Below are 115,343 nucleotides of genomic sequence, written 5' to 3' on the forward strand. Positions count from 1 at the left end.
AGTATTTTGCACCGGTTGCAGAGAATATCAAGATTGCACCGCTTTCCGCATATGACCAGGGTTGTGTAGAGCTGATCCAGAACGCTTTCAGTGATTACTTCCAGGGTAAAGTAGACTTTGACAAAGCAAAAGCCAACTTTGAGACAGCTATTCAGGAGCGTTATCCGGAGATCACAGAGATCCAGTGGCCGGAATAAATACCACATGAGGATAATTGTTGATGCTGCAGGATCTTTGAATCCTGCAGCTTGCTGGAAAGGAAGAGCATTATGAAGAAAAAGAGCGTTAATTACGGAAAATGGGGATACATATTTATTCTTCCGTTTTTTGTGATCTATTTTATCTTTTCGCTGATTCCGCTGTTTGATACAGTGAGATACAGCTTTTTTGAATATTTCCGTTCTGGAATCAAGCAGATTGGTCCTAATTTTATAGGACTTGCCAATTATGTCAGTCTTCTGCATTCTGACATGCTGAAATACGGACTGAATACACTGATCCTTTGGGTGATCGGATTTGTTCCGCAGATCGTTATTGCACTGGTGCTTGCATGCTGGTTTACCGATGCCAGGCTGAAGCTTCATGGCAAGCAGTTTTTTAAGGTTGTAATTTATCTGCCGAACCTGATCATGGCATCAGCATTTGCACTTCTGTTTTTTACCATGTTTTCCACAAACGGACCTGTAAACTCCATTTTGTGTTCACTGGGCTGGATAAAGGAACCGATTGATTTTCTGGGCTCTGTTCTGGGAACAAGATCATTGGTAGGTTTCATGAATTTCCTGATGTGGTTCGGAAACACGACCATCATGCTGATGGCAGCAGTAATGGGAATCAGTATGGATATTTTTGAAGCATCGGATCTGGACGGATGCAACAGCATTCAGCGTTTCGTCTATATTACGCTTCCACTGATTCGTCCGATTCTTTCCTATACTCTGATCACTTCCATCATCGGTGGCCTTCAGATGTTTGATGTACCGCAGATCCTCACAAACGGACAGGGTAATCCGGACAGAACATCCATGACACTGATTATGTTCCTGAACAGCCATCTGAAGAGCAAGAATTATGGTATGGCCGGAGCATTGTCTGTATACCTGTTTATTATCAGTGCAATCCTCTGCTTCTTTGTATATCGTATGACTAACGACAATGATCCGGACGGATCTAAGAAAGCAGCGAAAAAGAGAGCAAGAGCAGAAAGGAGAAAAACAAAATGATGAAAGATAAGACAGCCAGCAGGATCAGAAGTATCGTGGCACATGTGGTACTTATTATTCTTTCCTTTATGTGTCTCTTTTTCTTTTATGTACTGATCGTGAATGCGTCTCATTCTCATGCAGAGCTTCAGAAGGGATTTTCTGCTCTTCCTGGAAAATATTTCTGGAAAAACCTGATGAATGTTGCAAATGACGGAAGCTTTCCGATGTTCAGGGGAATTCTTAACAGTATTATCGTGTCCGGATGCAGTGCAGTATTATGTACATATTTTTCCTCACTGACAGCATATGGTCTTTATGCCTATGATTTCAAGGCAAGGAATGTAGCGTTTACATTTATCATGGCGATCCTCGTCATGCCGACACAGGTAACTGCAATGGGCTTCCTTCGTCTGATCACAAAGATGGGATTATATGATTCCCTGCTTCCGTTGATCATTCCGTCTGTTGCGTCACCGGCCGTATTCTATTTTATGTACAGCTATCTGCAGTCCTCACTGCCGATGTCACTGGTAGAAGCAGCCAGAATTGACGGCTCCGGAGAATTCCGTACTTTCAACAGTATTGTCCTGCCAATCATGAAGCCGGCAATCGCTGTACAGGCGATTTTTACATTTGTAGGCTCCTGGAACAATTATTTCGTTCCTGCTCTGGTTATCCAGTCTAAAAGCAAGATGACTGTTCCAATCCTGATTGCAACACTTCGTGGAGCAGATTATATGAATTTTGATATGGGTAAGATTTACATGATGATCACAGTTGCCATTGTGCCGATCATTATCGTATATCTCCTTCTTTCCAAGTTTATCATCGCAGGAGTGACACTTGGAGGCGTAAAAGAATAACAAAAGGTAGCAGGTAAGATATGACAGTTAAGAAATGGAAACACAGCGGAACAAAGAAACACAGCATGTCAGACCGTGAAATACGAAACGGTCTTCTTTCGGAAAAAGCAGCAGAGGAGGGTATTGTACTGCTGAAAAATGATAAAAAAATACTCCCTCTGAATATTTCCACGAAAATAGGTTTATACGGCGCCGGTGCGGGAAAGACAGTGAAAGGCGGAACAGGTTCCGGTGATGTGAATAACAGAAGTAACATTTCTATTTATCAGGGACTGAAAGAAAACGGTATTCAGATCGTAAGCGAGAAATGGCTAGCCAATTATGAGTCAATATACGCAGAAGCACGCCGGGCATGGAAAGAAAAAATACTGGAAGAAGCAAAGTTTGTGGAAAATCCTTTTGATGCCTATGCGGAAAATCCCTTTGCAATGCCGGAAGGCCGTGCAGTCACAGCAGAAGATACTGTCGATGCCCAGACAGCAATCTATGTGGTAAGCAGGATTTCCGGTGAGGGAAAGGATAGGCGCAGGGTCGAGGGAGATTATTATCTGAGCAGACGGGAGCGGGAGGATATCCGGTTCCTTGATGCACAGAAGATTCCTACAGTACTTATCCTGAATTCCGGCGGTCCGGTAGAACTGACAGATATTCTGGAAGAAACAGAAAATATCTGTGCTGTCCTGAATATTTCCCAGCTTGGACAAAGAGGCGGACTTGCCCTCGCCAATGTCCTTCTGGGAAAGGTAACTCCAGGCGGCAAGCTGACTGCAACATGGGCCAGAAGGTATGAGGATTATCCGTGTGCAGAGGAATACAGCTATCTTAATGGCAAGCTTGAAAGAGAAGAGTACAAGGAAGGAATTTATACAGGATATCGTTATTTTGATACTTTTGGTGTAAAACCGCTGTTTCCGTTTGGATATGGACTTTCTTACACAGAAATGCAGATACGCTTCCATGGGATGAAAACATCAGGGGATGGCGTTGAAGTTGAAGCAGAGGTAACGAATACAGGAGAAACTTTTTCGGGAAAAGAGGTCGTGCAGGTCTATGTGTCTCTTCCACAGGATGAATCAGGGAAGGAATACCGTCGGCTGGCTGGCTTTGCAAAAACAAAACTTCTGAAGCCGGGGGAAAAAGAACTGCTGAAAATCAGGATCGACAGAAAGACACTGGCATATTTTTCCGAAGAGCAGCATGCCTGGATTGCTGAAAAAGGTTATTATGCTGTCTGGGTCGGAAACAGCATTGCATCGCTTACGCTGGCTGCAATGCTTGAAGTGCCGGAGAGTGTGATCCTGGATAAAACGAATATCCTTGAGAATCAGACTGATATTACTGAAGAAGTTTATGACCGCCAGAATCTTTCTGCCAGAACTCTGAAATGGAAAGAGAAGGCAGAGAATGAGAAGATTGGAAGATATATCTATTATCCTGAACCAGAGAAGAGAACAGAATGCACCTGCCAACCGGAAAATAAGATTCCTGCAAAGGATCTGCTCCCGCTGTTTTATGGGAATATTGCTGGAATCTCCAGTAATCTGGGGGCGGCAGGAATCCGTGTTCCTGGTTCTGCCGGTGAGACTACGGCTGCTCTTTATGAGCAATATGGCGTTTTCCCACTGATCATGGCCGATGGGCCGGCAGGACTGAGACTTCAGCAGAATTATGAAGTAGACAGAGAAACAGACACAGTATATGGAATCGGTGTCCTTGGATCTCTGGAAAACGGATACCTGAGAACAGATGAGATTCACGAAAACGCAGACAGATATTATCAGTTCTGTACGGCATTTCCGGTTGGAACTGCACTGGCTCAGACCTGGGATACTGCCCTTGTGGAAAAAGTTGGAATAGCGGTGGCAGAAGAAATGGAAGAATTCCACATAGATCTCTGGCTAGCACCTGGTCTTAATATTCAGAGAAACCCTCTGTGCGGCAGAAATTTTGAGTATTATTCCGAAGATCCGCTGCTTTCCGGAACCATGGCAGCAGCCATGACAAAAGGAGTGCAGAGCAGACCTGGCTGCGGTGTTACCGTTAAGCATTTTGCCTGCAACAATCAGGAAGATAATCGTATGGGCGTAGATGCACAGGTATCAGAACGTGCCCTGAGGGAAATTTACCTGCGTGGTTTTGAGATTGCAGTTAAAGAAAGCAGACCAGTGGCAATCATGTCTTCCTATAATTTACTGAATGGTGTCCATGCTGCAAACAGTGTTGATCTCTGTACAGCCATTGCCCGAAAAGAATGGGGATTTGACGGCGTGATCATGTCAGACTGGAATACAACGGTTCCGGAAGATGGAAGTATTCCGTGGAAATGCGTGACAGCAGGAAATGATATTATCATGCCTGGTAATGCAGCCGATGCAGAAAATATCCGAAAAGCTTTTGAAGACGGAAAGCTTTCGGAAGAAGTTGTCAGAATGTCTGCGGGACGTATTCTGAACCTGATACACACACTGACAGCAGAATAAAAAAAATTATATAGTAGTGAAAAACTTGCCTGAATTCAATTTTCGATTTATCATTGGATTCAGGCATATTTTTTGTAGATGTCGCGCAAGGCAACCCGTTTTAGGCGGAGAATCCTGCAGGCAGTTTTTTATATGCCGTGAAAAGGAGAATACCATGAACATAAAACGAGCAAAGCAGGAGATCAGAGATTCCATAGAAGCATATCTTTCAAAGGACGAATTCGGTGAGTACCGGATCCCGGCGATCCGACAGAGACCGATCCTTCTTATGGGCCCTCCGGGAATCGGAAAGACACAGATTATGGAACAGATAGCAAGGGAATGCGGGATTGCTCTTGTTTCCTATACCATTACCCACCACACCAGGCAGAGTGCTGTGGGACTTCCTTTTATTGTAAAAAAGAATTATGGTGAGGAAGAATTTTCTGTCACGGAATATACCATGAGTGAGATCATTTCGTCCGTTTACGACAAAATGGAAAAAACAGGTCTGAAAGAAGGCATCCTGTTCATTGATGAGATCAACTGCGTATCTGAAACACTAGCGCCGATGATGCTGCAGTTCCTTCAGGGAAAAACCTTCGGAAACCAGAAGGTGCCGGAAGGCTGGGTGATCGTCACAGCAGGCAACCCGCCAGAATATAACAAATCCGTCCGGGAATTCGATGTGGTCACTCTGGACCGTATCAAGAAGATCGATGTGGAGGCAGACTTTGATGTATGGAAGGAATACGCCTATCAGCAGGGAATTCATCCGGCGGTGATCTCCTATCTGGAGCTTCGCAGAAAAAATTTCTACAGGGTGGAGAATACCGTAGACGGAAAAATCTTTGCCACAGCCAGAGGCTGGGAGGATCTTTCCCGTCTGATCCAGGTTTATGAGATCCTTGGAAAAACCGTAGACCGTGAGGTGGTCAGTCAGTACATTCAGCACAGGATGATCGCGAAGGATTTTGCAGGCTATCTGGCTCTTTATTATAAGTACAGAACGGACTATAAAGTGGAGGACATCCTGAAAGGAAAGTGGGATCCCATTACTCTGGGTAAGATCCGCACAGCCTCTCTGGACGAGCATTTGAGCATTGTAAGCCTTCTCAACGGAAAGCTCAGCGAGCTTTTTACAGAATGCTATCTTACCGATGCCTACCTCACGAAACTGTATGATTATATGGTGTACTTCAGAGAAAATCAGGACAGCCTCACAGCAAAAAATCTCATGGAAAAAGCAGAGGCGGATCTTGAAAAGGACAAAAAGAGTGAGCTTCTTACAAAACAGCAGGAGCGTATACAGAAACGTGTTGTGTCATTTTTTGAAAATGCGTCCGGATTGAAATCAACCTCGGGATCAATTGGATCGGAATCAACCGGATCAGATAAAACCGGATCAGGTTCAGAGCTGGCAGGAGGCGGAAGTGCCGCAGCAGAATCGGAAGTTCCATCATCAAACCGGAACTATGAGTTTGTGAAAGCCCTCTTTGAATCCGAAACCGAAGCCTACGAAAATCGAACCGATGAAATATCTCTTACTCTTCAGAACGTCTTCGACTTCATGGAAGCTGCTTTTGGGGACAGCCAGGAAATGGTGGCATTTATCACAGAACTGAATGCCAACTATTATAGTCTCTGGTTCATTCGGGAGAACGGTTCTGACCAGTATTACAGGCATAATAAAGGTCTTCTTTTTGACGACCGCCAGAAAATGCTTCTGGGCCAGATGGAGGAAGTGGAAAACATTCTCAATAATGGAATAAAATAATATGTCTTACCAATTTATTATTTACTATTGATTAAATTGGGGAATTATCGTATAATATTTACTATAAAAGTCCGGAAAATAGAGAGGGCAAATAGTCAAAATGCACAGACTGGCTGAATGGCTGCAGAGCGATCAGCTGTTGCAGAACTGCATGATGACTGAGAATGGTAAATATCCACTTGTCTATATTCCGGGATTTTTATGTAAAGGAAAGCAACACAATAATAAAGGAAGGCGGCCGAAACGGACGACATGTTTACAAAGATTACAGAAGAACGAGCATTTGACGGAATATTAGCGCAGATCATAGAAAATATCCGGCGGGGAGAACTGAAGCCGGGGGACACTTTACCTGCGGAACGTGTTATGGCAGAATCACTGGGAGTTTCCAGACCTGCTGTCCGTGAAGTCCTGCGGGCACTGGAGCTGATGGGAATTGTCACAACGGTCCGCGGCGGGGCCAACTATATTACCGAGAATATGGATCAGTGGCTTTCTGCACCACTGGCCCTTCTTTTTCAGCTGAATAACAGCCATGTACAGCAGGTACAGGAACTTCGTTCTGCGCTGGAGCAGGAGGCTGCGCTTCTTGCAGCCGGGAATTGTACGGAGAAGGATGCATTAGATCTGCGTTCCATCCTGGCACAGCTGGAGAGCTCAGAGGACGAGAAAGCCCGTGCAGGTCTTGATAAGAAGCTTCATACGAAGATTGGCAGGATCGCAGGGAATCCTATGATCTACAATGTCCTGGATGCGGCAGCGCAGCTGACTGAGGAGATCATTTCCGGCACCCGAGCCTATATTATGCAGAAACATAATTCCGCTCTGGAGGTGGATGAGCAGCACAGAAGGCTGGTGGAAGCCATTATTTCCGGAGACCGGAACCAGGCGGAGAAGCTGATGCGCGAACATATGGAAACCATTGAGAAATATATACTGGAGATTGCGCAGCAGCAGGGGGAGAACAGCCTTGTATTTCATCGCTGATCCACCTGAAAAAATTAAATAAAATTTCAGTAAAAATCCCGTTAATCTGGTAAGACCACTATTGATTTTGGTAAGACCGCGTGCTATAATAGGGACTGTATTGGTAATACCAAAAAAGTTTGATATTATGGCAGCATCCTGAAGGCTTCATGACGAGACAGCATAAGATGAGACAGCGTAAGTTGGGACAGCATGAGACTAGACAGCGTAAGGTAAGATAGCATGAGGCAGGACAGCATAAGACGAGACAGCACAGGATGAAGGTTACTGTACCCCTGCAGTATCGTATAAAATATGCTTCAGGCCACAGCGTGGGCGGTAACCTGCCGGAAATATCAGGAGAAAGGACTTGCGATTATGGGATATGTAAAATGGAGTTATGACACACTGAACCATTTCTGCGGAGACGTTTTTAAAGCGTTTGGCTTTTCTGAGGAAGAAGGAAGCATCATTAAAGATGTTCTTCTGACTGCTGATCTGTATGGGATCGAGAGCCACGGAATGCAGAGAATGGTTCGTTACCATAAAGGAATCGAGAAGGGGACTATTCATCCCCAGGCGAAACCGGAAGTTGTTTTTGAGACACCGATTTCTGCTGTGATAGACGGACATAATGGAATGGGCCAGCTGATCAGCCATTTTGCCATGGAAAAGGCAATTGAGAAGGCAAAGACAACTGGTGTGGGAATCGTAAGTGTACGAAATTCCAACCATTTCGGTATTGCAGGATATTATGCGAACATGGCCTGCCATGAAGGCCTTCTTGGAATGGCATGTACCAACTCCGAGGCGATCATGGTACCGACTTTTGGAAGAAAGGCTATGTTGGGCTCCAACCCGATCGCAGTCGCTATGCCTGCAGACCCGTATCCGTTTTTCTTTGACTGTTCCACAACAGTTGTAACCAGAGGTAAACTGGAAATGTATAATAAGATGGGCAAGCCTCTTCCGAATGGCTGGGCACTTGACAAAAACGGTCATGCCAGCAATAATGCACCGGATGTACTTGCAAACATCGTAGCCAAGAAGGGCGGCGGAATCATGCCTCTTGGTGGAAACGAGGAAGTCAGCGGAAGCCATAAGGGATATGGCTATGGAATGCTCTGTGAGCTGTTCAGCTCTATTCTTTCCATGGGCGTTACCTCCGACAAATGCTGTACATTCCCGGATAAGACCGGTATCTGTCATGGATTTATGGCGATCAACCCGGCGGCATTCGGAGATCCGGATGCGATCCGCAAGCATTTTTCAGAATATCTTGAGGCACTTCGGGAGAGTCCGAAGGCAGACGGTCAGGACAGGATCTATACACACGGCGAGAAAGAGGTAGCTGCTGAAAAAGACAGAAAAGAGAATGGCATTCCGGTCAACGACAATACCATGGTAGAGCTTGCTGATCTCTGCAGTTATCTGAAGCTTGATTTTGGCTCTTATTTTGAAGGCTATGAGCTTCCGAAGGACAGTAAATTCTTCAATGGTAATTATTAATTCAGGTAATCCTTTTGAAATGAAATATATCATAATTATCCAAGGAGGAAAAGAAAATGGATTATGCAAAAGAGTCATTAAGACTGCACGGAGATTGGAAAGGTAAGATCGAGGTTGTTACAAGAGTGCCGGTTGAGAATAAAGACGACCTTTCTCTTGCATATACACCAGGTGTAGCTCAGCCTTGCCTTGAGATCCAGAAAGATATCAATAAATCCTACGAGCTTACAAGAAGATGGAATATGTGTCTTGTTGTAACAGACGGTTCCGCAGTTCTTGGTCTTGGTGACATCGGACCGGAAGCCGGTATGCCTGTAATGGAAGGTAAATGTGTACTGTTCAAGGCATTCGGCGATGTAGACGCATTCCCGCTTTGCATTAAGAGCCATGATGTAGACGAGATCGTAAATACTATTTACATGATCTCCGGATCCTTCGGTGGTGTTAACCTTGAGGATATCTCCGCTCCGAGATGCTTTGAGATCGAGAAAAAACTGAAAGAGAAATGTGATATTCCGATCTTCCACGATGATCAGCACGGAACTGCAGTTATCACACTTGCAGGTTTGACAAACGCTCTGAAGGTTGTCGGAAAGAAGAAAGAGGATGTTCGTATCGTTATGAACGGTGCAGGTGCAGCTGCTATCTCTATCTGCAGACTTCTTCTGAAAGCAGGCTTCAAGGATGTTACACTCTGCGATAGAAAGGGTGCCATCTATGAGGGACGTACAGAAGGAATGAACCCGGTTAAGGAAGAGATGAGCAAGCTCACAAACCTTCAGAAGAAACAGGGATCTCTTGCAGAGATGCTGGTTGGCGCGGATGTATTTATCGGTGTTTCCGCTCCTGGAGCAGTGACAACAGAGATGGTTAAGACCATGAACAAAGATGCCATCATCTTCGCATGCGCAAACCCGACACCGGAGATCTTCCCGGATGATGCAAAAGCAGGCGGAGCAAAGGTTATCTCCACAGGAAGAAGTGACTTCCCGAACCAGATCAACAACGTTCTTGCATTCCCTGGAATCTTCCGTGGTGCATTTGATGTAAGAGCAAGTGATATCAACGATGAGATGAAGATCGCAGCTTCCAAGGCTCTTGCAGATCTGATCACAGATGAGGAGCTTTCTCCGGAGTATATCATTCCGAAGGCATTCGACAAGAGAGTCGGACCGGCTGTCGCAAAAGCAGTAGCAGAGGCAGCAAAAGCAACAGGCGTAGCACGTATCTGATCTTAAGCGCCTGATACGAACCAAAACAGCCCTTCATTAAGAAGAATATATCAGACACCCGTACTCTGTAACCCGGTACGGGTGTCTTTTTGTTTCCAGGCAGGTGGTATTACCCTTTGACAAATGTCCTCGCAGTGAGTACAATAGCAAAAGAATATGATAGGAGGTTAAGCACAGCATGAAACCATGGGAAGCTAATATACGAAAAGTAGTGCCGTATACTCCTGGCGAGCAGCCAAATGAGAGAGGCATGATCAAACTGAATACAAACGAGAATCCATATTCACCGGCTCCGGGTGTGGAGAAGGCGCTGAAGGCCCTTGATGCCGATACCCTGAGACTTTATCCGGATCCGACAGCAGGAGACCTGGTACACAGTATTGCCGCGTTCTACGGCCTGAAGGACGAGCAGGTATTTACAGGCGTTGGTTCCGATGACGTACTGGCTATGTGTTTTCTCACATTTTTTAATTCAGAGAAACCGATCCTGTTCCCGGACATCACTTATTCTTTCTATGATGTATGGGCAGATCTTTTAAGGATCCCATATGAGCGCCCGGCATTAGATGAGGAGTTCCATATCCGTAAGGAAGATTATTTCCGTGAAAACGGCGGAATCGTATTCCCTAATCCCAATGCACCGACCGGCGTGGAAATGCCTCTTTCTGAGATTGAGGAGATCGTGGCAAAGAATCCGGAGAGTATCGTGATCGTAGATGAGGCGTACGTGGATTTCGGAGCAGCATCCGCACTGCCGCTGATCGAAAAATATGATAATCTGCTTGTTGTGCAGACCTTCTCCAAGTCCAGATCCCTGGCAGGAATGCGTATCGGATATGCCTTCGGAAATCCGGAGCTGATCAAATATCTCAATGATGTGAAATATTCCTTTAACTCCTATACCATGGATCGTACTACCATCGCGGCTGGTGTGGCATCTATGGAGGATAAGGCATATTTTGAGGAATGCTGCCATAAGATCATTACAACAAGAGAGTGGACAAAGGCAGAGCTCAGGAAGCTTGGATTTTCCTTCCAGGATTCCAGATCCAACTTTATCTTTGCCACACATGAGAGCTGTCCGGCCAAAGAGCTTTTCGCAGCACTGAGGGAGAAACATATCTATGTAAGATATTTCCCGAAGGACAGGATCGACAATCATCTTCGTATCACCATCGGTACCGATGAGGAGATGAAAAAGCTGGTAGAATTCCTGACGGAATATCTGCAGAAATAACAATTAAGGAGGTACTATGGAAGTACTGGTACAATGGTTTTCACACCACCTTGCACAGTTTATCTCTCCCGAGGGAGCTGTGTTCATCATTTCTATGATCCCGATACTGGAGCTTCGAGGCGGCCTTCTGGCAGCTTCTTTGCTGAAGATATCGGCTGCGAAGGCACTGCCGATCTGTATCGTGGGAAATATTATTCCGATTCCGTTTATCCTGCTTTTTATCCGGCAGATCTTTAAATGGATGAAAAAAACAAAGACGTTCAGAGGTCTGATCACAAAGCTGGAAAACAGAGCTATGGGAAAGAGTGACCAGATCAAGAGATATGAATTTCTTGGACTTTTGCTGTTTGTGGGAATCCCTCTTCCGGGCACAGGAGCCTGGACAGGTGCACTGATCGCCTCTCTTCTTGAGGTGGATATCAAAAAATCCTCCATTGCGATCCTGTGCGGACTTTTTATGGCAAGTGCCATTATGTATATTGTTTCTTATGGAATTGTAGGAAATGTAGTGCATTGATCGATCACAGAGAAGGAATGGCTTTTTGATCGAGATCGGATTGAAAATAAAGAAATCCCTTACCGGATCTGTAAAATGATATGTGTTCTGTATTCCGGAAACATATCAGAGATCGGTAAGGGATTTTTTATGTGTTTTTACATATCAGGCAGAGGTATACCGAGAAGATCCTTACATAAGTCTGCGCTTCAGCATGTCCGCGTTTAAAGCGTATTTCAGAGCTGTATCCCTGGTGATACGGCCTTTTTTATATAATTCCAGAAGGCTCTGGTCCATAGAACGCATCTGCTCCTGACCGGATGTGGAGATCACGCCTTCGATCTGGTGTACTTTATTGTCGCGGATCATATTGCGGATGGCAGGAGTCAGGCGCATGATCTCGAAAACAGGAATGTTGCGTCCGTCCACATCCGGGATCAGTTGCTGGGAGATCACAGCCTGAAGGACCATGGAAAGCTGGAGGGCGATCTGATGCTGCTGGGATGGCTCAAACACGTCCATGATGCGTTCGATGGTGTTGGCTGCTCCCAGAGTATGCAGGCTGGAAAGGACAAGATGACCGGTTTCCGCAGCGGTCATGGCAGTCTGGATGGTTTCATGATCACGCATCTCTCCAAGAAGGATCACATCCGGGCTCTGGCGTAGTGTGGCACGAAGAGAAGTCAGATAGCTTTCGGTGTCGGTACAGATCTCGCGCTGGCTGACGATACAGCGATCATGGCGGTGGAGATATTCCAGAGGATCCTCCAGAGTGATGATATGGCCTTCCCGGGTATGGTTGATTCGGTCGATCAGACAGGCCATGGTGGTGGATTTACCGCTTCCGGCAGAACCGGTAACAAGGACCATGCCACGGGTATAGTCGGAGATGTTCATCACATCCTCGGGAATGGAAAGCTCTGCAGGATCCGGTAGCCGGAAGGCGATCACGCGGATCACGGCAGCTAGGGAACCACGCTGCTTGTAGGCATTGACACGAAATCTGGAAACACCGGGAATGGAAAAAGAAAAGTCATCATCACCGGTTTCCATAAGACGGGATATATCGCGGTTTTCCGCAAGGCCGTAAATGGTGCGGAGTAAATTTTCTGTCTGATCAGGCATCAGCCTGTCACCACGGTCCAAAAGATGACCGTCGATCTTTTCTGCCAGGGGGCGGCCTGCGATGATAAAGATATCAGAGACACGCCGGTTGGCAGCTTCTGCTAAAAATTCAGGAATAGGGGTATCCATAGGTTTATTCTCCTTTAAATACATTCTGGTGGTTGTCAGGTTGCCAGGATCCGGTAAGCTCTGTGTTCCATTGCAGGATCTGATAAGCGGAAGAGCTTTTTTCCTGCGGGTAAAAAATCTCAAGCACTACAGAAAGCTGTTGTGTCTCGGAAATTCCAACGGAGAAGGAAAGGGTGTGGCTGTGGGAATCCCAGCTGAGATCGTTCCTTGTGTCCGCAAGCTTTTGTATCATGGAAAAATATCTGGTCTCATCGGAAGCTTTTTCCCTGTATTGCTCCAGATCATCACGGATTTCTGAAACGGTTTCCGTGGCGCTTGCGCAGCCGGTGTAATAATTTTCGGTCTGTTCCATAGAATGTCTGGCTGTGTTAAGACTGGATCTGGAGCTTCCAAGAGTAAGCAGAGCAAGTACACAGAGACACAGCACAGAGAAGATAAGAAACAGGGAAGGAATGCCGACAGTTACAAAAAACGTATGCTTCTGTTTCAATGTACAGCCTCCCTTCTGTAGTCATCAACAGGAAAACGCAGGGTGATCCGGTAAAGCTCACTGCAGTTGGAAAGCTGCCGGAAAGAAAGCTCGCCGGATTTTTCTGAAGAAGAAATATCTGTTTCCAGGATCATTTCACAGGCGGCTTCTCCGGAAGAGCAGCTCTGCCAGTTACGGTCATAATACCAGATCAGGTTGGTGTTCTTTTTGATGCCCCCCGGAAGCAGAGAGAGGAACTGTTCATCGGTTCCGTCAGTGCCTTCCAGTATCTCGCCCACGGAGGTTGTGAGAGCCTGGATCTGGTTCCACTGTTCTGCCTGGAGCCGGTTTTTCCGTGCTGCCGCGAAGATCTGGATGCAGGCAGCTGAGGAAAGTGACAGAAACAAAAGGGCAAGGATCATTTCCATCAGAAAAAGGCTGGTACCGGAATTATGTCTTGATTCTTTCATGATGCCTCCTTTTTGCCAGTGCGATGAAGCAGGAATTCCGAGCGGACTCCCGTGGTACTTTCCAGGGAAAAGTGGTAAAAACCATTTTCCATTTCCGAAAACCGGAAATCGGAAAGCTGTGAGATGACGGTTCCTGCATCGGAACTGGCCTGAGAGCTTTTTGCAGTGAAAAGCTCCATCAGACTGTCATTCTTCAGGTAAATATACGTGATATATTCTTTTCCTTTGATATCGTCCCGGAAACAAAGGGCAGGAATATCATCCAGGGAACCGGAAAAGATCTCATCGCCGCGGTCGTGCTGCCGGAATTTGGTAGTCAGATAAGTTGCTGCGGTCCCAAGCTCGGAATCGGAGTCAGTCTGTTTCACAGTCTGCTGGTAAATCCGGGCGGAAAATAGCAGCATCAGTATAAGGAACAGAACAAAAACACCAAAAAGAAGAAACGAAAAAAGAGAAGAAACGGAATGTCCGGTGTTCTTCCGGTGATTCATGAGGCATTCCCTCCTTTCGCACTGCCGGACAGAGCGATCACGCTGATAGACGGCAGGAGATTGGAACCGTTAGGAACATACTCTACTACGAATTTGGTTTTGTCATAAGTGATATGATAATCCGAGAGAAGCTGGGACAGGCTTTCGGGATATGTGCCTGTGAGGGCATAGGTGCGGATGGCACCGTTTTTCAGTGCCTGTTCCAGAGCATCCTGTTCTTTGTGTACGGCCTGGTCGGAGGTGCTGCTGACACCTGCCACAAACAAGGTGCAGGATAAAACCAGAAGCAGCGCCGGAAAGAGAAGAAAAAATGCTCTGAGAAATTTTGTTCTGCGGCTTTCAAAAAGTTCCATGCGGTCACCACCTTACATTGCAAAATCTGAGAGGATCCCCAGAAGCGGCATCATGACGGATAAAAGGACTAGCCCCACAAGAAGAGACAGCAGGATCACGATGGTAGGCTCCACAATGGAGACTGCCTGTGAGATCAGATCTATGGATCTTTCGGTGTACTGCCGGGAAAGCCTGCGGAAGGTTTCGTCACTGGAACCGGAATAGAAGGATATCGTGATGAGACGGCCTTCCATGCCGCCGAACAGACCGGATTCTGTAAGGGCCCTGGAAAAAGTTTCTCCGCTATCCAGGATAGAGGAAGCCTTCCGGAGTCTTTCGAGTATCACCGGCTGTGAGATCAGATCCTTTGTAAGCTCCAGGCTGGTTTCCGGGGAAAGTCCGCTCCGAAGCCCCAGGGAAAGGCCCTGGGTCAGACGACTGTAATCCATGGCAACCGGGATCTCACGGAAAAACGGGAGATGGATGACCATTTTTCGCAGCTGGCTGTGACCTTTTTCCGTAAGACTGAAAAACAGGATGCAGCCAATGAGGGCTACGGCGAGGATCAGAAAAACAGAGGAATACCGGCTGATCACGTTGCCTGCATTCAGAAGTCCCCGGGAAACCCCGTTCATTTCCATTCCCATCTGGTTAAATACCTGTTGAAATACCGGCAGGACTTTTATCAGAAGGACCAGGATCACAACAGCCATCATGCCAAGCATGAGCAGCGGGTAAGTGACTGCAGACCGTATCTGTCCGGAGATTTCTTCCTCCTGTTCATAGTGGGAACTGAGACTTTCCATGATCTCATCCAGGCAGCCGGTTTCCTCGCCGGTCCGGACATAAGCGGTCATGGATGAGGGAAAGACCCCGGATTCGTCAAGAGCCCGGGAAAGAGAACCGTTTTCTTCCACGGAACGGATCAGGGGTGTGAGGATCTGCCGGTCTGCATCGGTCTTGCTTTCGTCACAGAGGATGTGAAGTCCTTCAGCTGTGGATATGCCGGAATGCAGAAGCATTCCCATCTGCCCGCAGAAACTGGATAATTCCCGGGCTGTCAGTTTGTTTTTCATAATAAGGTCTCCTTTAGTGGGTCAGCGCGTGAACTGTACCGTATAATTGCTTTCATCACCGATATATTCCTGGATCGCTTCATCACCATCACTGTTGGCGTCAAAGGTGGGATCCATCAGCTTCCAGGTGTCTCCGTCAAAAGATACTGCCTTTGTCACCCAGCCTCTGCCACGGATATAAACATCGATCCATGCATGTTTTACATCACCGGAATAGCCGATCTGAAGCTTGCAGGGAATGTCCTGGCTGCGGAGCATTGCAGTAGTCAGTGCAGCGTAATCAAAACAGATCCCCGTGCCGGTGCTTAAAGTATCATCTACATCAGGAAGATAACCGGCTTCGACAGAATCAGCTTTGTCATAATCGTAGGAAATATGACTGGTAACATATGTATAGAAGGTTTTCAGGATGTCGATATCGGTCATGTCTTCTTTGACAAGAGAGGCTGCCAGTTTGCAGGTTTTACTTTTGGAAGAAAAGTCCACGTACTGGTTTGGATACAGAAACGGAAGAAACTCATTCTGAAGCTTTATTGTGAGCGTTTCCGTGTAAAGGGCGGCATACTGGTTTCCATCAACCTGCTGATAGCAGGTGATGAGATACTCACCGGAGCCTTCGGAAAAGGGAAGTACCGTCTGTTCATCAGGTTCCAGAAAATAGGAATAGACCACACCGGAGGGAGCAGTAAGCTGAATGTTCATGCGGGAATCATCGGAATCGGATTCTGCAGTCAGATACCCCTGATCCTGATTGGAAATATCCAGGATCAGAGGGGAACTGCCCAGTGTTTTTTTGCCGGGGGCCTCCGGGGTGAGGACTCTGGCCGGAGAATATACCGGAGGTTCTTCATCGGAGGAAGGAGAATTTCCACAGCCTGCCAGCAGGATTCCGAAAAGCAGCCATACAAAAAAGAGACGGACTGGTAAAAATTTTGACATAGTTTCCGTTCTCCTGTTATATCATGCTTTCTTTTTGAACAGTATAGCAGATTCCGTGAAAAAAAGACAGGAGCAAGGCTCAAAATGTAGGTGAAAATGTTGACATTTCAGGGAAAAAAACATATACTATACATATAAGGGCAAACCTGTTGAAAGACAGGGACGCAAAGCCATGGGTCTAAGGTTCGAAGGATGACTATGACAGCCGGTTGCCGCATTAAATTCCGATTTAATGACGTATTCAGATAACATCTATGAACAAGGATATGTGTTTTGATGCGGCCGTTTATTTTGTTAGAATAAGCGGTTTTTTTGATGCCTAAAATCCGGTTTGGGGTGGAAACTGAAACGTCGGCTTTCAGAAAGGTGTGAATGATATGAAAAGAACAGATATTCGTAAAATTTTTACGGGCAGGAAAAAAGCTTTGGCAGGATGTCTCGCAGCTGTTATTGTACTGGCAGGTGGCTTTAATGTCTGGCAGTCGTCACAGGTTCCGGAGTTTCCGGATTTTACAGATCCGGTAATGGAAACTACCATCACAGAGGATGACACTCCACTTGCTTCAAAACCGAAGGTGACTACCAAAACGACTTCAAATACCAAGACAACCAGAAAAAAAGTTAAGCTGAAAAAAGCGGCGACCAAGACTTATACCAAGAAGCTTCCGACTACCAATAAGAAGAGTACGACCACAAAGAAAACAAACAGAAATACAACCGTAAAAACATTAAAGACAGTTAAGACTGCAACAACACAGAAATACACAAAGAAATCAAAAACAGCCGTTCAGACACGGAAAGTAACTACAACCATTCAGACGACCACAACAGTCATGGCGGCTTCAGCTACTGCCGGCAAAGCGAATGCAGCTTCCACAAAAAAAGTAGAAAGCATCAACATGGACAGCAAATATTCAGTAAGCAATATTGCTTCCATTGCACCGAAGATGGACAGCAGGGTGCTCAAAGCCTACAAGAAGCTTGGATTTACTGTAACGATCGATCCGTCTGTTAACTACGGAGGCTGCTTTAACGCACATTCAAGAAGCATCATCCTTCGTTTTGAGAATGAGACAATCTACCATGAACTGGGACATTTCCTTGCTTTTGTTGCGGGAAACGTAGACAGAACAAGTGATTTTGCCGCAGTTTATAACAGCGAAAAATCCAAATTTACAGGTATCAACAGAAGCTATGCAACGCAGAACAGTTCAGAATATTTTGCAGAATCAGTGCTTGAGTATGTAACAAGTCCGTCAACACTTAAGAGACAGAGACCAAAAACGTATGCAGCGATCGTAGCGGCTCTGAATAAAATTACTGATGAACGTATCCAGAGGGTCATGGATATATACGGACCGTTCTGGAGCTAAAAAAGAAGCATACAGGAACGTTGGATCTGTCCGGGAAGAGATCTCCCGGGCAGATTTTTTCTTTTTTGTGAGAAAAGTATAAAAAAAATGTCGATAAATATTTCTTGCAATAGACTCTATAAGGTGTGTATAATGAAACATAAGCTGAAAACACGCTTTCATTCAAAAAAAGTGCAGCCATGTCAGGTTGTATCTGATTCCATAAACAACAAATATATAATTTATCAGATTTAAGAATAGAGGATTTAATATGAGAGAAAAGTATGAATCATTATCTCTGGCGGTGTTGAAGGATCTGGCAAAGGCGAGAGGGATGAAGGGAATTTCTACTCTGAGAAAACCGGCACTGATCGAGCGGATGCTGGAGGAGGACGCCAAAGAGTCCGACAGAGGAAATCCCGAAGAAGTACACAAAAGTACACCGGCAGAAAATACTGTAAAAGAAAAAAGCTATGATTCGGAAAAAACAGAATATCGTACCCGTCCGGCAGGGGAAGGACTTCAGGAGCAGCGGAAGGAATATCGTAGTGATAAGAATGAGCAGGAACACAGAAGCACAAATATCCGCAGAGAGTACAACCGTGAATATAACCGGGAAGCTACAAGGGAGAACGGGAATGTCCCGTCAGAATCCACCCAGCTGGACAGTGGTGAAAAGGCTAACGGGATCCTAGAGGTCCTTCCGGATGGATATGGCTTTATCCGATGTGAGAATTATATGCCGGGTGAGAACGACATTTATGTTTCTCCTTCCCAGATCCGCCGCTTTAATTTAAAGACAGGTGATATCATCCAGGGAAATATCCGTATCAAGACCCAGGGAGAGAAGTTCAGTGCCCTTCTCTACGTATCTTCCATTAACGGTTTTCATCCGAGTGAGGGACAGAGACGGTATAATTTTGAAGATATGACACCGATCTTTCCGAATGAGAGACTTGTCATGGAGCGTGCAGGCGGTACAACGGCCATGCGTATCGTGGATCTGATCAGTCCTATCGGAAAGGGTCAGCGAGGAATGATCGTATCTCCGCCAAAGGCAGGTAAGACAACCCTTCTGAAAGATGTTGCCAAGTCTATCCTCAGGAATAACAGAGATATGCATCTGATCATTCTTCTGATCGATGAGCGTCCTGAGGAGGTTACCGATATCAGAGAGGCGATCCAGGGACCGAATGTGGAAGTGATCTATTCTACATTTGATGAACTTCCGGAACATCATAAGAGAGTTTCCGAGATGGTTGTGGAGCGTGCGCGCCGTCTTGTAGAGCATAAACAGGATGTGATCATTCTTCTGGATTCGATCACACGACTTGCCAGAGCCTATAATCTGATCATCCCGCCAAGCGGAAGAACCTTATCCGGTGGTCTTGACCCGGCGGCTCTCCATATGCCCAAAAGATTTTTTGGCGCAGCCCGTAATATGCGCGAGGGCGGAAGCCTGACGATTCTGGCAACTGCACTTGTGGATACCGGAAGCAAGATGGACGATGTTATTTATGAGGAGTTCAAGGGAACCGGTAATATGGAGCTTGTCCTGGATCGTAAATTACAGGAGAAACGGGTATTCCCGGCCATTGATATCCAGAAATCCGGAACCAGAAGAGAGGATCTGCTTCTCAGCAAGGATGAACAGGAAGCGGTTTATATTATGCGAAAAGCTCTTAACGGAATGAAAGCGGATGAGGCAGTAGAACAGATCCTGAATACCTTTGCCAGAACCAGGAACAATGCAGAACTGGTACAGACTGTAAAGAAACAGAAATTTTTATAAAGTCCTTGCATTTTACGGAAAGCTATGTTATACTTAGCAAGCTGTTTAAAATGGAATTCGTCAATTGAATACGAATAATATTAAATATATAGAGAGGTGAAAATCATGAGAGAAGGAATCCATCCGAACTACTATCAGGCAACTGTAACCTGCAACTGCGGAAACACTTTCGTAACAGGTTCTACTAAAGAGGACATCCATGTTGAGATCTGTTCCAAATGCCATCCGTTCTACACAGGACAGCAGAAGGCTACACAGGCTCGTGGACGTATCGATAAGTTCAACAAGAAATACGGCCTGAATAAGTAATTATTGCGAATACAGGAAATGAGAAGGTTGAGGTTGGGAAATCTCAACCTTTCTTTAACTGAAAAATTTTTAATTTGCACAGGAGAGAATGAATGAGATCATCGAATATCGGCGGACAGGCGGTCATGGAAGGCATCATGATGCGCCACAAGGACAAATATTCTATCGCAGTGCGCCGCCCGGACCAGGAGATCGAGCTGAAGGTAGAGGATTATAAATGTATCTTCGGAAATCACGCATTTCTGAAGAAACCGATCATCCGTGGTGTGGTAAGCTTTGTGGATTCTCTTGTGGTAGGCACGAAATGCCTGATGTATTCTGCGGAGATCGCAGGAGACGAGGAAGATGAGGAAACAGCCAGGAAGAATGAGCAGCTTACAGAAGAAGAGCGTTCTGCAAAGAAAGCCAAAGAGGATAAGCAGTTCAAGTGGCTTCTTTACATTACGGTAGCTACCTCCATGGTGGTTTCTGTGGCTGCTTTTATGTTTCTTCCGTATGTACTGGCTAGTTTGATCCGAGGGGTAGGTGCTTCGGAATTTCTGGTCACCATAATGGAAGCCTTTGTGAAGCTGGCACTGTTTATGGGATATATGTTCCTGATTTCCAGAATGAAGGATATCCAGAGGACATTTATGTATCACGGTGCGGAGCACAAATGTATCAACTGTGTGGAGCATGGTCTGCCTCTGACGGTAGAGAATGTGTTAAAGAGCTCTAGGCTTCATAAGCGCTGTGGAACAAGCTTTCTGTTTCTGGTCATGCTGGTAAGTATTGTGCTGCATTTTGTGTTTGTGGCGGTGCCGTTTTACTGGGTGAGACTGCTGGGAAGACTTCTCATGGTACCGGTAGTTGCGGGGATTTCCTTTGAGATCATCCAGTGGGCAGGAAGAACAGACAGTAAATTTGCGGGCATTATGAGTAAACCAGGTCTTGCCATGCAGAAATTCACCACAAAGGAGCCTACTGCAGATATGGCAGAGGTAGCCATCAAAGCAGTTGAGGCTGTTTTTGATTGGAGAGCCTATCTGAAAGAGGAATTTGACCTGGACATCCCATATGAGACAGAGGAGACAGAAAATGCAGACTCTTGAGTCCCTTCTGAAAAAAGGAACAACAATACTGAAAGATAACGGATTGGAAGAAGCCGGGCTGGATGCCTGGCTCCTTCTGGAATTTAAGACCGGAAAGAATCGGGCATATTATTTTGCGCATGGAGATGAACCGGTGTCTGATGAGACCGCAGCAGAGTATCTTACGCTGATCGACAGGCGGGCAGGACATATTCCTGTACAGCAGCTGACTCATCAGGCTTTTTTTATGGGCTATGAGTTTTATGTAAACGAAAACGTGCTGATCCCGAGACAGGATACGGAGACTCTGGTGGAAGAGGCATTGAAACACCTTGGGGATGTGGAAAAACCGGAGATCCTGGATATGTGTACCGGCTCCGGCTGCATCCTGCTCAGCCTTCTTCTGGAACGGCAGGATGCCTGTGGGACCGGTGTGGATGTTTCACCGGAAGCACTGGAAGTGGCAAAAAAGAATGCAGGTATTCTAAAGGTGGAGAACCGGGCGGATTTTGTGGAAAGCGATCTGTTCTCGGCACCGTATTTTTGTGAAAAAGGTGGAAAAGATAGTGGGAAATATGATATCCTTATTTCAAACCCGCCTTATATCGCAACAGAAGAAATTGAAACACTGATGGAAGAAGTCCGCCTTCATGATCCGAGGAAGGCCCTTGACGGAATGGAAGACGGGCTTTATTTTTACAGAAAGATCACAGCAGAGGCCGGAAGGTACCTGAAACCAGGAGGATGGCTTCTGTATGAGATCGGCTGCACCCAGGGGGAGGCGGTCAGTACAATGATGAAAGCAGCCGGTTTTACCGGGGTTCAGATCGTAAAGGATCTGCCGGGCCTTGACCGTGTGGTGCTTGGACAGAAACAGGAGGAAATACATGTTTGATAAACTGGATGATCTGCTGGTACGTTTTGAAGAGCTTCTCAATGAGCTGGGAGAACCGGGAGTAACCGACGATCCGGCACATTTTCAGAAGCTGATGAAGGAGCAGAGCGACCTGCAGCCAATCGTTGACGCATATAAAGAATATAAGAAAAATAAGGAAACCATCGAGGACAGTCTTTCCATGCTGGAGAGCGAGAAGGACGAAGAGATGCGTGAAATGCTGAAGGAAGAGCTTTCCGATGCAAAAAAGAGAGTGGAGGAGCTGGAGCATGAGCTGAAGATCCTTCTTCTTCCGAAGGACCCTAACGACAGCAAGAACGTTATCGTTGAGATCCGTGGAGGTGCAGGCGGTGATGAGGCAGCACTTTTTGCAGCAGAGATTTATCGTATGTATGTGAAATACGCGGAGTCCCGCCGCTGGAAAACCGAGATGCTCAGCCTCAATGAGAACGGCATCGGCGGCTTTAAGGAGGTTACCTTCATGATCAAGGGTGAGGGTGCATATTCCAGACTGAAATACGAAAGCGGTGTTCACCGTGTACAGCGAGTACCGGAGACAGAGTCCGGCGGAAGGATCCATACCTCTACCTGTACGGTAGCGATCATGCCGGAGGCGGAAGAAATTGATTTCCATCTGGATCTCAATGAGTGTAAATTCGATGTGTTCCGTGCATCCGGAAACGGTGGTCAGTGTGTCAACACCACAGACTCCGCAGTACGTCTTACTCATATCCCTACAGGAATCGTGATTTCCTGCCAGGATGAGAAGTCTCAGCTTAAGAACAAGGATAAAGCACTTCGTGTGCTCCGTTCCCGTCTGTATGAGATGGAGCTTGCCAAGCAGCATGACGCTGAGGCAGAGGCAAGGAGAAGCCAGATCGGTACAGGTGACCGCTCCGAGAAGATCCGTACCTACAACTTCCCTCAGGGACGTGTAACAGACCACAGGATCAAGCTTACCCTTCATCGTCTTGAGAATATCCTTAACGGAGATCTGGATGAGATCATTGACAGTCTGATCGCAGCAGACCAGGCAGTAAAGCTGACAAAGCTGAATGAACAGGAGTAAGCGCTGATTACAGCTACAGAGTTCAAAAAATTATAATAAATCAGGAGGAAACGAAAATGAAAAAGACAGCACTGGTGATCATGGCAGCCGGTATCGGCAGCCGTTTTGGAAAAGGAATCAAGCAGCTTGCACCGGTAGGCCCGAAGGGCGAGATCATTATGGACTATTCCATCCATGATGCACTGGAGGCAGGATTCAACAAGGTCGTATTTATCATCCGCAAAGACCTTGAAGATGAATTCAAAAAAGTGATCGGAGACCGTATCTCCAACATTACAGAAGTTGCTTATGCATTCCAGGAGATCGACGATCTTCCGGGCAATTTTACAAAACCGGCGGACCGTACCAAGCCATGGGGAACCGGACACGCTGTACTGGCAGCAAAGAAAGTCCTTTCCGAGCCATTCGCTGTTATCAATGCAGATGACTACTACGGAAAAGAAGCCTACGTAAAGGTGCATGACTACCTGGTACAGGATCATCCGCAGGATGGCCCGATGCACATCTGCATGGCAGGTTTCCGCCTTGGAAATACATTAAGTGACAACGGAAGCGTCACAAGAGGAGTGTGCCATATTGAGGATGGCAAGCTTGTGGGCGTTACAGAGACACATAACATCTTCAAGACAGCAGACGGCGCAGAGACAAGAAATGACGATGGTACAGCAGAAACACTGGATACAAAGAGCCTTGTTTCCATGAATATGTGGGGACTGACACCGGAATTTATGGAGATCCTTGAGAAAGGCTTCGTTGAGTTCCTTGGTGGGATCAAAGAGGGAGACATCAAAAAAGAGTATCTTCTTCCTGAGCTTATCGACCAGCTGATCCATTCCGGAAAAGCAGCGGTAGATGTTCTTGAGACAAAGGACGAGTGGTTCGGTGTTACCTATCAGGAGGATAAGGCATCTGTACAGGCTGCATTCAAAAAACTTACAGATGACGGCGTTTATCCGGAAGGACTGTATCAGTAATAAAGGAGAACATTATGGGTAAATATTTCGGAACAGATGGTTTTCGTGGTGAAGCAAATGTAAAACTTACAGCAGATCATGCATTTCGCGTGGGACGTTATCTCGGCTGGTATTACGGCAGAGATCACAAGGCGAAGATCGTGATCGGCAAGGATACAAGAAGAAGCAGTTACATGTTTGAGTATGCCCTTGCGGCAGGACTTACCGCATCCGGAGCAGATGCCTATCTGCTTCATGTGACCACAACTCCAAGTGTATCCTATGTGGTACGTACAGAAGATTTTGACTGCGGTATCATGATTTCCGCAAGCCATAATCCGTTTAATGATAATGGAATCAAGGTCCTTAATGAGAACGGACAGAAGATTTCCGCAGATATTGAAGCACGTATCGAGGCATATCTGGACGGCGAGATCGAGGAGCTTCCGCTGGCAACCGGAGAAGATATCGGCTGTACTGTGGATTTTGCATCCGGAAGAAACCGTTATATCGGACATCTGATCTCTATCCCATGCCATGATTTCAAAAATATCAAGGTTGGGCTGGATTGCTCCAACGGAAGCTCATCCGCCATTGCCAAGAGCGTTTTTGACGCACTTCGTGCAAAAACCTATGTGATCAACAATGAGCCAAACGGAACCAACATTAACCGTGGCTGCGGTTCCACACACATTGAAGTTCTGAGACAGTTCGTGGTAGATAAAGGCTTGGATATCGGTTTTGCATACGATGGTGATGCAGACCGCTGTATCGCCGTAGACCACCGCGGAAACATCATTGACGGTGATAAGATCATGTATGTGTGCGGCAAATATTTAAGAGAGAAAGGCCAGCTCAACGGAAATACAGTTGTAACAACCGTTATGTCCAATCTTGGTCTTTACAAGTCTCTGGAGCGTGAAGGCATCGACTATGAGCAGACTGCAGTTGGTGATAAATACGTTGCCGAGAACATGATGGAAAACAATTACAGTATCGGTGGTGAACAGTCCGGACATATCATCTTCAGCCGCTATTCCGCTACCGGTGACGGGATCCTGACTTCTCTTATGATCATGGAGGCATGTGTGGATCAGAAGGCCACACTCTGCGACCTTGCAAAGGAGATGAAGGTTTATCCGCAGCTTCTCCGGAATGTGCGTGTTTCCGACAAGAAAACAGCACTGGAGAACGAAAAGGTAAAAGCAGCCATTGAGGCAGCCGCAGAGGCACTTGGTGATGACGGACGTATCCTGGTACGTGAGAGTGGTACAGAGCCGCTGATCCGTGTTATGGTAGAAGCGGGAACGGATGATCTCTGCCATAAATATGTAGATAGTGTTGTTGATGTGATGGAAGCCGAAGGGCTTGTTGTAGAATAAGGAATTCCATGAAAAAAACAAAGACCGTATTGATTCTTGCAGCCGTTACAGGAGCCTTGCTTCTGGGCGGCTGTGGCAGTGAAAAAACAAAAATATATGAACAGGCCGGAAAGGATCTTTCCCAGGGAAGCTACAAGTATGCCCTGGAGGAGTACCAGAGCTCTATCCAGAACGGAGTGAAGCTGGCACAGTCCTATCGCGGGGCAGGTATCGCAAGCTTGCGTCTTGGCAAATATGAGGATGCGGTGAATAGCTTCACGGAAGCTCTGAACTGCGATAAAGTAAGCAAAAGCCTTCGTAAGGATATCCTGTCCTACCGGGCTACTGCAGAGCTGAAGTCTGGAAAATACGAGGATGCCATGGCAGACTGCCAGACACTTGGAGAAGATTTTTCCATGGATGCAGGCAGTTATTTCCTCACCGGAAAGGTTGCCCTTGCCATGGATTCCTACGAAGAAGCCGCATCTAACTTCAAACAGGCCTATGGAGAAGATTCCACCTATGATATGGCGATCGAGATCTATGAGGCATATCTGGACAAGGATATGGAAGCGGACGGAACCAGATATCTGGAAGCTGCTCTTTCTTCTGAGGCCAAAGATGCCCAGGACCACTGTGACAGAGGCCGTGTCTACTACTATATGGAAGACTACAGCAACGCAAAAAAAGAGCTTCTGGAAGCAACCAAGAAGGATAATACGGAAGCATTGCTTCTTCTGGGAATGGTATATCTGGCCCAGGATGATGTGGAAAATGCCCAGGCAATGTACAAGCAGTATATTTCCGCAGTGGGTGATTCCGCCAAGGGCTATAATGGTCTGGCACTGTGCGATATCCGAAGCGGAGATTATGATTCCGCTCTTGATAACATCACAAAAGGCCTTCCGACAGCTACCACAGACGAGATGCAGAGTCTTCTGTTCAATGAGATCGTAGCCTATGAAAAAAAGCTGGATTTTGCTACTGCACTGACCAAGGTCCAGGAATATATTGAGATGTTCCCTGAAGATTCCGCTGCAAAAAAAGAGCGGGCTTTTCTGAAAACCAGAACGTCTTCGGAGGGCTGATATGGAATATTTTGAGGAAATACAGGACAGGGTTATCCTGATCGGTGTCCAGGCAGATCGGGGGGATGACATGGAGGAATCCCTGGATGAGCTTGGAGAACTTGCGGCTACGGCAGGTGCGGCGGTTGCAGGCAGGATCATTCAGAATCGTGAGGCCGTACATCCGGGCACCTATATCGGAAAAGGCAAGATCGAAGAGGTAAAAGGTCTTCTCTATGCCCTGGATGCCAATGGTGTGATCTGTGACGATGAGCTTTCTCCTGCCCAGATGAATAATCTGGAGCGGGAGCTGGAGTGCAAGGTTATGGATCGTACCCTGCTGATCCTTGACATTTTTGCGAAGCGTGCCGTCACAAGTGAAGGCAAGATTCAGGTAGAGCTTGCACAGCTTCGTTACCGGTCTGCACGTCTTGTGGGACTACGTTCTTCTCTTTCGCGACTTGGAGGAGGAATCGGAACCAGAGGCCCCGGTGAGAAAAAGCTGGAGACAGACCGTCGTCTGATCCGGAACAGGATTTCCGCACTGAAGCAGGAGCTTTCCCAGGTGGAAAAGCACAGAGAGCTGATCCGTTCCAGAAGAGCTGTGGGAAATCTGAAGACAGCAGCCATTGTCGGCTATACCAATGCAGGAAAGTCAACGCTTCTGAATACACTGACAGGCGCTTCAGTGCTTTCGGAGGATAAGCTGTTTGCCACACTGGATCCGACTACCCGTCTTCTGACACTGGATGACGGACAGCAGCTTCTTCTTACGGATACCGTAGGCTTTATCCGCAAGCTTCCCCACAATCTGGTGGAAGCCTTCAAGAGTACTCTGGAGGAAGCCAAATATGCGGATTATATCATTCATGTGGTAGATGCATCCAATCCTCAGGCGGAGATACAGATGCATATCGTATATGAAACCCTGAAAGAGCTTGGTGCTCTGGGAAAAAAGACGATCACACTTTTTAACAAGCAGGACCGTGTTTCCGGGGAGAGCTTCCGGGATCTCCGGGCAGACCATACGCTGAAGATTTCCGCACGGACAGGAGAGGGGCTTGAGGAATTTAAGCAGCTTCTTTCTGAGATACTGGCAGAAGGACAGATTTATATGGAACGGCTTTTTCCTTATTCGGAGGCCGGTCAGATCCAGCTGATCCGTGAGTATGGACAGCTTCTTTCGGAAGAGTATACCGAAGGAGGGATTGCTGTAAAAGCAAGAGTTCCGCGGGAAATCTATCCGAAAGTCACATAATGTTAAAATATCTACTCAGTACCATATATAGTACCGTGAACAAAACGGGCACTATATATGGTACTTTTTATGTTGACGCAAAGAGGCGTGTCTGATACAATAAGCCTACAGCGCTTTGAACACAGATTGTGAAACGGAGTGTGTTCGTAAGCAGGCAAGTGAGGCGGAATGGAATATCCGCTTATAAATAAATGCATGAGGGAGGCATTTTCTTATGTTTCAGGTAGTAAAAAGAGACGGTGAATTAGACGAATTTAAAATGGGGAAGATCACCGCGGCAATTGATAAGGCATTTGATGCCAAAGGTAAGAATTACAGTTCGGATATGATCGATCTTCTGGGACTTCGTGTTACAGCGGATTTTCAGAATAAGATCGAGAACAACCGGATTTCTGTTGAGGATATCCAGGACAGTGTGGAGAACGTACTGATCCAGGCCGGATATTCTGATGTTGCCAAGGCGTATATCCTTTATCGTAAGCAGCGTGAGAAGATCCGCAATATGAAATCCACCATCCTTGACTATAAAGAGATTGTAAACAGCTATGTAAAGGTTGAGGACTGGCGTGTAAAGGAGAACTCAACGGTTACTTATTCTGTAGGAGGTCTGATCTTAAGCAACTCCGGAGCAGTTACCGCAAACTACTGGCTGTCTGAGATCTACGACAACGAGATCGCAGATGCACACAGAAATGCAGATATCCATATCCATGATCTGTCCATGCTGACCGGTTACTGTGCAGGCTGGTCCCTGAAGCAGCTGATCCGAGAGGGACTTGGTGGTATTGAGGGTAAGATCACTTCTGCACCTGCAAAGCATTTAAGTGTACTCTGCAACCAGATGGTGAATTTCCTGGGTATCATGCAGAACGAGTGGGCGGGCGCACAGGCATTTTCATCCTTTGATACTTATCTGGCACCTTTTGTAAAGGCAGACAACCTTTCCTATCCGGAGGTTAAGAAATGCATTGAGTCCTTTGTATATGGCGTAAATACTCCAAGCCGCTGGGGCACTCAGGCACCATTTTCCAACATTACACTGGACTGGACCGTTCCAGACGACCTTGCAGAGCTTCCGGCTATCGTAGGCGGCAAGGACATGGATTTCAAATACAAAGACTGTAAGAAAGAAATGGATATGGTCAATAAGGCATTTATCGAGACCATGATCGAGGGAGATGCCAACGGACGTGGATTCCAGTATCCGATTCCGACCTATTCCATCACAAAGGAATTCGACTGGTCTGATACCGAGAACAACCGTCTTCTCTTTGAGATGACTTCCAAGTACGGTACTCCGTATTTTTCCAATTATATCAACAGTGATATGAAGCCAAGCGACATCCGCAGCATGTGCTGCCGCCTCCGCCTGGATCTCCGTGAGCTCCGCAAAAAGAGTGGTGGATTCTTTGGCTCCGGTGAGAGCACAGGCTCTGTAGGCGTTGTTACCATCAATATGCCGCGTATCGCATATCTTTCCAGAACGCCGAAGGAATTTTATCAGCGCCTGGACCACATGATGGATATCTCCGCAAGATCTCTTCATATCAAGAGAGATGTGATCAGTAGGCTTCTGGATGAGGGACTGTATCCGTACACGAAGAGATATCTTGGAAGCTTTGACAATCATTTTTCCACCATCGGTCTTGTGGGAATGAACGAAGCGGGCTTAAATGCCTGCTGGCTGAAAAAAGACATGACAGATCCGGAAACCCAGAAGTTTACAAAAGAGGTTCTGGAGCATATGAGAAGCCGTCTTTCAGACTATCAGGAGCAGTATCCGGGAGAGCTTTTCAATCTGGAGGCAACACCGGCAGAGTCCACTGCATACCGTCTTGCCAAACACGACAGAAGCCGTTATCCGGATATCAAAACAGCGGGAAAAGAGGGCGACACTCCGTATTACACAAACAGCTCTCATCTGCCGGTTGATTACACTGCGGATATTTTTGACGCACTGGATATTCAGGACGATCTGCAGACTCTGTATACTTCAGGAACCGTATTCCATGCATTCCTTGGGGAGAAGCTTCCGGACTGGAAGGCAGCGGCAGCGTTGGTACGTAAGATCGCAGAGAATTATCGCCTGCCCTATTACACCATCTCACCGACCTATTCTGTATGTCAGGAGCATGGCTACATCAGCGGCGAGCATTTCACCTGCCCGAAATGTGGAAAGAAGGCTGAGGTTTACAGCCGTATCACAGGATATTACCGTCCTGTACAGAACTGGAACGATGGTAAGACCCAGGAGTACAAGAACCGTACCCTCTATGATATTACCCATTCCCAGCTGAAAAAGGTCCATACCAGTGTGATGACCATGAAGGGTGACGAGGTGGAGATCCAGCCTGTGGAATCTCATAAATATCTTTTTACGACTAGCACTTGTCCGAACTGCCGTATGGCAAAGAAAATGCTGGAAGGCGAAGAGCTGGAGATTATCGATGCTGAGCAGAATCCCGAGCTTGTCAAGCAGTATGGGATCCGTCAGGCCCCGACGCTTGTCATTACTGACGGGGCGAAGGTTAGGAAGTATGTGAATGCTTCTAATATACAGAAGTATGTAGACGAAGAGTTGGATTGAGTTTTTTGCCAAAATAACTGTAAGTAAAAAATGGATGGCTGGACGCATGTCTGTTGGATGTGTGTCTGGCCTTTTTTATATTGGGAATTTTATGTTATGATATTTTATGTTTGAGATTTGGGGCCTGGAAAAGATGGTTGACATTTCATGTCGAGATGGGTATACTTATACCTGAATTTAATGATTAAAAGCGTTACGCTTTAATGTATGAATGTATACGCAAAACGCTCCATCCCGGAAGGGCCCCGCTGGGGAAGGGATTCACTTCCACCAAATTTCATGCTAAAATAAAAAAAGAAAATAAAAAAGAATAACAGAAAAGAGGAAAATTATTATGGTAAAACAGAACATCGTCTTCGTAGAAAACACTCCAGGCAGTCTTCAGAAAGTTACAAAGATTCTTGCAGAGAATCAGATCGATATCTACGGTTTCGGCTGCTTTGACGCACCGGAGTTTGCAAACTTCCGTATGGTATGCGACAATCCGGAAAGAGCAGATGAGATCATGGCTGAGCATGGATACATGACTCGTATCACACAGGCTATCCTGGTAGACCTTCAGGATGAGATCGGTGGGTTAGACAAGCTTCTTAGTGTCATGGGCGACAGCAACGTAAACCTTCATTACATCTACACCTTCTTCCACAGAGGCCTGAAAGTTCCGGTAGCGATCATGCACTGTGAGGATCTTCTGGTTGCAGAGAGTGTTCTCCGTAACAATGGATTCCAGGTTCTGAACCGCCTGGTAGATCCGGATGGAGAAGCAGAGGCGTAATCAATCGCATAAAAGGGACAAACAGGAATGAAGTATCGTATTTTTATTGTAGAAGATGACGAAACAATCGCGAATCTTCTGAAAAAGCATCTCAGTTCCTGGGGATATGACGTTTTTCTGGCTGAGGATTTTTCCAATATACTGCAGGAATTTGCGGGGAAAGATCCTCAGCTTGTTCTTCTGGATCTGAAACTTCCATTTTATAATGGCTTTCACTGGTGTGAGGAAATCCGAAAGGTTTCCCAGGTGCCGGTGATCTTCATCTCCTCCGCAGCGGATAACATGAACATGGTCATGGCCATGAGCCGTGGAGCCGATGACTTTATTGCCAAGCCTTTTGATATGGACGTACTGGTGGCCAAGATCCAGGCAATCCTCCGCAGAACCTATTCCTTCGGAAACCCGGGAAATGTCCTGGAACATAAAGGCGCGGTTCTCAATCTTTCCAGAGCGACACTGACCTGGAACGGGGAGGAGACGGAACTGACCAGAAATGAACTGCGTATCCTGGAACTGCTTTTTTCCCAGGCAGGGAAACCGGTATCCAGAGATGCCATTATGACAAAACTGTGGGAAAGTGACAGCTTTGTGGATGACAACACCCTGACCGTAAACATTACACGCCTTCGCAAAAAACTGGAGGCGGCAGGCCTTGTGGATTTTATCATCACGCGAAAAGGTCTTGGATATATGGTGTGAGGTTTTTATGGAATCATTTCGAGCATATTTAAAACAGACAAAAATTTTTTTCATCGCCTGTGTTTTTATGGCGGCTGTGTCGACAGCAGTGATCTGCCTGTACCAGCTTCCCCTGGAGGCGGCGGTCTATCTGGCAGTTCTGTGGCTGGGAGCAGGAGCTGCCGTTTTTTTATACGGTTATGCCTGTTACAGACAGAAGGTGCAGAACTTAATCCTGGTGGAAAAAGCTCCGGAGATTAATCTGGACCGGCTGGGCGAGACCACCGATGAGGTGGAGCTTCTTTACAGGGATATCATCCGGAAACTGGACGGCATGCGGATGGGTGCGGAGACAGAACGGCAGCGTTCTCTGGAAGAAATGACCGATTACTACACTATGTGGGCACATCAGATCAAGACGCCGATCTTTGCTCTACGCCTGCTGCTTCGGGAGGAGCCGGAGGAGAACCGGGAGTCCGGGGCACAGCTTTTTCGCATTGAACAGTATGTGGAGATGGTGTTGGGCTACCTTCGCACGGAGGACATGTCCGCCGATCTGAAGCTGACCCGATGCTCGCTGGATCGGATCATCCGGGAGCAGATCCATAAATACGCAGGGATCTTTGTGTCAAAAAAGCTTTCGTTATCATATGAGGGGACAGATGCGATCGTTCTTACCGATGAAAAATGGCTTGGTTTTGTCATTGGACAGATTCTTTCCAATGCGTTGAAATATACAAGAACGGGCGGCATTGAAATCTGGCTGGAGGATGAGCGTGGAAACAGGGTATCTGAGAATCCAAATTTGAAGCAGAATACGGCTCCGGGGATTTGTAATACGGCCCCGGCAACTCTGGTCATCGCAGACTCCGGCATCGGAATCCAGCCGGAGGATCTTCCGCGCATCTTCGAAAAAGGCTACACAGGCGTCAATGGACGGGAGGACAACCGTGCTACCGGGATCGGTCTGTATTTAAGCCGGAAGATCCTGAGAAAACTGGGTCACGAGATCACTGTGGATTCCCAGGTGGATAAAGGCACGGAAGTTCGGATGAGCCTGTGGAAAAAAGATCTGGAGATGTATTAACCTTACACAAATGTAAGCTTCCTCCGTAAAATGTAAGCCACTTCGATGGCAGCCGCCGGAGAATTTTCTTATACTGAAACCATAACATAGCGTTTCGGGTAATTCTTACATCAGGTTCGATCGCTTTAGAACATGATGCACGACTCCCTGGATCGCTGTAAATACAGATAAGAAAGGAATTAGCGTATGGCATTACTGGAAGTAACAAATGTAAAAAAGATATACAGCACCCGCTTCGGCGGAAATAAAGTGCAGGCACTTTTCAATGTGACATTTTCGGTGGAAGAAGGAGAATATGTGGCGATCATGGGAGAGTCCGGTTCCGGAAAAACAACACTTCTGAATATTCTGGCAGCCCTGGACCGCCCCACATCCGGCGAAGTGCTTCTGGAAGGAAAAAGCATTACTCACCTGACAGAAAAAGAAATTTCCGCATTCCGTCGGAAGAACTTAGGCTTCGTGTTCCAGGATTTCAATCTTCTGGACACCTTCAGCCTCCGGGACAATATTTATCTTCCTCTCGTGCTGGCAGGGGAAGATTATCAGGAGATGGAGCAGAAGATCCGTCCCATTGCAAAAGCCCTTCACATCAACCAGCTTCTGGAAAAATTCCCCTACGAGGTTTCCGGCGGACAGAAGCAGAGAGCAGCAGTTGCAAGGGCACTGATCACAGATCCGAAGCTGATCCTTGCGGACGAACCGACCGGAGCCCTGGATTCCCGTGCAGCCTCCGATCTTCTTTCCATGTTCAATGAGGTAAATCGGGAAGGCCAGACCATTCTCATGGTAACTCACAGCGCGCAGGCCGCCAGCCACGCATCCAGAGTACTTTTTATCAAGGATGGCGAAGTGTTCCACCAGATCTACCGTGGCACAAAAACAAGACAGGAAATGTACCAGATGATTGCAGATACCCTGACGATCCTTACGACAGGCGGTGAGACCTATGCGTAAAGGAATGTTTGGAAAACTGGCAGTGCAGAACATCCGGAATAACCGGAGCACCTATGTTCCCTATATGCTTACCTGCATTTTCTGCATTGCCATGATGTATATGATGGAATTTCTGCGGGACTGTCCCACATTGGAGAAAGCAGTGCCCCAGGCAGCAGAAGTGAGGATGATCGTAGGAACCGGTGAAGTGGTTGTTGGAATTTTCTGCGTTATCTTTCTGATCTACAGCAACAGTTTTCTCATGAAACACAGACAGAAAGAAATCGGGCTTTACAACATTCTGGGACTGGAAAAAGGCCATATCGGAAAAGTGATGTTTCTGGAAACAAGCATGACTTCGCTGCTTTCTCTGACGGCAGGGATCGGGATTGGCATCCTTGGAAGCAAGCTCTCCCTGCTTTTGCTTTTCCGTTTTCTTCATGTTCCGGCAGTGCTGGGATTTTATGTTTCCATTACAGGAATCCTGTTTTGCATCGCAGGATTTGGAGGGATTTTTCTTGTTATTCTGGCACTGAATCTTACCAGAGTAAGGATGAATAACCCCATAGAACTTCTGAGAGGCGGAAACACAGGAGAGAAGGAGCCCCGGGCAAAATGGCTCATGGCACTTCTGGGGATGATTTCTCTTGGAGTGGGATATTATCTGGCAGTAACCACGGAATCCCCAATCCAGGCAATTTTCATTTTTCTTCTGGCAGTGATTCTGGTTATGGCAGGAACGTATCTTCTTTTTACCGCAGGAAGCATTGTAATCCTGAAACTTTTGCGAAAGAACAAAAAGTTCTACTATAAAACCGGCAACTTTATCAGTGTCTCCGGCATGATCTATCGTATGAAACAAAATGCGGCAGGCCTGGCCAGCATCTGTATTTTAAGTACAGGAGTGCTCCTGCTTCTTTCTATGACTGTGTCGCTGTATTTTGGAATGGGTGACATCATGGTGAACCGGTATCCTTTTGATACGGATGCCAGGATTTCGGGCATCAGCCAGGAACAGAGTGAACAGATTCAGAAAGTTTTTGCACAGGCAATCAAAAATGATCAGGTGCCGGCAGAAAAAACAGTGGACGAAACTTATCTCGAGATCGGCTGCAGGCAGGAAAAAAACGGTATTATGATCGGACAGGCTTACAGTTACTCAGAAGATGGAAAATCCGTAGATCTGTATACGATCCGTCAGTCTGAGTATGAGAAACTTACCGGTGAAAAAACAGATCTTCACGACGGCGAGATCTTTGCCTGGTATCCGTCTGAAAAGGAAAAAGACATATTAAAAATTGATGACCGGGATTTTGCAGTAAAAAAATGGCTGGAAAAAGCACCTTTAAGTGCCATGAACAATCTGGTATCCAATATGGCGGCAATTGTTGTGACGGATTCCGATTTCGAGTATATTGACGGGCTTCGGACAAAGATGTATGAAGGTCTTGATGCCTACGAGGCTGGAAAAGATCTCACAGTTCATTTGGGTGTAGATATCCGTGGCAGCGGGGAGGAAAAGATCCGGTATGGCCAGGCTGTTTATCAGGCACTGAAAGATTACTGCAGAAGCGGTGGCTTTTCAGAGAATACCATCGTGATCGGTGGTGTCCGCCAGAGTGAGTACGAAACGTATTATGTAGATAATGGAACGATCCTGTTTATTGGAATCTTTTTGGGAGCACTGTTCCTTATGGGAACGGCGATGATCATTTACTACAAACAGATCTCAGAGGGCTACGAAGATCAGGGAAGGTTCCAGATCATGCAGAAAGTAGGTATGAGCCGCAGAGAGGTGAAAGGAGCTATCCGCAGACAGATCCTTCTGGTATTTTTTATCCCGCTTGTGATGGCAATGGTGCATATTTCCATGGCATTTCCGCTGATCCGCCGGCTCCTGCTGCTGTTCGGAATGGCCAATACAAAATTGTACGTGGGCTGCACTGCGGGAACGGTTCTGGCCTTTGCGCTGGTCTATGGACTGATCTACTCCATGACAGCCAGATCTTACTATAAAATAGTGGAAAAAGCATAAAATCGGTGAAAAAGCACAGCTGTGTTTGCTGTGAAGTATTGAAGTTTTGATATGGCAATGCTACAATAAAGGGGCGTGTCAGGAAGCAGAAAAGTTTCCGGACACGCTCTTATTTACATGTACAACGAACTATAGCGATGCACTAATTTATTGGATCGCTGTAAGACGAGACGCTGGTGATCGCTGCACAGATCGGAGAAGCCTGCAAAGGTGCTTTTCATAGTTGCGTTTTATAACGGAATGTACATACAATGGAGGAAATCGATGAAAAGAGAAAGTTTCAGAAAAGGTATGAAGGATGGAGTTCCCATCGCTCTTGGATATTTTGCGGTATCCTTTACCTTTGGCATGATGGCTGTTGCCGGCGGCTTGCGTATCTGGCAGGCAGTTCTGATCTCCCTGACCAACCTGACATCGGCCGGTCAGTTTGCGGGACTGGACATTATTTTTGCGGGAGGCTCCATGTGGGAGATGGCAATGACCCAGCTGATCATCAACCTGAGATACTGCCTGATGTCATTTTCCCTGTCCCAGAAATTCCGGCGTGAGGAGTCCGGTATCCTGAAATACATCGCTGCTTTTGGTATCACCGATGAAATTTTCGGGATCAGTGCGGCCCAGGAGGGAAAGGTCAGCGTATTTTATAATTACGGAGCCATGTGCGTGGCAATTCCCGGATGGACTCTTGGAACTCTGGCAGGAGGAATCTCCGGAAGCCTTTTGCCGGATTTTATGCTTAGTGCGTTGAGCGTTGCCATTTACGGAATGTTCCTGGCCATCATCATCCCGCCGTCCAAAAAGAGCAGACCGGTTCTTGGGGTGGTTGTGGCATCCATGGCAGTCAGTACTGTTTTTGCGGTGACACCGGTGTTAAAACAGGTATCATCCGGATTTATGATCATTATCACAACACTTCTGGTAGCAGGCCTGGCAGCTTATTTCTGCCCGCTGGAAGAGAAAGGGGAAGCCGTTCATGAGTCATAATGTATATCTTTATATCCTGGTGATGGCAATTGTCACCTATCTCATCCGTATGCTGCCCCTTGCTCTTGCAAAAAACGAGATCAGAAGCCCGTTTATCAAGTCCTTTCTGTATTATGTGCCATATGCCTGTCTGGCAGCCATGACCTTCCCGGCCATCCTGAAGGCCACAGACAGCATCATCTCCGGTGCAGCAGGTTTCCTGGTAGCACTTATTGCTGCATATAAGGAAAAAAGCCTGATCACAGTAGCCCTGCTGGCGTGTGCGGCGGTGTTTATCGTGGAGAGGGTTCTGGTATTTATCTGAAAAGTATAATATGCAGGGGCTGTCGCACTAACGTGCGGCAGCTCATTTTATATTCAACACAAAACGCCGGACTTCGAAAAGCCCGGCGCTTGTGGTATAATTAGTTTATGCTACTAAACAAAATAATACAGAGAAATTATACCTCATTTTCTCTGTATTATCAAATCAAACTTCCGCTAGATTTAGAGATTTCTATTCCATCTGATGATCCGGTTCGTCTGGTAAGTGCCTTTGTGGAGGAAATGGACCTTTCTGAACTGTATAAAACTTACGGCAGGATCAGAAAAAATCAGGCAACACCGCGTCAGATTCTGAAACTTGTTATCTATGCAGCAATGAATCGGATCTATTCAAGCCGCGATATCAGAAAAGCATGTAAACGGGATATCAACTTCATGTATCTCCTGGAAGGTATGCCGGCTCCTGACCATGCAACGATCGCGCGTTTTATCTCTCTTCACTTTTCTGTCTGTGCAAAGACGTTGCTTGCACAAATGTCAGATCTGCTCTATCTTTTGGGTGAGATTTCGGGGAAGACCATTTTTATTGATGGCACAAAGATCGAATCTGCGGCCAATAAGTATACATTTGTATGGAAAAAGGCTATTACAAAAAATCAGGCCCGGTTATACACGAAACTGTCTTCTTTTGTGGCTGAATGTGAAGAACTCTATGGAATGAAAACGGTATATCATGATAGTATATCCATACACACCTTAAAGCGGTTAAAAAAGCAGTTATGCCGTATCAAAATACAGGAAGAAATCGTGTTTGTACATGGAACCGGCCGGAGAAAAACACAGTTACAGAAATCTCTGGAACAACTGGATTGGTATCTGGAGAAACTAAAGGAATATACGAAAAAACTGTATACGCTTGGGGACAGAAACAGTTATTCCAAAACAGATCCCGATGCCACCTTCATGAGAATGAAAGAGGACGCGATGCTGAACGGACAGTTAAAGCCTGCGTATAACATTCAGCATGGAGTGGATTCAGAATACATCACATGGATTGATATCAGCCCGCGCCCCACCGATACACGTACCCTGATTCCTTTTTTGAAAGATATGGAGAGCTACCTGGGATTTAAGTATTCAGAAATTGTTGCAGATGCCGGGTACGAAAGTGAAGAAAACTATCTTTTCATTGAAAGCAACGGACAGACTGCCTACATAAAGCCACAGAACTATGAGATCTCAAAAACACGAAAATACAAAAAGGACATTAGCAGAAGGGAAAATATGGAGTATCATGCGGACAGGGACAGTTACATCTGCCGGAATGGAAGAGAACTGACTGTCACAAATGAACGGAGAAGTAAAACGACGAGTGGATATGTCAGTATAAAAACTTATTACAGATGTTCAGACTGTACTGGCTGTCCTTATAAAACAGAATGTATCAAAGGGAACAACTGCAAAACGCCTATGGAAAAACGCAATAAAGTGTTGATGGTCTCAAAGACGATGAGTCAGAAGCGTGCAGAAGATCTGGAACGGATCACGAGTGAGTATGGGACTATGCTCCGGATGAACCGAAGTATTCAGGCGGAAGGTTCTTTTGCTGATGTGAAAGAAGACATGAACTTTCGGAGATACCTGTACCGTGGAAAGGTAAATGCCTTGGCAGAAAGTATCCTTTTAGCGATGGGGCGAAATATCAATAAACTTCATTGTAAGATTCAGACAGGAAGGACGGGAAGTCACCTTTTTGCATTAAAAAAGGCATAGATTTTGATAATTGAAAATAAAACAGTTTGAAATAAGGCATGCTGAAAGGGATGCTTAGGGACGAACTGCGCTTGTAAAGAATGGCATCAAAATGGTAATCAATTTCGATGCCATTTTGGCATAAAACGGGGCTGCCGCCCAGCAAAAATATTTGCTAATGCGACAGCCCCTTTTTCATTTATTCACCTAAAAATCCAAGATCGATCTCTCCGTCAAACACCGTAGTTGCAGGTCCTGTCATATATACAAGGTTTTCATCTCTTTCCCAGGAGATGTTTAAGTCTCCGCCAAGAAGCTGTACAGTAACCGGTTTGCTGCCGTCAACCTTGTCATTGAGGATGGAAGCTACCGTAACTGCGCAGGCGCCTGTGCCGCAGGCAAGGGTTTCTCCGGAGCCACGCTCCCATACACGCATCTTTACGGTGTGGCGGTCGATCACCTGAACAAACTCAGTGTTGACTCTGTCCGGGAAGCATACGTGATTTTCAAAGGACGGGCCGATCTTTTCCAGGTCAAGGCTGTTCACATCGTCTACGTAGATGATGGCATGAGGATTACCCATGGAAACTGCGGTCATGTGATATTCTTTTCCGTCGACGGTGATGGGAGCGTCGATCACCTGCTCGGTTTCGGCAACCACCGGGATCTCTTTTGCAGTGAGAATCGGGGAGCCCATGTTGACTTTTACCATGGAGGCCTTGCCGTCGCGGATAGTAAGATCCACATATTTGATACCGCTTCTTGTGGCGATGCTTAAAGAAGTTTTGTCCACAATGCCGTGGTCATAGACATATTTGGCAACGCAGCGGATACCGTTTCCGCACATGGCACCCTGAGAGCCGTCCAGATTGTACATATCCATCTCGCAGTCTGCAATCTCAGACGGGCGGATCAGGATCAGACCATCGGAACCAATGCCAAAATGACGGTCGCTGACAAATTTTGCCACTGCGGCCGGATCCTTAACAGTTTCCTCGAAACAGTTTACATATACATAATCGTTTCCAATGCCGTGCATTTTCGTGAATTTCATAATAGTAACCTCCTCTTGTTTCTGAATATTATACTTGTTTTTTCTGTTGGAACACAAGACCCCATGGAAAAAACACGCAGGTTTTTTCCATTTGTTGCCTTTAATAGTATAGTATATTGGACAATTGTTATCGAAAAGTGAATTTTCCCTGTGGAATTCCGGTAAATTAGAAGTGGATTTTCGTATTTATGGATTTTATGTGCTTGCATTTTGTCAGAAACATGGTATCATAAAACAAAGTAATATGCATGGAGATGTATAATTATGCTGTACATTACGAATTGGACTGACACAAGCAGAGAGACAGTTAACGTAAAGTACATAGAATTCAGGAGGAAGAAAAAATGAAGAGAAAATTTATGGCACTTGCACTTGCAGCAGCTATGACAGTTTCTATGACATCCGCTGTTTTTGCAGCAGATGAGATCAAGAGCGCAGATGATCTGGAGGGTAAGAAGATCGGTGTTCAGCTTGGAACAACCGGTGATGCAGACGCTACAGAGGTTAAAGACGCAACAGTAGAGAGATACAACAAAGGTAATGACGCTGTTATGGCTCTGAAACAGGGTAAGATTGACTGCGTAGTGATCGACAGCGAGCCTGCTAAGAAATTTGTTGAGAAAAACGATGATCTTGAGATCGTTGAGGATATTTTTGATAAAGAGGAGTATGCAATCTGTCTTTCCAAAGATAATGCAGACCTTACCAAAGAGTTCAACGAAGCGCTGAAGGAGCTGAAGGATGACGGAACTCTGGATTCCATCAGAGATAACTACATCGGTGATGATGCAGGTAAGACACCGTATGAGACTCCTAAGGATGCAGATCACTCCAAGGGAACTCTTACCATGGCAACAAACGCAACCTTCCAGCCATACGAATACTATGACGGAGATAAGATCGTAGGTATTGATGTTGATATCGCTCAGGCTGTCTGCGACAAGCTTGGATATGAGCTGAAGGTCGAGGATATGGAGTTTGATGCGATCGTAAATTCTGTTAAATCCGGAAAAGCTGATTTCGGTGCTGCAGGAATGACAGTAACAGAGGATCGTAAAAAGAGCGTTGATTTCACTGATCCGTACACAACTGCAGAGCAGGTTGTTATTGTAAAGAAATAATTTTGCACAGAGAAATCAGAGGATTCTGAACGGATAAGCTGAGAAACAGATATTCGTTGCAGGGTTCAGTAGCGAATGATCAGGTTCCGGATATCCGGGTATGTTTTCCGGATTTCGGAACCTGTAGTTTTGGAAAGGGTGGAAATTTTGAGTCTTATTGAACAGTTTCAGTTTAACTTTCTGGACGACAATCGCTGGCAGTTCATTTTGTCCGGTCTGAAAAATACCATCATCATTACTTTTTTTGCTGTACTTCTTGGTATTTTTCTGGGATTTGTCATTGCTATTGTCCGTTCTACACATGATAAGACAGGTAAGCTTAAGATCCTTAATGTGATCTGTCGTGTTTATCTGACTGTGATCCGTGGCACCCCAACGATGGTACAGCTGCTGATCGTATTTTATGTTATTTTTGCAACCATAGATCCGGGTAAGATAGTTGTTGCCATTATCGCCTTTGGTATGAACTCTGCTGCATACGTGGCTGAGATCGTCCGTTCCGGTATCATGTCTATTGATCAGGGACAGTTTGAGGCAGGACGGAGCCTGGGTCTTAACTATACACAGACTATGATCAAGATCATTCTTCCGCAGGCGGTCAAGAACATCCTGCCGGCCCTTGGAAACGAGCTGATCGTACTTTTGAAGGAGACATCCATCAGTGGTTATATCGGACTTATGGATCTGACCCGTGGCGGAGACATTATCCGAAGCCAGACCTACAGTGCACTGTTCCCGCTGCTGGTAGTAGCTGCGATCTATCTTGTGATCGTTTGCTTCCTTACCTATCTGGTAGGAAGACTTGAAAGGAGGCTGAGAACCAATGAGCGTAAGTAATGAAGTGCTTCTGGATGTACAGGGACTTGAAAAGGCCTATGGCGGCAATCAGGTTCTCAACGGGATCACCACACAGATCCGCAGAGGTGAAGTAGTAGCCATTATCGGACCATCCGGCTGTGGTAAATCTACATTCCTCCGTTCCCTGAATCTCCTTGAGGAGCCGACCGGGGGAAAAATCCTCTTTGAGGGAACCGACATCACAGATTCCAAGGTGGATATCAACCGTCATCGTCAGAAGATCGGAATGGTATTCCAGCAGTTTAATCTTTTTCCACATAAGACAGTAAAAGAGAACATTATGCTCGCACCTGTGACTCTGAATCTTATGAGTAAGGAAGAGGCTGAAAAAACGGCACTGGAGCTTCTGGAGCGAGTAGGTCTTCCGGATAAGGCAGATTCCTATCCGGACATGCTTTCCGGCGGTCAGAAGCAGCGTATCGCCATTGCAAGATCTCTTGCCATGAACCCGGACGTGATGCTGTTTGATGAGCCTACATCTGCTCTTGATCCGGAGATGGTAGGAGAGGTCCTGGAACTGATGCAGGAGCTTGCAAGATCCGGCATGACCATGGTTGTGGTAACTCATGAGATGGGCTTTGCCCGCGAGGTGGCAACCAGAGTCCTCTTCATTGATGAAGGAAAGATCCAGGAAGAAAATTCTCCTAAGGAATTCTTTGCAAATCCAAAGAATAAGAGACTTCGAGAGTTTCTTTCAAAGACATTATAAATATAAGAATATTAAAAACGGATGCTTTATCCTCCTGTGGAAATGCTGCAGGAGATAAAGCATCCGTTTTTTATAGTTACAGAATAGTGACGTAGTTATTTCACCGGCTGGTTCAGATCACTGTAGGTTACATCCTCAAAGGGGAGAGAGATGCGTTCTCTTCTGGCAGAGGAAAGGTAGATGCCCTTTACCATTTCAAGGGTTTTTCTGCCTTCCAGTCCGTCGATGGCAACAGGAAGATCCTCACGGACAGAACGGTAGAAGTCACGGATCTGCAGGTGATGGCTGCTTCCCCAGTAATCAGGGCCCACATTTGTGGTCTCATAAGTGTTTCGGATCTCGGCATAGGTGCCGTCCAGCTCGTAATAGCCCATGTCCTGCTTAAGACCCAGGCGTCCTTTTTCTCCGATCAGTTCAATATTGATCGGGGAATCGGCTCCGTAAATGTTGCAGGCATAGAGATTGTAAAGACAGCCGTTTTTAAACATGATAGCAGCGTCTGCGGCATCCTCCACTTTTACAAAATGATGAACATAATTATGAACACTTCCGTCGATCCATTCCACATCGGAATCCAGCATATATCGAACACGATCAATGCTGTGGATCGCCTGGTCGATGAGAACACCGCCGCCCTCTTTGTCCCATGTTCCCTTCCAGTCACTTCCGCTGTAATAGTCGAGCGGACGGTTCCAGGTCAGATAGGAACGTGCGGTAAGGATTTTTCCGAAATCACCCCGCTGGATCATTTCGCGGAGCTTTTCTACACTTTTTGTGTAACGGGTCTGGAAGATAACGCCCAGCTTTACATGAGTTTCTTCGGCGGTACGGATCATTCTGTCTGCATCCTGAAGACAGGTGGCAATGGGCTTTTCGGTAAGGACGTTAATGCCGGCTTTCATGGCTTTGATGGCCATGACCGGGTGCAGGAAATGCGGCAGACAGAGATGTACCACATCAATATCCTTATCCAGGATCTCATCAAAGTCCGTAGTCCAGGAACAGTTAAATTCCTCTGCAAAGGCTTTGGCAAGAGCTGGATCTTTGTCAACGGCATATGCTAATTCTACTTCATCGCTGAGACGATGGAATGCATCCGCATAAGAGACGGAAATACGGCCGCAGCCTACAATAGCAGCTTTCAGTTTTTTCATGGCTTCCTCCTTATATCATCCGATAAAAAAATTCGTCGGATCCTGATTTGTAAAAGAATAGTGGATATCAAAAAAGTATTTCATGGCTCCGTTCAGGAACGAATCACTCTGGAGCTGGGAGTAACGGACAGTCACGTTATCTACCATCCTGCGGAACCCGGTTTTTTTCAGGTCTTCCCGTACTTCATTGAGAAAATATTCGCCAAGATCCGGAATCTTTCCGCCAAGAACGATCAGAGATGGATTTACGGTACTGATCAGATTACTCAGGGCGATGGACAGCTCCCATGCCATCTCCTTTACCATAGCAAGAGCGGTTGGATCGCGGAAGGTGGCAGCCTTTCCCAGATCTGAGAAGGTGATTTCTGAAAGTGCGCTTAAGGATGGAATCTGTCCGAATTCCGGGATCCTGTTTTTCAGAGCCTGCTCCGAGATCATAACTTCCAGACATCCGTGATTTCCGCAGATACATTCCGGACCGTGAGGATCGATGGAATAATGGCCGAACTGGGTAGAGGAACCACTGGCAGTTCCAAGCATGCTTCCTTCTGTGAAAAGGGTGGCACCGATGCCGCGGCCGAAATTGAGAAAAGCAAAATTTTTCTCTTTTATATTGCCATAGACCTTTTCCGCGTAGGAATAGCAGGCGGTATCATTGAGAAGATCAACCGGGTATCCCGGGAATGCAGTCTTCAGAGATTTAATGATCTGAGTGCTTTCCATGGAAGGCAGATTCAGGGTCGTGGAATATACTTCATTGCTGGAGGCGTCGATCATGGCGGACATTACTATGCAGATGCCAAGGATACGGTCAGGAGCACAGTGTTCCAGAATGGATTCCTGGAAACAGGAGCCGGAGCATGCGACATGATTTTCGTCTTCGGAAAGCTTCCGTGATTCATGAAAGACGGAAGTACCGGCAATGTCCACAAGATAAGCTTCGACAGCATTTTCATGCCAGTTCATGACAACAACGTAGTAGCTGTTCATCCGGACCTGAAGGCAGTTCGGCTTACGTCCGATGCTGTCGGATTCTCCGATACCGTTGTCCACAATGAATCCCCGTTCGATCAGTTCATCTACAAGAGTAGATACGGTTGTTTTGCTGAGCTTCGTTTGCTTGGCAAGGTGTGCTCTGGATATTCCGGGACTGGAATAGATGGAAGTATAGAGCCGTTTCATATTCGTGTTCTTAATAACCTGCTGATTAACAAGTTTCATAGTTTCTTTTCATCTCCAATCCTTTAAAAATAAACGGTACCGAAAAATGGTAAAGTCTCCGTACTAAATATATCCTATCATAGATGCAGAAAATAATCAATATGTGGCTGTACAAAGAAAATATTGACTATTTATAGAAGGAAAAATATAAAAATACGACAATTCTAAAATGAAGAGCAATATAATACAGGCATTTTTTCGGAAGACTGGTAAAAAAACGGAGATAAATAGTACAGTGATAGAAATAATTGATTACAAATGTGCAAAATGCACAAAAAATACTCGAGATATTGTTTATTATAGAAGAAATGCACATTGAAAGACGAAAAAACGGGAAAGAATGTTGACAGATACGGCAAAGAATGCTATCCTAAATCCAAGCTAAGAACAGCAAAAAAGAGAGTTTGTAACAAGAAACACAGATGTTTTTGCAAAAAACTTTTATTTTTTGAAATATTAGTTAGGCCACTGGACAAATAAAGAGAGGTAGAGAGATGAGAATAGGCGTGATTGGATGCGGCGGAATGGGAACGACTCATTACTTATCCCTGAAAGTCTTATCAGAAAAAGAGGATGATGTTGAGGTAGTTGCCCTGTCTGACTGCAGAAAAGAATTTCTGGACAAAGCGGCATCATATTTTCCGGAAGCTGCCACATATGAATACGGAATGGAACTGATCGAAAAGGAGCAGCTGGATATTGTACATATCTGTCTTCCAAGCTATCTGCATGCAGAACATGCAGTGAAGGCACTGGAAAAAGGGATGAATGTACTGGTGGAAAAACCGGTATGTCTGACCGAAGAGGATTGCCAGATGCTTCTTGAAGCAGAAAAAAGATCCGGGAAGAAGGTTATGGTAGGACAGGTAGTACGTTCCTTTGAGGAATATAAATATCTGAAGGAAGCTTACGACACAGAAAAATTCGGAAAGCTGAAATCCATTACTATGGAGCGTATCAGCGGAGATGTGAAATGGGGATTTGAGGATTGGTTCCATAATGAAGAAAAGAGTGGTTCCGTTGTGCTGGATCTTCACGTGCATGATCTTGATTTTCTGCGTTATATGCTGGGTGAGCCGGACAGCTTCCAGGTAAAAGCCAGCAGATTTGAAAGTGGCATGATCAATCATATCATCACGGAGTATGAATTCGGAGATGTTTTTGCTACAGCAGAGGGTATTTGGGATGAGTCATCGGCAATGAAGTTCCATGCAGCGTTCCGTGCACATTTTGAGGATGCTACGATAGAATTTAACGGTGCTCAGTCACCGAGCCTGACAGTATATAAGAAAGACGGAACTGTGGAGACGCCAGAGCTCAAAGCTGAATATGAAGGCGAGAGTGATGTGGCGGGAATCAATGTCTCCAATCTGGGACCATATTATACAGAGATCAAATATTTCCAGGAATGCGTCAGAGAAGATAAACCTGTAGAGGTTGCTCCTTTGATCGAAGGAGTAAGATCCGTACAGCTTGGGATTAAAGAGTGGAATGCGGCAAAAGAGTATGTAAACACACACGAAAACAAATAATGAAATTTTCACTGAAAGGCAGTGAGAAAAATAAAAAAAGCTATTCAAAAGGAGGATATGCAAATGAAAAAAAGAGTGATTTCTATTCTGTTATCAGCAGCAATGATCTCATCAATGGTAGTTGCAGGAGGGGTAACTGCACATGCTGAAGAAAATGTAACACTGAATGTATTTGATGCACATGCTTATGGTCTGGAAGAATATGACGAGATGGTAAAAGCCTTCGAGAAATCACATCCGGGTGTGACTGTTGATGTACAGCATGCAGCCAACGATTACGACACACTGCTTCAGTCCAGAGTAAACTCCGGTGATACACCAGACGTATTTGATGCTGAGGCCGGAACAAAAGCGAAAATGTACTATGATTATGCTTACGACTGGAGCAATGATACAGAAGTTCTGGACAAGTTCAATGAGGACGCTGTAAACCTTGGAAAAGATGACGAGGGAAATGTAAAATCTCTTCCATGGACCTATGAGAACATGGGCCTGATCTACAACAAGGACTGCTTTGAGAAAGCTGGTATCGACAAGCTTCCGACAAACATGGATGAGCTGGAAGAGGCATGCAAGAAGCTGAAGGATGCAGGCATCACTCCGTTTGCACTTGCTGCAAAGGAAACATGGGTATTAGGACAGGTTGCAACACATTTCATGATCGACAAAGACAAAACAGCTGCTGAGACAGTAGATGCGATCAAATCCGGTGAGACAGCATTTGCAGATATGCCTAACTGGGAGAACCTTTACAAGTTCCTTGATCTTGCTGTAGAGTATGGTCCGGACAAGCCGCTTGAGGTTGACTGGGAGACATCAGAGAATATGCTTGCAAACGGCGATGCAGCTATGATCCATATGGGTGACTGGTGCCAGTCTACACTGGATTCCTTTAATCCGGATGCAAATCTTGCATTTCTTCCATTCCCGGTAGGCGCCGGTGAAGATGATGCAACTGTATTATCCTCCTGTAACTGGACTTATATTGTAAATAAAGATTCCAAGAATCTGGATCTTGCAAAAGAGTATTGTGAGTTTATCCTTACATCCGAAGAAGGCCAGAAATGGATGGCAGAAGGTGTAGGAGCTGTTCCTGGTGCAAAGTCTGATATGGAAGTGACCGGCGCTCTTGCAAATGATGCCAAGACCTATATCGACGCTGGAAAGACAAACGGCTGGATCCACACGATTGCTCCTGGCAGCTACGCAGATGAGTGTGGTCCGTATCTCCAGTCTTACATGCTTGGAGACATGAGCGCAGATGAAGTAACACAGCTCTTCCAGGATTTCTGGACATCAGCAGAGTAACAAGGAACTCCAGGAGCCGAAGAGAAACAGATTTGTTGATTTTGGGCTGACGGAATGTAACTGACAAAAGAGGGAGACAGGCAGCAGCTTTGCCTGTTTCCCAAATATAAACCAAAGAAAAAATGAATTTCTGGAGGGGATAGGATTGAAAAACAAAAAAACAAAGGATCTGGCAATTTTTGCATTGTTTGTCTTTCCGGCAGTCGTTTTTGTACTGTTTGCCACAGATATTCCATTTGTAATGAATCTGTACTATTCGGTATTTAATTGGAATGGAATCGGCAAGAACATGGAATTTGTAGGACTTGCCAACTATGTGAAGATCTTTACTGCTGACCCGCTTTTCTGGAAAGGTGTCAGATTTACTCTTAAATTTGCAGTATTTTATGTTGTTATCGTAAACATTGTTTCTCTCACAGTCGCTGTCGTAATGGCACGTGAGAACAAAGTGAACAGTCTTGGTCGTGCTTTTTATTATATTCCTTATATCATCAGTCTGACAGCGATCAGTCTGATCTGGAAATTTATCCTGGGACCTGGCTTTGAGGCTCTTTACAGTGTTACAGGATGGGAATTCTTTAACTGGAGCTGGCTTGGAACACCGAAGCTTGCTTTTTATGTAGTTGTTGTCATGGCAGTATGGCAGAATCTTGGTTTTTACATGGTCAATTATATCGCAGGAATCATTGCAGTTCCGGGAGAGCTTCTGGAAGCGGCAAGAATCGACGGAGCAACCTCTTTCCAGGTATTCCGCAAGATCACAATTCCGATGATCATGCCTGCGATCTCGATCTGTATGCTGACATCAATGACATTTGCGTTTAAGTTATTCGATATTATCATGGTATTTACAAAGGGCGGACCTGCGAATTCAACTGTTTCCGTTGCGTATAATATTTATAAGGAAGCTTTTGTTAACAGCAAATATGGTCTTGCTACTGCCAAATCTCTTGTATTTGTAGTATTTGTTCTGATCATTACAGCAATTCAGATGAAGATTACCAAGAGTAAGGAGGTTGAGGCATAATGAAGAAGAAACCAAAGAACCTGCGGCAGGTGAATGCACTGACGATCATTATTTTTGTATGTGCGATCTTCTGGCTGATGCCGCTGGTATTGATCTTTATAAACTCATTTAAACCCTATAATGATATGCTGCAGGACTTTCTGGCTCTGCCCAAGTCATGGAGCCTGAAGATGTATATGGAGACCTGGACGAAATTCGGTTTCCCGTCTCTGATCTTTAATACATTGCTTTATACATTCTGCACTGTCATCCTGGTAGTGCTTATGGCGCCGATGGCAGCCTATAAGCTCGCAAGAACAAAAAGCAGACTTAGCAAAATATGCTTTGTTCTGATCATCATGCCGATGATGGTTCCGTTCCAGTCTTACATGATCACCTTGACAAGACTGGTTTCCAACGTGAAACTGACTGGAACAAGAACCGGATATATTCTGGTAAGTGTGGGCTTATGTATGCCTCTGGCAGTATACATGATCCATGGATTTGTAAAAAATGTTCCTATCGATCTGGAAGAGTGTGCATGTATTGACGGCGCAGGTAAGATCCGCACCTATTTCAGCATTGTACTTCCGCTTCTGAAACCGATCCTCACGACGGTCGTTGTTTTGGATGCACTGGCAACCTGGAATGATATCATCACCAACCAGCTGATCGTTGGCGGAAACACAGTGGCAATGAATATCCAGAATGCACTGTACATGCAGTTTTCCGCACAGACAGCAGACTGGGAGCATGCACTTCCCGGAATCGTAATGTCCATGATACCGAGTCTTATCTTCTTTGTTGTGATGCAGAAGCATATTGTAGGTGGTATTACTGCCGGTGCGGTAAAAGGCTGATCTTGGTGGTATAAGTAGTATAATATGAGATAATACTGGAAGGAGAACAGAACCTATGAAAGTTGGAGTTTTGATCGAATTTACAAGCAATACAGATATTGATGCAAAATTTGCGGAGCTGAAGGAAATGGGTGTGGATAGCTGCCAGCTGGTATGTTGGGATCGTCCAACACTTCAGGACGATGCTATGGCAGAGGCTATTAATAAAGGTCTGGAGAAATACGGGATCCACGCAACCGCATTCTGGTGCGGATGGGAAGGCCGCAGAGTATGGGATTTCTATGAAGGACAGCTGACACTTGGCCTGATTCCGTCTGATTACAGAGTTGAGAGACTGAAGATGCTTATGGAAGGTTCTGACTTTGCGAAAAAGATCCATGTGACAGACCTGGCAACACACGTTGGCTATATGCCGGAAAATCCATACGACCCGAAATACGAGGAAGTATTGGTTGCATGTAAGGCTATTGTGGAAAAATGTAAGGAAAATGGTCAGAACTTCCTGTTTGAAACAGGACAGGAGACTCCTGTAACATTAAAGCGTGCGATCCAGGATATTGAGAAAGCTGTCGGAAAAGGAAATGTGGGAATTAACCTTGATCCTGCAAACCTGATCATGTACGGAAAGGCAAATCCGGTAGATGCTCTGGAGGTTTTCGGTGAGTATGTCATGGGAATTCACGGAAAAGATGGAAAATATCCAACAGATGGACATCATCTGGGTGATGAGGTTCCCCTTGGCCAGGGTAAAGTAAATTATTCTGCATTTATTGCAAAGCTGAAAGAGATCGGTTATCAGGGAGATATTACCATTGAGCGTGAGATCTCCGGTGAGGAACAGAAAAAAGATATCCGTATGGCCAAGGAGCTTCTGGATAAACTGATCGCAGAATAAGAGCTGAGGAAAAAACTATGATTATTTACGCAGGAAAAGATTATCAGGATGTAAGCAGAAAAGCAGCCAATATCATGTCTGCACAGATTATCATGAAACCGGATGCAGTTCTTGGACTGGCTACCGGTTCCACGCCTGTGGGCATGTATGCACAACTGGTAGAATGGTACAAAAAAGGGGATCTGGATTTTTCCAGGGTGACAAGTGTGAATCTGGATGAGTACAAGGGACTTTCCGGCGACAATGACCAGAGCTACCGCTATTTTATGGATCATAATCTCTTTGACCATGTAAATATTGACAAAGCACGGACCTTTGTGCCTGACGGACTGGAAGAGGATAGCGATAAGGCATGTGCACAGTATAACGAAATCATCCGGCAAACCGGAGGTGTGGATATGCAGCTGCTTGGTATCGGCGGGAACGGACACATCGGCTTCAATGAACCAGGAGATGCCTTTGAAAAAGAAACCCATTGTGTGGATCTGACAGAAAGTACCATCAGGGCCAATTCAAGGTTTTTTGAAAGCATGGATGAGGTCCCGAAACAGGCCTACACTATGGGAATCGGGAATATCATGGCTGCAAAAAAGATCCTTCTTGTGGCAACGGGAACATCCAAGGCAGAAGCCCTGTATAATTCCCTGTACGGACCGATCACACCGAAGGTTCCGGCATCTATCCTGCAGCTTCACCCGGATCTCACGGTTGTGGCAGATGAAGATGCACTGAGTATGATCCGCGAAAAAATAAAATAAAAATCCGGAATACAACTGCCGGATCAAAAAAGGATGGCTTCCGATTCCTACCTGTGCAGGAACGGAAGCCATCCTTTTTCTTTCCGCTGCTCAGTGGATTTCTTCACCGGCAGTTTTTTGTGCGGCTTTTATTTCGTTGTAACAGTATTTGATGATAGATTTTCTGGTTATGATTCCGATGAAGGAGCCCTGGTCATCTACCACCGGTACGAAGTTCTGATTAATGGCGCGATCCAGGAGATCTTCCATATTGGAATCTGCATGGACCGGTTTGTAGGTGGCACGGCGTGGAATCGCCATGATTGGGATTCCCTCTGTTTCCTTGATGTCGTGGATATCTGCACGGCGCATGCCCCAGAGGAGATCTCCCTCTGAGATGGTGCCGAGATATTTGCCGTCCATGGTGAGGATAGGAATGCAGGAGTACTTGCGGTGCTCCATTTTTTCGAGGGTCTGGCGAAGAGTTTCATCCTCAAAGATGTAGGCTACTTCGCTTTTGGGAATCAGAAAAAACAGAATGTTCACGTTATTACCTCATTTCCGCGAAAATTATAAATAAATCTGTAGGCTGTTTTAGAGAAGCTGAAGTCCGTGTGTCTCTGCAGCATCTGTGATCTCCTTCGGCCAGAGAGAGACATGTACTTCTCCGATGTGTGCTTTACGAAGGAAGAACATACAGATCCTGGACTGTCCGATACCACCACCGATGGTGTACGGAAGCTCTTTGTTCAGGATTGCTTTCTGGAATGGAAGCTCTCTTCGGTCATCACAGCCTGCTTCGGTAAGCTGACGGTCAAGTGCGTCCTCGTCAACACGGATTCCCATTGAGGAAAGCTCAAGGGCAATGTCAAGTACCGGATAGTATACGAGGATATCACCGTTCAGTTCCCAGTCATCATAGTCCGGGGCACGTCCGTCGTGGCGCTCGCCGTTGGTGAGGGTTTTGCCGACTTTCATAAGGAAGACAGCGCCCTTTTCACGGGTGATCCGATATTCACGTTCCTTCGGTGTACAGTCCGGATACATGTCAAGAAGCTCCTGAGTTGTGATAAAGAAGATATCCTTCGGAAGGATCTCCTCGATGTAGTCATACTGTACAGCCATGTATTTCTCAGTTTTACGAAGGACACTGTAAATGGTGCGTACGGTTTCCTTGAGAGTCTCCATGGAACGTTCTTCTTTGGAGATGATCTTTTCCCAGTCCCACTGGTCTACGTAAACAGAGTGGATATTGTCCAGATCTTCATCCCGGCGGATGGCTACCATATCTGTGTAAAGACCTTCTCCGTGAGAAAATCCGTATTTTTTCAGTGCGTAGCGTTTCCATTTGGCAAGGGAGTGTACGATTTCGGCGTTGCTTCCTTCGATAGCCTTGATATCAAAGCTTACCGGGCGCTCTACACCATTAAGGTTGTCATTAAGGCCGGATTCCGGTGCTACAAATGTTGGAGCGGATACTCGAAGAAGGTTCAGCTTCTGTGAGAGTGTCTGCTGGAAGAAATCTTTTACTGTTTTGATCGCAATCTGTGTGTCATGGAGGTTCAGGTCTGCATGATAGGTTGCGGGGATTGTGATTGTATTCATTATCGGCTCCTCCTGATGATTTTTAGGCTTATTGCTCTGTGGGGTATTATAGCAGAAAATGGGTGGAGTGGCAATATAATGAGAGGGGAAGTCTTTTGGGGTATCGTAGAAAAATGCTGGGTATTAAATGCCTGGTGTGATATACTGAAAAAAGAATGCTTATGTTTACGACGGAAATATAAATATCCGTTTTGACGGATAGAATGGAGGGAGCTTATGGCAGGTCAAAGGTGTCAGGTTTGTGGGGGTAAGGTTGTAAATGGCAGGTGTTCATTATGTGGGATGCCTTACAGAAATGATGAGGTGTTATATCATTTGAATGAGCCCCGGGAGATACATTATAAACATGCTTCCGCCAAAGTGCGGGATATGATGCGGCAGTATGGACAGGATGCTGATCAAACAACACAACATAACGGAAACGTAAACCGGAATACGAACGCAAACCGGAATACAAACATAAATCGGAATACGAATGCAAGCCGCAATACCGATTTGAATCGGAATCTAACCAGAAGCCGGAATACAGGTGCAGCAGCCGGACGTAAGACTGCAGCGGCAGTTAATACCAGGAATAAAACAACGGTGGGCAGAAATCGTGCAGAAGTTTTAGAACAGGGAAAAAAACAGCAAAAAAAAGATCAGAAAAGCAGCGGGGCAGGCTGGATCATATGGTTTATAGTGACACTGGCCATTCTGCTTCCAAAATTATGGGATTTTCTTGCAGACTGGATCGGAACAAATTTGTGAGAATATTTCTGCAGTGAGATCAGGCAGTGCTAAGTGTCTGTATTTTCGTGTATACAGAAATATCCCTTTTCTTTTCTCCTCAGCTGTGTTATACTCATGCCTAGCACAACATATAGATGAAGAACAATATATAGAAGATATAGGTACTATATATAGTATTTTGCATAGCGACTTATATATAGCACAGGGAGGGATGAGCAATGTTATATGTGATCAAGAAAGACGGGACAAGAGAGGAGTTTAATCCGCAGAAGATCGTGGCTGCCGTGAACAAATCCGCAGAGCGTATTCTTTATACTTTTTCAGACGAGGAGAAGGATTTTATCTGCCGTTTTGCCCAGGAGCATGCGGATTCCCTTGGAAAGAATGAGATTGAGATCCAGGAGATGCACAATATCGTGGAGGGGGCTCTGGAGCGTGTGAATCCGGCAGTTGCCAAGAGCTACCGTGATTATCGGAATTACAAGCTGGATTTTATCCATATGATGGATGATGTCTATACCAAGAGTCAGGCGATCCGTTATATCGGTGATAAAAGTAATGCCAATACAGACAGCGCCCTTGTTGCCACGAAACGAAGCCTGATCTTTAATGAGCTGAACAAGGAACTCTATCGGAAGTTTTTTATGAACCGTAATGAGCTTCAGGCATGTAAGGACGGCTACATTTATATTCATGACCAGTCTGCACGTCTGGATACCATGAATTGCTGTCTGTTCGATGTGGCAGCTGTTTTAAGTGGCGGTTTTGAGATGGGTAATGTCTGGTATAACGAGCCGAAGACTCTGGATACAGCCTTTGATGTTATGGGGGATATCATTCTCAGTACAGCAGCACAGCAGTATGGTGGCTTTACAGTGCCGGAGGTTGATAAGATCCTGGCACCGTATGCAAAGAAGAGCTATGATAAATATATTTCCGAATTTATGAAATACTCGGACGAGAGCTGGAGTGGCCGTGAGGAGAGAGCTATTGAGTATGCTCTTGATAAGGTCCGCAGGGATTATGATCAGGGCTGGCAGGGAATTGAGTACAAGCTGAATACCGTCGGTTCTTCCAGAGGTGATTATCCGTTTGTTACGGTGACACTTGGTCTCGGAACCGAGCAGTTTGAGAAGATGTGTACGATTTCCCTTCTTGAGGTCCATCAGGGAGGACAGGGTAAGGCCGGACACAAGAAACCGGTACTTTTCCCGAAGATCGTATTCCTTTATGACAAAGAGATCCATGGTCCAGGAAAGTGCTGTGAGGATATTTTTGAGGCTGGTGTGGAGTGTTCCTCCAAAACCATGTATCCGGACTGGCTGTCTATGTCCGGCGCAGGCTATATTTCCAGTATGTACAGGAAATACAAGAAGGTCATCAGCCCGATGGGATGCCGTGCTTTCTTAAGTCCGTGGTATGAGCGTGGCGGTATGGAGCCGGCGGATGAGAATGATACGCCTGTTTTTGTGGGACGTTTTAACATTGGTGCGGTAAGCCTTCATCTTCCGATGATCCTTGCAAAAGCCAGAGCGGAGAGCAGAGATTTTTATGAGGTTCTGGATTTCTATCTGGAAATGATCCGTAACCTGCATATTCGCACTTACGAATATCTGGGACAGATGCGTGCATCCACCAACCCGCTTGCATATTGTGAAGGCGGTTTCTACGGCGGACATCTGAAACCGAATGAAAAGATTGGCAAGATCCTGAAGCCTATGACAGCTTCCTTCGGTATCACAGCGTTAAATGAGCTTCAGGAACTTTACAATGGCAAATCCATTGCCGAGGATGGGGCGTTTGCTCTGGAGGTCTTGAAATATATCAATGACAAGGTAAATCAGTACAAGAAGGAAGATGGTTATCTTTATGCGATCTACGGAACACCGGCAGAGAGTCTTTGTGGCCTGCAGGTAGAGCAGTTCCGTAAGATGTATGGAATCATTGAGGGCGTTTCTGACAGACCATATGTGAGCAACAGCTTCCACTGCCATGTAACAGAGGATGTGACTCCGATCGAGAAACAGGATCTGGAGGGACGTTTCTGGGAGCTCTGCAATGGCGGTAAGATTCAGTATGTACGTTATCCGATCGGCTACAATAAGGAAGCTATCCGTACACTGATCCGCAGAGCCATGGATCTGGGATATTATGAGGGAGTGAACCTTTCTCTTGCATACTGTGACGATTGTGGTCATGAGGAACTGGAGATGGATGTATGCCCTGTCTGCGGTTCCAGAAACCTGACCAAGATCGACCGTATGAACGGATATCTTTCCTACAGCCGTGTCCATGGAGATACCCGCCTGAATGAGGCGAAGATGGCTGAGATCGCTGAGCGAAAATCTATGTAAATGCTAGCTGTCCGATCAACTGTGGAACAGTGATCGGACAGCCAGACAATATAAAAATATCCCGCAGAGCTGCCGGTAAGACCAGCAGCCGTCTGCGGGATATTTTTATGTAAAGTGAAGTTTTATAGTTCACTTTGTATTCTGAGTCCGTAAAATGATCATTTAATGATAGTTCCGGTCTTCTCACGGTAGCCGTCTTTTGCATGGGCCATGTCTGTGATGATGGTACGGCGTCCGGTTCCCTTCTCCACGAAGGAAACACCTGCTTCGATCTTAGGAAGCATGGAGCCTGCCGCAAACTGTTTGCCGGCAATATATTTCTTGGCATCTTCTGTGGAAATAGTATCCAGATAAGATTCGTGATCCGTATTATGGTCAAGGCTTACTTTCTCGACGCTTGTAAGGATCATCAGAGTGTCAGCGTTCAGTTCTTCTGCAAGAAGTCCTGCTGCCAGGTCTTTCTCGATGATGGCGCTGGCACCATTCAGCTGAGTTCCCTGCTCAAGAACCGGGATTCCGCCGCCGCCTGCGGCAATGACGATCTGCTCTGCTGCAGAGAGGACCTTTACGGTTTCAATCTCTACGATCTTCTGTGGCTTCGGTGCTGCAAGGATACGTCTGTACTGGCCCTCGCCCACCTTTGTGACAAAGTTTCCTTTTTCTTCTTCAGCCTCGGCCTCTTCTGCGTTAAGAACACGTCCAATGATCTTCTCCGGCTCTGCAAATGCTTCATCGTATGGATCGATGACAACCTGTGTCAGAACTGTACTGACCGGTTTGTAGATCCCTCTGGAGATAAGCTCAGCACGGATGGCGTTCTGAAGGTCATAGCCGATATAACCCTGGCTCATGGCGGAACATACGGACATTGGTGCAAATGTATAATCAGGATGTGCCTTACCGAATTCATTCATTGCGGTGTGGATCATCCCTACCTGCGGACCGTTGCTGTGGGAGATCACTACGCGGGTTCCTTCCTCTACCAGATCTGCGATTACCTTCGCTGCGAGTTTTGTAGCTGTTTTTTGCTCTGGAAGTGTGGTGCCAAGTGCCCGGTGGCCTAATGCAACTACTACGGTTTTTTCGCTCATAGGAAATACCTCGTTTCTCTTAAAAATTGGAATGAAATCAGTTACTGTATTCAGTAACGAGTACATCGAAAACGATGCACGAGTATTATATTTTATTATAAAAGACCTATGTGGGAAATGCAATAGAAAATCGAGTGTTTTCCGAGACAGGAAAAACCGCCTGATCCAGTCAGACGGTTTGATTCCTACTATTTTTTGAGGGGGGGAGATAGAGAGTGGTTTTTCATCTATCCAACACCTATTATATAGAGAAAATATGTTTAAAATATGTCGTTAATCTAAAAGAAATGGAAAATTTATAAAGAAAGTTTAAACAAACTTTATAATTTTTATATCCGGTTGCGCATGGTCTGAAAATGTGATACATTGAAAAAGTCTTGATCCTGCATTCTGCGGGATCTGTTCACGCATCGTTTCGATGCAGAAATCCATTTTATTTTATCGAAAAAAACATTGATCATGCACCATTTGCCGGGGAGGGATGCCTTTGTCTGTGGAAAAGTAAGTTTCTGTAAAAAAAACATGTGTATAAGAAATGCCAGATCAGGCAGAAATGAGGAAGAGCCATGAAAAACAGAATATGGAAACAGATGAAGAAAGCCGGAATTGTGACAGTGCTGGCAGGAGCCATGCTGGGAGGAACAATAGAACCGGAGCTGACTCTGGGAGCAGATTTTTTGCCGGGACAGGCACCGTTTATCGATCAGAGTGTGTTCTGGAAAGACATAGAATCCGGACAGGCGGAGCTTGGAATCCGGATTCGCGGCCTGAATGAATGGCTGTCCGGGAGAAGGTTTTCGGAGGATAAGGAGAAAAATGAGAAGTGGGACGATGAACTTCAGAAGATTGAAGATCCATCGGTGGAGCAGGAAGAAGAGATAGAACCGGAGCTGCCGGAGGATGACTTGCAGCAGGAAGAAGAGCCGGAGCAGGAGCTGCCAGAGGATGATTGGCAGCAGGAAAAGGAGCCAGAGCAGGAGCTGCCGGAGGATGACTTGCAGCAGGAAGAAGAGCCAGAACAGGAGCTACCAGAGGATGAGGATGACTTGCAGCAGGAAGAGAAGGCAGAACAGGAATTGCCGGTGGATAAGGTTGTGGAAGGAATCGGAATAGAAATGGAGGAAGGATATGAGCACGTGGAGCAGCTGGCATCCGGGGAAACAGTACAGCCGGAGGATGAAGAGCAGGAGAAAACGGGTCCGCTCACACCGGAAGGAACGTCGCCCGGAGGGGAAAATGTAGGGAATGAAGAGGAAGGTGAGTCTGAGGAGACGCAAAAGCTGACGCTGGTCACGTATATTTCGGAGTATTTTGTTCTGGAAACGGATTCTGTCCCGAAAAATATGGCTGCACAGCAGATTTCTGTAAGGAGTCAGAGCGGTGAAGCGACAGAGATCACAAAGCTGGAAAGCGTGCTGAACGTGGAGCAGAACGGGCAGGATGAGATCTTTTTCCGTATCCCGCTGATTCTGCGGCAGGAATACCGTTTTCCGGCAGAGAAAAGCAGTTATCCTGTGACTCAGGAGGAACCGCTCCAGAAGGACTGTACCGGTGCGGGAACCTTTCTCATGACAGAAGAAAACGGGGAAGAGCTGGTGATCGCAGAGGGGATCTCGCCTATGCTGGACGTGGAGGCTGCTGAGGCTGATATGGAATTGTCGGTAACTGCACAGAATGAAAAAATGAAAGCAGGGCAGACCATCCGTTATCAGGTGGAGATCGCTAATACCGGAAAGCTGGATCTTGCAGATATCCGTCTGACCAGTAGCCTTTCCTGCCCTAAGATCCGGCAGCTGTGGGAAGATGCAGAAGGCCTTCTGACAGAAGGAGCTGTGGCGGAATTTGCAGAATTAAAAGCCGGAGAGAGCAGGAGCTTTTATGTACAGGCGCCGCTTCTGGATGAACAGGAAAAAGATCTGGAGCACCAGGTGGAAGCAGAGGCCAGGGTGAAGGACAGAGCGGATGAGGTGATCCGGAAGAACGCCTCCACTATAAATGCTCTGGAGGCACTGAAGGCGGATCTTTCTGTAAAGAAAACTGCAGACAAAGAAACCGCTGCACCGGGTGAGACTGTGACCTATCAGATCTGTATCGTGAATACCGGTGAAAAAACGCTTCATTCGGTTGTGGGAACGGAGCGCTTTCAGGCAGCAGGGATCCATGCACAGTTTCTGGAGCAGGAAGGTGTAACGCTCAACAGCAGCTGTACAAAGGCAATGATCCAACAGATCCCGCCGGGAGAGGCAGTTTCTCTTCAGGCTGTGGTGAAGATCCCGGGAAAAACAGCGGATCAGAAGCTTTTTAACCAGGTGACGGTCACAAGCCAGGAAACCGGAGAGCGATTGATGGAGGCCTCCGCTTCTGTCATGGTAAAAGGAGAGGTGGCTATTACGCCGGAAGAAGGGCTGCCTTTGCAGGGAGATGACCAGGGTCCGGCTTCCGGTCAGATACAGATGGCAAGAACTGCGTCCACACATCCGAAGACCGGAGATGATACCAGGAGGGATTTGTGGACGCTTCTGGCAGTGACAGCTTTGGTGACTGTGCTGGGCGGCATCTGGCTCCGGAAAAAATATGCGGATATTTATGGAAAAAGCTGATGTTACTGAGAACGGAGTGAACAGTAACAAGCTGATATTTTACAAGGCGGCCGTACCTCAAAGAAACGTTGAAAACAGGGGGGAGGTGTGCTATTCTATATGGTATGTACAGAAAATAAGAACAGTATATTTCCCGCCTCCGGTGTGCTGCCCGTCAGACCGGAAAAAGGGAAGATGGAGGAGAAAAATGAATCTTTTATCCTTATTGGAACATCTTGAATACAAATGCCTTCAGGGAAGTACAGAGCAGGAGGTTTCTTCTGTTGTATATGATTCCCGCAAAGTAGAAGAAGGGAGCCTTTTTATCTGCATCAGAGGTGCGGTCGTGGATGGACATAAATTTATACCTGATGTTGTGGCAAAGGGTGCGAAGACACTCATCGTGGAAGAAGCGGTGGAGGCACCGGAGGATGTGACAGTGATCCAGGTAGAGGATACCCGTTACGCCATGGCCTTTATTTCAGCAGCATGGTTCGGACATCCGGCAGAAAAGCTCAAAACCATCGGTATCACCGGAACCAAAGGAAAAACAACTACAACCTATATGGTGAAATCGATCCTTGAGAATGCCGGATATAAGGTTGGTCTGATCGGAACCATCGAGGCTGTTATCGGGGAGAAGCATATCCCGGCAGCCAACACGACACCGGAATCCTATATGGTACAGAAATATTTTCATGATATGGTAGAAGCAGGCTGCGATGCGGTCGTTATGGAGGTTTCCTCACAGGGACTGATGCTTCACAGAACCCAGGGATTTGTGTTTGATTTTGGAATTTTCACAAATATTGAACCAGATCATATCGGACCGAATGAGCACAAGGACTTTGATGATTATTTGCACTGCAAATCCATGCTTCTCAAACAGTGTAAGGTTGGTATCGTAAATCGTGACGATGAACACTTTGACCGCATTATCGAAGGCCACACCTGTAAACTTGAAACCTATGGATTTTCCGAAAAAGCAGATCTCCGTGCAGAGGGCGCCAGACTCGTAGGAAGAAAGGGCTATCTGGGAATTTCCTATCATGTTAAGGGACTTATGGATTTTTCTGTGGAGATCGATATTCCAGGTAAGTTCAGCATTTACAATTCTCTGACTGCCATTGCCATCTGCCGCCATTTTAAGGTATCCGAGGAGAATATCATCAAAGCTCTGAAGGTGGCCAGGGTCAAAGGCCGTATTGAGATGATCAAGGTATCTGACGAATTTACACTGATGATCGATTACGCACATAATGCCATGGCGCTGGAGAGCCTTCTCGGAACACTGAAGGAATATGATCCGCACAGACTGGTATGCCTGTTTGGCTGTGGCGGAAACCGTTCCAAGCTGCGCCGTTATGAGATGGGTGAGGTTTCAGGAAAGATGGCAGATCTGACCATCATTACTTCAGATAATCCGCGAGATGAGGATCCACAGGCCATCATCGATGATATCAAGATCGGAATGGCAAAAACAGATGGAAAATATGTAGAGATCCCGGATCGTAAAGAGGCGATCGCCTACGCGATCCATCACGGTGAGCCGGGAGATATCATCGTCCTTGCCGGAAAGGGCCATGAGGATTATCAGGAGATCAAGGGTAAGAAATATCCCATGGATGAGCGTGTACTGATCCGGGAGATCCTGGAAGAAGATCAGAAAGCGTAAATGGATGATCTATGCAGATGTGATCATTGATATTTCTCATGAAAAGCTGGACCGGGATTTTCAGTATCGTGTACCTGAGGAGCTGGTGCAGGCAATAAAACCCGGAGTTGTGGTCACAGTGCCCTTCGGAAAGGGAAATACCCTTCGGAAAGGCTATGTGACCGGGATCTCCGGAACGGCAAAATATGATGCGTCAAAGCTCAAGGAGATCCGGGGAGTGTCCACAGACAGTGAGACAACAGAATCTCGGCTGATCGCACTTGCGGCCTGGATGAAGGAGACCTATGGCTCCACCATGATCCAGGCGCTGAAAACAGTTCTGCCTGTAAAAGACAAGGTCCGTGCAAAAGAGAAAAGGCTGATTTTTTTTACAGGAAAAAAGGAAGAGGGTCAGGCACTTCTTGGCAAGCTGGAAGGCAGCCGCTTTAAAGCACGTGAGCGGTTCCTTCGGGCAATCCTGGAGGCCGGGAGCCTGGATTATACCTATGCCTCCAAAGAGCTTGGAGCCGGCATTTCCGTTCTTGATTTTTTTGAAAAAAAAGGTCTGATAACTATTGAAAGTCAGGAAATGTATCGCATTCCCGAGGGGCTCGGCCTGGTGAAGGAGAACATGGAGCTGAGTCTGAACCAGGAACAGCTTTTGGCGGCAGAGCAGATCTTTCGGGAATGGCAGGAGCCGGACCCAAGGCCTGCACTTCTTTTCGGAGTGACCGGAAGCGGAAAGACCCAGGTTTATATGCGCCTGATCCAGAAGGTACTGGAGGAGGGAAAACAGGCGATCGTGCTGATCCCTGAGATCGCGCTTACTTATCAGACAGTCAGGCGCTTTTATGCCATGTTCGGAGATAAGGTTTCGGTTCTGAACTCCAGACTTTCCCAGGGAGAACGTTATGATCAGTTCAAAAGAGCAAAACGTGGTGAGATCCAGGTGATGGTAGGACCCAGATCCGCACTGTTCACACCGTTTTCAGATCTGGGACTGATCGTTATCGACGAAGAGCATGAACCCACCTACAAAAGTGAGAATACGCCAAGGTACCATGCACGTGAGACTGCCATTGAGAGGGCACGAATGGAACATGCCCGTGTGGTCATGGGATCAGCCACTCCGTCATTGGAAGCCTACAGTCATGCCTGTGACGGAGAATATCTTCTGGTAAAGTTAAACGCACGTTATGAGGAAAGGCCTCTTCCACAGGTATCAATCGTGGATCTTCGGGAAGAATTAAAGAAAGGAAACCGCTCGGTACTGAGTCTGGAGCTGAAGAGGGATCTGGAGCAGGTCCTTGAAAGAAGAGAACAGGCCATGCTGTTTCTGAACCGGAGAGGATATGCGGGCTTTGTTTCCTGCAGAGCCTGCGGTCACGTTATGAAATGTCCCCACTGTGATGTATCTCTAAGTGAACACAATGGCAATCGTCTGATCTGTCATTATTGCGGCTATGAGACTGTGAAACCGGAAATCTGTCCGTCTTGTGGTTCACCGCACATTGGTGGATTTAAGGCAGGAACCCAGCAGATCGAGAAGGTCATTGAAAAAGAATTCCCGAAAGCCAGGGTACTTCGAATGGATTTTGATACCACAAGGACCAAGGACAGCTATGAGAAGATCTTGGCTTCTTTTGCAAAGCATGAGGCAGATATTCTGGTGGGGACCCAGATGATCGTCAAGGGACATGATTTTCCGAATGTGACTCTGGTAGGAGTGATTGCAGCAGATCTTTCGCTGAATATGGATGACTATCACTGCGGGGAGCGTACATTCCAGCTTCTGACTCAGGCAGTTGGACGTTCCGGCAGAGGGAATCGGCCGGGGCAGGCGGTGATCCAGACATATCAGCCGGAGCATTACAGTATCCAGGCTGCGGCTATTCAGGATTATAAGAAATTTTATAAAGAAGAAATGGGGTATCGGATGCTTCTGGACTATCCGCCGGCAGCCCATATGATGACTGTTTTTGGCGCCTGCCAGGATGAAGAACTTCTGAAAAATGCCATGTATTATATAGAAGTTTTTATCCGTAGGGTAAGTCCGAAGGAAGAGCTTCACATGATCGGACCTGCAGCTGCATCGGTAGGTAAGGTAAAGGATGTTTATCGTCAGGTGATCCATCTGAAGCACAGGGATATCTGCTTTCTCACAGCAGTCAGAGAGAAGCTGGAGAAATATATAGAGATAAATTCCGGATTCCGGAAAATATACATTCAATTTGATATGAATTAAAGGAGAAGAAAAATGGCACTTAGAACAATCCGTGTACAGGGGGATTCTGTACTGACAAAAAAATCCCGGACAGTAGACAAAATGACACCGAGGATCGGGGAACTGATCACAGATATGCTGGATACCATGTATGATGCAATGGGTGTTGGCCTCGCTGCACCACAGGTAGGAATCCTGAAACGTATCGTTGTCATCGATGTAGGTGAGGGCCCGATCGTGCTGATCAATCCGGAGATCCTTGAGACAAGCGGCGAGCAGACCGGTGATGAGGGATGCCTGAGCGTTCCGGGAATGGCAGGACAGGTAACACGTCCGAACTATGTGAAGGTAAAAGCACTTGATATAAATATGAACGAACAGATCTACGAGGGAGAGGGCCTTCTGGCAAGAGCGTTCTGTCATGAGATTGACCATCTGGATGGAAAAATGTATACAGAACTTGTGGAGGGAGAACTTCACAAGGTAACTTATGATGAAGAAGACTAAAGGCGGGATACTATGAAGATTATTTATATGGGAACTCCGGACTTTGCGGTGGCGCCTCTTGCAGCACTGGCAGAGAACGGATATGAAGTGGAGGCTGTGATCACACAGCCGGACAAACCGAAGGGCAGAGGCAAAACTATGATGCCTACTCCTGTAAAAGAAGAAGCACTGAAACACGGGATCCCGGTACTGCAGCCGGTGAAGGTAAGAGATCCTGAATTTGTGGAAGAACTGAAAAATCTTGCACCGGACATCATCATTGTTGCGGCATTCGGGCAGATCATTCCAAAGAGCATCCTGGATATGCCGAGATTCGGATGTATCAATATCCATGCGTCTCTGCTTCCCAAATATCGTGGAGCTGCACCGATCCAGCAGGCGGTGATCGACGGTGAAAAAGAATCCGGCGTTACCATTATGCAGATGGGAACCGGTCTGGATACCGGTGATATGATTTCCAGGATCGTGGTTCCGCTTGCCAAAGATGAGACAGGTGGAAGCTTGTTTGATAAGCTCGCACAGGCGGGTGCAGAGCTTCTGGTACAGACTTTACCGTCCATTTTTGACGGAACTGCAACCCGCGAGAAACAGCCGGAGGAGAGTCCAACACCATATGCTGCCATGATCTCCAAAAAAATGGGGCTTCTGGATTTCAGCAAAAATGCGGAAGAACTGGAGCGTCTGGTAAGAGGCCTTGATCCATGGCCAAGCGCTTTTACCTTTATCAATGGAAAAACATTGAAGGTCTGGAAGAGCTCTGTTCTGGAAAAACAGGCACAGGAAGCACCGGGAACTGTGATAGCCGCTGACAAAGGAGGAATCCAGGTAGCATGCGGCCAGAAGGTACTCGTGCTCCATGAAGTGCAGCTGGAAGGCAAAAAACGCATGGAAGCGGATGCGTTCCTTCGGGGATATCAGTTGAAACCAGGAGACATGTTCAGAGATTCCAGGGAGTGATGAGTTATGTACGGATATGGTTATTACGGATGGGGAATGGACCCCACGATTCTTTTGCTCGTGATCGGAATGCTTCTTTCTCTTGCGGCATCCGCGAAGCTGCGCAGTACCTTTGCAGTCTATAAAAAGGTCCGGAGTCATTCAGGTATCACCGGTGCGGAAGCTGCACAGAGGATCCTGAGAGCGGCTGGGATCACAGACGTACAGGTGGTTCCGATCCGCGGAAGTCTTACAGATCACTATGATCCGAGAACGAAAACGGTTTCCCTTTCAGAAGATATTTATGGAAGAAATTCTCTGGCGGCTGTGGGGGTGGCAGCACATGAATGTGGCCATGCGATCCAGGATGCGATCAATTATGCACCACTGAATATCCGTTCAGCCATTGTACCTGCCGCAAATATTGGTTCCCAGCTTTCATGGCCGCTGTTTATCGCAGGACTGATCTTTTCCATTGATCCGCTGGTAACTCTGGGAATTGTTTTGTTTTCACTGGCAGTACTGTTTCAGCTGGTGACACTTCCGGTTGAGATCAATGCGTCTTCCAGAGCGCTTAAAATGCTGGAAAGTACAGGTATCTTAGGTGCAGATGAAAAAAAGGGTGCAAGAAAAGTACTTACAGCGGCAGCGCTTACCTATGTAGCAGCTCTGGCGGCATCTATTCTGCAGCTTCTGAGACTGATTATCCTTGCAGGAGGTAGAGATCGTGATTAGCAGCGGAGTAAATACCAGAGAACTGATCCTTGAGATCCTGTTACAGATCGAGGAGGAGGGTGAGCACAGCCATATTGCGATCCGGAATGCGCTTTCCAAATATCAGTTTCTTCCGAAACAGGAACGTAGCTTTATTACAAGAGTATGTGAGGGAACCCTGGAATACAGGATCTATATTGATTATGTCATCGATTCTTTTTCCAAGGTTTCTGTAAACAAGATGAAACCGCAGATCCGTGAGATACTGAGAAGTGCGGTATATCAGCTGAAATTTATGGACAGTGTTCCGGACAGTGCAGTATGCAATGAAGCGGTAAAGCTGGCACAGCGAAAAGGCTTTTATAATCTAAAGCCCTTTGTCAACGGGGTGCTCCGTACGATCGCAAGAGAGATCGGTGATCTGGAGCTTCCTTCCAGGGAAGAAAACGAAGTCCGTTATCTTTCTGTGAAATATTCCATGCCGGAATATCTGGTAGAAAAATGGAAAGCAGCCTACGGAGTGAAGACTACGGAGAAGATCCTGGAGGATTTTCTGACAGAAAGACCGATCACAGTACGGTGCCGTACTCATAAGGCGTCTCTGAGAGAAATCGTCACCAGTTTGAAGTCTCAGGGAGTGACAGTAGAACAGGCTCCTTATCTTCCCTATGCACTGAAGATTTCCGATTACAATCATATTTTGACACTTGAGACTTTCCTTCAGGGAAAGATCCTGGTGCAGGATGTAAGCTCTATGCTTGTAGCGGAAGCTGCAAGTCCGAAAAAAGGTGACCATATCATCGACATGTGCGCTGCACCAGGTGGAAAAAGCATCCATGCGGCAGACAAAATGGGGGATTACGGAAATGTGGATGCCAGAGATGTAAGTCAGTATAAGGCAGATCTTATCAAAGAAAACATCCACAGGACCGGAGTGATCAATGTGGAAGCCAGAGTTCAGGATGCAACGGTATATGATCCGGATTCCGAACAGGCTGCGGATATTGTGATCGCGGATGTACCGTGCTCCGGTTATGGAGTTATCGGCAAGAAACCGGAAATCAAATACCGGGCAACTCCGCAGAAACAGGAAGAGATCGTAATGCTCCAGAGAATGATCCTGGATAAGGCTGCAAAGTATGTGAAACCGGATGGAACGCTGATCTTCAGCACATGTACCATTGCCCGGGAAGAAAACGAAGAAAATGTATTATGGTTTTTAAAGAATTATCCGTACCGGCTGGAAAGCCTGGATCCGTATATTCCGGAGGAACTGCACTGTAAATCCACGAAGCTTGGCTATCTGCAGCTTCTGCCGGGAATACATAAGACAGATGGATTCTTTATTGCCAGATTCAGAAGGAAATAACAGAAAATGACAGATGTAAAATCCATGACCATGGAGGAATTGAAGGAATTCATGACAAAGATCGGTGAAAAGCCTTTCCGGGCGAAACAGATCTATGCATGGCTTCACCAGCAGCTGGTTACCTCCTGGGATGAAATGACAAATCTTTCCAAAAGCCTCAGGGAAAAGCTTTCGGCTTATCCGATCACAGCACTGACCCAGGCAGATGTAAGGATCTCAAAAATTGACGGAACCAGAAAATATCTGTTCCAGCTGGAAGATGGAAATGTGATCGAGAGTGTTCTCATGCGGTATCACCACGGAAATTCTGTGTGCATTTCTTCTCAGGTGGGCTGCCGTATGGGATGCAGATTCTGTGCATCTACCATCGGAGGATTGACCAGATGCCTGAAACCGTCCGAGATGCTGGATCAGATTTACCGTATCCAGGCAGATACCGGTGAACGTGTGGCCAATGTAGTTGTGATGGGAACCGGTGAGCCGATGGATAATTATGACAATCTTGTCCGTTTTGTCAGGATCCTTACCGACGAAAACGGTCTTGGGATCAGTCAGAGAAATGTGACGGTTTCTACCTGTGGGATTGTGCCGAAGATGTATGATCTGGCTGAAGAAAAGCTTCAGATCACTCTGGCACTTTCCCTTCATGCTCCAAATGATGAAAAACGACAGGAACTGATGCCGATCGCGAATAAGTATTCCATGGATGAGGTTCTGGATGCCTGCAGAAATTATTTTAACAAAACAGGCCGAAGGATCACCTTTGAGTACAGTCTTGTAGCCGGCGTCAACGACAGTGAAGAAGATGCGAGACAGCTGGCAGGCCGTATAAAAGGCATTAATTGCCATGTAAATCTGATTCCGGTCAATCCCATCAAGGAACGCTCCTATGTGAGGTCTACTCGACAGGCTGTGGAGAATTTCAAAATAAAACTTGAAAAATACGGAATTAATGTTACTATTAGAAGGGAAATGGGCAGCGATATCGACGGTGCCTGTGGACAGCTAAGAAAAAGTTACATGGAAAAAACAGAAAGCGAGAAGTGACATGAGGATATACTCAGCTACTGATGTAGGGCAGAAGCGGAAGATGAATCAGGATTATGTGTTTGCATCTGAAGGTCCGGTTGGAAATCTGCCTAATCTTTTCACAGTCGCGGACGGAATGGGCGGACATAACGCCGGTGACTATGCATCCTCACATGCAGTACGGATCCTTGTGGATGAAATCCGTGAAGATGCGGATTACAATCCTGTGAAGGTTATTCGTCATGCGATCGAAGCTGCGAATACGGAGATCAGAAACCGTGCGCAGGAAGACGAAAACCTCCGGGGTATGGGAACCACTATGGTGGTGGCGACTATTGTAGATCAGTATGCCTATGTAGCCAATGTGGGTGACAGCCGTTTATATGTGATCCAGGACGGAATCCGCCAGGTCACCAGAGATCATTCCCTGGTACAGGAAATGGTGAGAATGGGCGAGATCAGCGAAGCGGAAGCACGGAATCATCCGGATAAGAACATCATTACAAGGGCACTTGGCGCGGAGAAAACGGTGGATGTGGATTTCTTTGATCTGAAACTTGAAAAAGGATGTACGATCCTGATGTGTTCAGACGGTCTCAGCAATATGGTTGAAGATGAGAAGATCCAGGAGATCATATCCGATCCGGAAGCAGATATTGATCAGAAGGGCAGTGCGCTCCTTCGGGAAGCAAATCAGAATGGTGGTAAGGATAATATTGCAGTCGTACTGGTAGAGCCATTCACGAATGAGGTGGAAGCATGTTGAAGACGGGAATGATCATAGCCGAGCGCTATGAGATCGTAGGAAAAATCGGAACTGGCGGAATGGCAGATGTCTATAAGGCTATGGACCATAAGCTGAACCGTTTTGTTGCCGTGAAGGTCCTGAAACCGGAGTTTCGGGAAGACACCACGTTTATAAAGAAATTCAGAAGTGAGGCCCAGGCGGCAGCTGGTCTTACACATCCGAATATCGTCAATGTATTTGACGTAGGAGATGACGGTGGTGTTTATTACATTGTTATGGAACTGATCGAGGGTATCACTCTGAAGGAATACATCTCCAAGAAGGGAAAGCTTTCCATTAAAGAGGCTACAAGTATCGCAATCCAGGTTTCTATGGGTCTGGAGGCGGCACACAGCCATGGTATCGTTCACAGAGATGTGAAGCCCCAGAATATCATTATCTCCACAGATGGTAAAGTAAAGGTCACAGACTTTGGAATTGCCAGAGCTGCATCTTCCAATACGATCAGCTCCAATGTAATGGGATCTGTACATTACAGCTCACCTGAGCAGGTGAGAGGCGGATACAGCGATGAGAAGAGCGATATCTATTCTCTTGGAATCACACTGTATGAGATGGTCACAGGAAGAGTTCCTTTTGACGGAGATACCACTGTGGCGATCGCTATCAAGCATCTGCAGGAAGAGATGGTTCCGCCAAGTGTTTATACACCGGACCTTCCGTACAGTCTGGAGCAGATCATTCTGAAATGTACACAGAAAAGTGTAGATCGTCGTTACAGCCGTATGGAGGATGTGATCGCAGACCTGAAGCATTCTCTGATCGATCCCCAGGGTGATTTTGTAAGGCTTACTACAGTTGACAACGATGCCAAGACGGTTGTGATCTCAGAAGAAGAGCTTGGTGAGATCAAACATACACCGAAGCAGATCACAAAACCGGAGATCACCGCACTTGAGGAAGAAAAATACGATGATAACGATTACGATGATGCAGAGGAAGAATACAGACCGAGATCCGAGCATAGATCCGGAAAGAAAAAGAAGCATCATGGTTCCGGAAGAGGCCTGACGATTGCGGCACTGATCGGAGGTGCAGTCCTTCTGATCGTTCTTGTGGTAGTGCTTGGACGTGCCGCAGGACTGTTTGGAACCGGCAGCAGCGGAGCTGCAGACAGCAGCAAGGCAGAAGCGAAGCAGGAATCAGCAGCTGACGGTCTGGCAACTGTTCCTGATCTTGTAGGCAAGACAGAGGAAGAGGCTAAAACACTTGCAAACGATGCACATCTGGGTGTCCAGATGGCCGGTGAGGAGGCATCCGATCAGGAAAAAGGCAGGATCTCCCGTCAGGAGACAGCTGCGGGAACACAGGTTGAAGCCAATACAACTGTGAAATACTGGGTAAGCACCGGAACAGCACAGGTTACGATCCCGGATCTGGATGGACGCACAGGAATCGATGCACAGCAGACTCTGGAAGATCTTGGACTTCAGGTAAATGTCCAGAAAGAATACAGCGACACAGATGACAACGGATATGCATTGGTAGATCCGGGATATGTTTACAATGTCGAGCCGGCAGCAGGTACTTCTGTGCAGGCAGGCTCTTCTGTGACACTGACAGTCAGCCGAGGGGTTGATTATGGCGATAATGCTGAGGTCCCGAGTGTTGTGGGAATGACCAAGGATGATGCACTTACTACTTTAGGTAAATTTATTGATATCCAGATAACAGAACAGCAGAGTACAGAAGCTGCAGGTACAGTTATCGCACAGGATCCGGAAGCCTATGCGGCAGCGGACCCGGATCAGCCGATCAGCATTACCATCAGCTCCGGTGACAAGGCTCCATCCACAGACAGCACAGCATCTGCAGATAGTACAGCATCTACAGACAGTACAGCATCCACAGACAGCACAGCATCTGCGGACAGCACAGTATCCACAACTACATCTACAGCAGATGTCAATGCAAACACAGGCTGGAAATGTACACAGACACTGGATACTCCGTCCGGCTACAATGGAGGCGCAATCCGTCTGGAACTGATCCAGAACGTAAACGGTGAGCCTAAGGCATCCACTATCATTGATGGACAGAATATCAGCTTCCCGTATCAGCTTGATATCTCAGGTGCTGAGGGCGTTACCTCAGGAACTATCTATCTCTATGAAGAGATGGACGGAGATTATCAGCAGCTTGGAACCTACACGGTTACATTCAAGAAAGCTGAGTGATCATGCAGGGAAAGATAATCAAAGGTATTGCCGGATTCTACTACGTATATGCAGAAGACGGCAATACATATGAATGCAGAGCCAAGGGAATTTTCCGTAAGGATAAATTCAAGCCTCTGGTAGGTGACAATGTGGACATTACAGTTCTGGATGAAAAGGAACTGGAGGGAAGTGTGACGGAGATCCACAAGCGGAAGAATTCTCTGATCCGTCCGGCTGTGGCCAATGTAGATCAGGCACTGGTGATCTTTGCCATGGATAATCCGAAGCCGAACTTCATGCTTCTGGATCGTTTCCTCATTATGATGGAGAGGGAAGGTGTTCCGGCAGTCATCTGTTTTAACAAAAAAGATCTGGCAACAACGGAAGAGCTGGAATTTCTCTATGAAACATACCAGAGCTGCGGCTATCAGGTGATCCTGTCAAGTGCCCTGAAGGGAGAAGGACTCGACGAGATCGAAGAAGTGCTTCAGGGCAGGACAACTGTGGTTGCCGGCCCATCCGGCGTGGGAAAATCTTCTCTTACAAATTCCCTTCAGGAAGAAGTGGAGATGGAAACCGGTGAGATCAGCCGTAAGCTGAAACGGGGAAAACATACCACGCGCCATGCACAGATCATACCGGTGGCACAGGATACATTCCTTGTGGATACACCGGGATTTTCCTCCTTATATATTGAAAATATGGAGGAGCAGGAACTGAAGGATTACTTTCCGGAGTTCCGAAGATATGAAGGACAGTGCCGCTTTCAGGGGTGCCGTCACATACATGAACCGGGCTGCGCTGTTAAGGAAGCCCTTGAGAACAATGAGATCAGCAGACTCCGATATGAAGATTATCTGGAGCTGCACCAGGAATTAAAAGAGAAAAGGAGATACTGAGTCATGGAATACCGATTGTGCCCGTCGATCTTATCAGCAGATTTTAACAGACTGGGAGAACAGATCAAAATTCTGGAAAAGGAAGGCGTTGAATATCTGCATATTGATGTTATGGATGGAGATTTTGTTCCCAGCATTTCTTTTGGAATGCCGGTGATCAAATCGATCCGGAAAGAATCCAACATGTTTTTCGACGTACATTTGATGGTAACAGAACCGGAAAGATATATCCGCGATTTTGTAGAATGCGGAGCAGATTCCATTACTGTACATGCGGAGGCATGTGAGGATCTGGAGCGTACACTGGAGCAGATCAGGGCAGCAGGGGTAAAGGCGGCAGTTTCGATCAAGCCATCCACACCGGTAAATGACATCAGCCATCTTCTTGAAGATGTGGATATGGTGCTGATAATGACTGTTCAGCCAGGATTTGGCGGACAGAAATACATGGACGAATGCACGGAGAAGATCCAGGAGCTTCGTGAGCTTATTGATGAAGAAGAGCTGGATGTTGATATCCAGGTAGATGGTGGTATCAATGATGATACACTGGAGACGGTTATGCGTGCCGGTGCAAACCTCATGGTCGCAGGTTCCTGGGTATTTAAGGGCGATGTGGCAGCCAATGTAAGACACATTACAGAAAAAATCCACAATATCAAAAAAGAGCTGGACTGAAAATGATCGATACAATAATAATCAGCGGGGGCAATATCCAGAATGGTTTTGCCCTCGATTTTTTAAAAAAAAGAATAGAAGAAAGCCGAGGAGAGAAAATCACTCTTGTTGCTGCAGATAAGGGGATGGAATGGTTTATGAAAAACCGGGAATTTATTCCGGATCTTGCAATTGGGGATTTTGACAGTCTTTCCGAAGAAGGCCAAAAATATATGGAAAGCCTGAAGGGACTGGAGATCATCAGGCTGAAGCCAGAGAAGGATGATTCGGATACACAGTCTGCGGTAAACCAGATGATCCGCAAGGGTGCAAAGGATATCCTGATCCTGGGAGCTACCGGCACAAGGCTGGATCATGTGCTGGCGAATCTGGGACTGCTTTCCATGGGCAAGGAACAGGGCGTTCGTATTGCGATCGCAGATCAGTGGAATTATATCACACTTGCAGAAAGCGGAACCATACTGCACAGAGAGGAGCAGTTTGGAAAATATGTTTCATTCTTTACTGTGGGAGGTGATGTGACAGGCCTCACTCTGAGGGGATTTAAGTATCCGCTGAACGGATATCATCTGACAGTAGAAGACAGTGGCCTGACCGTCAGCAATGAGATTTCGGAAGAAACCGCAGAGATCCTGTATGAAAGCGGGCAGCTTCTGATGATCATGTCCAGGGACTGACAGTAACAATAATTGCCTCACAGTTGCGATTTCAGGCTGTGTATGGTAATATGGGACAGGAATGGCCTGAAAAACGGAAAGGCCTGTTTAAAGAGTATCTGAAAAATACTGTAAATAAATATATCGAAAGGACGTATATAGAGAGATGAAATTAGGAATCGTAGGTCTTCCTAACGTAGGAAAAAGTACATTATTTAATTCACTGACAAAAGCCGGAGCAGAATCCGCAAACTATCCGTTCTGTACTATCGACCCCAATGTGGGTGTTGTAACCGTTCCGGATGAGAGACTGAATCTTCTCGGAGATTTTTATAAATCAAAAAAAGTAACACCGGCAGTGATCGAATTCGTCGATATTGCAGGTCTTGTAAAAGGCGCATCTAAGGGAGAGGGACTTGGAAACCAGTTCCTTGCAAATATCCGTGAGGTAGATGCTATCGTTCACGTGGTACGCTGCTTTGAGGATTCCAATGTTGTTCATGTAGATGGAAGCATTGATCCGCTCCGCGATATCGAGACTATTAATCTGGAGCTTGTTTTCTCTGATCTTGAGATCCTCGAGAGAAGAATTGCCAAGGTTACCAAGACTGCACGTATGGATAAGGAAGCTGCCAAAGAGCTTGCATTCCTTGAAAAAGTAAAGGCGCATCTGGAAGAGGGACAGCTTGCCATTACTCTGGAAACAGAGAACGAAGATGAGGATGCATGGCTTGCAACTTATAATCTTCTTACTGCAAAACCGGTGATCTATGCGGCTAACGTTGCAGAGGATGATATTGCAGATGATGGGGCGAACAATCAGTATGTACAGGCAGTACGTGAATACGCTGCCAAACAGAACAGCGAGGTATTTGTGATCTGTGCGCAGATCGAGGAGGAAATCTCCGAGCTGGATGAGGATGAGAGAAAGATGTTCCTTGAGGATCTGGGACTGACAGAATCCGGCCTGGAGAAGCTGGTGCGCGCAAGCTATCACCTTCTTGGCCTTATGAGCTTCCTGACAGCCGGAGAGGATGAGACAAGAGCATGGACCATCAAGATCGGAACCAAGGCACCGCAGGCAGCAGGTAAGATCCACACAGACTTTGAACGTGGATTTATCAAAGCAGAGGTTGTGAATTATCAGGATCTTCTGGATTGCGGTTCCTATGCAGGTGCCAGAGAGAAGGGCCTTGTACGTATGGAAGGAAAAGAGTACGTTGTACAGGACGGAGATGTGATCTTATTCAGATTTAACGTGTGATCACCAACGTCTGTGAAATACCGGCTGTAAGCTGAAAAATTATAACAGGTGATTTTATGGATATGTCAATTCGGTTTCCCGGATTAAATCTGGTTTTGGATCATGTGCCGAGATCCTTTGAGATCTTTGGTTTTGAGATCACGATCTATGGCGTCCTGATCGCGATAGGAATGCTTCTGGGAATCTTTTTTGTGGTACTGGAAGCCAGAAGAAATCATGAAGATCCGGATGCATATCTGGATCTGGCCATCATAACGCTGCTTTCCGGTGTGGCAGGGGCAAGGCTGCTTTATGCGGCTTTTTCCTGGAGCCTTTATAAAAATGATCCGGGACAGCTTCTGAATATACGGTCCGGAGGACTTATGTTTTATGGCGGACTTCTGGGCGGTGTGCTGGGTGGTGCGGTCTACTGCAGGATCCGAAAGAAATCCTTCTGGCAGATGGCAGATCTTGCCTGCATGGGACTTCTGATCGGGCAGATAATAGGAAAGTGGGGAAGCTTTTTTAACAGAGAATCTTTCGGGGAATATGCAGACAACATTTTTTCCATGCAGCTGCCGCTGACTGCGGTACGGGCAGGAGAGGTCACCACGGCTATGCGTGAAAAGCTTCAAACCGTGGACGGTGGTACCTGGATTTTGGTACAGCCCTTGTTTTTCTATGAAAGTCTCTGGTGTCTGCTTGTGCTTTTGGTGCTTATGATGCTGCTTCGCAAAAAAGTATTTCAGGGAGAGATCTTTCTGAGATATCTGGCAGGCTATGGTCTGGGAAGAGCAGTGCTCCAGTGGTTCCGCACAGATAAAATACTGTTTCTGGGAACCGGCGTGGATGTTTCACTGGTGATCTCGGTAATACTTTTTGTTCTTTGCACCGTGGTAGTTGCAGTGAAACGCGTGATGTCCAGAAAGCGGGCAAAAGTACGGATGAGAAGGATCGAGAAAGATCAGCAGGCAGAGAAAGAAGCGGAACAGCAACGGGAAAATGTAGCAGAGAATCTGGAAACAGAGACTGTACAGGGAGAAAAAAATGGATCAGAACGAGATACAGAAGAAAGAGGAAGCTCTTCGGAAAGCGTCACTTTTGCAGCAGCTGCAGGAGGAACGGAAGAAGCTGGACAGCCAGATCAGGAGCAGGAGCGATCTTCTGAAGAATCTGGAGGCCAGCCAAAGAGTTGATCGTATTCTGGAATTATATTACGGAAACTGAGATCAAACAGATATAGGATACAGATGCTTTTGTCTGATGGATCAGAATATAGGATAGGATACCGGCATTTGGCTGATAAGAGCAGAAGAAAACTGCCCTGCAGGAAAACGTCTTCTACGACGTTTCCGGCAGGGCAGTTTTTGTGCTGTGCAGTAGGAATATATCAGTACATCTTTCGGAAATCCAGAGGAGTTGTGCCTGTGACTTTACGGAACATGGCGATAAAGTGGCTGGCATCGGAAAATCCCGAAGCGCCGGCAACATCCTGGATCTTCATATCCGGTCTGGAAAGCAGAAGCTCACGTGCGCGGCTGATGCGGTACATGGTAACGTACTCGTAAACTGAGCAGCCCATAAAACGGCGGAACAGACGGGAAAGATACTGCGGAGAGACAAAAACGCTCCGGCTCAGCTGCGCTGCAGTGATATCCTGCTGATAACCGGTTTCGATTTCTTTTATTACCGGGATCACATATCTCTGATAGAGAGGATTATCCTGTATCTTCGGAGAAGCTGCACAGTCTGTAAAATTCATAAGAAAATTATAGCAGTCGGAAGAAAGAGATTTCATATCCGGTGTGGGCTGATGATATTTACGCAAGGTAGAAGAAATCATTTTCCGGATGCTGGCCCCTTGTTCCTTTTCGATAAGGATCCCTTCCTGGTTGTCTGTCATGGAAGGAATGCTGCCTGCCAGTGTTCCTGTGAAGGTGGCAAACATCGTGGTCCAGGAAGTAGACTCCCTGTGATAGGAATGAGGGACACCGGGGGCGATGAGGATGCCCTCGTTGGCTCCGAGAGTATAAAATCTTCCACGGACTTCAATGCGTCCGGTACCCTTTTCAGTCTGGAGGTAATGATAATACGGATATCCGTCCGGACGGAAGATATTAACCTGATTCCAGTGGTTCCCAAGAGATTCAAACATGAAGGGAGCACTGACCGGAGTGTTTCTGAAATAGATCGACATGATATTCACCTGTTTCTAAATGTTATATATTTTGGCGAAACATATTATACCATAATCCGGTGGATTATACTATAATGATCATAGCATAAAAAACGAAGGATCCGGCAGAAAAAACAGAATCTGCCGGGCAGGAGGAAAAAATGAAAAAATTTGATCATTCTCTGTTAAAAGATCCCCGGTATTTCAGCGACGGAAGAATGGATGCCCACTCAGATCATACATATTATCGCTGTGAGGAAGAGAGAGAAGATGGGAAAACTTCTTTCCGTCACAGTCTGAATGGTCTCTGGAAGTTCCATTATGCACGGAATTATGCATCTGCTATCCCAGGCTTTGAGGAAGAAGCATATTCCTGTAAGGACTGGGAGGACATTTATGTGCCGGCACATATCCAGATGGAAGGATATGATGCACCGCAGTATGCCAATGTCCAGTATCCGTGGGAAGGCCATGAAGAACTTCATCCGGGACAGATCCCGGAACGTTTTAACCCGGTGGCAAGCTATGTGAGATATTTCCATGTGCCGGAGAGCATGAAAGGAAAAAGAGTATTTGTTTCATTCCAGGGAGCAGAGAGCGGCCTGGCTCTGTGGCTCAATGGAAAATTTGTGGGATACAGTGAAGATTCTTTTACTCCGTCAGAATTCGAGCTTACGGAATATCTGAAGGACGGCGAGAACAAGCTGGCGGCACAGGTGTTTAAATGGACAGCCAGCAGCTGGTGCGAGGATCAGGATTTTTACCGTTTTTCCGGAATTTACAGAGATGTTTATCTGTTTACGGTACCGGATGTCCATGTATATGATCTCAGGATCCGTGCCATTCCGGATGAAACTCTCAAAAAAGCCGAGCTTGAGATCGTGACCAGTACCTGGGGAAAAGGAAAAATGAAGCTTACACTTTCCAGAAAGGGAGAGATCCTTTTGCAGGAGGAAAGATCTCTGAACGGAGAGGATACCTGTACCTGGGAGATTCAGGAGCCCCTTCTCTGGAGTGCAGAAGAGCCGAATCTCTATGATCTGGAGCTGGAAATCAGTGATGAAAGCGGAAAGCTCCAGGAGATCATCCCGGAGAAAGTCGGTTTCCGCCGTTTTGAAATGAAGGATGGTATCATGACCCTTAACGGAAAACGTATCGTATTCAAGGGTGTGAACCGCCATGAGTTCAGCTCTGTCACAGGAAGACATGTGTCCCGGGAGGAACTGCTCAAAGATATCGTGACCATGAAACAGAACAACATCAATGCGATTCGTACCTGTCATTATCCGGATGCATCTCCGATCTACCGTCTCTGTGATGAATATGGTATTTACATGATCGCAGAAAACAATCTGGAATCTCACGGAACCTGGGATATAGCAGAATTTACCGGAGATCACACGGATATCGTTCCGCACAACAAACCGGAATGGCTGGGCATGATGCTGGACCGTGTAAATTCCATGTATCAGCGTGACAAGAACCACCCGGCGATCCTGATCTGGTCCTGTGGAAATGAATCCTTTGGTGGAAAAGATATCTTTGAGATGTCTGAGTTCTACCACAAGAATGATCCTACAAGACTGGTACATTATGAGGGGGTTTTCCATGACCGCAGCTACAATGCCACCAGTGACATGGAAAGCCAGATGTATCCTTCCGTAGAAGCGATCCGGGAGTTCCTTGCAAAGGATGACAGCAAGCCGTTTATCTGTTGTGAGTATACCCATGCAATGGGAAATTCCTGCGGCGCAATGCATAAATATACAGATCTTACAGATACAGAACCGAAATATCAGGGTGGCTTTATCTGGGATTACATTGATCAGTCTATTTACAAAAAAGACCGTTACGGTAAAGAATTCCAGGCATACGGCGGAGACTTCGGTGAACGTCCTACAGATTATAATTTCAGTGGAAACGGTATCGCATACGGCGGAGACAGAGATGCTTCACCAAAGATGCAGGAGGTAAAATTCAACTACCAGAATATCACTGCGCAGGTAAGTGAGGATTCTGTTAAGATCATCAACAAAAATCTTTTTGTAAATACGGACACATTCCGATGTGAAGTGACTCTTGCAAAGAACGGTCATGTTCTCCGCACAGAGACACTGGATACAGCGGTGGAGCCTTTAAGCCAACAGACCTACAGACTTCCATTTGGAAAACAGCAGCGCCCGGGCGAATATACGGTAACCGTAGCCTTCCTTCTCAGAGAAAAAACACTTTGGGCAGAGGCAGGACATGAGGTTGCTTTCGGCCAGTATGTTTATCAGGTGGAAGGATCACCGGAAGCTCCTGCGTGTGGCGTGGAGCTTGTGAGAAGCCTTCATAACATCGGTGTCCGTGGGGAAAATTTCGAAGTGCTGTTTTCCGTTCTCAATGGTGGTCTGGTTTCGTATAAATATGCAGGAAGAGAAATGATCGAAGCGATTCCGAAGCCCAACTTCTGGAGAGCGCCTACAGATAATGATTGCGGAAGTCTGATGCAGATGCGCTATGCACAGTGGAAGATCGCCAGCATGTACGCAAGTCATAAGGATTACCGAAAAGGCATGTATGGTCCGGCCAATGCTCCGGAGACAACGGTTCACGAAAACAGCGTGGAGGTTGCTTTTACCTACATACTGCCAACTACGCCTGCCAGTGAATGCCGCCTTGCCTATGAGGTAACCGGAGATGGAAGAGTAAAGACAACGCTGACCTATGATCCTGTAAAAGAGCTGGGCGATATGCCGGAGTTCGGAGTACTCTTTAAATTCAATGCGGATTATGATCATGTTCAGTGGTACGGCTTGGGACCGGCAGAGACTTATGCAGACCGGAAGCATGGCGCAAAGCTCGGCATTTATGAGAATCTCGTGACAGACAATATGGCACGCTATCTTGTGCCGCAGGAATGCGGAAACAAAGCGGAAGTACGCTGGGCAAAGATCACAGACAGAAAGGGTAGAGGAATGCTCTTTGAGATGGATAAAGAAAACGGCCCGATGATGTTCTCGGCACTTCCATATACTCCTCATGAAATGGAAAATGCCATGCATCCCTATGAGCTTCCGGCAATCCATTATACCGTTGTCCGTGCCGCAAAGGCGCAGATGGGTGTTGGAGGAGATGACAGCTGGGGTGCCCGCACCCATCCGGAATACCTTCTGGATACCAATGGAAAGATGAAATTTTCCTTTGCGTTCAAAGGCCTTTAAAATGTCATAAAATAACAGAACATAAAGTCAGAAAAAAGCTTCCGGCGACTGTCCGGAAGCTTTTTCATTTCATAATAATGCACAGAAAATAAACAGGTTGAAAAAAAACCTGTGGATATTTCATGAAATGAAAAAAAACTTGGATATGCACTTGTTTTTTCATGGTAAATAGTTTAGAATGATTACATAAGTGGTAGAAAGTGGTGAATAGTGGTAGCGAATGGGGATGAGTGGCAGAATACACCATTTGCACCCTGGAAGCACGAAGGGGAGAATCGTGTTTCACGAGAGTAGGTGGGTTTCATGTTCATGGGCGAGTATAATCATACGATCGACGCGAAGGGGCGTCTGATCATCCCTTCCAGGTTCAGGGAACTCTTAGGGGAAGAGTTCGTACTGACAAGAGGGTTGGATGGTTGCCTTTCTATTTATCCGATGGATGAATGGGTTGCTTTTGAAGAGAAACTCCGAGCATTACCACTTACAAATAAAGACGCAAGAACCTTTTCACGTTTCTTTGTAGCCGGAGCTACAACATGTCAACTGGATAAGCAGGGAAGAATCCTGGTGCCGCAGACGCTGCGCCAGTTCGCTGGTCTGGATAAGGATGTGGTGCTTACGGGTAATCTGAACCGGATCGAGGTTTGGAGCAAAGAGAAGTGGAGCGAGAACTGCAATTATGATGATATGGACAGCATTGCGGAAAGCATGCAGAACATAGGAATCGTCATTTGAGCATAACGCAGGTAGAAATCCCACAGGAGACGGATATGGAATTTAAGCATAAATCTGTATTACTCAATGAGACCATTGACGGCTTAAGGGTAAAGCCGGATGGAATCTATGTGGATGGCACTTTAGGAGGAGCGGGACACGCCACAGAGGTGTGTAAGAAACTTTCTGCCAAGGGGAGATTTATTGGCATAGATCAAGACCAGGATGCGATAATTGCTGCGAGTGAACGGCTGTCAGCCTTTAATCAGGTGACAATCATTCGCAGCAATTATTGTTACATGGCAGATGAGCTGAGATCCCGTGGCATTGAGAAGGTGGACGGGATCCTGCTGGATTTGGGAGTGTCATCTTATCAGCTGGATAATGAAGAGAGAGGTTTTTCCTATCGGTACGATTCTCCTCTGGACATGCGAATGGACAGAAGACAGAGCCGTACAGCCGGTGATATAGTCAACGGTTATGAGGAACGGGAGCTGTATCGGATTATCCGCGATTACGGCGAAGATAAATTTGCCAAAAATATAGCGAAACACATTGTGGCTGCCAGAGAGCAGGTACCGATCCGGACAACCGGAGAACTGACAGAGATCATACGGGGTGCGATCCCCATGAAAATACAAGCTACAGGAGGACATCCGGCCAAGAGGACTTTTCAGGCAATACGTATTGAGCTCAACCGGGAGCTTGACGTGCTTCGGGATTCCCTGGACGGCATGATCGATCTCCTGGATGACGGAGGAAGGATCTGTATCATTACATTCCATTCTCTGGAAGACAGGATCGTTAAGACCATTTTCCGAAAAAATGAAAATCCCTGTACCTGCCCGCCGGATTTTCCGGTCTGCGTATGCGGAAAGAAATCCAAGGGTAAGGTGATCACAAGGAAACCGATCTTACCGGGAAAAGAGGAAATGGAAGAGAATCCGAGATCCAAAAGTGCGAAGCTTCGTATTTTTGAACGGAAAATGTAGTTGAGAGATGGAAGGTAGGCAAATGGCGAAGACAGGAAGAGGGACTACAGCCAGAAGAAATCGAAATACCGTCAGGAACAGCAGAGAAATGTATGTTCAGGGAAATGCGGTAAAACGGCTGCAGGAAGTTCCTCAGAGGACTGATCTGCCCGAGATACAGGAAAGGCGACGGCTGGCTCAGAAAAGAAAACAGAAATCCGCAGTACCTGTGACACCGGCAAAACAGGTGGTAAGCAGACAGGCACAGCGGAACCGGGAAAAGGCAATGGCCATGAACAAGGGGTTCGTTCTGTTTCTTACGGCAGTTTCCATCGCGGTACTTTTTACCTGTATCAATTATCTTCAGGTAAAATCCGAAATCACGGCGAGTATGAAAAATGTTGCAAATCTGGAATCTGAGCTTGCACAGCTGAAAGAAGATAACGATGCATATTACAGTCAGGTCACTTCTGCAGTGGATATCAGCGAGATCAAGAAAAAAGCTATCGGCGAGCTTGGAATGAAGTATCCTTCGGAGGATCAGATACAGACCTATACCACGGAAGGAAACAGTTATGTGAGACAGTATCAGGATGTGGACACACACAAGTAACAGAAGTACAGTTTTTAAGCAGGTGATCGATTGAGTACAAGAAGGCGCAGGCCGGTAAAAAAAATAAATTACAGTATGAAGAAAAAGCTGGCAGTACTATTTTCCTTAGTGTTGCTGGCTTTAGTCGGTTTGGTGGCAAGAATTACCTATATCAATGCCACCAGCGGAAGCAAATATCGAAAGCAGGTGCTGAGTCAGGCTCAGCAGAAATATGAAAATCAGACACTTCCGGCAAAAAGAGGCGATATCTATGACCGGAACGGGAATATCCTGGCAACCAGCAACAAGGTCTATAATGTGGTCCTTGACTGTCTGGAGGTCAATAAGGATCAGGATTCCGTGGAGCCTACCATAAAGGCTCTTGTGGAAGTCCTGGGATTGGATGAAGATGAGATGCGGAAGCTTCTCACCGACAGCAGTACAAAAAAAAGTCAGTATCAGATCGTAAAGAAACAGATTTCCATGGACGACAAAAAAGCCTTCGAAAAATACGAAGATCCGGGAGACGACAGTGAACTGACTGCCACGCAGCTGAAAGAACGTTCCAGGATCACAGGTGTATGGTTTGAAGAAGATTATCTCAGATCTTATCCGTTTAATGAGACTGCCTGTGATACCGTTGGATTTACACTTTCCAGAGATGTGGCGGATGCCGGACTGGAAGGATATTACAATGCGACACTTACCGGCGTGGATGGAAGACAGTACGGATACATCAACAACAATTCCGACGTAGAACAGACGATCATCGAACCGACGGATGGCAAAAGCATTGAGACCTCGCTGGATCTGGGACTTCAGCAGATCGTGGAAAAATACGTAAATACCTTTGAAGAAAAGATGGGAGCCAAAAATGTAGGCGTGATCATCGAGGATCCGAAAACAGGAGAGATCCTGGCAATGGACGGCGGTGACCGTTATGACCTGAATAACCCGAGAGATCTTTCAAATGTGTATTCCCAGAGTGAGATCGCTGCCATGAACGATGAGGAAACTGTGAAAGCGCTGAACGGAATGTGGAGTAATTTCTGCGTGACAGATGCCTACGAGCCTGGATCGGTTGTAAAGCCTATCGTTATGGGCTCCGCACTTGAAATGGGAGCGATTTCCGAGAGCGATAATTTTGTCTGTGACGGCGGACAGTCTTTTGGAGCGGAAGGTGCGACTACTTTTATCAAATGTGCGGTATGGCCGGATGCTCACGGGACAGAAGCTCTTTCCGATGTCATTGCCAATTCCTGCAACGATGGTATGATGCAGATCGCAGCAAAGATGGGAAAAGATAATTTTCTTAAGACACAGAGCGTTTTCAATTTCGGAACAAGAACCGGTATTGATCTTCCCAATGAGGGAAGCGGTGTGATCCATACCAGCGATACCATGGGAGAAACGGAGCTTGCATGCTCTGCTTTCGGACAGGGCTATACACTGACCATGATACAGGAGATCAATGCAATGTGTTCTGTGATCAATGGAGGATACTACTATCAGCCTCATCTGGTGACGAAGATCAAGGACAGCAGCGGCGGAATCGTAAAAACGATCTCTCCGACACTGATGAAGCAGACGATATCTGAGAAGATATCTGCAGATATCCGCTCTTACATGGCTGCCAGCGTAGACCATGGTACCAGCCGTACATCCAAGGTGCAGGGCTACAGCTCCGGTGGTAAAACCGGTACTGCCGAGAAGCTTCCGCGAGGCAATGGCAAGTATCTGGTATCCTTTATCGGATTTGCACCGGTAGATGATCCGGCGCTTGTGATCTATGTAGTTGTGGATGAGCCGAAGGTAGATGATCAGGCAAGCAGTACGTACGCACAGTACATTGCACAGGGAATCCTTTCCGAAGCACTTCCGTATCTGAATGTACAGCCGGATGAGGCAGAGGATGGAGAAGTTCCGACTACAGAGCTGTGGGAACTTTTTAAGGGAATCAGCGATTCTGCAACAGGAACTGGCGCAGACGGGCAGAAGGAGGCCATTTCCGATGAGAATGTACCAAGTCCGCCGGAAGATGAGTCGGAGGACAGTGATACCGAAGATAATAACGATATGCAGAGCGAAGGTCTTACCAACGAGGAGGCCGGCCTGGAATAGATAAAAAGAATACCCTCTCAGGGGAACGTCATATATTACAGTGACGACCTCTGAGAGGGATTTTTTTATGATCCGGACCATGGTTTATCACAGGAAAAAAATATGGATGGTTTTTCTGATCTGCATAATGCTTCTTCTGGGACTTGTGGGAAGACTCTGGTATCTTATGAACGTCCGGGCAGAATATTATTCAAAAAAGGCGGAGGATCTTCATGAGAGGGAACGTGACATAAAAGCAGCCAGGGGAAAGATCCTGGACATCAGGGGAAATATTCTGGCAGATAACCGGACAGTCTGCACAGTATCGGTGATACACAGCCAGATCAAAGATCCTGAAAAAGTGATCCGTGTACTGTCCGGAGCATTGTCTGTAAAAGAAGAGGAAATCCGAAAAAAAGTTGAAAAAGTTTCTTCTATTGAAAGAATACAGACAAACGTGGAAAAAAGCATTGGAGACAAGATCCGGGAATATGACCTTGAGGGAGTGAAGGTAGATGAGGATTATCGGAGATATTATCCTTATGGATCTCTCGCTTCAAAAGTACTGGGATTTACCGGAGGTGATAATCAGGGGATCATTGGTCTTGAAGTGAAATACGATGAGATACTGAAAGGAGAGCCCGGAAAGATCCTCACAGTTACGGATGCACGTGGTGTGGAGATCGACGGAACCGGAGAACGGAGGAAGGAACCGGTGTCAGGAAATACTCTGCGTACCAGTCTGGATGTTAATATCCAGGAATATGTGCAGCAGGCAGCAGGTAAAGTCATGGAAGAAAAACAGGCGGAGAGAGTTTCCATACTGCTTATGAACCCTCAGAACGGAGAAATCTATGCCTGTGTCAATGTGCCTGAATTTGATCTGAACGATCCGTTTACTCTGAATACAGAAGAAACAGCAGCAGAGGGAGAAAAGAAGCAGGATCTTCTGAACCGGATGTGGAGAAACCCCTGCCTGAATGATACCTATGAACCTGGCTCGACTTTTAAGATCATCACTATGGCAGCAGGGCTGGAGGAAGGAGTGGTGTCAACAGAGGATCGTTTTTTCTGTCCGGGCTATAAGGTGGTGGAGGACCGGCGGATCCACTGTGCAAAGAGAACAGGACATGGTGCGCAGAGTTTTGTAGAAGGTGCCCAGAACTCCTGTAACCCGGTATTTATTGAGGTGGGCCTGCGGCTTGGAGCAGACCGTTATTACAAATATTTTAAACAGTTCGGACTTTTGAAAAAAACAGGGATAGATCTTCCGGGAGAGGCAGGAACGATCATGCATAACCCCAAAAATATGGGAGAGGTGGAGCTTGCCACGGTATCCTTTGGCCAGTCGTTTCAGATCACACCGATCCAGCTTGCAACAACCGTCAGTGGGATCATCAATGGCGGAAACCGGATCACACCTCATTTTGGGATCAGCGTGGAAAGTGCGGACGGAACAAAGGTGCGGACACTGGAATATCCGGTGGAAAGCGGGATCGTGTCCGGTGAGACTTCCCGGACAGTACGTACGATCCTGGAAACTGTAGTTTCAGAAGGCTCCGGAAAAAATGCCGGGATCCAGGGGTTTTCCATTGGGGGAAAAACAGCTACCTCTCAGACACTGCCCAGAGGCTCCGGCAGATATATTTCTTCATTCCTGGGGTTTGCCCCGGCAGAGGATCCGAAGGTCCTGGCTCTTTGTATCATCTATGCACCCCAGGGTATGTATTATGGTGGGATCATTGCCGCACCGGTGGTACGCAGTATTTTTGAAAATGTACTTCCCTATCTTGGGATCGAGAGGACAGTTACGGAAACTCCATCCGGGGAAAACCGGGCAGATGGGGTTGATTAATGAGGATAAAAGCCTTATACTGTTGAAGAAGTATAAAAAAACGAAAGAATTAGAGGTGTGAGGATGGAGTTTCATGTTGTGATCCCTGTGCTGATCTCATTTGCGATCAGCCTTGTATTAGGACCGATTGTTATCCCTTTTTTAAGAAGACTTAAAATGGGACAGACAGAGAGAGAGCTGGGTGTGCAGTCCCACCTGAAAAAGAACGGTACCCCTACTATGGGTGGGGTGATCTTTCTCATTGCAACAACTGTAACATCACTGTTTTATATCAGAGATTATCCGATGATCATCCCGGTACTTTTCCTGACACTGGGATTTGGACTGATCGGATTTCTGGATGATTATCTGAAGGTAGTCCTGAAGCGTTCTGACGGACTTCTGCCATGGCAGAAAATGGCACTGCAGATCGTTGTGACAGCTGTATTTGCTTTTTATCTTGTAAATTATTCCAACGTATCCCTGACTATGAAGATCCCGTTCTGGAGCGGACATTATCTGAACCTGGGATGGTTTGCAGTTCCGGTACTGTTCTTTGCGGTGATCGGTACAGTAAACGGAGTCAATTTTACGGATGGACTTGACGGACTGGCTTCCAGTGTTACCCTGATCGTGGCAGTATTCTTTACGGTGGTTTCCCTTGGAATGAACAGTGGTGTGGAACCGATCACCTGTGCAGTTGTGGGCAGTCTGATGGGATTTCTTCTGTTTAATGTATATCCTGCCAAGGTATTTATGGGAGACACCGGTTCTCTGGCATTGGGTGGCTTTGTGGCTGGTGTGGCTTATGCCATGCAGATGCCGCTGTTTATCATCCTGGTCGGACTGATCTACCTTGTGGAGGTATTGTCTGTTATGCTCCAGGTATCCTATTTCAAGGCAACACACGGAAAAAGAATCTTCAAGATGGCGCCTATCCACCATCATTTTGAGCTTTGTGGGTGGTCCGAGACACGAGTTGTTGCAGTGTTCTCTGTTGTAACTGCTATTATGTGCCTGATCGCTCTCCTGGCATTATAAGGAGGAACAGAAAAATGGATTTAAAAGGAAAAAAAGTTCTCGTTTTCGGAGCCGGAAAAAGCGGCATCGGAGCAGCTGATCTGCTTGGAAGTGCAGGAGCACAGCCGGTGATCTATGACGGAAACGCAGATCTTGATAAAGAGGTAGTTTTACATAAAACAAACGGAAAATACACCCCGGAGATCTGGGCCGGAGATTTTCCGGAGAGAGCGCTGGACAGTCTTGATCTCGTAGTGCTAAGCCCGGGAGTTCCCACAGACCTTCCGTTGGTAAAGAGCTTCTATGAAAAGGGCCTTCCGGTATGGAGCGAGGTGGAGCTTGCCTACCGTACAGGCAAGGGAGAGGTTCTTGCGATCACAGGAACCAACGGTAAGACAACAACTACAGCACTCCTCGGAAAGATCATGGGAGATGCCCGTGAATCTGTATTTGTTGTAGGAAATATCGGAACTGCATATACATCCAAATCATTGGAGATGAGGGAGGATTCCGTAACTGTTGCGGAGATCAGCAGCTTTCAGCTGGAGACTATTGACCAGTTCCGCCCGAAGGTAAGTGCGATCCTCAACATCACAGAGGATCATCTGAACCGTCATCATACCATGGAGGAATACATCCGTGTAAAAGAATTGATCACCAAAAATCAGGGACCGGAAGATGTATGTGTTCTGAATTACGAGGATGAAGTCCTTCGTAAATTCGGTGAAAATATCGTTCCGAAGGTGGTATATTTCTCAAGTCTTCGCAAACTGGATAGGGGAATCTATCTGGACGGAGACCAGATCATTCTCAAAACAGAAAAAGAAGAGATCCCGATCGTAAAAACCGGAGAGCTTAAGATCCTGGGACGTCATAATCACGAGAATGTAATGGCAGCAGCAGCCATGGCATATTATGCGGGAGTTTCTGTGGAGAGTATCCGCAAGAGTGTCTGTGAGTTTGTGGCAGTTCCACACAGGATCGAGTATGTGACAGAGAAAAACGGTGTTGCATATTACAACGATTCCAAGGGAACCAACCCGGATGCGGCCATCAAGGGGATTCAGGCAATGAACCGTCCGACTCTTCTGATCGGCGGCGGCTATGACAAGGAATCCAGCTATGATGAGTGGATAGAATCCTTCGGCGGAAAAGTCCGTTATCTTGTTCTCATCGGTCAGACGAAAGAGAAGATCAAAGCAGCAGCAGAACGTCTTGGATTTACAGATATCATCCTCTGCGAGGATCTGAAGGAAGCTGTCCGAGTCTGTGCGGAAAAAGCCAATCCCGGAGATGCAGTTCTGCTTTCACCGGCATGTGCGAGCTGGGGACAGTTTGATAATTATGAGCAGCGCGGTGACATGTTCAAGGAATACGTGAAAGCACTGTAATAATCCGAAAAATACATACATAAGCTGAAATAAAGACCACTGTGGAGGCCATGCATGGAGGCAGGACAGAAACAGACCGGAAAGACAGATACCGTTCTCTGGGTACTGGTTCTGATTCTGGTGGTATTGGGACTCGGGGCGCTTTTTTCGGCAAGTGAATATAATGGCAGAGTACGTTTCCACGACTCTGCCTATTATTTTAAAAAGCAGCTCTTTGCCACGGCACTGGGGCTGCTTGTTATGTATCTGGCATCACGGGTAGATTACCGGCTGTTTGTAAAGCTGGCGCCGGCTGCCTATATTTTTTCACTTTTTCTGTCTGCCGCAGTCCTGCTTTTCGGACAGGAGATCAATGGATCGAAGAGGTGGCTGAACCTGGGGCCGCTTTCCTTTCAGCCGTCGGAGTTTTCCAAGGTGGCAGTAATATTATTTCTGGTTTGGCAGATCAGCAATACAAAAAGCAAAACAACCGGATTCTGGTTTATCTGCAGGACTATGATGACCTTGCTTCCGGTAGCAGGTCTGGTGGGCTCCAATAACTTAAGCACAGCGGTGATCATTCTAGGGATCGGTGTGCTGCTGATCTTTGTGGCCAATCCCAGATATCTGCAGTTTCTCGCGCTTGGAGGTGCGGGGATAGGATTTATTGCGGTTTTTCTTGCTGCGGAGAGTTATCGTCTGGAACGCCTGGCAATCTGGCGGGATCCGGAAAAATATGAAAAAGGATTTCAGACCATACAGGGCCTGTATGCAATCGGAAGCGGAGGAATCTTTGGCAAGGGGTTCGGGAACAGTCTGCAGAAGCTGGGATTTGTCCCGGAAGCCCAGAATGATATGATATTTTCTATTGTGTGTGAGGAAACGGGGATACTGGGAGCCTTTCTGACACTTTTTCTGTTTGGCATTCTGATCTGGAGGCTTTGTATTCTGGCATTAAACTGCCGGGATCTGCAGGGAACGCTGCTGTGCGCCGGGATCATGGCACATATGGCGATCCAGGTGGTCCTGAATGTTGCAGTAGTAACGAATACGATTCCCAACACCGGGATCACTCTGCCCTTTGTAAGCTATGGCGGAACTTCTGTTGTTTTTCTTCTGGGGGAAATGGGGCTGGCCTTAAGTGTCAGCAGTCACAGACATGGAAGGATCACATAGAATAACAAGTAAGAGGCCCTTTTAGGAGTGGAATACTTGAATGAGATCGATGAGATCATCGTGACCGGAGGCAGGCCGCTGCATGGAAGCGTCCGGATCCAGGGGTCAAAAAATGCGGCACTTCCGGTTATGGCAGCAGCACTCTTAAGCACCGGGACCAGTGTACTGCGGGGATGCCCGAGAATCAGTGATGTATATTTGATGGAAAAGATCCTGAAATATCTGGGGGCAGAAACCTGGTGGGAAGGTCAAGATCTTTATCTGGACTGCAGCCATGCGGACGGCACCATGATACCGGAGGGTTATTCCGGAAAAATGCGTTCTTCCGTGATCTTAATGGGAGCAATGCTGGGGCGGAGCAAAAAGGCACAGACAGGATATCCCGGAGGCTGTGTGATCGGGAAGCGGCCGGTGGATCTTCATATCCAGGTTTTGCGCCGCCTTGGGGCAGCTGTGGTGGAAAACGGCGGGATGATCCGGGCATCCTGTGGAAAACTCCGCGGTGCAGAGATGTTTTTTCAAAAAAGAAGTGTAGGCGCTACAGAACAGGGCATTCTGGCAGCGGTCCTTGCAGAGGGGAAAACAGTTCTTAACGGCTGTGCCTGTGAACCGGAAATTTATTGGCTTTGCCACTATCTTACCGGAATGGGGGCAAAGATCCGGATTCGTGAAAAAGGCTGTATCTGTATTGAAGGAGTGGAGAAGCTTGAAGCCGGCGATGACTGCATTCCACCAGACCGTATTGTCGCCGGAACCTATCTCATGGCAGCGGCGGCAACCAGAGGAGAGATCATCCTGGAAAATCCGCCTCTGGAGGAAATGGGTGGAATCCTGGATGTATATCGGAAAATGGGTGGACAATGCCGCAGGGTAGGTGGTAAACTAATAGTCAACGGAAAAAATACAGGTTTTCCCCTGGAGCTTCTGGAAACAGAAGTTTATCCGGGATTTCCTACAGACCTGCAGTCTCCTGCGATGGCGGTACTGGCCACGATCCCGGGAGTGAGCAGGATCCGCGAGAAGATTTTTGAAGACAGATATAAAACAGCCTCATGGCTCTGTAAAATGGGAGCACAGATCCAGATCCGGGATGGAGTTGCTGTGATATACGGAGGGCAGCCCCTGACCGGTTGTACTGTGGAAGCAGAGGAGCTTCGCGGTGGTGCGGCACTTGTGATCGCAGCACTTGCCGCGCAGGGGATTACCAGGATCCGGGGCTGTTGTTTCATAGAAAGAGGCTATGAACATATCTGTGAGGATCTGACCGCACTGGGCGGTCTGCTGATAAAGGACAGAGGAACTTTATGAAAACATCAAAAAAAAAGTCACTGAAAGCAGTTGGCGTACTTCTTGTCCTGCTGCTGGCAGGAATTATTTTCTTTTTTACGTATTATCAGGTAGATGAAGTGCAGGTGATGGGCAGCAGCCATTATTCTGAAAAACAAATCAGGAAGATGGTACTCAGGGGACCGCTGGCATCCAATTCTGTTTTTGCACCGCTTCTTTATACTAAGCAGAACACAAAAGATGTTCCCTTTATAGAAGGCTATACCGTAACAAGGCTGAACCGGCACACCATCTGTGTCAGTGTGAAGGAGAAGGATATCGTTGGTTGTATCCCTTATCTGGACAGTTATATTTATTTTGACAGAAACGGTATTTTTGTGGAAGGGTCCACGGAACGTGACGAAAAAATCCCGTTTTTTGACGGGATCAAAGTCAAAAAAGTGATCCAGAACGAGAAACTCCCCATCAAGGATGAAACGGTGATGAATACGGCAGTTGCTCTTTCTACTATTTTTGCAAAAAATGATAAGGTTCCGGATCACATTGAATTTGAAGATGACGGACAGATCAGTCTTGTTTACGGGGATATCACAGTTAAACTTGGAAAGGATGAATATCTGGAAGACAAAATGACCAGAGTTCTGGCTATCCTTCCGATGCTTTCCGGAAAAAAAGGAATTCTCCATGCAGAAAATGTAAATGATAATTCCAAGAACATTACCCTGGAGCAGGAACAGGATGAGAGCCAGACTTCCGCAGAAAACTGGACCGGAGGCTATGATGAGGAAGGAAATTATACCGGAGAAGGCGAATATGACGAAAATGGTAACTATGTAGGACCGAAACCGCAGACGAATCTGGAGCATGCGCAGGAAAACTGGGTGGGTGGTTATGATGAAGAAGGAGATTACACAGGCAGTGGTGAGTACGATGCCAACATGACCTATGTAGGCGAAGCCCCCACAGAAGAAACCATGGCAGAAAAAGGAAACTGGAAGGGCGGTTACCGGGAAGACGGCGGCTATGACGGAGTCAGTGAATATGACCGTGATGGCAATTACGTAGGTACTCTGGAGGATTATCAGGCTTCGGCAGAAAGCTCCGGAGACGGAACAGACTCTGAAGATCCAGATGCTCAGAGTACGGATACCGAAGATACAGAAAATGAAGAAGACTCTTCAGACAGCAGTACGGACAGCACCGAGGAAGAGGCTGATTACAGCAGTGATCAGGAAGAAGGCGCTGAGGATTATGATGAAAATTCGTACAGCGATTACAGTGATGAGTCCGATTATGAGTAAAGATAAAAAAGCTTTCTTAATGTATAGTACCAGTATTTGGACATTTTGCCAGAGATTGTTTTGTAAATGTTTCGGTTAATAGAAACAGTGCCGAAATTTAGTGAAAAAAGTATAAAAAAACAAAATTAATGGTTGATTAATTACCGAAAAAAATATATGATATAACTATGTGTATATGTAGCTTGGAATAGATTATTACACTGAATCGGATATCAGGTAGAAATAAAGGAGGAAGTACATTGTTAGAGATAATGACGAATGAGGCTGAGTCTTCTGCGAAAATTATTGTAATTGGAGTAGGTGGCGCAGGTAATAATGCGGTAAACAGAATGGTGGAAGAGGCCATTGGCGGAGTTGAGTTTGTAGGTGTTAATACCGATAAACAGGCTCTGACACTGTGTAAAGCTCCGACTGTACTTCAGATTGGTGAGAAAATTACGAAAGGTCTCGGCGCCGGCGCACAGCCGGAGGTTGGACAGAAGGCAGCTGAGGAGAGCATTGAGGAAGTTAAGAAGATCATCGAGGGAGCGGACATGGTTTTCGTTACCTGTGGTATGGGAGGCGGAACCGGAACCGGAGCTGCTCCTGTGATCGCCGGTGCGGCAAAAGAGATGGGTATCCTGACTGTCGGTGTTGTTACCAAGCCTTTCCGTTTTGAAGCAAAGACCCGTATGAACAATGCACTTGCGGGAATCGAAAATCTGAAGAAAGCAGTTGACACTTTGATTGTCATCCCCAATGACAAGTTACTTGAGATCGTTGACAGAAGAACAACCATGCCGGAAGCACTGCGTAAGGCTGATGAGGTTCTTCAGCAGGCAGTACAGGGTATTACAGACCTGATCAATCTGCCGGCTCTGATCAACCTTGACTTTGCAGATGTACAGACAGTCATGACAGACAAGGGAATCGCTCATATCGGTATCGGTGAGGCAAGAGGTGATGACAAGGCTATGGAGGCTGTACAGCAGGCGGTATCTTCTCCGCTTCTTGAGACAACCATCAAGGGCGCTACTCATGTGATCATCAACATTTCCGGAGATATTTCTCTTATGGATGCCAACGATGCTGCAAGCTATGTACAGGAGCTTACAGGTGAGGATGCAAACATCATCTTTGGTGCTATGTATGATGATTCTGTTGCAGATTATGCGAGAATTACAGTTATTGCTACAGGTCTTACAGACAATAACCTTCAGAACACACCATTTGGAAATAGAGCTTCCAATTCTGTATTCGGAAACACCAAAAAAACAAGCCAGTCACAGCCAGGCGGTATGAACCTTAACATGCCAAGCTTCAGCCTGCCGACTATGAATTCCACACAGTTTGGAACAAAGGCTCCTACAAGCACTGTTCAGAAAAAGGACATCCAGATCCCGGATTTTCTTAAGAACAGATAATAAATGAACATGATAAGATCCGGCAGAGACTCCATCTGGAACGCTGCCGGATCTTTTTGACTTTCTGATCAAAAGAAACAGGAATGTCTGCTCTGTATGGAAACAGGATTTCTGTTCAGGATATCAGCATTCGCAGCTGAAAGTATCACATTTTGTATCACAGCAGCGATGTGCATTGTCACCGGATACATTGATGGAAGCTGCGGTGCATTTGCAGTGCTCATTGTAGGTGCAGTTGTGTGCTTTGCAGTCGATGTTAATGGTCTCACACCCACAGTAGGGATCTGCGGAATTTTTTACAGCACACTCTTCCTGGTCACGGAAGCTTTCACAGGCGGTGTCGTCCGCATAACGAGCATCTGCACCTTCGACACTGATGGATCCCCTGGAGCAGAGAGAATTTTTGTTATAGCAGCAGTTGTGTGCGGAGCATTTAAGACTTGTCATAAAAGTGTCCTCCTGATAATTATGATTTTACCGGAAACCGTTAGCCTGCCGGAATGCGCATCCTGTCTGATCGTCAGCACTGCGGTAAGGCTTGACAGATTCCGATGTTGCATAGTATGTCCGGAAGAAGAAAAATTTATACTCAAAAAATAAATACATAATAATATAAAAAACAGTTGACAAATAGCAGACACCATGGTATTCTCTTAGAGTACGTAGCGAAAAGAAAGCAGAGTTCACTCTCACCTCAGCGCTGAAGATAAGCGACTCAGGTCAATATTGCACAGTACTGCGAACGGACCAACCATCAGTGCGCAGGTGTAATTATTTGAAGTGTGGACATCTGTCTGCGCTTTTTTTGTGCGGCTTAAGCTACATTAATGAGAAAGAAAAAAATAATTCTATCATGTTCATGGAGGTGTACAACAATTAGCGGTTTAATGATTAACGAACAGATCAGAGACAGAGAGGTACGCTTGATTGGTCCGGACGGAGCTCAGCTTGGAATCGTGTCCGCCAGAGAAGCGATGGCGAAAGCGCAGGAGGCAGGACTTGACCTTGTAAAGATTGCCCCACAGGCGAAACCGCCGGTATGCAAGATCATCGATTACGGTAAATACCGTTACGAGCTTGCAAGAAAAGAAAAAGAGGCCAGAAAAAAGCAGAAAACCATCGATGTCAAAGAAGTGCGTCTTTCCCCGAACATTGATACGAATGATTTGAAGACGAAGGTAAATGCAGCAAGAAAGTTCCTTAGCAAGGGCGACAGAGTTAAGGTTACACTTCGTTTCCGCGGAAGAGAGATGGCACATATGTCCAGCAGTAGGCATGTGCTTGATGACTTCGCAGATCTTCTGTCCGATATAGCGACTGTAGAGAAGGCTCCGAAGGTAGAAGGCAGAAGCATGACTATGTTTCTGACTGAGAAACGGTAGATATCTCAGTCTTCACGGCAACAGCCGGGCAGAACGGGATGCTATATAAAATTTAGAAGTACCAAATCAAGGAGGAATTCATAATGCCAAAAATTAAAACTTGCAGAGCAGCAGCAAAGCGCTTTAAAAAAACAGGTACAGGAAAATTAGTAAGAAATAAAGCCTACAAGAGCCATATCCTTACAAAGAAATCTCAGAAGAGAAAGAGAAATCTGAGAAAATCTACTGTTGTTGATTCTACTAATGTAAAGAGCATGAAGAAAGTATTACCATATTTATAAGATAGAGAAGACGAACAGGAGGAGAATTAAGAAATGGCAAGAATTAAAGGCGGATTAAACGCAAAGAAAAGACATAACCGTACATTAAAACTGGCAAAAGGCTACAGAGGAGCCCGTTCCAAACAGTATAGAGTAGCAAAACAGTCTGTAATGAGAGCTCTTACAAGCTCCTATGCAGGAAGAAAACAGAAGAAACGTCAGTTCAGACAGCTCTGGATCGCTCGTATCAACGCAGCAGCAAGAATGAACGGACTTTCTTACAGCAAAATGATGCACGGCCTTAAGGTTGCAAACATCGACATCAACAGAAAGATGCTTGCAGAGATGGCTGTTAACGATGCAGCAGGCTTCACAGCTCTTGCTGAGATCGCTAAGAAAGCAATCGCATAAGTAAAGTATTAAGAGACGAAGGAGTCCAGGGAATTTTTCCCTGGATTTTTTTGTAAAAAAATTCAGACAATTTGCCGAAAAACGACACAAGCTGTACAGCGGACAAGTGTCCGCGTTGTGCAATCAGACGAAAAACAACAGATAACTAAATTTGCCCTTGAAATAAAAAATATGCGATGCTATAATTTTACCATTAAACATTAGTAACGCGACAAAGCGCAGGAGGAGAGATTATTATGAAGAATTGGAAGAAAGTAATCGGCGTTGCATCAGCAGCAGCGATGACAGCAGCGATGATGATGCCTACATCAGTTTTTGCAGCAGATGAGACATTTAAGATCGGTGTGATCGGACCGATGACAGGTGATTACGCACAGTACGGTACCAACGTATACAACGCAGCCAAGATCGCAGCTGATGAGATCAACGAGAACGGTGGATTCAACGGATATAAAGTAGAGATTCTTGACGCAGGTGATGACCAGGGAGATCCGGAGAAGGCTGTTAACGCATACAATGACCTGATCGATAAAGGAATGCAGATGCTCTGTGGAACTGTAACATCCGGTTCCTGTATCGCAGTAGGAGCTGAGGCAGCTGAGGATACATTCCTCTTCACACCATCCGCAACAGCACTTGACTGTATCACAGCAGGAACAAACGAGTTCCGTATGTGCTTCACAGACCCGGCACAGGGAACCAAATCTGCTCAGTACATTTCCGAGCACAAACTTGCAACGAAAGTAGCAGTACTTTATGATTCCGCTGCTGACTACAACTCCGGTGTACATGACGCATTCGTTGCAGCAGCTGCTGATGACGGACTTGAAGTAGTTGCAGATGAGGCTTACACAACAGACAGCAACACAGACTATTCTGTACAGCTTGCAAAGATCAAGAAGAGCGGCGCTGAGCTTCTTTTCCTTCCGAACTACTATTCCGACAATGCGCTGATCCTTCAGCAGGCATCTGAGGCAGGACTTGACATTAAATTCTTTGGTGTAGATGGCATGGATGGTATCCTCAATGTAGAGAACTTCGATAAATCCCTTGCAGAGGGTGTTATGCTTCTGACACCATTCTCCGCAACAGCTACAGATGAGAAGAGCCAGAACTTCGTAAAAGCATACGGCGATGCTCACAACGGTGAGATCCCGAACCAGTTTGCGGCAGATACATATGATGTACTTTACGCAATGCAGCTTGCAGCTGACGATGCAAAGATCACACCAGATATGGAAAATGCAGACATCAGTGCAGCAATGAGCGCATCCATGGCAAACATCGAGCTTGACGGACTTACCGGAAAAGCAAAATGGACCGAGGATGGCGAGTGTGATAAAGAGCCGAAAGCATTCGAGATCAAAGACGGTGCTTATGTAGAGATGAAATAAGTAATTTCTGTTAACGTTAGGGGTCAGGGGACGGTCACCTTTAGTGGGAACCGTCCCCTTTTTCCCTTATCAATAAACAATTAAAAGAGGTGCGTTATGAGTTTTATATCTTATTTAAAAGACGGCATCAGTCTTGGCAGTATCTATGCAATCATCGCACTTGGATATACCATGGTTTATGGTATTGCCAAGATGCTGAACTTTGCACACGGAGATGTTATCATGGTGGGAGCTTATATCATCCTTACCTGTATCACAAGAGGCGGCATGTCACCGATCCTTGCTGTGATCCTTTCCGTTGTGATCTGTACACTGCTTGGTGTTGTCATTGAGAAGGTAGCTTACAGTCCACTTAGAAAAGCTTCCTCAAACCTGGCCGTTCTTATCACGGCTATCGGTGTCAGTTATCTGCTTCAGAACCTGGCACTTCTGATCTTCGGCGCAGACGCCAAGAGCTTCGTAGCTGTTATCAAAGTTCCGTCCATCACACTGTTTGACGGTGAGCTTACCATCAAGGGAATCACCATCGTAACCATCCTTGCATGTATCATCATCATGGTGGGACTTTCCCTCTTTGTAAAAAAGACAAAACCTGGCCGTGCCATGCAGGCGGTTTCCGAGGACAGAGATGCGGCACAGCTGATGGGAGTTAACGTCAATGCGACAATTTCCCTCACATTTGCCATCGGTTCCGGACTTGCAGCGATCGCAGGCCTTCTGCTCTGTCAGACTTATCCGACACTGACTCCGTACACAGGAGCCATGCCTGGTATCAAAGCTTTCGTAGCTGCTGTATTCGGTGGAATCGGTTCGATTCCGGGAGCTATGGTCGGCGGCATCCTTCTGGGAATCATCGAGATCTTCGGAAAAGCTTATATTTCTTCCCAGGTTGCAGATGCGATCGTATTTGCAGTCCTGATCGTCGTGCTTCTTGTAAAACCTACCGGACTGTTCGGCAAGAACATCCAGGAGAAAGTGTAAGGTGGCCGATATGAAGAATATGAAAAACAAAACAACAAAAAATAACATGATCAACTATGGAATTGTCATTGTGCTTTTTGTGATCGTACAGGCACTTTCCTCAACTGGAAATCTTTCCAGACTTCTTATGGGACTTCTTGTTCCCCTTTGTGTTTATACCATTGCATCAGTTTCCCTGAACCTGGTAGTCGGTTTTTCCGGTGAGCTGAGCCTTGGACATGCGGGCTTCATGTGCGTGGGAGCTTTTTCCAGTGCCCTGTTTTCACAGGTTGCTGCAGACTCCATTCCGCAGGTTCCTCGCTTTATCCTTGCAATCCTTGTAGGTGCGGCAGTTGCAGCACTGTTCGGTGTGATCATCGGTATTCCGGTACTTCGTCTCCGCGGTGACTACCTGGCTATTGTTACACTGGCTTTTGGTGAGATCATCAAGAACCTGATCAATGTACTTTACATTGGCGTGGATGACAAAGGACTTCACGTTGCAACAAGTGCAGCCGGTCTTCATCTGGAAGCCGGCGGAAAGCAGATTCTCAAAGGTGCCCTTGGTATTTCGGGAACAGCAACTCTTTATAAAGATATCAAGAATTACTTTTTCCTGATCGGCGTGATCCTGCTTCTTCTCACATTGTTTATTGTACAGAACCTTGTAAACTCCAGAAGCGGACGTGCTATTATGTCAACCAGGGACAACCGTATTGCAGCGGAGTCTGTAGGAATCAATATCACCAGATATAAGCTGCTGGCATTTACCATTTCTGCAGCCCTTGCAGGAGTGGCAGGTGTGCTGTATGCACATAACCTTTCTCTTCTTAAGGTTTCTGTATTTGATTACAACATGTCCATCCTGGTACTGGTATATGTGGTACTTGGCGGGATCGGAAATATCAGAGGATCGATCATTGCAACCATTATCCTCTATGCACTGCCTGAGCTTCTCCGTGGATTCGCAAACTACCGTATGCTGATCTATGCTATCGTACTGATCATCATGATGCTCTTTAACTGGGCACCGGCAGCAAGAGACTGGAGAGCACGTATGGTAGAGAAATTCAAAGGCAAAAAAGAGAAAAAGGAGGTGGCCTGATCATGGCAATGCTGGAAGTAAATAATCTGTCTATCCAGTTCGGCGGTCTTCGTGCTGTTGACGGCTTTAATATGACCATTGAGAAGGGACAGCTCTATGGACTGATCGGACCTAACGGCGCCGGTAAGACAACAGTATTCAATCTTCTCACAGGCGTGTATAAGCCTACCGAGGGAATCATTAAACTGGACGGCCAGGACATCACAGGAAAAAGCACCATTGAGATCAACAAGGCCGGAATCGCTAGAACTTTCCAGAATATCCGTCTTTTCAAGGATATGCCGGTTCTTGACAATGTAAAAGTAGGACTTCACAATCATCATCCATATTCCACACTGACCGGGATCTTAAGACTGCCGAAATATTACAAGGTAGAAAAAGAGATGAACGAACGTGCCATGGAGATACTGAGGGTGTTTGATCTGGATAAGGAAGCAGACACTCTGGCAGGTAACCTGCCTTATGGTAAACAGCGTAAGCTGGAGATTGCCAGAGCTCTTGCCACAGAGCCGAAGCTTCTTCTCTTGGATGAGCCGGCGGCTGGTATGAACCCGAATGAGACACAGGAGCTGATGGATACTATCCGTTTTGTGCGGGAGCATTTTGATATGACTGTTCTTCTGATCGAGCACGACATGAAACTGGTGGGCGGTATCTGTGAGGAACTTACAGTTCTGAACTTCGGTCAGGTACTGATCCAGGGTGAGACATCTGCAGTGCTGAAAGACCCGACGGTTATCACTGCATATCTGGGAGAATAAGGAGGAACGAGACAATGGCAATGTTGGAAGTAAAGGACCTCCAGGTCTATTATGGTGTGATCCAGGCTCTGAAGGGAATTTCTTTTCATGTAAATCAGGGAGAGGTTATTGCGCTGATCGGTGCCAACGGTGCCGGAAAGACAACCACACTTCAGACACTTACCGGAATTCTTTCTCCGAAGTCCGGAAGCATTGTGTTTGAGGGAAAAGACCTCACAAGAACACCAGCCCATAAGATCGTAGAAATGGGAATGGCACACGTTCCGGAAGGAAGACGAGTATTTGCGGATATGTCCGTTTATGAGAATCTTCTTCTTGGAGCTTACACAAGAAAAGACAAGGCAGAGATCGCAGAGAGCCTTGCTGGTGTATACAAGAGATTTCCGCGTCTGGAAGAACGTAAAGGACAGCGTGCAGGAACACTTTCCGGTGGTGAACAGCAGATGCTTGCCATGGGACGTGCACTGATGAGCAGACCAAGGATCATTTTGATGGATGAGCCGTCCATGGGTCTGTCGCCGATTTTTGTAAATGAGATTTTTGACATTATCCGCGAGGTAAGTGAGAGCGGAACTACAGTGCTTCTGGTTGAGCAGAATGCGAAGAAGGCTCTTTCCATTGCGGACAGAGCGTACGTTCTGGAAACAGGAAGCATTACTATGGATGGAAAGGCAGAGGATCTTCTGAATGACGAGGCCGTTCAGAAGGCATATCTTGGAGAGTAGGGGGAAAGACATGGATAATTTCGTAATTACCATTGCAAGACAGTATGGAAGCGGTGGACGTACCATCGGAGAGGAGCTTGCAAAGAAATTAGGGATTTCTTACTATGACAAGGATATCATCCGCATGGCATCTGAGGAGAGCGGCATTCATGAGCAGCTCTTTGGAAGGGCAGATGAAAATGTCAGCACAAAGCAGAGATTTTTTGCAAAGTCCGGAATCTACAAGGGTGAGCTGATCCCGCCTCAGAGCAAGGATTTTACATCCGATGAGAACCTGTTTAATTATCAGGCAAAGGTGATCCGGCAGCTGGCAGAAACAGAGTCCTGTGTGATCATCGGACGTTGTGCAAATATGATCCTGAAGGATTATTCCAATGTTCTTCGTGTGTTTGTTTACGGAGACTGGGATTTCCGTATCCGTGAGGCAAGTAAGAAACTCAGCGGAACTACAAAGGATATTGAGAAATTTATGCATAAGGATGACAAACGCAAAGAAGATTTCTGCAAACGTTTCATGGGTGTTGACTGGGCAGACATGACGAAATATAATCTGTGCCTGGATAACGGTACCCTTGGTTATGAGAAATGCGTGGAGGAGATCGAGAGTGCACTTGAGATCCTGAAAAAATAAGACATATATCAGAGAATATTCCCCGGGAAAGAAAAGCCAAAAGTCTTTTCCCGGGGATTTTTTCATATATTGTGGAAAAGTATATTTGATCCGGCGGGAAATATGGATAAGCGAAAAAAATATTTCTGTGTAGTGGCAATGGTATTGATCCTGCTCAGCGGATATGGAAAAATCTCAGACAGTGCATTTCGGATGCGGGTGACCAGAATGATCGCCGGTGAGGGGATGTTCCGGCTGGTGGCGGCGCAGTACAGACAAAAAGTAGCAGAACCGGTGGCTGAGACAGCCTCTGACAGAAGCGAAAAAGAGGATCGTCCACGTGTGGCTCTTACCTTTGATGATGGACCGCATGCAACATATACACCTCTGCTTCTGGATGGCCTGCGGAAGCGTGGGATCCATGCCACATTTTTTCTTATGGGAAAAAATATCCGGGGAAATGAGGAGATCGTAACGCAGATGCAGAGAGACGGTCATCTCATCGGTAATCACACGTATGATCACGTGCAGCTTGATAAGCTTCCCGGTGATCAGGCCTGTCAGCAGATCATAAAGACGAATAATGAGATCTACGAGATCACCGGAGAATATCCCATGTATCTTCGCCCGCCCTACGGTGCATGGCCGAAGGATCTGGAGCTCTGTGTGACCATGCTGCCGGTATTTTGGGATGTGGATACCCTGGACTGGAAATCAAAAAATGTCCGTTCTGTGGAAAATATCGTAAAAAGACAAGTGAAGGATGGCTCCATTATCCTGATGCATGACAGCTTTTCTACATCCGTGGAAGCGGCCCTGGAGATCGCGGATATGCTTACGGAAGAAGGATATGACCTGGTAACTGCAGATCAGCTGCTGGTGATGTAACTGTGATTTGCCGAAAAGGCAGAAACGATTGCTTTTTTATGTGCAAACAGGTAAAATTATAAAAATAAGGAATCTGTCCGTATGCCGGAAACAAATGAAACGATCGTTGCCGGATACAGATCTATGAAAAGAATACGGATCGTGAATATCTGCTTTTTACAGAAAATACAGGAGTGAAAGCCATGGATTTATTTGAATACGCAAAGTCAAAAACGCTGGATCAGGAGTCACCTCTTGCATCCAGGCTGCGTCCGCGAACGCTGGATGAGGTGGTGGGACAGCAGCACATCGTAGGAAAAGATAAATTGCTGTATCGTGCCATAAAGGCGGATAAGCTGACATCTGTTATCTTTTACGGCCCTCCGGGAACCGGAAAGACCACCCTGGCAAAAGTCATCGCCAATACCACAAGCGCCAGCTTTACCCAGATCAATGCAACCGTAGCAGGGAAGAAAGATATGGAAGCAGTTGTAAAGCAGGCACAGGACGATCTCGGCATGTATGGGAAAAAGACCATTCTGTTCATCGATGAGATCCATCGTTTCAACAAAGGCCAGCAGGATTACCTTCTTCCCTTTGTGGAGGACGGAACCATCATTCTTATCGGGGCCACAACAGAGAATCCATATTTTGAGGTAAACGGAGCGCTTCTTTCAAGATCGATCATCTTTGAATTGAAGTCCCTGGAGATACCGGAGATAAAGGAACTGATCTTGCGTGCGGTTAACGATCCGGAACGTGGAATGGGAAGCTATGGGGCGGTGATCGAGGAGGATGCTCTGGAGTTTCTGGCAGATATGGCAGGAGGAGACGCCAGAAGCGCCTTAAACGCCATAGAACTGGGAATCCTCACCACACCTCGTGATACAGACGGTAAGATCCATCTGACCCTTGAGGTGGCTTCTGAGTGTATCCAGAAGCGGGTGGTGCGCTACGATAAGAACGGGGACAATCATTATGATATCATTTCTGCCTTTATCAAGAGCATGCGAGGCTCCGACCCGGATGCGGCAGTCTATTATCTGGCAAAAATGCTCTATGCAGGAGAAGATGTGAAATTTATCGCAAGAAGGATCATGATCCTTGCTTCCGAAGATATCGGAAACGCAGATCCCCAGGCCCTCTGCGTGGCAACGGCAGCAGCACAGGCAGTGGAACGTGTGGGAATGCCGGAGTCCCAGATCATTCTTTCCCAGGCAGTTACATACATGGCCTGTGCACCCAAGAGCAATTCTGCAGTAAATGCCATACAGGAAGCCATGCGCTGCGTGAAGGCGAAGAAGACAACCGTTCCGGTGCATCTGCAGGATGCCCATTATGGTGGCCACGAAAGTCTGGGTCATGGTATCGGATATAAATATGCCCATGATTATCCGAACCATTATGTAAACCAGCAGTATCTGCCATCAGAGATCCAGGGGGAACATTTTTACGAGCTCAGTGATATGGGATATGAAAAGAAACTGAAAGAGCATATGAAGAAGATCCACGAAGAAGCGAAATAAATGAATATAAGTAAAACGGAGGAGCCTCTCAGAGAAGCTCCTCCATTATTTTGTCATAAACATTCTGGTATTTATAAGGCCAGCTTTCACATACAGACTGTGCAGCAGCAAGATTTGGCACATTGATGCTGAGATCAACGATGCTGACGCCGCTTTCGATGATCCGCAGACGTACCGAGTAGCTGCCCTCTTTGGTGGGATAGTAATCTGCAGGAGTCAGGAGATGTTCTTCGATCTTGCGGTGGAGGGAATTGAGATATTCTTCCACTTCTTTCTTGATGTCAGAGGAAAGTTCTTTGGAAAAATATTTCAGAGTGTTTTTTCCCTCGGAGGTCAGTCGATAGTAACTGCGGTTGGACTGTGAAGACATTTCCACCAGATCTGCCTCCACAAGTTCGGAAACTGCCTGCTGGAGCTGAAAATAATTGGTGTATTTCCGGTCCAGGATAAAATCGGTGATCTGGGAATTTGTGAGATCCCCATCGGAATTCTGCAGCATATATAAAATAATAAGCTTATAGGTTGTAAAAGGTGATGCCATAAGAATCCTCCTTTTTACTGGCTGCGGGAAAGGGCTTCGAGAGCTTTTCCCTGAAAACTTGCTCTTTCTTTCATCCGGTGATGAAGAAGGTTTAAAACTTCTCGTTTGCGGCTGGCCCATAAAGGTGCGATCAGCAGATCCTTCGGTCCGTCGCCGGTGACCCGGTGGATCACAATATCCGGTCTGAGATGTTCCAGACAGTCAATGACAAGGTTCAGATACTCGTCCCGTTCATAAGTGCGGAAAAGACCAGCTTCATGATCAGCGGCAAGATCTGTACCACGCAGTACATGAAGAAGCTGCAGCTTGATCCCCTGGATATCCATGGCGTTCAGATAAGCCATTGTTTCCAGGATATCCTTCCGGCTTTCGCCGGGAAGCCCCAGGATGGTGTGGACGATCACTTCGATGCCGCCTGCGCGGAGATTTTTCACTGCGGTATCAAAACAGGACAGTGGATAGCCGCGCCGTATATATCTGGCGGTATCTTCATGGATAGTCTGGAGTCCCAGCTCCACCCACACCGGTTTGATCTGGTTCAGGGAATAAAGAAGCTCCAGTACATCATCTCCCAGACAGTCCGGTCTGGTACCAATGGACAGTGCCACGATATCCGGATGGGAGATGGCTTCTGTGAAGATCTTACGCAGGTGTTCCACAGGAGCGTATGTGTTTGTATATGCCTGAAAATAGGCGATATATTTATGAATCGGGCGTTTGGAAGAGAGACTTTTGATCTGTGTGTTGATCTGCTCTGTAATGGAAAGAGCGGCGTTTGCTGCAAAATCTCCGCTTCCGCCCTGGCTGCAGAAAATGCAGCCTTTTTTGCCCAGGGTGCCGTCACGGTTGGGACAGGACATGCCGCCGTTTAATGCAACCCGGTAGACCTTTTCGCCGTATCGCTCCCGGAGCATATAGTCCAGAGAATGATAAGGCTTGTCGTTCCAGCGCTTCATTATGCCTCTTTCGGTTCGTTTTTCTCTTCGCCGTTTTCTTCGTTTTCATCTTTCGGTATATAGTTATCGAAGATCTTTACAAAGATCTTTGATTTCCAGTAGGCCAGCGTGGAAAATCCCATTAGAATAAAAAGCATGATCAGGATGGATGTAAACTGTGCGTAGCTCACATAAGCAAAAAGCCACATCAGTAGGAGTGGAGACGCAGAGATCACAAGCATCAAAAGTGTCAGCGGAAGATGGCGGACGGACATCAGGAATGCATTTACAAAGGTATTCTTGACGGAATTAAAAAATTTGGAAAGGATCGGATAAATGTACAGAAGGATCATCGCATAGATCAGTGCAAATGCAATGAACAGACTGAAAAGTCCTTTGTACATAGCTCCGCTTCCGGCTCTGGCGATCCGAAGATCGATAAACAGAACAGCAGCGGTGAGGAGCATGATGATATTGATGATGGTCGCCTGTTTGAAGTTCTGTTTGAATGAGCGAAAAAAGCTGCGGGCAATATAAGATTCTTCGTCTCTTGCCATCTTCAGTGTGACATAGTAGAGAGCTGTTATGGAGGCGCCTGCGGTGACAACCGGAATACAGCAGAGGATGCACAGAAAATTCAGAAGAAGCAGGTCTGCTACGCGTCCCATGAACACGAAGAATTTGTTGTCCATGTTGAAAAAACGATTCATTTGATAAGTCTCCTTTTCTTTTGGATATTATTTTAAGTATACCCAATCACAGCAGAAAAAGCAAATCCCAAATGTTTTCCGGGGCAGTGGAAATGGGAAAATCATGTGTCCGCTATAGAAAGACAAAATAGCGAAATAGTTTATTAAATTTCCTTAAAAGGCTTGCTTATCACGATTTAGAGTGTTAAAATATCAGTATTGTATTAGACGAAATTTATGTATTTTAAAGGAGCGTAACAATGAGCAAAAAAATCAGGACGGAGGCTGTGGATCATCTTTTTGAAGCGATCCTGTGCCTGAAGGATAAGGAAGAGTGTTATACATTTTTTGAGGATGTGTGCACCATCAATGAGCTGCTTTCTTTATCTCAGCGCTTCGAGGTAGCCAAGATGCTTACTGATAAGCGTACATACCTTGATATTTCCGAGAAAACAGGAGCTTCCACAGCTACGATCAGCCGTGTGAACCGTTCCCTGAACTATGGAAATGATGGTTATGAGATGGTATTTGCACGTATGAAGAAGGATAACGGGGAGCAGGGCGGCGAAGCAGAATAAGGCTTACGTCCATACCGTGATGATAACGGATAATGCTGTAACGAAAAAGAGACAGACGATCGTGCGTCTGTCTCTTTTTTTCGGTGCGCCCGGCGACGCACGTTTATGACCGGATGTGAGCTCTGGATATTATTTGTCTTTTTTTGAGGAATCCGTATCTTTTGAGGAATTCATGTGGTCGATCATGTTTTCGATGATCATTTTTTTCATGTATACGTCGAAGCTAAGAAGACAGATAAAGGAAAACTGGTGAAGGAATTCCTTATCCTCCGGGTCGGCGTCCTCAAAAATTTCTCCGGCACTTTTGAAACGGTGCATAAGATCCTTTTCCAGGTAACGGATCTGTGACTGCTCCATACTGAAAACCTCCTGGTAGATGTAAGTCATGTCCTTTTCTGTAACGGACTTGAAGTATTTCTCGGTGATCGGTCCCAGAAGGGTCTGGATATCACTGATGGAGAGGATATTCTTAAAATAGTAGATAAAGATCAGCATTAGCAGATGCTCCCGGGAATAGCGCTTCTTTTCCGGCGGGGGAAGGAGCTTGTTCTTTGCGTAATTGTTGATCATGGTCTTGGTCAGGATCTTGTCATCATCATGACGCTTGGTGGAAGCGAGATTATCTTCCATAAAGGTTGTGACCTGATCCATGTAAAGAGCAATATTGGGAATTTCATCGGGTTTTATATAATCAAGCTCAGCAATTTTTGCAAAAATGCTGTTCATCATTTCTTTTTCGTTTTCTGTCATCGCATTATCACCTCTGCTCCCTATTATATAGTTTTAAATACTACTTGTAAAGAAACTTTTTTTCAGAGAGGTGGGTTTACCGGAAAGTAAAGTCATGATAGTATATAAAGATACTGTTCATATGGAAAAAGAAATGGAGATCAAAATGAGTATACATGATGCTTTGGACACATTGAATCCTATGCAGCGGGAAGCTGCTGTACATACAGAGGGACCACTTCTGATCCTCGCAGGAGCCGGTTCCGGAAAAACAAGAGTGCTGACCCACAGGATCGCCTATTTAATGGAAGAAAAGGGTGTAAACCCATGGAATATCCTGGCGATCACCTTTACCAACAAGGCCGCCAGTGAGATGCGGGAACGTGTGAATAAAATTGCGGGAATGGGTGCGGAGAGCGTATGGGTCTCCACCTTCCATTCCGCCTGCGTGAGGATCCTGCGCAGACATATTGAGGTGCTGGGCTTTGGCAGTAATTTTACCATTTATGATGCCGACGACCAGAAAACAGTCATGAAGGAAATCTTCCGGAAGTTTGATATCAATACCAAGATCTACAAGGAACGCGCTGTTCTTGCTGAGATTTCCCATGCCAAGGATGAACTGATCACACCGGAAGAGATGGAGCTGAATGCGGGCGGCGATCCGGATGCACGGAAGATTGCCGGTATGTATAAGGAATATCAGTCTATCCTCCGGGGAAACAATGCGCTGGATTTTGATGATCTGATCGTGAAGACTGTGGAGCTTTTTCAGCATAATCCGGATATCCTGGACTATTATCAGGAACGTTTCAAATATATTATGGTGGATGAGTATCAGGATACTAATACTGCCCAGTTTAAATTTGTAAGTCTTCTTGCTGAGAAATACAAGAATCTCTGTGTGGTTGGTGATGATGATCAGTCCATCTATCGTTTTCGTGGAGCAAATATCGGGAATATCTTAGGCTTTGAGAAGGTTTTTCCTGAGGCTAAGGTGGTGCGCCTGGAACAGAATTACCGTTCTACCCAGAATATCCTCAATGCAGCCAATGAGGTGATCGTCAATAACACAGAGCGTAAGGAAAAACGCCTCTGGACAGAGAACGAAGAGGGCGATAAAGTACATTTCCGTCAGTTCAACAACGGATTTGAGGAAGCGGAGTATGTTGCAGGAGAGATCATCCAGGGGCGCCGCAACGGGAAGTTCCAGTACAAGGACTGTGCAGTACTTTATCGGACCAATGCCCAGTCTCGTCTCTTTGAGGAGAAATTTCTCCTGGCAAATGTTCCTTATAAGATTGTCGGCGGCGTGAATTTTTATGCCCGCAAAGAGATCAAGGATCTGTTAAGCTATCTGAAGACCATTGACAATGCCAGTGATGATCTGGCTGTGCGCAGGATCTTAAATGTGCCAAAAAGAGGGATCGGACTCACCAGCATCGGCCGTGTCCAGGACTATGCGGATATGATGAACCTGAGCTTTTACGATGCGCTACGCGTGGTGGAGGAAGTACCGTCCATTGGCAGGGCAGCAGGAAAGATCAATGATTTTGTATCCTTTATCCAGGGACTGAAAAGTAAGGCAGAGGCCTATACAGTCCGTGAAACCCTGGAAGAGGTCATTGAGCTTACCGGTTATGTGAAGGAACTGGAGGCAGAGAAAACGGAGGAGGCCCAGGCGAGGATCGAAAATATCGATGAGCTGATCTCCAAGACAGAATCCTTCCAGGAAGCCATGGAGGAGGCCGGACAGCCGGCAACACTTTCTGCATTTCTGGAGGAGATCGCACTGGTGGCAGATATCGATTCTGTTGATCCGGATCAGGATTATGTGCTGCTGATGACCCTTCACAGTGCCAAGGGACTGGAATTCCCCAATGTATTTATCGTGGGAATGGAGGACGGTGTTTTTCCGGGATATGCTTCCATCTGGTCCGGTGATCCGTCGGATATCGAGGAGGAGCGAAGGCTCTGTTATGTGGGGATCACCCGTGCCATGAAGGAACTGACTTTAACCTGTGCAAAACAGCGGATGATCCGTGGGGAGACTCAGTATAACCGTGTGTCACGTTTTGTAAGGGAGGTTCCACGGGAGCTGGTAGATCTTGGACATACCATTCAGGAGAAAAAGCCCAGAGTAGATGATATCGTATCTCCGAAAAGCGCCTATGCCCAGATGAAAATGAATTTCCAGGCAAAGAGCACCCTGCAGAAAAAAGATTTCACAGTGAAGAAGGCGGACAGCCTGGACTATGGTGAGGGAGACACGGTCCGTCATGTGAAATTCGGAGTCGGTATCGTAAAAAATATCGCAGACGGCGGCAGAGACTACGAAGTGACGGTAGACTTTGACAAAGTCGGCGTGAAAAAAATGTTCGCCGGTTTTGCCAAGCTGAAAAAGATCTGAGAGGGATCTCTCCGGGCAGACTATTTCTGCAAAAAACTGTAAAAATCCGGCCTCAAGGTTGTAATTGGAAAACCGGTATGTTAGAATCAGTATCAGCGTAATTGAATTGCTGTGAAGTGAACAGTATCACCGGCACATATGCTGCCGGATACTGTGAGAGGGAATCGGGTAAAAAGCCTGAGCGGTTGCGGCCACTGTATACAGAAGAAGGGATTTCACATGCCATTGCAGAAACTCATGTGAGAAGGCGAAATCCCGATGTCAGAGAGATTCTGGAGAAAATTCTGATACATCATTCATGATCGGCTAAAAGATGAATGGTGTATCAGTTTTTATTTTGCGGAGTTTTTTCTGAGTCTGTAAGTCAGGAAACCTGCTTGACAGTATGTAAGTGGGAGCTTCCGTACAAAGTGTTCCGTGCAGATTTTATGAAGCCCCATCTTTTCGGTTACCCATAGGCAACAGGAGATAAAACAGGCGAAAAGAGAGGAAATGAAATGAAAAACAAGTATGTATCCACAAGAATCATGGCAATGGTAATGGCAGCGGCAATGACCGTATCAGCAGCTCCGGCTGTTTATGCCGCAGAGAGAGCAGACTCCGAGACCATCAAGGAAGACAACCAGCCGGCAGCAGAAGACAGTACAGAGTCTGCAGACACCGAAGATTCTTCCGCAGAGGCAACCAAGACAGAATATCCTCTGACCATCACAACCTATGATTACGATGGAAACGAAATCGAAACCACTTATGAAAAAGCACCGGAAAAAGTCCTTGCTGTATATCAGGGAAGCATTGAGACTATGCTCGCACTTGGTCTGGAAGACCACCTGGTAGCTACCGCAGGTCTTGATAATGAAGTTCCGGAAGATCTCAAAGAAGCATTCTCAAAAACAAATTATCTTGACGAATTTACCCCATCCCTTGAAACTGTAACAATGCTGGAGCCGGACATGATCTTATCCTGGAGCTCTCTTTTCTCTGATAAGAATCTGGGAAATGTAACAGACTGGATCGACAAAGGCTGCAACACCTACTACAACACCAATACTCGTCCGGACGGCGACAGAACACTGGAAAATGAATTCACAGATATCTTAAATATCGGAAAGATCTTCGATGTACAGGACAAAGCACAGGCTATCGTTGATGATGCAAAAGCAGTGATCGACAAAACTCTTACTGCAACTGCAGATGTAAAAGACAAACCAAGCGTAATGGTATTGGAGCCTCTTGGAGATGACATCACAAACTATGGCGTAAAGAGCCTTGGCGGAGATATGGTAACACAGTTAGGCGCAACTCTTGCAAACCCGGATGCTTCCACCGTTGGAAAAGAGGATATCATCGCAGCCAACCCTGACGTGATCTTTGTGGTTTACATGCCATATGCAGGAGATGATCCGGAAACTGTTAAGAACAGCCAGCTTGCAGTGATCCAGGATGATGAGTCCCTGAAGAGCCTTGACGCAGTAAAGAACGGACGTGTTTACCCGATCATGCTCAGTGAGATGTATGCAAGTGCAACACGTACCCAGGACGGAATCGAAACTTTTGCAAAGGGATTATATCCGGACGTAAATCTTGACTGATCGGAGAAAATGCAGTGAAAGAAACAGCTTCACAGAGAAAAAAAGATAAGGTGCTCAGAACATCCATGTATGTGGCAGTTCTCATCGGACTTGCAGGATTCCTTATTTTTTCCATACTTGCAGCCATCACTTTTGGAAATGCGGATCTGTCACTGAAGGATGTATACAGCGTTATCGCTTATAAATTGTTTCATATAAAAAGTCTGTCCGCCTATGCGGAAGGCGCAGTTCATGATGTTGTGTGGCTGATCCGGCTGCCTAGAGTCCTTCTGGCTCTGGCAGTTGGAATGGCTCTTTCCGTGTGCGGCGTGGTGATGCAGGCTATCGTGCAGAACCCGCTGGCAGACCCGTATGTGCTGGGTATCTCATCTGGTGCATCTCTGGGTGCCACACTGGCCATCATGCTTGGAATCGGAAGCTTTCTTGGTGGAAACTCTGTGGGAATCACAGCTTTCATTGGCGCGATGATCACTTCTTTTGCGGTGATCGCCATTGCAAACATGGGTGGAAAGGCAACTTCCGCAAAACTGATCCTTGCGGGAATGGCGGTCAGCGCAGTCTGTTCTGCTTTTTCCAATTTTGTCATTTATATTACCAATGACAAAAATGCGGCAACAGAAGTTATGAAGTGGAGCATGGGAAGTCTTGCCGGAGCAAGCTGGACCAGAGTGGGTGTAATGTTTCCGGTCACGCTGGTGTGCGTGGCTGTTTTCTGGACGCAGTACCGGAACCTGAATCTGATGCTTCTGGGAGATGACGTATCCATTACCCTTGGAACAGATCTGCACAGACTGCGGACTTTTTATCTGATCGTTGCTTCTGTTATGATCGGATTTGCCGTGTACTGTGCCGGTGTGATCGGATTTGTGGGACTGGTGATCCCTCATGTGGTCCGGATCCTTTTTGGAACAGATCACAGAAAACTGCTCCCCTTAAGTGCGCTTCTTGGTGCATCGTTTCTGATCTGGTGCGATGTGGCATGTCGTGTGATCCTTAAAAATTCCGAGATGCCCATCGGTGTGCTGGTATCCATTATCGGTGCTCCCTGCTTTATTTATCTGCTTGTGCGGAAATCCTATGGATTCGGAGGTGCCCGGTAATGAAGATCACCACAGAAAATATTCAGGTTGGTTTTCACGCCAGACAGATCCTGAAGGGAATCTCCATGGAATCCAAGGATAAGGAACTGGTAGGAATCATCGGACCAAACGGAAGCGGAAAATCCACTTTGCTGAAATGCATTTACCGTATTCTGAAACCAGACGCAGGAGCCGTGTATCTGGACGGCGAGGAGCTTCATTCCATGAGTGTTCGAAGCTCTGCGAAAAAAATGGCCGTGGTGGCACAGCACAATTATTATAATTTTGATTTTACGGTCCGCGAGGTGGTTCTTATGGGGCGTGCGCCTCATAAAAAGACTCTGGAACGGGACAATGCAAAAGATTACCAGATCGTGGATGAAGCGCTGAAAACCGTACAGATGGAGGCGTTTGCAGACCGTACCTTTTCCACTCTTTCCGGAGGAGAGCAGCAGAGGGTGATCCTGGCAAGAGCACTTGCCCAGCAGACCTCTGCACTGATTCTGGATGAGCCTACCAATCATCTGGACATTACCCACCAGATCATGCTGATGGAGCTGGTGAAAAAACTTAATGTAACCGTGATCTCTGCTATTCACGATCTGAATATTGCAGCAGCATACTGTGATAAGATCTATGTACTGAAGGACGGAGTTCTGGAAGGTTATGGAACGCCGGAAGAAGTCCTGACCCCGGAGCTGATCCGCAGGATCTATAAAGTAGAAGCGGAGATCGTTTACGACAGCCGCGGAAAGATGCATATTTTGTTTTTATGATTCTGGCTGTGAGGCGGGATGCATAGAGGGAAAAAGATGAAAAAGATCGGGATTTTGACATGCCTTAATTCCAATGATGTGTGTACCAGGGCAGGATGTCTGTCTGCATTTCGGGAAAGAAGAGATTTTTTTTCCGACTATCCGGAAGATACGATTCTGGCAGCTGTGATGACATGCAACGGATGCAAAGAAACCAATGCAAAAGAACCTGCTGAAGATGAGGGGATTTTGGAAAAGGCAGACCGGCTGGTCAGTGAAAAGATCAGCGTCATCCATGTCGGGGTATGCCGTCTGAATGAGGAAAAAAAGGAATGTCCGCGGATAACACAGATCTGCGGTCTGATAGAAGAACGCGGGATCAAAGTGATCCGAGGAACCCATAAAGAATAAGAGAAAACCGCCGTATCTTTCCGGAAATGCCGGAAATACGGCGATTTTTTTACAGAATGTTTCTGCGAAAATTTGTGTAAGTTCTGGTAAAACCAGACATATGGTGGTATAATAAGAACATTAAAAAAAGGCTCGGGTGCAGCGACCTCAAAAAACGCTGCGCTGCAGATTTACTGACAGACAGTACAGCCGAACAGAAAGAAAGGATGGTGCAGTGTTATGAATTTAAATACAACAAAACTTGAAGAACTGCTCGCAACACTGAAGAAAAAAGAAGAAGAGAAAGATAAGAACACAGTCCTTTGGGTACTGGCGATCATCGGTGCTGTTGCAGCTGTTGCCGGTATTGCGTTTGCAGTATACCGTTTCTTCGCTCCGGATTATCTGGAAGATTTTGAAGAAGATTTTGATGATGACTTCGATGATTATTTCGAGGATGAGGAAGAGTAAGAACTTTCACTGCAGAGGCTGTTTTGAGCAGATCAGAATGGTTGTTTGTTATGTATGAATATGAGAAGCGGATAATTGAAGCCCCGGCGCGGTACCGGGGCTTGATTTTTGAAGACGGACCGTGAAACGCTGGCGTTCATGAGCAGACAGTAAAGAGGATCCTGAATGTTCGAATTATTGTCTGCTGGTTATAAAACAGAAAGAGGATTTATGAAAAAAGGTGAAATTTACGAAGGTATTATAGAAAAAGTGGAATTTCCAAACAAAGGTTTTGTTTGGGTTGATGACCAGAAAGTAATTGTAAAAAACGGAATCCCGGGACAGAAAGTCCGGTTTATGATCAATAAGAAACGTTCCGGCCGGGCGGAAGGACGTCTTCTGGAGGTCCTGGAGAAATCTCCCCTGGAAACAAGAGAACCTGCCTGTCAGGAGTTTCCGGCATGCGGCGGCTGCATGTACCAGACCATGAGCTATGAGGCGCAGAAGGAGATGAAGGAGCGCCAGGTGAGAGAACTTCTGGATGGGGCAGTAAAAGAAAGTCTGGCTAAGATCGGGAAGAACGGTGATGGGACGGAAGAAGCTGAGGCTGCAGATCATTTATATCACTGGGATGGGATTTATGGCAGTCCTATTGAGTTTGGGTACCGCAATAAGATGGAGTTTTCCTTTGGGGATGAGTATAAGGATGGGCCGCTGTCCCTTGGACTTCACAAGAAGGGAAGCACTTACGATATCCTGAATACGGATGACTGTAAGCTTGTCCATCCGGATATGACGAAGATCCTGGTCTGCGTGCGGGAGTTTTTCCTGGAGCGTAATGCCAGCTTCTATAAAAAGCTGCAGCATGTGGGGTATCTTCGACATCTTCTTCTTCGAAGAGGCGTCACAAGTGGTGAGATCCTGGTCCATGTGGTAACCACCACCCAGGAAGAATATGATCTGGAGCCTCTGAAAGAACAGCTTCTTGCGCTTCCGCTGGAAGGGAAGATCGTGGGGATCATGCACATTTTAAATGATTCTTTATCCGACGTGGTACAGAGCGACGAGACGAAGATCCTTTATGGAAAGGATTATTTCTATGAAGAACTTCTTGGACTGAAATTTAAGATCAGCACCTTTTCCTTCTTTCAGCCAAATTCCCTGGCAGCGGAAATCCTTTACTCCAAAGTGCGGGAATATGTAGGAGATACCAGAGATAAGGTAGTGTTTGATCTTTACAGCGGAACAGGAACTATTGCACAGCTTGCGGCGTCCGTTGCCAGCGAGGTGATCGGCGTGGAGATCGTGGAAGATGCGGTAAAAGCCGCCAGAGAAAACGCTGCACTTAACGGCAT

General features: G+C 46.4%; 105 protein-coding genes and 2 riboswitches (2 of these 107 cut by a window edge). Of the genes, 86 read left to right on the forward strand and 19 right to left on the reverse strand.

Annotated features, from left to right (window positions below; translation table 11 throughout):
- The 10 genes from DW694_RS06625 to DW694_RS06670 all read left to right on the forward strand — a co-directional run.
- Positions 1 to 197, forward strand: the final stretch of a protein-coding gene (locus tag DW694_RS06625) for an ABC transporter substrate-binding protein (protein ID WP_118608162.1). It extends 1,171 nt beyond the left edge of the window; the window shows 197 of its 1,368 coding nt (coding positions 1,172–1,368); the start codon falls outside the window, past its left edge; its stop codon occupies positions 195 to 197.
- Positions 198 to 269: 72 nt separating this feature from the next.
- Positions 270 to 1,223, forward strand: coding sequence for a sugar ABC transporter permease (locus DW694_RS06630; protein ID WP_015526171.1), 954 nt, complete (start codon positions 270 to 272; stop codon positions 1,221 to 1,223).
- Positions 1,223 to 2,068 carry a carbohydrate ABC transporter permease gene (locus tag DW694_RS06635; protein WP_044961860.1) on the forward strand — a complete coding sequence of 282 codons (846 nt, stop codon included), beginning with the start codon at positions 1,223 to 1,225 and terminating at the stop codon, positions 2,066 to 2,068. Before DW694_RS06630 ends, DW694_RS06635 begins: the two co-directional genes overlap by 1 nt.
- Before the next feature lie 20 nt (positions 2,069 to 2,088).
- A complete protein-coding gene (locus tag DW694_RS06640; protein ID WP_118608161.1) occupies positions 2,089 to 4,548 on the forward strand; it encodes a glycoside hydrolase family 3 protein in 2,460 nt (819 codons plus the stop codon).
- A 154-nt stretch (positions 4,549 to 4,702) separates the two neighbouring features.
- Positions 4,703 to 6,304, forward strand: coding sequence for an AAA family ATPase (locus DW694_RS06645; protein ID WP_059086724.1), 1,602 nt, complete (start codon positions 4,703 to 4,705; stop codon positions 6,302 to 6,304).
- A 252-nt stretch (positions 6,305 to 6,556) separates the two neighbouring features.
- Positions 6,557 to 7,291 carry a FadR/GntR family transcriptional regulator gene (locus tag DW694_RS06650; protein ID WP_015526167.1) on the forward strand — a complete coding sequence of 245 codons (735 nt, stop codon included), beginning with the start codon at positions 6,557 to 6,559 and terminating at the stop codon, positions 7,289 to 7,291.
- Positions 7,292 to 7,648: 357 nt separating this feature from the next.
- Complete coding sequence (locus tag DW694_RS06655; RefSeq protein WP_059086975.1) at positions 7,649 to 8,779, forward strand: Ldh family oxidoreductase; 1,131 nt, start codon at positions 7,649 to 7,651, stop codon at positions 8,777 to 8,779.
- A 56-nt stretch (positions 8,780 to 8,835) separates the two neighbouring features.
- On the forward strand, positions 8,836 to 10,011 hold the full coding sequence (locus tag DW694_RS06660) for a malic enzyme-like NAD(P)-binding protein (RefSeq protein WP_015526165.1): 1,176 nt from the start codon (positions 8,836 to 8,838) through the stop codon (positions 10,009 to 10,011).
- A gap of 178 nt (positions 10,012 to 10,189) precedes the next feature.
- Entirely contained in the window at positions 10,190 to 11,248 is a 1,059-nt protein-coding gene (gene hisC / locus DW694_RS06665) for a histidinol-phosphate transaminase (protein ID WP_118752736.1), read from the forward strand.
- A gap of 16 nt (positions 11,249 to 11,264) precedes the next feature.
- Complete coding sequence (locus tag DW694_RS06670) at positions 11,265 to 11,765, forward strand: small multi-drug export protein (protein ID WP_059086725.1); 501 nt, start codon at positions 11,265 to 11,267, stop codon at positions 11,763 to 11,765.
- Positions 11,766 to 11,936: 171 nt separating this feature from the next.
- On the opposite strand, the gene DW694_RS06675 is transcribed toward DW694_RS06670, so the two are convergent.
- From DW694_RS06675 to DW694_RS06705, 7 genes are read right to left on the reverse strand one after another with little or no spacing between them, the layout of a single operon-like run.
- The gene (locus DW694_RS06675; RefSeq protein ID WP_118608158.1) at positions 11,937 to 12,998 is read right to left on the reverse strand and encodes a PilT/PilU family type 4a pilus ATPase; all 1,062 of its coding nucleotides are present in this window, start codon (positions 12,996 to 12,998) and stop codon (positions 11,937 to 11,939) included.
- A 4-nt stretch (positions 12,999 to 13,002) separates the two neighbouring features.
- Positions 13,003 to 13,488: a hypothetical protein gene (locus DW694_RS06680; protein ID WP_118608157.1), complete on the reverse strand. Its 486-nt coding sequence runs from the start codon at positions 13,486 to 13,488 to the stop codon at positions 13,003 to 13,005.
- Positions 13,485 to 13,937, reverse strand: a complete 453-nt coding sequence (locus DW694_RS06685) for a hypothetical protein (RefSeq protein WP_015526159.1) — start codon at positions 13,935 to 13,937, stop codon at positions 13,485 to 13,487. Before DW694_RS06685 ends, DW694_RS06680 begins: the two co-directional genes overlap by 4 nt.
- On the reverse strand, positions 13,934 to 14,428 hold the full coding sequence (locus DW694_RS06690) for a DUF4860 domain-containing protein (RefSeq protein ID WP_118608156.1): 495 nt from the start codon (positions 14,426 to 14,428) through the stop codon (positions 13,934 to 13,936). The genes DW694_RS06685 and DW694_RS06690 overlap by 4 nt, the downstream gene beginning before the upstream one ends.
- Positions 14,425 to 14,781 carry a hypothetical protein gene (locus DW694_RS06695; RefSeq protein WP_118752737.1) on the reverse strand — a complete coding sequence of 119 codons (357 nt, stop codon included), beginning with the start codon at positions 14,779 to 14,781 and terminating at the stop codon, positions 14,425 to 14,427. Before DW694_RS06695 ends, DW694_RS06690 begins: the two co-directional genes overlap by 4 nt.
- A gap of 12 nt (positions 14,782 to 14,793) precedes the next feature.
- The gene (locus DW694_RS06700; RefSeq protein WP_118752738.1) at positions 14,794 to 15,837 is read right to left on the reverse strand and encodes a type II secretion system F family protein; all 1,044 of its coding nucleotides are present in this window, start codon (positions 15,835 to 15,837) and stop codon (positions 14,794 to 14,796) included.
- A gap of 21 nt (positions 15,838 to 15,858) precedes the next feature.
- Entirely contained in the window at positions 15,859 to 16,776 is a 918-nt protein-coding gene (locus DW694_RS06705; protein WP_021652106.1) for a transglutaminase-like domain-containing protein, read from the reverse strand.
- 129 nt (positions 16,777 to 16,905) lie between these two features.
- A riboswitch (cyclic di-GMP riboswitch) is annotated at positions 16,906 to 16,993 on the forward strand.
- A 160-nt stretch (positions 16,994 to 17,153) separates the two neighbouring features.
- On the opposite strand from DW694_RS06705, the gene DW694_RS17185 reads away from it, so the two are divergent.
- From DW694_RS17185 to DW694_RS06805, 19 genes are all read left to right on the forward strand, one after another.
- On the forward strand, positions 17,154 to 18,149 hold the full coding sequence (locus DW694_RS17185) for a hypothetical protein (protein WP_286186890.1): 996 nt from the start codon (positions 17,154 to 17,156) through the stop codon (positions 18,147 to 18,149).
- Positions 18,150 to 18,399: 250 nt separating this feature from the next.
- Complete coding sequence (gene rho, locus DW694_RS06720) at positions 18,400 to 19,920, forward strand: transcription termination factor Rho (RefSeq protein WP_021652109.1); 1,521 nt, start codon at positions 18,400 to 18,402, stop codon at positions 19,918 to 19,920.
- A gap of 105 nt (positions 19,921 to 20,025) precedes the next feature.
- Positions 20,026 to 20,229: a 50S ribosomal protein L31 gene (gene rpmE / locus DW694_RS06725; protein ID WP_015526151.1), complete on the forward strand. Its 204-nt coding sequence runs from the start codon at positions 20,026 to 20,028 to the stop codon at positions 20,227 to 20,229.
- 92 nt (positions 20,230 to 20,321) lie between these two features.
- Complete coding sequence (locus tag DW694_RS06730; RefSeq protein WP_118752739.1) at positions 20,322 to 21,320, forward strand: DUF1385 domain-containing protein; 999 nt, start codon at positions 20,322 to 20,324, stop codon at positions 21,318 to 21,320.
- On the forward strand, positions 21,307 to 22,194 hold the full coding sequence (prmC, locus tag DW694_RS06735) for a peptide chain release factor N(5)-glutamine methyltransferase (protein WP_022426857.1): 888 nt from the start codon (positions 21,307 to 21,309) through the stop codon (positions 22,192 to 22,194). The genes DW694_RS06730 and prmC overlap by 14 nt, the downstream gene beginning before the upstream one ends.
- Entirely contained in the window at positions 22,187 to 23,263 is a 1,077-nt protein-coding gene (gene prfA / locus DW694_RS06740) for a peptide chain release factor 1 (RefSeq protein WP_015526148.1), read from the forward strand. The genes prmC and prfA overlap by 8 nt, the downstream gene beginning before the upstream one ends.
- Positions 23,264 to 23,319: 56 nt before the next feature.
- On the forward strand, positions 23,320 to 24,237 hold the full coding sequence (locus tag DW694_RS06745; RefSeq protein ID WP_015526147.1) for a sugar phosphate nucleotidyltransferase: 918 nt from the start codon (positions 23,320 to 23,322) through the stop codon (positions 24,235 to 24,237).
- 14 nt (positions 24,238 to 24,251) lie between these two features.
- A complete protein-coding gene (gene glmM / locus DW694_RS06750; protein ID WP_015526146.1) occupies positions 24,252 to 25,598 on the forward strand; it encodes a phosphoglucosamine mutase in 1,347 nt (448 codons plus the stop codon).
- Between the two features lie 8 nt (positions 25,599 to 25,606).
- Positions 25,607 to 26,665: a tetratricopeptide repeat protein gene (locus DW694_RS06755; RefSeq protein WP_022426860.1), complete on the forward strand. Its 1,059-nt coding sequence runs from the start codon at positions 25,607 to 25,609 to the stop codon at positions 26,663 to 26,665.
- A 1-nt stretch (position 26,666) separates the two neighbouring features.
- Positions 26,667 to 27,902, forward strand: coding sequence for a GTPase HflX (hflX, locus tag DW694_RS06760; RefSeq protein ID WP_118608153.1), 1,236 nt, complete (start codon positions 26,667 to 26,669; stop codon positions 27,900 to 27,902).
- A gap of 214 nt (positions 27,903 to 28,116) precedes the next feature.
- Complete coding sequence (locus DW694_RS06765; protein WP_118608152.1) at positions 28,117 to 30,489, forward strand: ribonucleoside triphosphate reductase; 2,373 nt, start codon at positions 28,117 to 28,119, stop codon at positions 30,487 to 30,489.
- Positions 30,490 to 30,823: 334 nt separating this feature from the next.
- A complete protein-coding gene (locus DW694_RS06770; protein WP_015526141.1) occupies positions 30,824 to 31,264 on the forward strand; it encodes an ACT domain-containing protein in 441 nt (146 codons plus the stop codon).
- A gap of 27 nt (positions 31,265 to 31,291) precedes the next feature.
- Positions 31,292 to 31,963, forward strand: a complete 672-nt coding sequence (locus DW694_RS06775; RefSeq protein WP_022426863.1) for a response regulator transcription factor — start codon at positions 31,292 to 31,294, stop codon at positions 31,961 to 31,963.
- 7 nt (positions 31,964 to 31,970) lie between these two features.
- Positions 31,971 to 33,029 (forward strand): sensor histidine kinase, encoded by a 1,059-nt coding sequence (locus tag DW694_RS06780; RefSeq protein WP_022426864.1) that lies wholly within the window; start codon positions 31,971 to 31,973, stop codon positions 33,027 to 33,029.
- 186 nt (positions 33,030 to 33,215) lie between these two features.
- Positions 33,216 to 33,983: an ABC transporter ATP-binding protein gene (locus DW694_RS06785; RefSeq protein WP_015526139.1), complete on the forward strand. Its 768-nt coding sequence runs from the start codon at positions 33,216 to 33,218 to the stop codon at positions 33,981 to 33,983.
- Positions 33,976 to 35,997 carry an ABC transporter permease gene (locus DW694_RS06790; protein WP_022426865.1) on the forward strand — a complete coding sequence of 674 codons (2,022 nt, stop codon included), beginning with the start codon at positions 33,976 to 33,978 and terminating at the stop codon, positions 35,995 to 35,997. Before DW694_RS06785 ends, DW694_RS06790 begins: the two co-directional genes overlap by 8 nt.
- Before the next feature lie 264 nt (positions 35,998 to 36,261).
- A complete protein-coding gene (locus DW694_RS06795; protein ID WP_015526136.1) occupies positions 36,262 to 36,981 on the forward strand; it encodes an AzlC family ABC transporter permease in 720 nt (239 codons plus the stop codon).
- Positions 36,971 to 37,285 carry an AzlD domain-containing protein gene (locus DW694_RS06800; protein WP_015526135.1) on the forward strand — a complete coding sequence of 105 codons (315 nt, stop codon included), beginning with the start codon at positions 36,971 to 36,973 and terminating at the stop codon, positions 37,283 to 37,285. The genes DW694_RS06795 and DW694_RS06800 overlap by 11 nt, the downstream gene beginning before the upstream one ends.
- Positions 37,286 to 37,392: 107 nt before the next feature.
- A complete protein-coding gene (locus DW694_RS06805) occupies positions 37,393 to 39,018 on the forward strand; it encodes an IS1182 family transposase (protein ID WP_118752740.1) in 1,626 nt (541 codons plus the stop codon).
- 178 nt (positions 39,019 to 39,196) lie between these two features.
- On the opposite strand, the gene dapF is transcribed toward DW694_RS06805, so the two are convergent.
- A complete protein-coding gene (gene dapF, locus DW694_RS06810; RefSeq protein WP_015526134.1) occupies positions 39,197 to 40,051 on the reverse strand; it encodes a diaminopimelate epimerase in 855 nt (284 codons plus the stop codon).
- Positions 40,052 to 40,395: 344 nt separating this feature from the next.
- Between dapF and DW694_RS06815 the strand changes: the two genes are divergently transcribed.
- The 3 genes from DW694_RS06815 (at position 40,396) to DW694_RS06825 (ending at position 42,739) form a co-directional block, all read left to right on the forward strand.
- Positions 40,396 to 41,172 (forward strand): transporter substrate-binding domain-containing protein, encoded by a 777-nt coding sequence (locus DW694_RS06815; RefSeq protein ID WP_015526132.1) that lies wholly within the window; start codon positions 40,396 to 40,398, stop codon positions 41,170 to 41,172.
- Between the two features lie 147 nt (positions 41,173 to 41,319).
- The gene (locus DW694_RS06820; protein WP_227574153.1) at positions 41,320 to 42,009 is read left to right on the forward strand and encodes an amino acid ABC transporter permease; all 690 of its coding nucleotides are present in this window, start codon (positions 41,320 to 41,322) and stop codon (positions 42,007 to 42,009) included.
- Entirely contained in the window at positions 41,996 to 42,739 is a 744-nt protein-coding gene (locus DW694_RS06825) for an amino acid ABC transporter ATP-binding protein (protein ID WP_021651603.1), read from the forward strand. The genes DW694_RS06820 and DW694_RS06825 overlap by 14 nt, the downstream gene beginning before the upstream one ends.
- Before the next feature lie 95 nt (positions 42,740 to 42,834).
- On the opposite strand, the gene DW694_RS06830 is transcribed toward DW694_RS06825, so the two are convergent.
- Together DW694_RS06830 and DW694_RS06835 are read right to left on the reverse strand one after the other, a co-directional pair.
- Positions 42,835 to 43,893: a Gfo/Idh/MocA family oxidoreductase gene (locus tag DW694_RS06830; protein ID WP_022426867.1), complete on the reverse strand. Its 1,059-nt coding sequence runs from the start codon at positions 43,891 to 43,893 to the stop codon at positions 42,835 to 42,837.
- Between the two features lie 15 nt (positions 43,894 to 43,908).
- Positions 43,909 to 45,114, reverse strand: coding sequence for an ROK family transcriptional regulator (locus DW694_RS06835; protein ID WP_022426868.1), 1,206 nt, complete (start codon positions 45,112 to 45,114; stop codon positions 43,909 to 43,911).
- A gap of 494 nt (positions 45,115 to 45,608) precedes the next feature.
- Between DW694_RS06835 and DW694_RS06840 the strand changes: the two genes are divergently transcribed.
- The 6 genes from DW694_RS06840 to nagB all read left to right on the forward strand — a co-directional run bounded on the left by DW694_RS06840 (position 45,609) and on the right by nagB (position 51,473).
- Entirely contained in the window at positions 45,609 to 46,646 is a 1,038-nt protein-coding gene (locus tag DW694_RS06840; protein ID WP_022426869.1) for a Gfo/Idh/MocA family oxidoreductase, read from the forward strand.
- A gap of 63 nt (positions 46,647 to 46,709) precedes the next feature.
- A complete protein-coding gene (locus tag DW694_RS06845; protein ID WP_022426870.1) occupies positions 46,710 to 47,954 on the forward strand; it encodes an extracellular solute-binding protein in 1,245 nt (414 codons plus the stop codon).
- Between the two features lie 145 nt (positions 47,955 to 48,099).
- Complete coding sequence (locus tag DW694_RS06850; protein ID WP_022426871.1) at positions 48,100 to 48,981, forward strand: sugar ABC transporter permease; 882 nt, start codon at positions 48,100 to 48,102, stop codon at positions 48,979 to 48,981.
- Positions 48,981 to 49,820, forward strand: coding sequence for a carbohydrate ABC transporter permease (locus tag DW694_RS06855; protein ID WP_022426872.1), 840 nt, complete (start codon positions 48,981 to 48,983; stop codon positions 49,818 to 49,820). Before DW694_RS06850 ends, DW694_RS06855 begins: the two co-directional genes overlap by 1 nt.
- Before the next feature lie 55 nt (positions 49,821 to 49,875).
- A complete protein-coding gene (locus DW694_RS06860) occupies positions 49,876 to 50,715 on the forward strand; it encodes a sugar phosphate isomerase/epimerase family protein (protein ID WP_022426873.1) in 840 nt (279 codons plus the stop codon).
- A 17-nt stretch (positions 50,716 to 50,732) separates the two neighbouring features.
- Positions 50,733 to 51,473, forward strand: coding sequence for a glucosamine-6-phosphate deaminase (nagB, locus tag DW694_RS06865; RefSeq protein WP_022426874.1), 741 nt, complete (start codon positions 50,733 to 50,735; stop codon positions 51,471 to 51,473).
- Between the two features lie 90 nt (positions 51,474 to 51,563).
- Here nagB and DW694_RS06870 read toward each other — a convergent pair whose 3' ends face one another.
- Entirely contained in the window at positions 51,564 to 51,998 is a 435-nt protein-coding gene (locus tag DW694_RS06870) for a CBS domain-containing protein (RefSeq protein ID WP_021651604.1), read from the reverse strand.
- Between the two features lie 48 nt (positions 51,999 to 52,046).
- Positions 52,047 to 53,057: an aspartate--ammonia ligase gene (asnA, locus tag DW694_RS06875; RefSeq protein ID WP_015526128.1), complete on the reverse strand. Its 1,011-nt coding sequence runs from the start codon at positions 53,055 to 53,057 to the stop codon at positions 52,047 to 52,049.
- 216 nt (positions 53,058 to 53,273) lie between these two features.
- Between asnA and DW694_RS06885 the strand changes: the two genes are divergently transcribed.
- Together DW694_RS06885 and nrdD are read left to right on the forward strand one after the other, a co-directional pair.
- A complete protein-coding gene (locus tag DW694_RS06885) occupies positions 53,274 to 53,807 on the forward strand; it encodes a hypothetical protein (protein ID WP_147420723.1) in 534 nt (177 codons plus the stop codon).
- A gap of 200 nt (positions 53,808 to 54,007) precedes the next feature.
- Positions 54,008 to 56,143, forward strand: coding sequence for an anaerobic ribonucleoside-triphosphate reductase (gene nrdD / locus DW694_RS06890; protein WP_015526126.1), 2,136 nt, complete (start codon positions 54,008 to 54,010; stop codon positions 56,141 to 56,143).
- A gap of 158 nt (positions 56,144 to 56,301) precedes the next feature.
- On the opposite strand, the gene arcC is transcribed toward nrdD, so the two are convergent.
- A complete protein-coding gene (gene arcC, locus DW694_RS06895) occupies positions 56,302 to 57,234 on the reverse strand; it encodes a carbamate kinase (RefSeq protein WP_015526125.1) in 933 nt (310 codons plus the stop codon).
- A gap of 566 nt (positions 57,235 to 57,800) precedes the next feature.
- On the opposite strand from arcC, the gene DW694_RS06900 reads away from it, so the two are divergent.
- The 15 genes from DW694_RS06900 to lgt all read left to right on the forward strand — a co-directional run bounded on the left by DW694_RS06900 (position 57,801) and on the right by lgt (position 75,885).
- The gene (locus DW694_RS06900; protein WP_118752743.1) at positions 57,801 to 59,834 is read left to right on the forward strand and encodes a DUF11 domain-containing protein; all 2,034 of its coding nucleotides are present in this window, start codon (positions 57,801 to 57,803) and stop codon (positions 59,832 to 59,834) included.
- A 187-nt stretch (positions 59,835 to 60,021) separates the two neighbouring features.
- A complete protein-coding gene (locus DW694_RS06905; protein ID WP_118752744.1) occupies positions 60,022 to 61,488 on the forward strand; it encodes a UDP-N-acetylmuramoyl-L-alanyl-D-glutamate--2,6-diaminopimelate ligase in 1,467 nt (488 codons plus the stop codon).
- Positions 61,489 to 61,492: 4 nt separating this feature from the next.
- The gene (gene priA, locus DW694_RS06910; protein WP_118752745.1) at positions 61,493 to 63,712 is read left to right on the forward strand and encodes a primosomal protein N'; all 2,220 of its coding nucleotides are present in this window, start codon (positions 61,493 to 61,495) and stop codon (positions 63,710 to 63,712) included.
- Between the two features lie 12 nt (positions 63,713 to 63,724).
- Positions 63,725 to 64,198: a peptide deformylase gene (gene def / locus DW694_RS06915; protein ID WP_118752746.1), complete on the forward strand. Its 474-nt coding sequence runs from the start codon at positions 63,725 to 63,727 to the stop codon at positions 64,196 to 64,198.
- Positions 64,199 to 64,210: 12 nt separating this feature from the next.
- Complete coding sequence (gene fmt, locus DW694_RS06920) at positions 64,211 to 65,155, forward strand: methionyl-tRNA formyltransferase (RefSeq protein ID WP_118623414.1); 945 nt, start codon at positions 64,211 to 64,213, stop codon at positions 65,153 to 65,155.
- 6 nt (positions 65,156 to 65,161) lie between these two features.
- A complete protein-coding gene (locus DW694_RS06925; RefSeq protein ID WP_015526118.1) occupies positions 65,162 to 65,869 on the forward strand; it encodes a zinc metallopeptidase in 708 nt (235 codons plus the stop codon).
- A complete protein-coding gene (rsmB, locus tag DW694_RS06930) occupies positions 65,862 to 67,217 on the forward strand; it encodes a 16S rRNA (cytosine(967)-C(5))-methyltransferase RsmB (RefSeq protein ID WP_021651616.1) in 1,356 nt (451 codons plus the stop codon). Before DW694_RS06925 ends, rsmB begins: the two co-directional genes overlap by 8 nt.
- A 6-nt stretch (positions 67,218 to 67,223) precedes the next feature.
- Positions 67,224 to 68,264: a 23S rRNA (adenine(2503)-C(2))-methyltransferase RlmN gene (gene rlmN, locus DW694_RS06935; protein ID WP_118752747.1), complete on the forward strand. Its 1,041-nt coding sequence runs from the start codon at positions 67,224 to 67,226 to the stop codon at positions 68,262 to 68,264.
- 1 nt (position 68,265) lies between these two features.
- Positions 68,266 to 69,012 (forward strand): Stp1/IreP family PP2C-type Ser/Thr phosphatase, encoded by a 747-nt coding sequence (locus DW694_RS06940; RefSeq protein WP_021651617.1) that lies wholly within the window; start codon positions 68,266 to 68,268, stop codon positions 69,010 to 69,012.
- Positions 69,006 to 71,231 (forward strand): Stk1 family PASTA domain-containing Ser/Thr kinase, encoded by a 2,226-nt coding sequence (gene pknB / locus DW694_RS06945; protein ID WP_118752748.1) that lies wholly within the window; start codon positions 69,006 to 69,008, stop codon positions 71,229 to 71,231. Before DW694_RS06940 ends, pknB begins: the two co-directional genes overlap by 7 nt.
- Positions 71,232 to 71,233: 2 nt before the next feature.
- Positions 71,234 to 72,112 carry a ribosome small subunit-dependent GTPase A gene (rsgA, locus tag DW694_RS06950; RefSeq protein WP_021651619.1) on the forward strand — a complete coding sequence of 293 codons (879 nt, stop codon included), beginning with the start codon at positions 71,234 to 71,236 and terminating at the stop codon, positions 72,110 to 72,112.
- Between the two features lie 3 nt (positions 72,113 to 72,115).
- A complete protein-coding gene (rpe, locus tag DW694_RS06955) occupies positions 72,116 to 72,790 on the forward strand; it encodes a ribulose-phosphate 3-epimerase (RefSeq protein WP_015526113.1) in 675 nt (224 codons plus the stop codon).
- Between the two features lie 2 nt (positions 72,791 to 72,792).
- The gene (locus DW694_RS06960; protein WP_118752749.1) at positions 72,793 to 73,467 is read left to right on the forward strand and encodes a thiamine diphosphokinase; all 675 of its coding nucleotides are present in this window, start codon (positions 72,793 to 72,795) and stop codon (positions 73,465 to 73,467) included.
- A 145-nt stretch (positions 73,468 to 73,612) separates the two neighbouring features.
- Complete coding sequence (ychF, locus tag DW694_RS06965; RefSeq protein WP_044961563.1) at positions 73,613 to 74,710, forward strand: redox-regulated ATPase YchF; 1,098 nt, start codon at positions 73,613 to 73,615, stop codon at positions 74,708 to 74,710.
- Positions 74,711 to 74,766: 56 nt separating this feature from the next.
- Entirely contained in the window at positions 74,767 to 75,885 is a 1,119-nt protein-coding gene (lgt, locus tag DW694_RS06970) for a prolipoprotein diacylglyceryl transferase (protein ID WP_118752750.1), read from the forward strand.
- A gap of 194 nt (positions 75,886 to 76,079) precedes the next feature.
- Here lgt and DW694_RS06975 read toward each other — a convergent pair whose 3' ends face one another.
- Positions 76,080 to 76,886 (reverse strand): helix-turn-helix domain-containing protein, encoded by an 807-nt coding sequence (locus DW694_RS06975; RefSeq protein ID WP_118752751.1) that lies wholly within the window; start codon positions 76,884 to 76,886, stop codon positions 76,080 to 76,082.
- 140 nt (positions 76,887 to 77,026) lie between these two features.
- Between DW694_RS06975 and DW694_RS06980 the strand changes: the two genes are divergently transcribed.
- The 12 genes from DW694_RS06980 to ftsZ all read left to right on the forward strand — a co-directional run bounded on the left by DW694_RS06980 (position 77,027) and on the right by ftsZ (position 93,839).
- Positions 77,027 to 80,071: a glycoside hydrolase family 2 TIM barrel-domain containing protein gene (locus DW694_RS06980; protein ID WP_118752752.1), complete on the forward strand. Its 3,045-nt coding sequence runs from the start codon at positions 77,027 to 77,029 to the stop codon at positions 80,069 to 80,071.
- Between the two features lie 303 nt (positions 80,072 to 80,374).
- Positions 80,375 to 80,806: a division/cell wall cluster transcriptional repressor MraZ gene (gene mraZ, locus DW694_RS06985; RefSeq protein WP_021651636.1), complete on the forward strand. Its 432-nt coding sequence runs from the start codon at positions 80,375 to 80,377 to the stop codon at positions 80,804 to 80,806.
- A gap of 35 nt (positions 80,807 to 80,841) precedes the next feature.
- Positions 80,842 to 81,777: a 16S rRNA (cytosine(1402)-N(4))-methyltransferase RsmH gene (rsmH, locus tag DW694_RS06990; RefSeq protein WP_118752753.1), complete on the forward strand. Its 936-nt coding sequence runs from the start codon at positions 80,842 to 80,844 to the stop codon at positions 81,775 to 81,777.
- 22 nt (positions 81,778 to 81,799) lie between these two features.
- Positions 81,800 to 82,369, forward strand: a complete 570-nt coding sequence (locus DW694_RS06995) for a hypothetical protein (protein WP_015526105.1) — start codon at positions 81,800 to 81,802, stop codon at positions 82,367 to 82,369.
- Between the two features lie 30 nt (positions 82,370 to 82,399).
- Positions 82,400 to 84,469, forward strand: coding sequence for a penicillin-binding transpeptidase domain-containing protein (locus DW694_RS07000; protein ID WP_286186891.1), 2,070 nt, complete (start codon positions 82,400 to 82,402; stop codon positions 84,467 to 84,469).
- Positions 84,470 to 84,536: 67 nt separating this feature from the next.
- Complete coding sequence (locus tag DW694_RS07005) at positions 84,537 to 86,303, forward strand: penicillin-binding transpeptidase domain-containing protein (protein ID WP_182465483.1); 1,767 nt, start codon at positions 84,537 to 84,539, stop codon at positions 86,301 to 86,303.
- A 63-nt stretch (positions 86,304 to 86,366) separates the two neighbouring features.
- On the forward strand, positions 86,367 to 87,323 hold the full coding sequence (gene mraY / locus DW694_RS07010) for a phospho-N-acetylmuramoyl-pentapeptide-transferase (protein ID WP_015526100.1): 957 nt from the start codon (positions 86,367 to 86,369) through the stop codon (positions 87,321 to 87,323).
- 14 nt (positions 87,324 to 87,337) lie between these two features.
- Positions 87,338 to 88,693, forward strand: a complete 1,356-nt coding sequence (gene murD, locus DW694_RS07015; RefSeq protein ID WP_118752754.1) for a UDP-N-acetylmuramoyl-L-alanine--D-glutamate ligase — start codon at positions 87,338 to 87,340, stop codon at positions 88,691 to 88,693.
- 54 nt (positions 88,694 to 88,747) lie between these two features.
- Positions 88,748 to 89,848 (forward strand): putative peptidoglycan glycosyltransferase FtsW, encoded by a 1,101-nt coding sequence (locus DW694_RS07020; RefSeq protein ID WP_118752755.1) that lies wholly within the window; start codon positions 88,748 to 88,750, stop codon positions 89,846 to 89,848.
- A 27-nt stretch (positions 89,849 to 89,875) separates the two neighbouring features.
- Positions 89,876 to 91,156 (forward strand): UDP-N-acetylglucosamine 1-carboxyvinyltransferase, encoded by a 1,281-nt coding sequence (gene murA / locus DW694_RS07025; RefSeq protein ID WP_286186892.1) that lies wholly within the window; start codon positions 89,876 to 89,878, stop codon positions 91,154 to 91,156.
- Entirely contained in the window at positions 91,153 to 92,436 is a 1,284-nt protein-coding gene (locus DW694_RS07030; RefSeq protein WP_118752757.1) for a cell division protein FtsQ/DivIB, read from the forward strand. Before murA ends, DW694_RS07030 begins: the two co-directional genes overlap by 4 nt.
- 239 nt (positions 92,437 to 92,675) lie before the next feature.
- Positions 92,676 to 93,839 carry a cell division protein FtsZ gene (gene ftsZ / locus DW694_RS07035; protein ID WP_330364150.1) on the forward strand — a complete coding sequence of 388 codons (1,164 nt, stop codon included), beginning with the start codon at positions 92,676 to 92,678 and terminating at the stop codon, positions 93,837 to 93,839.
- Between the two features lie 123 nt (positions 93,840 to 93,962).
- Here the strand turns inward: ftsZ and DW694_RS07040 are convergent, their stop codons facing one another.
- Positions 93,963 to 94,286, reverse strand: a complete 324-nt coding sequence (locus DW694_RS07040; protein ID WP_118752758.1) for a DUF1540 domain-containing protein — start codon at positions 94,284 to 94,286, stop codon at positions 93,963 to 93,965.
- A 440-nt stretch (positions 94,287 to 94,726) separates the two neighbouring features.
- Between DW694_RS07040 and infC the strand changes: the two genes are divergently transcribed.
- The 11 genes from infC (at position 94,727) to DW694_RS07095 (ending at position 103,840) form a co-directional block, all read left to right on the forward strand.
- Positions 94,727 to 95,221, forward strand: a complete 495-nt coding sequence (gene infC, locus DW694_RS07045; RefSeq protein ID WP_015526092.1) for a translation initiation factor IF-3 — start codon at positions 94,727 to 94,729, stop codon at positions 95,219 to 95,221.
- Between the two features lie 83 nt (positions 95,222 to 95,304).
- Positions 95,305 to 95,502 (forward strand): 50S ribosomal protein L35, encoded by a 198-nt coding sequence (gene rpmI, locus DW694_RS07050; RefSeq protein WP_021651646.1) that lies wholly within the window; start codon positions 95,305 to 95,307, stop codon positions 95,500 to 95,502.
- A 33-nt stretch (positions 95,503 to 95,535) separates the two neighbouring features.
- Complete coding sequence (gene rplT, locus DW694_RS07055) at positions 95,536 to 95,892, forward strand: 50S ribosomal protein L20 (RefSeq protein WP_015526090.1); 357 nt, start codon at positions 95,536 to 95,538, stop codon at positions 95,890 to 95,892.
- A 236-nt stretch (positions 95,893 to 96,128) separates the two neighbouring features.
- Positions 96,129 to 97,286, forward strand: a complete 1,158-nt coding sequence (locus DW694_RS07060) for an ABC transporter substrate-binding protein (protein WP_015526089.1) — start codon at positions 96,129 to 96,131, stop codon at positions 97,284 to 97,286.
- 96 nt (positions 97,287 to 97,382) lie between these two features.
- Positions 97,383 to 98,267 (forward strand): branched-chain amino acid ABC transporter permease, encoded by an 885-nt coding sequence (locus DW694_RS07065; protein WP_015526088.1) that lies wholly within the window; start codon positions 97,383 to 97,385, stop codon positions 98,265 to 98,267.
- Between the two features lie 10 nt (positions 98,268 to 98,277).
- Entirely contained in the window at positions 98,278 to 99,351 is a 1,074-nt protein-coding gene (locus tag DW694_RS07070) for a branched-chain amino acid ABC transporter permease (protein WP_173722504.1), read from the forward strand.
- 2 nt (positions 99,352 to 99,353) lie between these two features.
- Entirely contained in the window at positions 99,354 to 100,112 is a 759-nt protein-coding gene (locus DW694_RS07075; protein ID WP_021651650.1) for an ABC transporter ATP-binding protein, read from the forward strand.
- Between the two features lie 14 nt (positions 100,113 to 100,126).
- Complete coding sequence (locus DW694_RS07080) at positions 100,127 to 100,837, forward strand: ABC transporter ATP-binding protein (protein ID WP_015526086.1); 711 nt, start codon at positions 100,127 to 100,129, stop codon at positions 100,835 to 100,837.
- A gap of 10 nt (positions 100,838 to 100,847) precedes the next feature.
- The gene (locus tag DW694_RS07085; RefSeq protein ID WP_110102931.1) at positions 100,848 to 101,468 is read left to right on the forward strand and encodes a cytidylate kinase-like family protein; all 621 of its coding nucleotides are present in this window, start codon (positions 100,848 to 100,850) and stop codon (positions 101,466 to 101,468) included.
- A 102-nt stretch (positions 101,469 to 101,570) separates the two neighbouring features.
- On the forward strand, positions 101,571 to 102,335 hold the full coding sequence (locus DW694_RS07090; protein ID WP_118752769.1) for a polysaccharide deacetylase family protein: 765 nt from the start codon (positions 101,571 to 101,573) through the stop codon (positions 102,333 to 102,335).
- 182 nt (positions 102,336 to 102,517) lie between these two features.
- Positions 102,518 to 103,840, forward strand: a complete 1,323-nt coding sequence (locus DW694_RS07095) for a replication-associated recombination protein A (protein WP_118752759.1) — start codon at positions 102,518 to 102,520, stop codon at positions 103,838 to 103,840.
- Between the two features lie 28 nt (positions 103,841 to 103,868).
- On the opposite strand, the gene DW694_RS07100 is transcribed toward DW694_RS07095, so the two are convergent.
- Genes DW694_RS07100 through DW694_RS07110 form a run of 3 tightly spaced genes read right to left on the reverse strand, consistent with a single transcriptional unit; the run spans position 103,869 to position 106,026 of the window.
- A complete protein-coding gene (locus DW694_RS07100; protein ID WP_021651655.1) occupies positions 103,869 to 104,381 on the reverse strand; it encodes a DUF4364 family protein in 513 nt (170 codons plus the stop codon).
- Positions 104,382 to 104,395: 14 nt separating this feature from the next.
- On the reverse strand, positions 104,396 to 105,337 hold the full coding sequence (locus DW694_RS07105; protein WP_059086751.1) for a TIGR01212 family radical SAM protein: 942 nt from the start codon (positions 105,335 to 105,337) through the stop codon (positions 104,396 to 104,398).
- Positions 105,337 to 106,026, reverse strand: a complete 690-nt coding sequence (locus DW694_RS07110) for a YesL family protein (RefSeq protein WP_021651657.1) — start codon at positions 106,024 to 106,026, stop codon at positions 105,337 to 105,339. Before DW694_RS07110 ends, DW694_RS07105 begins: the two co-directional genes overlap by 1 nt.
- A gap of 239 nt (positions 106,027 to 106,265) precedes the next feature.
- Here DW694_RS07110 and DW694_RS07115 point away from each other — a divergent pair, with 239 nt between their 5' ends.
- The gene (locus DW694_RS07115) at positions 106,266 to 106,583 is read left to right on the forward strand and encodes a YerC/YecD family TrpR-related protein (protein ID WP_015526079.1); all 318 of its coding nucleotides are present in this window, start codon (positions 106,266 to 106,268) and stop codon (positions 106,581 to 106,583) included.
- Positions 106,584 to 106,712: 129 nt separating this feature from the next.
- Here the strand turns inward: DW694_RS07115 and DW694_RS07120 are convergent, their stop codons facing one another.
- Positions 106,713 to 107,333, reverse strand: a complete 621-nt coding sequence (locus tag DW694_RS07120) for a DUF1836 domain-containing protein (RefSeq protein WP_118752760.1) — start codon at positions 107,331 to 107,333, stop codon at positions 106,713 to 106,715.
- A 145-nt stretch (positions 107,334 to 107,478) separates the two neighbouring features.
- On the opposite strand from DW694_RS07120, the gene pcrA reads away from it, so the two are divergent.
- The 7 genes from pcrA to rlmD form a co-directional block, all read left to right on the forward strand.
- Entirely contained in the window at positions 107,479 to 109,722 is a 2,244-nt protein-coding gene (pcrA, locus tag DW694_RS07125; protein WP_044961576.1) for a DNA helicase PcrA, read from the forward strand.
- A gap of 113 nt (positions 109,723 to 109,835) precedes the next feature.
- Positions 109,836 to 110,118, forward strand: a riboswitch (cobalamin riboswitch).
- 101 nt (positions 110,119 to 110,219) lie between these two features.
- Positions 110,220 to 111,314, forward strand: a complete 1,095-nt coding sequence (locus DW694_RS07130; RefSeq protein ID WP_021651660.1) for an ABC transporter substrate-binding protein — start codon at positions 110,220 to 110,222, stop codon at positions 111,312 to 111,314.
- A 14-nt stretch (positions 111,315 to 111,328) separates the two neighbouring features.
- Positions 111,329 to 112,414 (forward strand): iron ABC transporter permease, encoded by a 1,086-nt coding sequence (locus tag DW694_RS07135; RefSeq protein ID WP_118752761.1) that lies wholly within the window; start codon positions 111,329 to 111,331, stop codon positions 112,412 to 112,414.
- Positions 112,414 to 113,169 (forward strand): ABC transporter ATP-binding protein, encoded by a 756-nt coding sequence (locus DW694_RS07140; protein ID WP_092071194.1) that lies wholly within the window; start codon positions 112,414 to 112,416, stop codon positions 113,167 to 113,169. Before DW694_RS07135 ends, DW694_RS07140 begins: the two co-directional genes overlap by 1 nt.
- A gap of 36 nt (positions 113,170 to 113,205) precedes the next feature.
- Positions 113,206 to 113,559, forward strand: a complete 354-nt coding sequence (locus DW694_RS07145; RefSeq protein WP_118752762.1) for a CGGC domain-containing protein — start codon at positions 113,206 to 113,208, stop codon at positions 113,557 to 113,559.
- Between the two features lie 219 nt (positions 113,560 to 113,778).
- Positions 113,779 to 114,009: a hypothetical protein gene (locus DW694_RS07150; protein WP_015526073.1), complete on the forward strand. Its 231-nt coding sequence runs from the start codon at positions 113,779 to 113,781 to the stop codon at positions 114,007 to 114,009.
- Between the two features lie 210 nt (positions 114,010 to 114,219).
- Positions 114,220 to 115,343: the 5' portion of a 23S rRNA (uracil(1939)-C(5))-methyltransferase RlmD gene (rlmD, locus tag DW694_RS07155; RefSeq protein ID WP_118752770.1), read on the forward strand. Its footprint extends 370 nt past the window's final position; 1,124 of the gene's 1,494 nt are visible here — the first part of the coding sequence; the start codon lies at positions 114,220 to 114,222; the stop codon falls past the right edge of the window.

Source organism: Ruminococcus sp. AM26-12LB (genome assembly GCF_003480785.1).
Lineage (GTDB): Bacteria > Bacillota > Clostridia > Lachnospirales > Lachnospiraceae > Blautia_A > Blautia_A fusiformis.

Coding starts and splice junctions, on each gene's coding strand:
- DW694_RS07065 (WP_015526088.1), top strand. CDS start 97,383: ATGAGTTTTATATCTTATTTAAAAGACGGCATCAGTCTTGGCAGTATC.
- DW694_RS06975 (WP_118752751.1), bottom strand. CDS start 76,886: ATGTCGATCTATTTCAGAAACACTCCGGTCAGTGCTCCCTTCATGTTT.
- DW694_RS07105 (WP_059086751.1), bottom strand. CDS start 105,337: ATGAAGCGCTGGAACGACAAGCCTTATCATTCTCTGGACTATATGCTC.
- DW694_RS06995 (WP_015526105.1), top strand. CDS start 81,800: ATGGCGAAGACAGGAAGAGGGACTACAGCCAGAAGAAATCGAAATACC.
- DW694_RS06630 (WP_015526171.1), top strand. CDS start 270: ATGAAGAAAAAGAGCGTTAATTACGGAAAATGGGGATACATATTTATT.
- ychF (WP_044961563.1), top strand. CDS start 73,613: ATGAAATTAGGAATCGTAGGTCTTCCTAACGTAGGAAAAAGTACATTA.
- DW694_RS07095 (WP_118752759.1), top strand. CDS start 102,518: ATGGATTTATTTGAATACGCAAAGTCAAAAACGCTGGATCAGGAGTCA.
- DW694_RS06840 (WP_022426869.1), top strand. CDS start 45,609: ATGAGAATAGGCGTGATTGGATGCGGCGGAATGGGAACGACTCATTAC.
- DW694_RS06960 (WP_118752749.1), top strand. CDS start 72,793: ATGATCGATACAATAATAATCAGCGGGGGCAATATCCAGAATGGTTTT.
- DW694_RS06815 (WP_015526132.1), top strand. CDS start 40,396: ATGAAGAGAAAATTTATGGCACTTGCACTTGCAGCAGCTATGACAGTT.
- DW694_RS07005 (WP_182465483.1), top strand. CDS start 84,537: ATGATCCGGACCATGGTTTATCACAGGAAAAAAATATGGATGGTTTTT.
- murD (WP_118752754.1), top strand. CDS start 87,338: ATGGATTTAAAAGGAAAAAAAGTTCTCGTTTTCGGAGCCGGAAAAAGC.
- DW694_RS07040 (WP_118752758.1), bottom strand. CDS start 94,286: ATGACAAGTCTTAAATGCTCCGCACACAACTGCTGCTATAACAAAAAT.
- priA (WP_118752745.1), top strand. CDS start 61,493: ATGATCTATGCAGATGTGATCATTGATATTTCTCATGAAAAGCTGGAC.
- dapF (WP_015526134.1), bottom strand. CDS start 40,051: ATGAAATTCACGAAAATGCACGGCATTGGAAACGATTATGTATATGTA.
- DW694_RS07060 (WP_015526089.1), top strand. CDS start 96,129: ATGAAGAATTGGAAGAAAGTAATCGGCGTTGCATCAGCAGCAGCGATG.
- hisC (WP_118752736.1), top strand. CDS start 10,190: ATGAAACCATGGGAAGCTAATATACGAAAAGTAGTGCCGTATACTCCT.
- rpe (WP_015526113.1), top strand. CDS start 72,116: ATGGAATACCGATTGTGCCCGTCGATCTTATCAGCAGATTTTAACAGA.
- DW694_RS06660 (WP_015526165.1), top strand. CDS start 8,836: ATGGATTATGCAAAAGAGTCATTAAGACTGCACGGAGATTGGAAAGGT.
- DW694_RS06640 (WP_118608161.1), top strand. CDS start 2,089: ATGACAGTTAAGAAATGGAAACACAGCGGAACAAAGAAACACAGCATG.
- DW694_RS06800 (WP_015526135.1), top strand. CDS start 36,971: ATGAGTCATAATGTATATCTTTATATCCTGGTGATGGCAATTGTCACC.
- DW694_RS07070 (WP_173722504.1), top strand. CDS start 98,278: ATGAAGAATATGAAAAACAAAACAACAAAAAATAACATGATCAACTAT.
- DW694_RS06685 (WP_015526159.1), bottom strand. CDS start 13,937: ATGAAAGAATCAAGACATAATTCCGGTACCAGCCTTTTTCTGATGGAA.
- lgt (WP_118752750.1), top strand. CDS start 74,767: ATGGATATGTCAATTCGGTTTCCCGGATTAAATCTGGTTTTGGATCAT.
- DW694_RS06700 (WP_118752738.1), bottom strand. CDS start 15,837: ATGAAAAACAAACTGACAGCCCGGGAATTATCCAGTTTCTGCGGGCAG.
- DW694_RS07085 (WP_110102931.1), top strand. CDS start 100,848: ATGGATAATTTCGTAATTACCATTGCAAGACAGTATGGAAGCGGTGGA.
- DW694_RS06940 (WP_021651617.1), top strand. CDS start 68,266: ATGAGGATATACTCAGCTACTGATGTAGGGCAGAAGCGGAAGATGAAT.
- DW694_RS06900 (WP_118752743.1), top strand. CDS start 57,801: ATGAAAAACAGAATATGGAAACAGATGAAGAAAGCCGGAATTGTGACA.
- def (WP_118752746.1), top strand. CDS start 63,725: ATGGCACTTAGAACAATCCGTGTACAGGGGGATTCTGTACTGACAAAA.
- pcrA (WP_044961576.1), top strand. CDS start 107,479: ATGAGTATACATGATGCTTTGGACACATTGAATCCTATGCAGCGGGAA.
- nagB (WP_022426874.1), top strand. CDS start 50,733: ATGATTATTTACGCAGGAAAAGATTATCAGGATGTAAGCAGAAAAGCA.
- DW694_RS07115 (WP_015526079.1), top strand. CDS start 106,266: ATGAGCAAAAAAATCAGGACGGAGGCTGTGGATCATCTTTTTGAAGCG.
- DW694_RS06790 (WP_022426865.1), top strand. CDS start 33,976: ATGCGTAAAGGAATGTTTGGAAAACTGGCAGTGCAGAACATCCGGAAT.
- DW694_RS06635 (WP_044961860.1), top strand. CDS start 1,223: ATGAAAGATAAGACAGCCAGCAGGATCAGAAGTATCGTGGCACATGTG.
- DW694_RS06645 (WP_059086724.1), top strand. CDS start 4,703: ATGAACATAAAACGAGCAAAGCAGGAGATCAGAGATTCCATAGAAGCA.
- asnA (WP_015526128.1), bottom strand. CDS start 53,057: ATGAATACAATCACAATCCCCGCAACCTATCATGCAGACCTGAACCTC.
- mraY (WP_015526100.1), top strand. CDS start 86,367: ATGGAGTTTCATGTTGTGATCCCTGTGCTGATCTCATTTGCGATCAGC.
- DW694_RS06770 (WP_015526141.1), top strand. CDS start 30,824: ATGGTAAAACAGAACATCGTCTTCGTAGAAAACACTCCAGGCAGTCTT.
- DW694_RS07150 (WP_015526073.1), top strand. CDS start 113,779: ATGAATTTAAATACAACAAAACTTGAAGAACTGCTCGCAACACTGAAG.
- DW694_RS07080 (WP_015526086.1), top strand. CDS start 100,127: ATGGCAATGTTGGAAGTAAAGGACCTCCAGGTCTATTATGGTGTGATC.
- DW694_RS06860 (WP_022426873.1), top strand. CDS start 49,876: ATGAAAGTTGGAGTTTTGATCGAATTTACAAGCAATACAGATATTGAT.
- DW694_RS07030 (WP_118752757.1), top strand. CDS start 91,153: ATGAAAACATCAAAAAAAAAGTCACTGAAAGCAGTTGGCGTACTTCTT.
- DW694_RS06705 (WP_021652106.1), bottom strand. CDS start 16,776: ATGTCAAAATTTTTACCAGTCCGTCTCTTTTTTGTATGGCTGCTTTTC.
- DW694_RS06695 (WP_118752737.1), bottom strand. CDS start 14,781: ATGGAACTTTTTGAAAGCCGCAGAACAAAATTTCTCAGAGCATTTTTT.
- DW694_RS06765 (WP_118608152.1), top strand. CDS start 28,117: ATGTTTCAGGTAGTAAAAAGAGACGGTGAATTAGACGAATTTAAAATG.
- DW694_RS06755 (WP_022426860.1), top strand. CDS start 25,607: ATGAAAAAAACAAAGACCGTATTGATTCTTGCAGCCGTTACAGGAGCC.
- prfA (WP_015526148.1), top strand. CDS start 22,187: ATGTTTGATAAACTGGATGATCTGCTGGTACGTTTTGAAGAGCTTCTC.
- nrdD (WP_015526126.1), top strand. CDS start 54,008: ATGTTATATGTGATCAAGAAAGACGGGACAAGAGAGGAGTTTAATCCG.
- DW694_RS07140 (WP_092071194.1), top strand. CDS start 112,414: ATGAAGATCACCACAGAAAATATTCAGGTTGGTTTTCACGCCAGACAG.
- rpmI (WP_021651646.1), top strand. CDS start 95,305: ATGCCAAAAATTAAAACTTGCAGAGCAGCAGCAAAGCGCTTTAAAAAA.
- rlmN (WP_118752747.1), top strand. CDS start 67,224: ATGACAGATGTAAAATCCATGACCATGGAGGAATTGAAGGAATTCATG.
- pknB (WP_118752748.1), top strand. CDS start 69,006: ATGTTGAAGACGGGAATGATCATAGCCGAGCGCTATGAGATCGTAGGA.
- arcC (WP_015526125.1), bottom strand. CDS start 57,234: ATGAGCGAAAAAACCGTAGTAGTTGCATTAGGCCACCGGGCACTTGGC.
- DW694_RS06885 (WP_147420723.1), top strand. CDS start 53,274: ATGGCAGGTCAAAGGTGTCAGGTTTGTGGGGGTAAGGTTGTAAATGGC.
- DW694_RS06830 (WP_022426867.1), bottom strand. CDS start 43,893: ATGAAAAAACTGAAAGCTGCTATTGTAGGCTGCGGCCGTATTTCCGTC.
- rsmH (WP_118752753.1), top strand. CDS start 80,842: ATGGAATTTAAGCATAAATCTGTATTACTCAATGAGACCATTGACGGC.
- DW694_RS06655 (WP_059086975.1), top strand. CDS start 7,649: ATGGGATATGTAAAATGGAGTTATGACACACTGAACCATTTCTGCGGA.
- DW694_RS06670 (WP_059086725.1), top strand. CDS start 11,265: ATGGAAGTACTGGTACAATGGTTTTCACACCACCTTGCACAGTTTATC.
- DW694_RS07090 (WP_118752769.1), top strand. CDS start 101,571: ATGGATAAGCGAAAAAAATATTTCTGTGTAGTGGCAATGGTATTGATC.
- DW694_RS06925 (WP_015526118.1), top strand. CDS start 65,162: ATGTACGGATATGGTTATTACGGATGGGGAATGGACCCCACGATTCTT.
- fmt (WP_118623414.1), top strand. CDS start 64,211: ATGAAGATTATTTATATGGGAACTCCGGACTTTGCGGTGGCGCCTCTT.
- DW694_RS06780 (WP_022426864.1), top strand. CDS start 31,971: ATGGAATCATTTCGAGCATATTTAAAACAGACAAAAATTTTTTTCATC.
- DW694_RS07100 (WP_021651655.1), bottom strand. CDS start 104,381: ATGGCATCACCTTTTACAACCTATAAGCTTATTATTTTATATATGCTG.
- rho (WP_021652109.1), top strand. CDS start 18,400: ATGAGAGAAAAGTATGAATCATTATCTCTGGCGGTGTTGAAGGATCTG.
- DW694_RS07145 (WP_118752762.1), top strand. CDS start 113,206: ATGAAAAAGATCGGGATTTTGACATGCCTTAATTCCAATGATGTGTGT.
- DW694_RS17185 (WP_286186890.1), top strand. CDS start 17,154: ATGAAAAGAACAGATATTCGTAAAATTTTTACGGGCAGGAAAAAAGCT.
- DW694_RS07020 (WP_118752755.1), top strand. CDS start 88,748: ATGGAGGCAGGACAGAAACAGACCGGAAAGACAGATACCGTTCTCTGG.
- DW694_RS06650 (WP_015526167.1), top strand. CDS start 6,557: ATGTTTACAAAGATTACAGAAGAACGAGCATTTGACGGAATATTAGCG.
- DW694_RS06745 (WP_015526147.1), top strand. CDS start 23,320: ATGAAAAAGACAGCACTGGTGATCATGGCAGCCGGTATCGGCAGCCGT.
- prmC (WP_022426857.1), top strand. CDS start 21,307: ATGCAGACTCTTGAGTCCCTTCTGAAAAAAGGAACAACAATACTGAAA.
- DW694_RS06805 (WP_118752740.1), top strand. CDS start 37,393: ATGCTACTAAACAAAATAATACAGAGAAATTATACCTCATTTTCTCTG.
- rplT (WP_015526090.1), top strand. CDS start 95,536: ATGGCAAGAATTAAAGGCGGATTAAACGCAAAGAAAAGACATAACCGT.
- glmM (WP_015526146.1), top strand. CDS start 24,252: ATGGGTAAATATTTCGGAACAGATGGTTTTCGTGGTGAAGCAAATGTA.
- mraZ (WP_021651636.1), top strand. CDS start 80,375: ATGTTCATGGGCGAGTATAATCATACGATCGACGCGAAGGGGCGTCTG.
- DW694_RS06845 (WP_022426870.1), top strand. CDS start 46,710: ATGAAAAAAAGAGTGATTTCTATTCTGTTATCAGCAGCAATGATCTCA.
- hflX (WP_118608153.1), top strand. CDS start 26,667: ATGGAATATTTTGAGGAAATACAGGACAGGGTTATCCTGATCGGTGTC.
- rsgA (WP_021651619.1), top strand. CDS start 71,234: ATGCAGGGAAAGATAATCAAAGGTATTGCCGGATTCTACTACGTATAT.
- DW694_RS06855 (WP_022426872.1), top strand. CDS start 48,981: ATGAAGAAGAAACCAAAGAACCTGCGGCAGGTGAATGCACTGACGATC.
- DW694_RS06775 (WP_022426863.1), top strand. CDS start 31,292: ATGAAGTATCGTATTTTTATTGTAGAAGATGACGAAACAATCGCGAAT.
- DW694_RS07075 (WP_021651650.1), top strand. CDS start 99,354: ATGGCAATGCTGGAAGTAAATAATCTGTCTATCCAGTTCGGCGGTCTT.
- DW694_RS06795 (WP_015526136.1), top strand. CDS start 36,262: ATGAAAAGAGAAAGTTTCAGAAAAGGTATGAAGGATGGAGTTCCCATC.
- infC (WP_015526092.1), top strand. CDS start 94,727: ATGATTAACGAACAGATCAGAGACAGAGAGGTACGCTTGATTGGTCCG.
- DW694_RS07110 (WP_021651657.1), bottom strand. CDS start 106,026: ATGAATCGTTTTTTCAACATGGACAACAAATTCTTCGTGTTCATGGGA.
- DW694_RS06730 (WP_118752739.1), top strand. CDS start 20,322: ATGAGATCATCGAATATCGGCGGACAGGCGGTCATGGAAGGCATCATG.
- rpmE (WP_015526151.1), top strand. CDS start 20,026: ATGAGAGAAGGAATCCATCCGAACTACTATCAGGCAACTGTAACCTGC.
- DW694_RS06690 (WP_118608156.1), bottom strand. CDS start 14,428: ATGAATCACCGGAAGAACACCGGACATTCCGTTTCTTCTCTTTTTTCG.
- DW694_RS06785 (WP_015526139.1), top strand. CDS start 33,216: ATGGCATTACTGGAAGTAACAAATGTAAAAAAGATATACAGCACCCGC.
- DW694_RS06905 (WP_118752744.1), top strand. CDS start 60,022: ATGAATCTTTTATCCTTATTGGAACATCTTGAATACAAATGCCTTCAG.
- DW694_RS06825 (WP_021651603.1), top strand. CDS start 41,996: ATGAGCGTAAGTAATGAAGTGCTTCTGGATGTACAGGGACTTGAAAAG.
- DW694_RS06835 (WP_022426868.1), bottom strand. CDS start 45,114: ATGAAACTTGTTAATCAGCAGGTTATTAAGAACACGAATATGAAACGG.
- DW694_RS06675 (WP_118608158.1), bottom strand. CDS start 12,998: ATGGATACCCCTATTCCTGAATTTTTAGCAGAAGCTGCCAACCGGCGT.
- DW694_RS07120 (WP_118752760.1), bottom strand. CDS start 107,333: ATGACAGAAAACGAAAAAGAAATGATGAACAGCATTTTTGCAAAAATT.
- DW694_RS07130 (WP_021651660.1), top strand. CDS start 110,220: ATGAAAAACAAGTATGTATCCACAAGAATCATGGCAATGGTAATGGCA.
- DW694_RS06980 (WP_118752752.1), top strand. CDS start 77,027: ATGAAAAAATTTGATCATTCTCTGTTAAAAGATCCCCGGTATTTCAGC.